Source organism: Emticicia sp. W12TSBA100-4 (assembly GCF_040253585.1).
GTDB lineage: Bacteria > Bacteroidota > Bacteroidia > Cytophagales > Spirosomataceae > Emticicia.
In genome coordinates this window covers 57672-173014 of sequence record NZ_JBELAU010000012.1, presented here as the reverse complement: position 1 = coordinate 173014, position 115343 = coordinate 57672, and the positions used below count along the sequence as shown (strand labels likewise).

Annotated in this window: 97 protein-coding genes, 2 tRNA genes and 1 pseudogene (2 of these 100 cut by a window edge); 42 read left to right on the top strand and 58 right to left on the bottom strand. The window is 38.5% G+C overall.

Features of this window, described 5'->3' with window-relative positions:
* Together ABR854_RS18850 and ABR854_RS18845 are read right to left on the bottom strand one after the other, a co-directional pair.
* Nucleotides 1-682, bottom strand: partial view of a hypothetical protein gene (locus ABR854_RS18850; protein WP_350267395.1) — the 5' portion only. Its footprint begins 473 nt before the window's first position; the window shows 682 of its 1155 coding nt (coding positions 1-682); the start codon lies at nucleotides 680-682; its stop codon lies off the left edge, out of view.
* 298 nt (nucleotides 683-980) lie between these two features.
* Nucleotides 981-3464 carry a hypothetical protein gene (locus tag ABR854_RS18845; RefSeq protein WP_350267394.1) on the bottom strand — a complete coding sequence of 828 codons (2484 nt, stop codon included), beginning with the start codon at nucleotides 3462-3464 and terminating at the stop codon, nucleotides 981-983.
* Between the two features lie 244 nt (nucleotides 3465-3708).
* Here ABR854_RS18845 and ABR854_RS18840 point away from each other — a divergent pair, with 244 nt between their 5' ends.
* Entirely contained in the window at nucleotides 3709-4815 is a 1107-nt protein-coding gene (locus ABR854_RS18840) for a Fic family protein (RefSeq protein ID WP_502881213.1), read from the top strand.
* A 100-nt stretch (nucleotides 4816-4915) separates the two neighbouring features.
* Nucleotides 4916-7957 (top strand): DEAD/DEAH box helicase, encoded by a 3042-nt coding sequence (locus tag ABR854_RS18835; protein ID WP_350267392.1) that lies wholly within the window; start codon nucleotides 4916-4918, stop codon nucleotides 7955-7957.
* 89 nt (nucleotides 7958-8046) lie between these two features.
* On the opposite strand, the gene ABR854_RS18830 is transcribed toward ABR854_RS18835, so the two are convergent.
* A complete protein-coding gene (locus tag ABR854_RS18830; protein WP_350267391.1) occupies nucleotides 8047-8676 on the bottom strand; it encodes a 3-keto-disaccharide hydrolase in 630 nt (209 codons plus the stop codon).
* Nucleotides 8677-8951: 275 nt separating this feature from the next.
* Nucleotides 8952-10322, bottom strand: coding sequence for an MFS transporter (locus ABR854_RS18825; protein WP_350267469.1), 1371 nt, complete (start codon nucleotides 10320-10322; stop codon nucleotides 8952-8954).
* Nucleotides 10323-10442: 120 nt separating this feature from the next.
* Here ABR854_RS18825 and ABR854_RS18820 point away from each other — a divergent pair, with 120 nt between their 5' ends.
* The 3 genes from ABR854_RS18820 to ABR854_RS18810 all read left to right on the top strand — a co-directional run bounded on the left by ABR854_RS18820 (nucleotide 10443) and on the right by ABR854_RS18810 (nucleotide 14878).
* Nucleotides 10443-11462 carry a zinc-dependent alcohol dehydrogenase gene (locus tag ABR854_RS18820; RefSeq protein WP_350267390.1) on the top strand — a complete coding sequence of 340 codons (1020 nt, stop codon included), beginning with the start codon at nucleotides 10443-10445 and terminating at the stop codon, nucleotides 11460-11462.
* Nucleotides 11462-12382: an AEC family transporter gene (locus ABR854_RS18815; protein ID WP_350267389.1), complete on the top strand. Its 921-nt coding sequence runs from the start codon at nucleotides 11462-11464 to the stop codon at nucleotides 12380-12382. The genes ABR854_RS18820 and ABR854_RS18815 overlap by 1 nt, the downstream gene beginning before the upstream one ends.
* Nucleotides 12383-12505: 123 nt before the next feature.
* Entirely contained in the window at nucleotides 12506-14878 is a 2373-nt protein-coding gene (locus tag ABR854_RS18810) for a penicillin acylase family protein (RefSeq protein WP_350267388.1), read from the top strand.
* 216 nt (nucleotides 14879-15094) lie between these two features.
* On the opposite strand, the gene ABR854_RS18805 is transcribed toward ABR854_RS18810, so the two are convergent.
* Both ABR854_RS18805 and lhgD read right to left on the bottom strand, forming a co-directional pair.
* Complete coding sequence (locus ABR854_RS18805) at nucleotides 15095-16438, bottom strand: flavin monoamine oxidase family protein (protein ID WP_350267387.1); 1344 nt, start codon at nucleotides 16436-16438, stop codon at nucleotides 15095-15097.
* 111 nt (nucleotides 16439-16549) lie between these two features.
* The gene (gene lhgD, locus ABR854_RS18800) at nucleotides 16550-17746 is read right to left on the bottom strand and encodes an L-2-hydroxyglutarate dehydrogenase (protein WP_350267468.1); all 1197 of its coding nucleotides are present in this window, start codon (nucleotides 17744-17746) and stop codon (nucleotides 16550-16552) included.
* Between the two features lie 305 nt (nucleotides 17747-18051).
* Here lhgD and ABR854_RS18795 point away from each other — a divergent pair, with 305 nt between their 5' ends.
* The 5 genes from ABR854_RS18795 (at nucleotide 18052) to ABR854_RS18775 (ending at nucleotide 24775) form a co-directional block, all read left to right on the top strand.
* Entirely contained in the window at nucleotides 18052-18300 is a 249-nt protein-coding gene (locus ABR854_RS18795) for a hypothetical protein (RefSeq protein WP_350267386.1), read from the top strand.
* A 141-nt stretch (nucleotides 18301-18441) separates the two neighbouring features.
* A complete protein-coding gene (locus tag ABR854_RS18790) occupies nucleotides 18442-19503 on the top strand; it encodes an NAD-dependent epimerase/dehydratase family protein (protein ID WP_350267385.1) in 1062 nt (353 codons plus the stop codon).
* A 220-nt stretch (nucleotides 19504-19723) separates the two neighbouring features.
* Entirely contained in the window at nucleotides 19724-20458 is a 735-nt protein-coding gene (locus tag ABR854_RS18785; protein ID WP_350267384.1) for a glycosyltransferase family 2 protein, read from the top strand.
* A gap of 64 nt (nucleotides 20459-20522) precedes the next feature.
* The gene (locus tag ABR854_RS18780; protein WP_350267383.1) at nucleotides 20523-22445 is read left to right on the top strand and encodes a hypothetical protein; all 1923 of its coding nucleotides are present in this window, start codon (nucleotides 20523-20525) and stop codon (nucleotides 22443-22445) included.
* A gap of 5 nt (nucleotides 22446-22450) precedes the next feature.
* Nucleotides 22451-24775: a beta-galactosidase gene (locus ABR854_RS18775; protein WP_350267382.1), complete on the top strand. Its 2325-nt coding sequence runs from the start codon at nucleotides 22451-22453 to the stop codon at nucleotides 24773-24775.
* A gap of 45 nt (nucleotides 24776-24820) precedes the next feature.
* Here the strand turns inward: ABR854_RS18775 and ABR854_RS18770 are convergent, their stop codons facing one another.
* On the bottom strand, nucleotides 24821-25252 hold the full coding sequence (locus tag ABR854_RS18770; RefSeq protein WP_350267381.1) for a hypothetical protein: 432 nt from the start codon (nucleotides 25250-25252) through the stop codon (nucleotides 24821-24823).
* A gap of 157 nt (nucleotides 25253-25409) precedes the next feature.
* On the opposite strand from ABR854_RS18770, the gene ABR854_RS18765 reads away from it, so the two are divergent.
* Complete coding sequence (locus tag ABR854_RS18765) at nucleotides 25410-26264, top strand: DUF481 domain-containing protein (RefSeq protein WP_350267380.1); 855 nt, start codon at nucleotides 25410-25412, stop codon at nucleotides 26262-26264.
* Between the two features lie 7 nt (nucleotides 26265-26271).
* Here ABR854_RS18765 and ABR854_RS18760 read toward each other — a convergent pair whose 3' ends face one another.
* Nucleotides 26272-26643 (bottom strand): DUF983 domain-containing protein, encoded by a 372-nt coding sequence (locus ABR854_RS18760; protein WP_350267379.1) that lies wholly within the window; start codon nucleotides 26641-26643, stop codon nucleotides 26272-26274.
* Nucleotides 26644-26679: 36 nt separating this feature from the next.
* Nucleotides 26680-27474, bottom strand: a complete 795-nt coding sequence (locus ABR854_RS18755) for a sulfite exporter TauE/SafE family protein (protein WP_350267378.1) — start codon at nucleotides 27472-27474, stop codon at nucleotides 26680-26682.
* A 211-nt stretch (nucleotides 27475-27685) separates the two neighbouring features.
* On the opposite strand from ABR854_RS18755, the gene ABR854_RS18750 reads away from it, so the two are divergent.
* Nucleotides 27686-29314 carry an amidohydrolase family protein gene (locus ABR854_RS18750; RefSeq protein WP_350267377.1) on the top strand — a complete coding sequence of 543 codons (1629 nt, stop codon included), beginning with the start codon at nucleotides 27686-27688 and terminating at the stop codon, nucleotides 29312-29314.
* Between the two features lie 120 nt (nucleotides 29315-29434).
* On the opposite strand, the gene lon is transcribed toward ABR854_RS18750, so the two are convergent.
* Nucleotides 29435-31936, bottom strand: a complete 2502-nt coding sequence (lon, locus tag ABR854_RS18745; protein WP_350267376.1) for an endopeptidase La — start codon at nucleotides 31934-31936, stop codon at nucleotides 29435-29437.
* A gap of 438 nt (nucleotides 31937-32374) precedes the next feature.
* Here lon and ABR854_RS18740 point away from each other — a divergent pair, with 438 nt between their 5' ends.
* Nucleotides 32375-33652 (top strand): 3-coathanger stack domain-containing protein, encoded by a 1278-nt coding sequence (locus ABR854_RS18740; RefSeq protein WP_350267375.1) that lies wholly within the window; start codon nucleotides 32375-32377, stop codon nucleotides 33650-33652.
* 115 nt (nucleotides 33653-33767) lie between these two features.
* Here ABR854_RS18740 and ABR854_RS18735 read toward each other — a convergent pair whose 3' ends face one another.
* On the bottom strand, nucleotides 33768-35096 hold the full coding sequence (locus tag ABR854_RS18735) for a rhamnogalacturonidase (RefSeq protein WP_350267374.1): 1329 nt from the start codon (nucleotides 35094-35096) through the stop codon (nucleotides 33768-33770).
* A 152-nt stretch (nucleotides 35097-35248) separates the two neighbouring features.
* Here ABR854_RS18735 and ABR854_RS18730 point away from each other — a divergent pair, with 152 nt between their 5' ends.
* Entirely contained in the window at nucleotides 35249-38452 is a 3204-nt protein-coding gene (locus tag ABR854_RS18730; protein WP_350267373.1) for a serine hydrolase domain-containing protein, read from the top strand.
* Nucleotides 38453-38555: 103 nt separating this feature from the next.
* On the opposite strand, the gene ABR854_RS18725 is transcribed toward ABR854_RS18730, so the two are convergent.
* Nucleotides 38556-39308 carry an ABC transporter ATP-binding protein gene (locus ABR854_RS18725; RefSeq protein WP_350267372.1) on the bottom strand — a complete coding sequence of 251 codons (753 nt, stop codon included), beginning with the start codon at nucleotides 39306-39308 and terminating at the stop codon, nucleotides 38556-38558.
* An 88-nt stretch (nucleotides 39309-39396) separates the two neighbouring features.
* A complete protein-coding gene (locus ABR854_RS18720; protein WP_188769750.1) occupies nucleotides 39397-40128 on the bottom strand; it encodes an MlaE family ABC transporter permease in 732 nt (243 codons plus the stop codon).
* 121 nt (nucleotides 40129-40249) lie between these two features.
* Between ABR854_RS18720 and ABR854_RS18715 the strand changes: the two genes are divergently transcribed.
* The 3 genes from ABR854_RS18715 (at nucleotide 40250) to ABR854_RS18705 (ending at nucleotide 42668) form a co-directional block, all read left to right on the top strand.
* Nucleotides 40250-40957, top strand: coding sequence for an SDR family NAD(P)-dependent oxidoreductase (locus ABR854_RS18715; protein WP_350267371.1), 708 nt, complete (start codon nucleotides 40250-40252; stop codon nucleotides 40955-40957).
* A 101-nt stretch (nucleotides 40958-41058) separates the two neighbouring features.
* Nucleotides 41059-41970 (top strand): ROK family protein, encoded by a 912-nt coding sequence (locus tag ABR854_RS18710; RefSeq protein WP_350267370.1) that lies wholly within the window; start codon nucleotides 41059-41061, stop codon nucleotides 41968-41970.
* A 101-nt stretch (nucleotides 41971-42071) separates the two neighbouring features.
* Complete coding sequence (locus tag ABR854_RS18705) at nucleotides 42072-42668, top strand: DUF6962 family protein (protein ID WP_350267369.1); 597 nt, start codon at nucleotides 42072-42074, stop codon at nucleotides 42666-42668.
* 145 nt (nucleotides 42669-42813) lie between these two features.
* Here ABR854_RS18705 and gatC read toward each other — a convergent pair whose 3' ends face one another.
* The 3 genes from gatC to ABR854_RS18690 all read right to left on the bottom strand — a co-directional run bounded on the left by gatC (nucleotide 42814) and on the right by ABR854_RS18690 (nucleotide 44738).
* Complete coding sequence (gene gatC, locus ABR854_RS18700; RefSeq protein ID WP_350267368.1) at nucleotides 42814-43101, bottom strand: Asp-tRNA(Asn)/Glu-tRNA(Gln) amidotransferase subunit GatC; 288 nt, start codon at nucleotides 43099-43101, stop codon at nucleotides 42814-42816.
* A gap of 81 nt (nucleotides 43102-43182) precedes the next feature.
* Nucleotides 43183-43908, bottom strand: a complete 726-nt coding sequence (locus ABR854_RS18695) for a lysophospholipid acyltransferase family protein (protein WP_350267367.1) — start codon at nucleotides 43906-43908, stop codon at nucleotides 43183-43185.
* Between the two features lie 74 nt (nucleotides 43909-43982).
* The gene (locus ABR854_RS18690; RefSeq protein ID WP_350267366.1) at nucleotides 43983-44738 is read right to left on the bottom strand and encodes a TerC family protein; all 756 of its coding nucleotides are present in this window, start codon (nucleotides 44736-44738) and stop codon (nucleotides 43983-43985) included.
* A gap of 340 nt (nucleotides 44739-45078) precedes the next feature.
* Between ABR854_RS18690 and ABR854_RS18685 the strand changes: the two genes are divergently transcribed.
* Nucleotides 45079-46545 (top strand): tagaturonate reductase, encoded by a 1467-nt coding sequence (locus ABR854_RS18685; protein WP_350267365.1) that lies wholly within the window; start codon nucleotides 45079-45081, stop codon nucleotides 46543-46545.
* 136 nt (nucleotides 46546-46681) lie between these two features.
* Here ABR854_RS18685 and ABR854_RS18680 read toward each other — a convergent pair whose 3' ends face one another.
* The 3 genes from ABR854_RS18680 to uxuA all read right to left on the bottom strand — a co-directional run bounded on the left by ABR854_RS18680 (nucleotide 46682) and on the right by uxuA (nucleotide 49703).
* The gene (locus tag ABR854_RS18680; RefSeq protein WP_350267364.1) at nucleotides 46682-47350 is read right to left on the bottom strand and encodes a bifunctional 4-hydroxy-2-oxoglutarate aldolase/2-dehydro-3-deoxy-phosphogluconate aldolase; all 669 of its coding nucleotides are present in this window, start codon (nucleotides 47348-47350) and stop codon (nucleotides 46682-46684) included.
* A gap of 101 nt (nucleotides 47351-47451) precedes the next feature.
* A complete protein-coding gene (locus ABR854_RS18675) occupies nucleotides 47452-48459 on the bottom strand; it encodes a PfkB family carbohydrate kinase (RefSeq protein WP_350267363.1) in 1008 nt (335 codons plus the stop codon).
* 56 nt (nucleotides 48460-48515) lie between these two features.
* On the bottom strand, nucleotides 48516-49703 hold the full coding sequence (gene uxuA, locus ABR854_RS18670; RefSeq protein ID WP_350267362.1) for a mannonate dehydratase: 1188 nt from the start codon (nucleotides 49701-49703) through the stop codon (nucleotides 48516-48518).
* A gap of 268 nt (nucleotides 49704-49971) precedes the next feature.
* On the opposite strand from uxuA, the gene ABR854_RS18665 reads away from it, so the two are divergent.
* The 3 genes from ABR854_RS18665 to fusA all read left to right on the top strand — a co-directional run bounded on the left by ABR854_RS18665 (nucleotide 49972) and on the right by fusA (nucleotide 52486).
* A tRNA-Val gene (locus tag ABR854_RS18665) sits at nucleotides 49972-50046 on the top strand.
* Between the two features lie 28 nt (nucleotides 50047-50074).
* Nucleotides 50075-50149 (top strand) — tRNA-Val (locus tag ABR854_RS18660).
* A 249-nt stretch (nucleotides 50150-50398) separates the two neighbouring features.
* Entirely contained in the window at nucleotides 50399-52486 is a 2088-nt protein-coding gene (gene fusA, locus ABR854_RS18655) for an elongation factor G (RefSeq protein ID WP_350267361.1), read from the top strand.
* Between the two features lie 203 nt (nucleotides 52487-52689).
* On the opposite strand, the gene pcaF is transcribed toward fusA, so the two are convergent.
* From pcaF to pcaH, 8 genes are all read right to left on the bottom strand, one after another.
* Nucleotides 52690-53898 (bottom strand): 3-oxoadipyl-CoA thiolase, encoded by a 1209-nt coding sequence (gene pcaF / locus ABR854_RS18650; RefSeq protein ID WP_350267360.1) that lies wholly within the window; start codon nucleotides 53896-53898, stop codon nucleotides 52690-52692.
* 95 nt (nucleotides 53899-53993) lie between these two features.
* Nucleotides 53994-55340 carry a 3-oxoacid CoA-transferase gene (locus tag ABR854_RS18645; protein WP_350267359.1) on the bottom strand — a complete coding sequence of 449 codons (1347 nt, stop codon included), beginning with the start codon at nucleotides 55338-55340 and terminating at the stop codon, nucleotides 53994-53996.
* Between the two features lie 246 nt (nucleotides 55341-55586).
* Nucleotides 55587-55748, bottom strand: coding sequence for a four helix bundle protein (locus ABR854_RS18640; protein WP_350267358.1), 162 nt, complete (start codon nucleotides 55746-55748; stop codon nucleotides 55587-55589).
* A 122-nt stretch (nucleotides 55749-55870) separates the two neighbouring features.
* The gene (locus ABR854_RS18635; RefSeq protein ID WP_350267357.1) at nucleotides 55871-57061 is read right to left on the bottom strand and encodes a 4-hydroxybenzoate 3-monooxygenase; all 1191 of its coding nucleotides are present in this window, start codon (nucleotides 57059-57061) and stop codon (nucleotides 55871-55873) included.
* Nucleotides 57062-57076: 15 nt separating this feature from the next.
* Nucleotides 57077-58210 carry a bifunctional 3-oxoadipate enol-lactonase/4-carboxymuconolactone decarboxylase PcaDC gene (pcaDC, locus tag ABR854_RS18630; protein WP_350267356.1) on the bottom strand — a complete coding sequence of 378 codons (1134 nt, stop codon included), beginning with the start codon at nucleotides 58208-58210 and terminating at the stop codon, nucleotides 57077-57079.
* Between the two features lie 75 nt (nucleotides 58211-58285).
* Nucleotides 58286-59590, bottom strand: a complete 1305-nt coding sequence (gene pcaB / locus ABR854_RS18625) for a 3-carboxy-cis,cis-muconate cycloisomerase (RefSeq protein ID WP_350267355.1) — start codon at nucleotides 59588-59590, stop codon at nucleotides 58286-58288.
* A 91-nt stretch (nucleotides 59591-59681) separates the two neighbouring features.
* Complete coding sequence (gene pcaG / locus ABR854_RS18620; RefSeq protein ID WP_350267354.1) at nucleotides 59682-60209, bottom strand: protocatechuate 3,4-dioxygenase subunit alpha; 528 nt, start codon at nucleotides 60207-60209, stop codon at nucleotides 59682-59684.
* Between the two features lie 81 nt (nucleotides 60210-60290).
* Nucleotides 60291-60998, bottom strand: coding sequence for a protocatechuate 3,4-dioxygenase subunit beta (gene pcaH, locus ABR854_RS18615; RefSeq protein ID WP_350267353.1), 708 nt, complete (start codon nucleotides 60996-60998; stop codon nucleotides 60291-60293).
* 224 nt (nucleotides 60999-61222) lie between these two features.
* On the opposite strand from pcaH, the gene ABR854_RS18610 reads away from it, so the two are divergent.
* Nucleotides 61223-62101 (top strand): helix-turn-helix domain-containing protein, encoded by an 879-nt coding sequence (locus ABR854_RS18610; RefSeq protein WP_350267352.1) that lies wholly within the window; start codon nucleotides 61223-61225, stop codon nucleotides 62099-62101.
* A 143-nt stretch (nucleotides 62102-62244) separates the two neighbouring features.
* Here ABR854_RS18610 and ABR854_RS18605 read toward each other — a convergent pair whose 3' ends face one another.
* From ABR854_RS18605 to ABR854_RS18550, 12 genes and pseudogenes are all read right to left on the bottom strand, one after another.
* A complete protein-coding gene (locus ABR854_RS18605) occupies nucleotides 62245-63360 on the bottom strand; it encodes an alpha/beta hydrolase (protein WP_350267351.1) in 1116 nt (371 codons plus the stop codon).
* A 202-nt stretch (nucleotides 63361-63562) separates the two neighbouring features.
* The gene (locus tag ABR854_RS18600) at nucleotides 63563-64666 is read right to left on the bottom strand and encodes a 5-methyltetrahydropteroyltriglutamate--homocysteine S-methyltransferase (protein WP_350267350.1); all 1104 of its coding nucleotides are present in this window, start codon (nucleotides 64664-64666) and stop codon (nucleotides 63563-63565) included.
* A 119-nt stretch (nucleotides 64667-64785) separates the two neighbouring features.
* Nucleotides 64786-66084, bottom strand: coding sequence for an MFS transporter (locus tag ABR854_RS18595; protein ID WP_350267349.1), 1299 nt, complete (start codon nucleotides 66082-66084; stop codon nucleotides 64786-64788).
* A 50-nt stretch (nucleotides 66085-66134) separates the two neighbouring features.
* A complete protein-coding gene (locus ABR854_RS18590) occupies nucleotides 66135-66728 on the bottom strand; it encodes a DUF3237 domain-containing protein (RefSeq protein ID WP_350267348.1) in 594 nt (197 codons plus the stop codon).
* 3 nt (nucleotides 66729-66731) lie between these two features.
* Nucleotides 66732-67964, bottom strand: coding sequence for a flavin-dependent oxidoreductase (locus ABR854_RS18585; RefSeq protein WP_350267347.1), 1233 nt, complete (start codon nucleotides 67962-67964; stop codon nucleotides 66732-66734).
* A gap of 123 nt (nucleotides 67965-68087) precedes the next feature.
* A complete protein-coding gene (locus ABR854_RS18580) occupies nucleotides 68088-68954 on the bottom strand; it encodes an amidohydrolase family protein (protein WP_350267346.1) in 867 nt (288 codons plus the stop codon).
* A gap of 81 nt (nucleotides 68955-69035) precedes the next feature.
* Nucleotides 69036-69317 (bottom strand): annotated as a pseudogene (locus ABR854_RS18575) (four helix bundle protein); the annotation flags it as partial.
* A 123-nt stretch (nucleotides 69318-69440) separates the two neighbouring features.
* Nucleotides 69441-70208 (bottom strand): 3-hydroxyacyl-CoA dehydrogenase, encoded by a 768-nt coding sequence (locus ABR854_RS18570; RefSeq protein ID WP_350267345.1) that lies wholly within the window; start codon nucleotides 70206-70208, stop codon nucleotides 69441-69443.
* An 87-nt stretch (nucleotides 70209-70295) separates the two neighbouring features.
* The gene (locus ABR854_RS18565; protein ID WP_350267344.1) at nucleotides 70296-72149 is read right to left on the bottom strand and encodes a feruloyl-CoA synthase; all 1854 of its coding nucleotides are present in this window, start codon (nucleotides 72147-72149) and stop codon (nucleotides 70296-70298) included.
* 54 nt (nucleotides 72150-72203) lie between these two features.
* Entirely contained in the window at nucleotides 72204-72989 is a 786-nt protein-coding gene (locus ABR854_RS18560) for a crotonase/enoyl-CoA hydratase family protein (RefSeq protein ID WP_350267343.1), read from the bottom strand.
* 117 nt (nucleotides 72990-73106) lie between these two features.
* Nucleotides 73107-73718 carry a response regulator gene (locus ABR854_RS18555; protein ID WP_350267342.1) on the bottom strand — a complete coding sequence of 204 codons (612 nt, stop codon included), beginning with the start codon at nucleotides 73716-73718 and terminating at the stop codon, nucleotides 73107-73109.
* An 81-nt stretch (nucleotides 73719-73799) separates the two neighbouring features.
* Entirely contained in the window at nucleotides 73800-75794 is a 1995-nt protein-coding gene (locus ABR854_RS18550; RefSeq protein ID WP_350267341.1) for a tetratricopeptide repeat-containing sensor histidine kinase, read from the bottom strand.
* Nucleotides 75795-75893: 99 nt separating this feature from the next.
* Between ABR854_RS18550 and ABR854_RS18545 the strand changes: the two genes are divergently transcribed.
* Together ABR854_RS18545 and ABR854_RS18540 are read left to right on the top strand one after the other, a co-directional pair.
* Entirely contained in the window at nucleotides 75894-76619 is a 726-nt protein-coding gene (locus tag ABR854_RS18545) for a hypothetical protein (RefSeq protein ID WP_350267340.1), read from the top strand.
* Between the two features lie 10 nt (nucleotides 76620-76629).
* Nucleotides 76630-77097, top strand: a complete 468-nt coding sequence (locus ABR854_RS18540; RefSeq protein WP_350267338.1) for a hypothetical protein — start codon at nucleotides 76630-76632, stop codon at nucleotides 77095-77097.
* A gap of 5 nt (nucleotides 77098-77102) precedes the next feature.
* On the opposite strand, the gene ABR854_RS18535 is transcribed toward ABR854_RS18540, so the two are convergent.
* Nucleotides 77103-77912, bottom strand: coding sequence for a response regulator transcription factor (locus ABR854_RS18535; protein WP_350267336.1), 810 nt, complete (start codon nucleotides 77910-77912; stop codon nucleotides 77103-77105).
* Nucleotides 77913-78032: 120 nt separating this feature from the next.
* Here ABR854_RS18535 and ABR854_RS18530 point away from each other — a divergent pair, with 120 nt between their 5' ends.
* The 4 genes from ABR854_RS18530 (at nucleotide 78033) to ABR854_RS18515 (ending at nucleotide 82419) form a co-directional block, all read left to right on the top strand.
* Nucleotides 78033-79148, top strand: coding sequence for an OmpA family protein (locus ABR854_RS18530; RefSeq protein ID WP_350267335.1), 1116 nt, complete (start codon nucleotides 78033-78035; stop codon nucleotides 79146-79148).
* Nucleotides 79149-79227: 79 nt separating this feature from the next.
* Nucleotides 79228-80169: a hypothetical protein gene (locus ABR854_RS18525; RefSeq protein ID WP_350267333.1), complete on the top strand. Its 942-nt coding sequence runs from the start codon at nucleotides 79228-79230 to the stop codon at nucleotides 80167-80169.
* Between the two features lie 140 nt (nucleotides 80170-80309).
* The gene (locus tag ABR854_RS18520; protein ID WP_350267331.1) at nucleotides 80310-81335 is read left to right on the top strand and encodes a hypothetical protein; all 1026 of its coding nucleotides are present in this window, start codon (nucleotides 80310-80312) and stop codon (nucleotides 81333-81335) included.
* 55 nt (nucleotides 81336-81390) lie between these two features.
* Nucleotides 81391-82419 (top strand): OmpA family protein, encoded by a 1029-nt coding sequence (locus tag ABR854_RS18515; protein WP_350267329.1) that lies wholly within the window; start codon nucleotides 81391-81393, stop codon nucleotides 82417-82419.
* On the opposite strand, the gene ABR854_RS18510 is transcribed toward ABR854_RS18515, so the two are convergent.
* Entirely contained in the window at nucleotides 82420-83319 is a 900-nt protein-coding gene (locus tag ABR854_RS18510; RefSeq protein ID WP_350267327.1) for a helix-turn-helix domain-containing protein, read from the bottom strand.
* A gap of 175 nt (nucleotides 83320-83494) precedes the next feature.
* Between ABR854_RS18510 and rimO the strand changes: the two genes are divergently transcribed.
* A complete protein-coding gene (gene rimO, locus ABR854_RS18505) occupies nucleotides 83495-84802 on the top strand; it encodes a 30S ribosomal protein S12 methylthiotransferase RimO (RefSeq protein ID WP_350267325.1) in 1308 nt (435 codons plus the stop codon).
* 64 nt (nucleotides 84803-84866) lie between these two features.
* Here the strand turns inward: rimO and ABR854_RS18500 are convergent, their stop codons facing one another.
* From ABR854_RS18500 to ABR854_RS18460, 9 genes are all read right to left on the bottom strand, one after another.
* Nucleotides 84867-86192: a serine hydrolase domain-containing protein gene (locus ABR854_RS18500; protein ID WP_350267323.1), complete on the bottom strand. Its 1326-nt coding sequence runs from the start codon at nucleotides 86190-86192 to the stop codon at nucleotides 84867-84869.
* Nucleotides 86193-86263: 71 nt separating this feature from the next.
* Nucleotides 86264-87253 carry a vWA domain-containing protein gene (locus tag ABR854_RS18495; RefSeq protein ID WP_188769819.1) on the bottom strand — a complete coding sequence of 330 codons (990 nt, stop codon included), beginning with the start codon at nucleotides 87251-87253 and terminating at the stop codon, nucleotides 86264-86266.
* A gap of 82 nt (nucleotides 87254-87335) precedes the next feature.
* The gene (murQ, locus tag ABR854_RS18490) at nucleotides 87336-88157 is read right to left on the bottom strand and encodes an N-acetylmuramic acid 6-phosphate etherase (RefSeq protein ID WP_350267321.1); all 822 of its coding nucleotides are present in this window, start codon (nucleotides 88155-88157) and stop codon (nucleotides 87336-87338) included.
* 107 nt (nucleotides 88158-88264) lie between these two features.
* Nucleotides 88265-89641 (bottom strand): FAD-binding oxidoreductase, encoded by a 1377-nt coding sequence (locus ABR854_RS18485; protein ID WP_350267319.1) that lies wholly within the window; start codon nucleotides 89639-89641, stop codon nucleotides 88265-88267.
* A 14-nt stretch (nucleotides 89642-89655) separates the two neighbouring features.
* Nucleotides 89656-89817, bottom strand: coding sequence for a hypothetical protein (locus ABR854_RS18480; protein WP_350267317.1), 162 nt, complete (start codon nucleotides 89815-89817; stop codon nucleotides 89656-89658).
* Nucleotides 89814-90254, bottom strand: coding sequence for a DUF6934 family protein (locus tag ABR854_RS18475; RefSeq protein ID WP_350267315.1), 441 nt, complete (start codon nucleotides 90252-90254; stop codon nucleotides 89814-89816). The genes ABR854_RS18480 and ABR854_RS18475 overlap by 4 nt, the downstream gene beginning before the upstream one ends.
* Nucleotides 90255-90258: 4 nt before the next feature.
* Nucleotides 90259-91638 (bottom strand): dipeptidase, encoded by a 1380-nt coding sequence (locus ABR854_RS18470; RefSeq protein ID WP_350267313.1) that lies wholly within the window; start codon nucleotides 91636-91638, stop codon nucleotides 90259-90261.
* Between the two features lie 37 nt (nucleotides 91639-91675).
* Nucleotides 91676-92278, bottom strand: coding sequence for a glycerol-3-phosphate 1-O-acyltransferase PlsY (gene plsY, locus ABR854_RS18465; RefSeq protein ID WP_350267311.1), 603 nt, complete (start codon nucleotides 92276-92278; stop codon nucleotides 91676-91678).
* A 203-nt stretch (nucleotides 92279-92481) separates the two neighbouring features.
* Complete coding sequence (locus tag ABR854_RS18460) at nucleotides 92482-94272, bottom strand: glycosyltransferase family protein (RefSeq protein ID WP_502881212.1); 1791 nt, start codon at nucleotides 94270-94272, stop codon at nucleotides 92482-92484.
* Nucleotides 94273-94542: 270 nt separating this feature from the next.
* Between ABR854_RS18460 and ABR854_RS18455 the strand changes: the two genes are divergently transcribed.
* The 3 genes from ABR854_RS18455 (at nucleotide 94543) to ABR854_RS18445 (ending at nucleotide 97354) form a co-directional block, all read left to right on the top strand.
* Complete coding sequence (locus ABR854_RS18455) at nucleotides 94543-95448, top strand: DMT family transporter (RefSeq protein WP_350267308.1); 906 nt, start codon at nucleotides 94543-94545, stop codon at nucleotides 95446-95448.
* A 108-nt stretch (nucleotides 95449-95556) separates the two neighbouring features.
* Nucleotides 95557-96477, top strand: a complete 921-nt coding sequence (locus ABR854_RS18450) for a hypothetical protein (RefSeq protein ID WP_064197738.1) — start codon at nucleotides 95557-95559, stop codon at nucleotides 96475-96477.
* A 94-nt stretch (nucleotides 96478-96571) separates the two neighbouring features.
* A complete protein-coding gene (locus tag ABR854_RS18445) occupies nucleotides 96572-97354 on the top strand; it encodes a hypothetical protein (protein ID WP_350267305.1) in 783 nt (260 codons plus the stop codon).
* Between the two features lie 115 nt (nucleotides 97355-97469).
* Here the strand turns inward: ABR854_RS18445 and atpG are convergent, their stop codons facing one another.
* Complete coding sequence (gene atpG / locus ABR854_RS18440; protein WP_350267304.1) at nucleotides 97470-98354, bottom strand: ATP synthase F1 subunit gamma; 885 nt, start codon at nucleotides 98352-98354, stop codon at nucleotides 97470-97472.
* Nucleotides 98355-98455: 101 nt separating this feature from the next.
* Nucleotides 98456-100033, bottom strand: a complete 1578-nt coding sequence (gene atpA / locus ABR854_RS18435) for a F0F1 ATP synthase subunit alpha (RefSeq protein WP_064197735.1) — start codon at nucleotides 100031-100033, stop codon at nucleotides 98456-98458.
* Between the two features lie 268 nt (nucleotides 100034-100301).
* Here atpA and ABR854_RS18430 point away from each other — a divergent pair, with 268 nt between their 5' ends.
* From ABR854_RS18430 to ABR854_RS18420, 3 genes are all read left to right on the top strand, one after another.
* Complete coding sequence (locus ABR854_RS18430) at nucleotides 100302-101009, top strand: 2-phosphosulfolactate phosphatase (protein WP_350267301.1); 708 nt, start codon at nucleotides 100302-100304, stop codon at nucleotides 101007-101009.
* 153 nt (nucleotides 101010-101162) lie between these two features.
* A complete protein-coding gene (locus ABR854_RS18425; RefSeq protein WP_350267299.1) occupies nucleotides 101163-101453 on the top strand; it encodes an endonuclease domain-containing protein in 291 nt (96 codons plus the stop codon).
* Between the two features lie 154 nt (nucleotides 101454-101607).
* Nucleotides 101608-102618 (top strand): dipeptide epimerase, encoded by a 1011-nt coding sequence (locus ABR854_RS18420; protein ID WP_350267297.1) that lies wholly within the window; start codon nucleotides 101608-101610, stop codon nucleotides 102616-102618.
* Between the two features lie 87 nt (nucleotides 102619-102705).
* Here ABR854_RS18420 and ABR854_RS18415 read toward each other — a convergent pair whose 3' ends face one another.
* Nucleotides 102706-103215, bottom strand: coding sequence for a hypothetical protein (locus ABR854_RS18415; RefSeq protein ID WP_350267295.1), 510 nt, complete (start codon nucleotides 103213-103215; stop codon nucleotides 102706-102708).
* A 126-nt stretch (nucleotides 103216-103341) separates the two neighbouring features.
* Between ABR854_RS18415 and ABR854_RS18410 the strand changes: the two genes are divergently transcribed.
* Entirely contained in the window at nucleotides 103342-104403 is a 1062-nt protein-coding gene (locus ABR854_RS18410) for an acyl transferase (protein ID WP_350267293.1), read from the top strand.
* A gap of 85 nt (nucleotides 104404-104488) precedes the next feature.
* Here ABR854_RS18410 and ABR854_RS18405 read toward each other — a convergent pair whose 3' ends face one another.
* Nucleotides 104489-105370 (bottom strand): fructosamine kinase family protein, encoded by an 882-nt coding sequence (locus ABR854_RS18405; RefSeq protein ID WP_350267291.1) that lies wholly within the window; start codon nucleotides 105368-105370, stop codon nucleotides 104489-104491.
* A 260-nt stretch (nucleotides 105371-105630) separates the two neighbouring features.
* Here ABR854_RS18405 and ABR854_RS18400 point away from each other — a divergent pair, with 260 nt between their 5' ends.
* From ABR854_RS18400 to ABR854_RS18390, 3 genes are all read left to right on the top strand, one after another.
* Nucleotides 105631-106782, top strand: a complete 1152-nt coding sequence (locus tag ABR854_RS18400) for a 1-deoxy-D-xylulose-5-phosphate reductoisomerase (protein WP_350267289.1) — start codon at nucleotides 105631-105633, stop codon at nucleotides 106780-106782.
* 107 nt (nucleotides 106783-106889) lie between these two features.
* Complete coding sequence (locus ABR854_RS18395) at nucleotides 106890-107621, top strand: RluA family pseudouridine synthase (protein WP_350267287.1); 732 nt, start codon at nucleotides 106890-106892, stop codon at nucleotides 107619-107621.
* 104 nt (nucleotides 107622-107725) lie between these two features.
* Entirely contained in the window at nucleotides 107726-108667 is a 942-nt protein-coding gene (locus ABR854_RS18390; RefSeq protein WP_350267285.1) for a hydroxypyruvate isomerase family protein, read from the top strand.
* A 36-nt stretch (nucleotides 108668-108703) separates the two neighbouring features.
* Here the strand turns inward: ABR854_RS18390 and ABR854_RS18385 are convergent, their stop codons facing one another.
* A complete protein-coding gene (locus ABR854_RS18385) occupies nucleotides 108704-109297 on the bottom strand; it encodes a transposase (RefSeq protein ID WP_350267283.1) in 594 nt (197 codons plus the stop codon).
* Nucleotides 109298-109418: 121 nt separating this feature from the next.
* On the opposite strand from ABR854_RS18385, the gene ispE reads away from it, so the two are divergent.
* From ispE to recO, 3 genes are read left to right on the top strand one after another with little or no spacing between them, the layout of a single operon-like run.
* A complete protein-coding gene (ispE, locus tag ABR854_RS18380) occupies nucleotides 109419-110243 on the top strand; it encodes a 4-(cytidine 5'-diphospho)-2-C-methyl-D-erythritol kinase (protein WP_350267281.1) in 825 nt (274 codons plus the stop codon).
* 47 nt (nucleotides 110244-110290) lie between these two features.
* A complete protein-coding gene (locus tag ABR854_RS18375; RefSeq protein WP_350267279.1) occupies nucleotides 110291-110875 on the top strand; it encodes a cytochrome c oxidase subunit 3 in 585 nt (194 codons plus the stop codon).
* Entirely contained in the window at nucleotides 110865-111554 is a 690-nt protein-coding gene (gene recO, locus ABR854_RS18370; RefSeq protein WP_350267277.1) for a DNA repair protein RecO, read from the top strand. Before ABR854_RS18375 ends, recO begins: the two co-directional genes overlap by 11 nt.
* A 70-nt stretch (nucleotides 111555-111624) precedes the next feature.
* Here recO and ABR854_RS18365 read toward each other — a convergent pair whose 3' ends face one another.
* The 3 genes from ABR854_RS18365 to ABR854_RS18355 all read right to left on the bottom strand — a co-directional run.
* Complete coding sequence (locus ABR854_RS18365; protein ID WP_350267275.1) at nucleotides 111625-113097, bottom strand: leucyl aminopeptidase family protein; 1473 nt, start codon at nucleotides 113095-113097, stop codon at nucleotides 111625-111627.
* Between the two features lie 115 nt (nucleotides 113098-113212).
* Entirely contained in the window at nucleotides 113213-114304 is a 1092-nt protein-coding gene (locus ABR854_RS18360; RefSeq protein WP_350267274.1) for an alpha/beta hydrolase, read from the bottom strand.
* Between the two features lie 290 nt (nucleotides 114305-114594).
* Nucleotides 114595-115343, bottom strand: the 3' portion of a protein-coding gene (locus ABR854_RS18355) for an FAD-binding and (Fe-S)-binding domain-containing protein (protein ID WP_350267273.1). 2218 nt of this gene lie beyond the right edge of the window; 749 of the gene's 2967 nt are visible here — the last part of the coding sequence; its start codon lies beyond the right edge, outside the window — the gene reads right to left on this strand; it ends in the stop codon at nucleotides 114595-114597.

Genomic DNA, 115343 nt, shown 5'->3' with positions numbered 1-115343 from the left:
CCAATTTTATCGAATCGAAGTATTTATTTAGCAAAGCATCGAGGGCCGACAAGTCGGAGTAGTTGCCTCTCATGCCCAACTCGCTTTTTATTTCATTAATCTTATCTTTGAGTGGGTCGTCACTGGTCGAAGTTGTTTTCTTTTTTGCCATGAGATATAAATAAGTTAGTAAACCGATTGCCAAAGCTAAGAATCCGATGATTCCCCAGAGCATTTCTTTGGTAAAAAAACCACTCGAAGAAGCCACTGGCTCATCAGCAATCGTAATGGGCGAAATTACCAAAGAAGATTGATGATTGGGCAAACTATAAATACGATTTATTAAATGGTTAATTACGTCGGAGCCAAAACGTGGGTCGGGCGTATAATACTTGGTTTTTAAATCAGCTTCTTCGCAGCCCAACAAGCCATAGATACGATTACGGGCTTCCTGACTGGTATCTTGCATCAAAAACAATGTGTCGTTTTTGATGGCTTTCCCAAAAAGAGAAACCGTGATACTATCTTCTTGACTCGAAATAGTGAAAGTACAGCCATCTTTTAGGTTGGAATTGACCTGTAGTTTAAGACCAACCGTGCGTTCGGAGAGATTTCCCGTATTGGCAATTTTGAGGGTATCGGCCAAGCACCAAGCTACCTTCGGTAAAACAAAAAGCAATACTGCAAGCGTGTATTTGAGCATATTTTGGGCTGTTTTAAATGCGTTTGTATAATTTCAATAAGTCGTCAGAGTAATAAATTTCCCCTCCTTGAAAAAAGGAGGGGTGGCAAAATTCTGACAAAGTCGAATTTTGACGGGGTGGTTTGTTCCAAATTGAACACTTTTTAGCTTGTTCTGTGCCAAAAAACCACCCCGCCGACTGTCGTCAGGCACCCCTCCTTGAAAAAAGGAGCGACAGTCGCACGGGGGAAACCCCAACCTTGCGTAACTCCTATTAATATAGAAAAATAATATATCTATTTCTACAATTCTTTCACCCTCAATCAGGCAATAAACTAATCAAATTCAGCAAATTTTCATCGGGTGCTGGCTGATTTCCTTTCAAAGACTGAATGTACTCAATATCAATTTTTGCAGGAAACAACGACGGTATCAGATATTGCAGCGTAACGGTATCAATCTCAGAGTTTTGTTCGAGTCCCGAATAACCTTTTATCTGATTGCTTTTTGAAATATTTCTGACATAAAAACCCTCTTTCGTAAAAATCAAATCGGGAGGAGTTTCGAGCCATTTTTTATCGTGAAAATTAGTATCGGCAACAGTATAAAGCGTATTTCCGATTAGAAACTTCAACGAATCCAAATCATTGATGCGATAGGAGTTCTTCGACTCGTCATAATTATCGTGCATATTACTCAGACGCAGCAAGAAATCAAAAAACGCTGGCATTTTGGCCTTGGTTGGCGTTGGAGCTTTCTCTTGTTTGCGAGTAGAAATCTGAATCGGGAAACCAACCAATTCGGGATGCACGATGTAGCCACTGGCAAAAATTCCATCTAAACAAATGGCTTTTAGTTGGCTGGCTTCGGTTGGCATTTTTATCAAATTGCTCGAAAAACCTAAATCTTTCGTCATTTTTTCTTTGAGTTTCTCCAAAAGCGGAGCAAACAAAAAGCCTCGACCTGTCAATAAAATACCCTCACAATCAATTCCTTTTTCGATGTTTGTCACTACGCCCTTCATGTTTTCAACGATGTTGGAAGTAATTACCTCACAAGCGTTTTCAACATAACCGCCCCAATCATAAAAACCATCGACTTTCTGCAAGAGCAAATTGAGGTTGGCGATTGTGGCCGTAAATTCGTTATTGGCAAAAGTGCGGAGATTAACATCGCCACTTTGAGCGGCCGCATTCCATGCCCGTTCGACCGCCTCTTGGTTTTCGGGTGAACGTTTACTGTACTGAAATTTAAGCGATTCGATTTTCTCGAAAAGCTGGTTCATTTGTCCTTTTTCGGCCTTTTCGAGTGATTCTAAGAAAAACGCCTTCGTAGCCGCAGGATTGAGCGAGTTTTTGAGAATAAAATGCAAAATCGACTCAAAGAAAGCATAACTTATCAGATTGCCCGCCCCCGCAAAACCATTGCGATACAAAGATTTGATTTTGCGTGAATTATTCGACCCCGTTTGGATAATCGAAAAATCGGTTGTGCCTTTGCCGCAATCAACAATAATATAGTATTTATTGGCACTGATTTCGTTGAGACCTTTGCTGAAATAGCCCAAAAATGCAGCATCACTTTCCGAAATCGTCACTACCTCCCAAGCCTTTATTTTGTGGGCGTAGGCGTGCTGCTGTAAATCCTTGAAAATCTCGTTGATAACCTCTTTTGTGTTGGCTACTTCGTGAATACTATAAATATTTGGCACCAAAACCGTAAAACGAATGAATGTATTTTCGCTTTCGTCGTCAAGCACGTTGTGCAGGGTTGCCTCAATAAACGATTTCAGAATCGTAGAATACGCCTGATTTTTGAGGTCGTCTAAACTCAGCGAACGCACTTTGTCGTTGAGGATTGACTGAAAATCCATAAACTTCAAAATATCGCCGTGTTTGTGAGCCAATTTGAGGTTTGAAAGCTGATGAAAATTATTGGTCAGATTAGAATTGAGTTCGTTTTTCTGCACCAAAAACTTCAATTCATCTTCATTTTTGATAAATCTATCCTTTCTTTCGTGAAAATCATGCAGTTTTTTCTTCAAAAAGAAAATCGACTTGATGAAGTCGGTGTTTTTCTCGAATTGAATAAAATTTTGGTCGTCTTCGGTGAGTCCTTTGAAATCCTTGACCAATTTAAACAAACTTTTAGAAGGACTTCTCTTGGTATATCGACGGTTGATGTATTGATAATTACTGACTTTCAGTTGCGATGCCTCCGAACCAAAATCAAGTCCGAAATGGTGGAAACAGCTTGCATGAGCTAAATGAAAATGCAGCCTATTTTGGTAGGTTTTGCCATTGCTTTCGTACGAAAAATGGCAGTTGATATAATCTTGCTGAATGGGTTCTTCGGGAATATGGTCGATGTAATGACCGATGATTTTAAAATCATTGGCATTATCAATGACCGAAAACTCAATGTCGCCCAAGAGATAAGAATTTTGCTGAAAAGTAGGCTGAACAACCGTTGGCTGTGGTTTTGTTGGATTTTTCCAATCATCCTCTTCATCGGTGTTGGCTTGAAACGCAGCGGGTTTGCTTGATGTCGATAAATGAATGTGTAATTGCGGAATTGTGGCATCAAACGACACATTCAACTGCAAATTGGCCAACAAAACATCACTTTCGTTGGTCACGAGGGTCTGCATCAATTTGCTTTTATCAATCGAAAACAGCGTAAAAGCGTTGTTTTCTAAGGGTAATTCGATGATAAAAGACTCGTTACTTTCAGAAAATCTTCCTTTTAAATCAAGGTAATTGGTGCGGCGGTTGTTAATGGTAAGTGGAAGGATGTATTTCATAAAGTAATAGCTAAGAAAGGATTAATGCGTAAACAAATTTACTATTTATTCCAAAAAACTGATGCCAATGCCAAAGATTTATTGGCTTTTGCATTAACGTAAGTATTGGGCGATTTATTTATTTCTGAAAGATACTTTATTTGAGCTATTATGCCCCAAAAGGTTTTGCGGAGAATAATTTTGCTAATCTCCGCAAATTATGCGGAGATTAATGCTTATATTCACCGCATAAATGATTTTTACTATGGGTTTTTATATACATCAGCGAGAAAATTGGACAAACTTTACGTGGGACGATGCCGCTTTGTCGGTATCGCTCGGCAAGGTCAGAAACCTGCAAGGTAAACTTATTGGCAAAATGGAAATCTTGGGTTTTGCCTTACGCCAAGAGGCTCTTTTAGAAACACTCTCGCTGGATGTACTGAAATCTTCGGAAATTGAAGGAGAATTTCTTAATCCCGAACAGGTGCGTTCGTCGTTGGCTCGGAAACTCGGAATGGACATTGCGGGCTTGGTGGCTTCCGACAGGAATGTAGATGGAATGGTAGAAATGATGCTCGATGCTACCCAAAATAACCAAACGGCACTGAGCGAAAAACGACTCTTCGATTGGCACGCTGCTTTGTTTCCGACTGGCAGAAGTGGCATGTATGCCATTGAAGTGGCGGCGTGGCGTACTGGAGAAATGCAGGTAGTTTCGGGGGCTTTGGGTAAGGAAAAAGTGCATTTTCAAGCACCCAATGCGGCACTTCTGCCCCAAGAAATGAGCAAATTTATTGATTGGTTCAATGCCGAGCAAAGCCTCGACCCTGTGCTAAAAGCTGGTATTGCACATTTGTGGTTTCTGACGATTCACCCGTTTGATGATGGAAATGGCCGCATTGCGAGAGCCATTACCGATATGCAATTATCAAAAACAGATGGTAGTTCACAGCGATTTTTTAGTATGTCGGCACAGATACGGAAACAGCGAAACGACTACTACGCCATACTCGAAAAAACGCAAAAAGGCACATCAAACATTACGGGTTGGTTGCTTTGGTTTATGGAATGCCTGACCCAAGCATTGCTCGATACCGACACGGTTCTTGAAAAGGTTTTATCTAAAGCAAAGTTTTGGGATATACACCGAAACACAGCATTTAACGACCGCCAAAAGCTGATAATCAATAAGTTAATGGATAATTTTGAAGGCAAACTTACTTCTTCAAAATGGGCAAAAATTGCCAAATGCTCACCCGACACCGCTCTGAGAGATATACAAGATTTGATAAAGAAAGAAGTACTACAAAAAGAAGCCGCTGGCGGTAGAAGTACTAATTATGAGTTGGTTGTGCCGAATAATAAATAAAGGGAGACAAATTTGTTGGAGATTGGAGATGTTGATTTGAGATACGGTATATTTGGAAACTGACGTCATTTGAGTTTAATACCAACTAAACCATAAGTAAATGAAGTATTTACAAACAACCATTTCAAAAAACAATATTATTCAAAAAGTTGAAAATGACAATTCTGAGTTTTTAGATTGTAGTGATATTATATTGAGTTGGAAAAATGCTTTAAATCTAAAAAAAGAGAACTTAGAAACTGGTGAAATTGGTTTAAGGAATCCACAAATTGGGGCTATTTATTCAATTTTATCTCATTGGACACATTCAAATGAAATTGGTACAGTGGTGATGCCTACTGGGACAGGAAAAACTGAAACAATGCTATCTGTTTTAGTACTGGCACAAGTCCAAAAACTATTAATCATTGTTCCAACAGACCCATTAAGAAAGCAAATTTCTGAAAAATTTATAAATCTTGGACTTTTAAGTAAACTTGGATTGTTGAATTCAAATTATTTATTCCCAGTAGTTGGGGTAATAAAATCAAATTTTAGTACAGAAGAAGATGCTAACTCATTTTTCAAGAAATGTAATGTAATTGTTGCAACAGCAAATATTATTTCAAGAGTTGCTAATCAATATTTACAAGTACTAAAAAATAACTTGACAAATATTTTCATTGATGAAGCTCATCACTCAGAAGCAACCACTTGGAATAATTTTAGAGATAATTTAAAAGACAAAAAAATAATTCAATTTACCGCAACACCATTTAGGAACGACAACAAAATGTTGGGTGGTAAAATAATTTTTAACTATCCACTAAGAAAAGCCCAAGAAGAAGGTTACTTTCAGAAAATCAATTTTACCAAACTACATCAATATGGTAATCAAATAGAAAAAGATAATGCAATAGCAATAGCTGCAATAAGTCAATTAAAAGAAGATAAAAAAATATTTCCTCATATACTTTTAGCAAGAGTTGGGACTACAAAAAGGGCAAATGAAGTTTATGAAATCTATAAATTATTTACTGAGTTTAGAGTAGTTAAAATCCACTCACAACTACTAACAAAAGAAAAAACAGAAATCTACAATAAGATTATTAGCAAAGAAATTGATGTAATTGTTTGTGTAGATATGCTTGGGGAAGGCTTTGACTTACCCGAACTGAAAATTGCGGCTTTCCACGATATAAGAAAAAGTTTACCTATAACATTACAATTTATTGGAAGATTCACGAGAACTAAATATGACGAGCAATTAGGTAATGCCACAATAATTGCAAACTTAGCAGATTTAGAGGTTGCAAATGAATTAGAGGACTTATACGCACAAGATGTAGATTGGAATATTTTATTACCAAATATTAGCCAAAACAGAACACAGAAAGAAGTAGATTTATATGAGTTCTTAAATGGCTTTTCAAATTTAGAAGGTTTTCCATTGTCTATTCAAAGTTTAAAACCAGCACAAAGCACAGTTGTTTTTAAAAACAACACAGATACTTGGTTTCCTTCAAATTTTGAGAAAGGTTTACAAAATATAGATAGTTATGATTTAATTCGTCATAGCATAAATCCAAAGAACAAAACATTGATAATATTAACTGCAAAAAAGAATCTAAAAGATTGGGTTAGTAGTGAGAATATTTTTGACTTCTCTTGGAATTTATACATAGTATTTTGGGAGACAAAAAAGAACTTACTATTTATTCATAGTTCAGACACAAAAAGTTTGCATATAGAATTAGCAAAAGCGATAATTGGAGAAGAGGCTCAAATTATAAATGGTGAAAATGATGGTGCAATTTTTAGGGTTTTAAGCGGTATAAAAAGATTAAAGCTTCAAAATGTTGGGCTTGTAGAAGTTTTAGGTAAGCTTATTCGTTTTCAGATGCGAGTTGGTTCTGACATTGAAGCTGCATTAAGCCAGACACAAATCAACAATTCTAAAAAATCATTCATTTTTGGAAGTGGTTACGAGAATGGAGAAGACGATAATATTGGATGTTCTTACAAGGGTCGTATTTGGTGTAAACGAAAGACTAATTTGGTTGAATTTATTAATTGGTGCAAAAAGTTAGGGAATAAAATAACGGATAAAAATATAGATAGTGAAGAAGTTTTAAAAGGTACACTAATGCCAAAAGCATTAAAACAAAGGCCTAATTTATTCCCATTTTGTATAGATTGGAGCGAAGAATTTTACTTAAATTCAGAATTGCGATACTCATTTGTCATTGATAATATTAACTACGATTTTTATAACATCAGTTTAGTATTGATAAATCCTTCAGAAACTGGCAATATAAAATGCGGATTTGAAGTAGATAATAAATTAATTTTAGAATTGGAATTAGAAATCTATACAAATTTTCAAAACTTTGGCGATTATAAATTTATAAAAATTAACCCAAAAACAGATGCAATTATAAAATTTGGTACACAAGAAAAAAATATTGAAAAATATTTTTATGAAAATCCTCCTGTAATCTGGTTTGCTAACGGTGATTTTTTAGAAGGGAACAATTATATTGAATTAAAAACTTTAATTAATCCATTCAATAAAGAACAAATAATTACTTGGAATTGGTCTGGAATAGATTTAAGTGTTGAAGCACAAGGTGTAAAACCTAAAAAAACAAATTCAATACAATTTAGGAGTTTAGAAATTTTAAAACAGTTAGATTATGATATTATCTACGATGACGATGGTTCAGGCGAAATTGCAGATATTGTAACAATTAAAGTTTTAGGGGAAAAAATAGAAGTTGAACTTTACCACATAAAATATTCAAAAAGTGGAAAAATTGATAGTCAAATTTCAAATTTATATGAAGTATGCGGACAAGCACAAAAATCTGTAAATTGGAAATTCAAGAAAAGTAAAGAGTTTTTAGACCATTTATTAAGAAGGGAAATCAAAAAAGATAAAACAGAAAGCTGTTCAAGGTTTGAGAAAGGAACAAGGGATGATTTAATTAAAGTCTTAAAGTTAGTTCATAATAGAATCCCTATAATCTTTAAAGTATTCATAATTCAACCAAGTATTTCGCAAGCAACTGTGACGGAACAACAATTAACTTTACTTGGTGTCACAGAAAATTATTTATTAGAAAGGGCAATGATTAATTTGAAAGTAATAGGAAGCTTATAAAATAAATCATTAAACAGAAAGTTTACCAAAGTAGAAAACAATCTCTACTTTGGTAAGTTTTTTCAACTCAAATTTTCATATTTACCCTCCTACTTCAAAACCTTAATCTTAATATCTTTAAAATAGGCGATGCTTTTGGGGTCGTGGCCTTGTAGGGCAACCGTACCCGAACTCAATCTTTTTAGTCCACGGTTTTCGGGGAGGGTGTCAGGCTCGGTGTAATCAACCGCTACTTTATCATCAATTTTTATGATGATGTGCTTGTCTTGCACAATGATATGGTATTCGTACCACTCGTTGTCTTTCGCAAAGTTTTCTTTCACATCATTTATGCCATACAAACTTCCCGTTTTACGCCAGTCGGTGTGGGTTTGATTTACTTGCACTTCGTAGCCTTTTTCGGGCCAGCCTTTTGCCTGATACGCCGTGTGAATAAATATACCAGAGTTTGAGCCAGGGAGCGTTTTGGCTTTTAGTTTAAACTCAAAATTCTTAAAATCGTGGTTGCCAACTTTGCCTTCGTAGAATAAGTGGGCTCGTTCGCCCGCTACTTTTATTGTTCCGTCTTCGATAGAAAATGTGGCGGGGTGGTCTTCGTTTATTTTCCAGCCGTCAAACGATTTGCCATCAAAAAGCGAAACCCAACCTTTTTCTTTTTTCTGCGAAAAGGCCAAACTGACCGACAACAACAAACACAACAATACTGATAGTTTTTTCATGATTAAAATTGATTCGTAGGATTGAATATTAGTTTAAAGACCCTAATTTACGAATACATTTTTATCTAACGTTGTGCTTTCTGATAATAATTGTTTGAATTGGTTTACTAAGTTTTACAATTTCTACATGAGGAAAGTGACCTCCCCAGCCCTGCTCCATTGGGGAGAGCTGGGGAGGTATTTTTAGTTTCCCCTCCTTTTTAAGGAGGGGAAATTTTTAACCAATATATACTATCATCGGCAAGATTTTGCAGGGCTAACCCAATTTAATATTTTCAACTCAAATTTTCCGATTTTAGACTATAAACAACCAGTCCAGTTACCAAAAGCGGCAGTGAAAAAAGACTAAAAAGCATCTGAATACTCAGACCAGCATCAGACAAAACCCCAAAAAGTGTTGGCCCAAGAATAGCCCCCATACGCCCTACGCCTATTGAAAAACCAACGCCAGTCGTGCGAATTTCGGTCGGATAAACCCTCGAAATTGTTGGGTACATACCATTGAAACCACCTTGAACGAAGATTCCGATGAAGAAAATCATGACAAACATCATGGCCGTATTGAGCGTAAAATTTCCATAAATCAGCATCACGGCAAAGGCCAAAAGCATAAAACTCAAGACAGTTTTTTTCAAGCCCAATCGGCCAGCGACCCAACCCATCGAAGCCGTGCCGATGGCCGCTCCTGCATTGAGTGCGATACCTACGTAAGTAGCCATTTCAAAAGGTAAACCAGCTTCTTTGGCAATGTTTGGCACCCAACTCATGAGCGTGTAGAGCGTCAAGAAACCAAAGAAAATAGCCACCCAAACTTTAAAAGTAGAATTTCGGTAAGCTGGCTTGAATAATTCTTTTATCGGGGCGGCTGTTTGTTCGGTAGGTTTTTGTGGCAATGCTTTGATGCCATCGTGGCCCATTTTTGTGAGCAAATCATTGATTTTTTGTTGAGCGTTTTCGGGTTGTTTTTTTGCCAAAAACTCCAACGAATCGGTCATGTAAACAAACACTCCGATAAGCATCAACAACGAAATACCGCCCGCAAACAAAAAGGCAAATCGCCAACCGAATTCGGGAATGGCGTAGGCACAGAAAAAGCCCGTAAAAATTGCCCCAACTGGCCAACCAGCCTGCACCAGTCCGACGTTGAAATCTCGGTTTTTATTGTTTGAAAACTCCGAAGCCGTGGCGGCCATCGTTGGTAAAATTCCACCAATACCCAAGCCAGTGAGGAAACGTAAGAGTAATAATTGTGTATAACTCGTGCAGAAAAACACCAATAACATTCCGCTCGTAATGAAAGTCAAAGAAATAAGAAAAACCTTGCGGCGGCCAAGTTTATCGCCCAATGGAGCGAGCAAAAATGCCCCTGCCATCATACCCGTCAAACCCGCACTAAAGACATAGCCCATTTCGGTTTTCGTCAGTCCCCATTCCTTCGTAATATCTGAGCCAGAAAACGACACCACCAGCACATCAATGCCATCGTTCATGTTTAGCACAAAGCAAATAGCCACGATTATGATTTGAAAAGTACTCATCGGGCTATTATCAATGAGATTTTTGAAGCGGTTTTGTAGGTCTGAATAGGTCATAGAGGTATTTAGAATCAAACCGCAAAAATGCTTCATTTCAAATAAATAAGCTATTTTCTGAATAAAATATATTTTCTTTGCGGCTTATTATATTATTGCTTTGGTTTTTGTGTTTGTATTTAGCTGATTAACAAGCATTTCTAAAACAAAACAATCATTTAATCATAGATTTTCATGCGTAGTGCATTTTTAAATAAACCCAACGAAATTTTGTTAGAAGACATCAAAATTCCCGAGCCAAAGTTCGGTGAAGTGCGGGTTCGTTTATCGAAAGTGGGTATCTGTGGCTCGGATGTGCATTTGTTTTTGGGGCATCGTTTATTGGCCAACCCAACCATTATTGGTCATGAGGGTTTAGGGTTTATTGATAAAATCGGAGAAGGCATAAGCAATCGAAGCATTGGAGAAAGAGTGGCCATCGAACCCAATATTCCGTGCCGAAAATGCCAATATTGCCTAAGTGGACGAGGAAATATTTGCACCAATAAGCGAGTAATCGGACTAACCGAAGCAGGTTGTTTTGCCGAATACATCACGCTACCTGCCGATTTTGCATGGAAAATCCCCGAAGAAATCAGCGACGAAGATGCAGTTGTCCTTGAGCCAACCGCCGTTGCGGTGCATGCTCTTTTTAGCACAAAAACCAAACCTGGCGATACCATTGCAGTCATTGGGCTGGGAGCAATCGGGCTGCTGCTTACGCATTTGGCACTTTCGTTGGGTTATAGGGTTTTTGTAAGCGAACTCAATGCGGCAAAATTAAAAATCGCTACTGATTTGGGAGCAACGGCCATTTCTCCGACTGGCGATTTGGAAACTCAAACAACAGAATTATCGAAAATTTGGTTAGAAAATAATGTTTCGGCGGTTTTTGAATGTGCTGGGTCGTCACATACTGCTTCGCTGGCTACGGCAGCTGCACCTCGTGGCTCTGAGATTGTTTTAGTAGGGCTTTCGGGAAATTTAGCAACTTTCACCCCTCTAAAAATCGCCCGTGAAGGTATCCAGATTGTACCTTCCATCATCTACGACCACCCTTTTGATTTTGCCCGAGCCTTACAACTGATTCGCTCAAATATCATTCGTCCGAGTTTTATTATATCGAGCTATGCGTCTTTAGAAAACCTTCAAAGTGCTTTAGAGCTGGCCGCCACAGGAAACGAAAGTAAAATAGTAGTAAATATTACAGCATAATGAGTCAAACTAACAGCGTTTTTATTCTTACCCTTGCTATTATTGGCGTAGGATTCTTTCTAAAAAAATATAATTTCATTACAGAAAAGGAGGGAAAAACTATCTCAAAGTTTTTGATGCACACTACTTTTCCTGCCTTGATGATTGTCTCAACGGCTCGTGTAAAGCTTGATACTTCACTTTTTCTGATTCCGCTATTTTGTATTATTTTTTGCACAATTATGATTGCCGTTGCGTGGATTTGGTTTACCAAATATCCCAATGATTTACGTGGCGTACTGACAATGGGAGCGGGCGGACTAAATGTTGGTCTTTTTGGTTTCCCGATTATCGAGGGGCTTTTCGGGAAAGAAGCGATGGTATATGCCGTGATGTTTGATATTGGCAATACAATTATGACTTTCGGCGTGGTTTATCCGATTGGTAGTTATTTTTCGGCCAATCATAAAGGTTTGCCCGAATTTGGCACTTTAATGAAGAAAATCTTTCGTTTACCTCCTGTTTTGGGAATGGTTATCGGGCTACTTATCAATGTATCAGACATCGAAATGCCTACCTTATTCTTTGATTTCTTAGATACAATTGCCAAAGCAAATAAGGCTCTGGTGCTGCTTTTGATGGGAATTTACTTAAGTTTTGAACTAAATAAAAAACAAATGATAGCCATCTCGAAAGTACTGGTTATTCGCTACGCTGTCGGAATATTATTTGTGTTGGGAATTTACTTTAGCTTATCGCACGATAGTTTATTATATGCGGTCTTGATTGTTTGCGTAATGCTTCCTTCTGGTATGACAATCTTACCTTTTTCTGATGAGCTCAACTATGATTCTCGCATTGCAGGAACATTGGTTAATATTTCTCTCCTTATTAGTTTTGTGCTAATGTGGGGATTGGTTTTGGGACTACACTTGAATTAATTTTGTAACACAATTCTCCGAATTGCTCCAATACAGCACAATTCGGAGAATTATGCTACGACATTATATTTTGAATTCGACAAATTCATGGATATATTTGGCTTATCCAAACTAAGCCTAAACATGAAAAACTTCATCAAAACGCTGCTTATTTCTATCATAAGCATTTCTACCTTTGCCCAAACAATTAACATCAAGATTCTGCAACAGCCCGTCGAGGTTTATAAAGATAAATGGGGCGTTTCGCATATTTATGCCCAAAATGAGCATGATTTGTTCGTCACACAAGGCTATGTGGCGGCTTCTGACCGACTTTTTCAGCTCGAAATGTGGCGAAGACAAGCCACTGGCACAGTAGCCGAACTGCTGGGCGAACGTGAACTAAAGCGAGATATTGGCACAAGATTATTTAAGTTTCGGGGAAATCTAACGGCCGAATTACAGCATTATCATCCACGAAGCAAACAAATCATTGAGGCTTTTGTAGCAGGAATAAACGCCTACATTTCCGAAGCTCGACAAAAACCTGACGACCTTCCTTTTGAATTTAAGTTGCTCAACACTCTACCCGATTTCTGGACACCCGAAGTGGTCATTAGCCGCCATCAAGGGCTTTTGAGCAACATCGAAGACGAAATCAATAATGCACGTTTGGTAAAGATTTTAGGAGCTGATAAAATGCGAGAATTATCGTGGTTTCACCCAAAAAATTCAGACAATGAACCCAACCTCGAACTCGATAAAATGCTTGATAACGATGTGCTTTTTGAGCATATTTTAGAATATTACGAAGCGTTTAGAGCTCCTCTAAAATTCCCAAAACCAGATAATAAAGTAGGTTTGCTCGACGATTTTCAAGATTGGTACAAAGACGAAAAAGATAATGTTGGCTCAAATAACTGGATAGTTTCGGGTAAACTCACCGAAAGTGGTTATCCTATGCTGGCAAATGACCCGCATAGAGCCCAATCTACACCTTCGCTGCGTTATTGGGTGCATTTGCACGCTCCAAATTGGAATGTCATTGGTGGTGGCGAACCAACTTTACCAGGGGTTTCGATTGGTCATAATGAATACGGTGCTTGGGGTTTGACCATTTTTGAAACCGACAACGAAGACCTGTATGTTTACGAAACTAACCCTAAAAACCCAAATCAATATAAATATAAAGGTGTTTGGGAAACCATAAAAGTCATTTCGGACACTATAAAAGTCAAAGGACAAGCCCCAAAAATAGTTCAATTAAAATATACCCGACACGGGCCAGTTGTTTTTGAAGATGCCAAAAACAATCATTTATATGCCGTTCGGGCGGGTTGGCAAGAAGTAGGTTGTGCTCCATATTTGGCCAGTTTACGCATGAATCAAGCCAAAAGTTGGGAAGAGTTTCGCAAAGCTTGCACGTTTAGCCGCATTCCAGGTGAAAACATGATTTGGGCAGATAAAAAAGGACATATCGGCTGGCAAGCGGTGGGTATCTCGCCGATTCGTAAAAATTGGTCGGGCTTAGTACCAGTGCCGGGCGATGGCCGTTATGAATGGGGCGGCTATTTACCTATTGAGCTTTTACCCAATAAATTCGACCCAGTAGAGGGTTTTGTGGCTACGGCCAATAATAATCTCACTCCTAATAATTTCCCGAACCGAAATGCTATCGGTTGGCGATGGGCAAATCCTGTACGTGCCAATCGTATTGAAGAAGTTTTGGCTTCGGGTAAAAAGCACACTTTAGAAGAATTTGCCTTGTTACAAAACGACTATGTTTCGCTTACGGCTCGTGTGTTAGTTCCGATGTTAAAAAGATTACCGATTGATGAAAAATATCGCAGCCTCAAATCAAAACTCGAAAACTGGGACACTTTTGAACTCAGTCCAGAATCGACCAACGCCACGGTTTATGTAGAATGGGAAAGTTTATTACAAAAGGCGGTTCATAAACTGGCCGTTCCCGAAAAAGCCCAAAAATACATGAAGTCAATTCCAACCAAACGCCTGACCGATTGGCTCGTGACTCCTCCACCATTTTTAGGGGCAAATCCATTGCTAAGTCGAGATTCGATTTTGATTGCGTGCTTCAAGCAAGCGGTTGATAATATTACCGCCAGACTGGGGAAAGACGAAAGCCAATGGCAATATGGCCAAGCTAATAATAAACATATCAAACTAACACACGCCCTTTCTGACTGGGTAACCGACCCCGCTTTGAAAGCTAAAATTAATCTTGGTCCAATTCCTCGGGGTGGTTATGGCGAAACCGTTAATAATTCAAGCAATAACCTCAACCAAACACACGGAGCATCTTTCAAAATAATTGTCGATACCGAAAATTGGGACAGAACTCTGGGCATAAATAATCCTGGTCAATCAGGCGACCCACGCTCGGAGCATTATGGAGATTTATTTAATTTATGGGGAACTGGCGGTTATTTTCCAGTCTATTTCACGAAATCAAAAATCGTAGCGGTTTCGGAGAAAGTTTTGATTTTGAAGCCGTGAGAAAATAATACTTTTACTATCATCCCAACGGGATGAAATATCGGTAGCTGATTAAATGATGAAAAAATACACATGCCGTAGGTATGTAACATTATATGTTGTGTTACATACCTACGGCATGTATAAAGACTTTTAAATTTCGTTTTTTCTACGGCGGCGGCCGACCGTCAATATTCAACTCCTAACGGAGTACATAAATTCTACGTAGAATATGTATCACGACTTCAATATTTCCCTCACCACTCTTTCACCCGAGCGAATTGCTCCGTCGATGTAGCCATTCCATACATCAGAGGTTTCCGTTCCTGCCCAGTGAATATTGCCGACTGGCTCACGGAGTGCTTTTCCGAGCGATGTCCACGCTCCCGTAGGCATAAGGCCAGCGTAGCACCCACGAGTAAATTCTTCAGCCGCCCAACTGTGGTCGATGTAAGTAATCGGATTTCGGGCTTTTTCGCCATAAAACTTAGCAAATGAATCCAAAATCGAAGTCTTTCGCTCTTCTTCTGATAAATTTGAAAACGCTTTTGCTTGATTTCCCAACACAAAACCCATCATTATTCCTTTGCTTCCATCTTTGGGTGAATTATCAAAAGTCACCGTCGTATAACCTTCATTAGTAGCCGATAAGCCATTTAAACCCGCTTCTCGCCAAAAGGGTCTGTCATAAATCGCATACGTTTTCCAGACCGTTCCCATTGGTATTCGTTGAGTAAGTTGTTCACGATTAGCTGGCATAAGTGGAAAATAATTGATTCGGCCAGCCAACGTTGGCGGAAGTGTCACTACAACTTTTTTTGCCAAAAACTCAAAACCCTCACCTTTAACAGTCACAATATCATTTTCCTGTGAAATACTTCTTACGACCGAATTTAACCTGATTTTATCTTTGAAAGTTTCGGCTAAACGCAAAGCGGGCTGCGATGCTCCGCCCAAAATGCGTTCTTCTTGAGCTCCATTTTTTACGTTCATCAAGGTATCTAAATCTCGCCCCGATTTTGTGTAGAAAAGTGCATGAAGCATCGAAACTTCATTAGGGTCGGCTGCCCAAATAGCTTCGGCAGCGAGTTTAAACATAATTTTAGCAGTCTTGAAACTCATTTGCTTATCCATCCAAGTGGCCAAAGTCATAGAGTCATAATATTCCGCATTAAGCGACTCCCACGGTTTTTCTAAATCAATGGTTTTTGAGAGTTTATTCATTCGCTTGATGGCAAAATCTAAACTCAGCAACGAACCAATCGGCAACGGAGGAATCAGCCCTTTGTAGCGTTTTACCTTTCCATTGAAAAGCAAGGTACTTTTTCCTTCATCATAAGTCGGGAAAGTCTGTACGCCAAATTCTTTGGCCAAGGCACAGATTTTATCTTGCGTTGGCCCAACCCAAGCCGCTCCTAAATCTAAATATGTGCCATCATCATAATACTTCGTATAAACTCGCCCCCCGACCCTATCACGAGCTTCGAGCAGTAAAACATCTTTTTCGGCTTTGAGGAGTTCACGGGTTGCGGTCAGGCCAGCGTAGCCAGCCCCAATGACAATGGCATCGTAGATTTTCATTTTTTTAGGTTTTAGAAATCAGGTTTTGGGAGTTAGATGTGTTTAATCAGAAATTTAGCAAATAAATTCTGTAAAAACCTAACTCCTAAAACCTAATTCCTACTCTCCTCCTTAAAACCTCTTTAAAACCAATTCACTCACTGTTTGTCCGATTGATAGTGAAGAAGTAGCCGCTGGCGATGGTGCATTACAAACATTGATGGCTTGTTGGTTCTCAAAAATCGCAAAATCATCTACCAACCCACCTTCACGGTCGCAGGCTTGAGCTCTCACACCCGCTGCACCCGCTACGAGGTCATCCGACTGAATTTCAGGAATTAATTCTTGCAAAGCTTTTGTAAAAGCCGCTTTCGAGAACGAACGATACATTTCGCCCAAACCCGTTTGCCAATATTTGGCCGCTACTTTCTGGAATCCTGGCCAAGCGAGGGTTTCAAATAATTCCTTGAAATTAATATCTAATTTCTTGTACCCTTCTCTACGGAAAGCCAAAACTGCATTTGGCCCTGCTTCTACGCCACCGTGAATCATGCGAGTAAAATGCACCCCCAAAAATGGGAAGTTGGGGTCAGGAACTGGATAAATGAGATTCTTAACAAGGTATTGTTTTTCGGGTTTTATCTCAAAATATTCGCCTCTAAATGGCGTGATTCTGAGGTTATTAGCACGCTCATCGGTCATTTGTCCAACTTTGTCAGAGTAAAGCCCTGCACAGTTTACGACTAATTTTGTTTCGTAGGTATTTTTTGAAGTTTTTATAACCGAAACTCCGTTTTTTGTAGAAATTCCTTCAACTTTTTCATTAAAAGCAATTTCTCCGCCCAATTTCTGAGTTTTAGCTAAGTATTTTTTGCAGACATCCGTGTAATCAATGATACCCGTTTGCGGTACAAAGAAGCCCTTCAAGCCTTTTACATGTGGCTCATATTCTTTCAATTGTTCCGACGAAAGCATCTTGAAACCATCTAAGCCATTTTGTTTTCCACGCTCAAAAAGCCCATCCAAAATCGAAATTTGTTCGGGTTGTGTGGCTACCACGATTTTTCCGCAAAGGTCATATTTAATGTCTTCTTTTTGGCAAAAATCCAGTAGCATATCGTAGCCACGAATACAATTCGTTGCTTTTAGGCTACCTGGCTTATAATAAAGCCCAGAGTGAATCACGCCACTATTATGACCTGTTTGGTGTTTGGCTACTACATCTTCTTTTTCGATGATAAGCAATTTCAAACTTGGGTTTTGCTCTTTTATACGCAAAGCAGTGGCAAGCCCAACGATACCTCCACCGATTACTGTTACATCATAAATCATTTTTTACAATTAAAAATTGAGAATTAAGAATTAAGACGGGGTCGCCCGTGCGATTAAGAATTATTTACATATTTCCGAACTCAAAATCGACATTGTTATCAATAGATATTTATTTTAAAATATATTTTCAAAGAAAAAACTGAGAAATCAACTTGAACTAAATGAAATTTCTAACACATTTATCTCATAATTCATATCTAATAACTCATAATTATTGGCCTTTCATTTAAAAAGTACAATTTTTCTTGGCGAATTGAATTACCAAACTTAAATTTGTGCAAATTTAACGACAACATTCAGACATGAAAAAGTTTAGTGTTTTATTATTTGCAGTAGCAGCGGTTTCGTTGGCTTCATGCGATTATCAAAAAACCAATGTTATTGAGCAAAAAGACGTTCGTCAAGGCGATGAGTGGGTTTACGGTGTAAGTCCAGATTCGGCAGCACGTCAATTAAAAAATAAATATACAGCTAATCCTGAGCTTGAAAAACGTACACAGGCAATTCAAGAAAAATTTTTCGGTTTAGGAAAGTCTAACGAAGGTGCATAATTACCTCAAATGATTTAGCTTATCAGTAGGCGGTTTACAGTTTATCATAGCATTTTGATGCTACATATACTGTAATATGCCTATTTTTTATTTTTTAATATCTCGTGATGCCAAAGCATCATTCAAAACGAAACTTCAAAAATGAACATAGCATTAGTTACAGGTTCGGCAGGTTTAATTGGTAGTGAATCAGTTGCCTTTTTTGCCGAAAAATTTGATTTAGTAATCGGTATCGACAATAATCTTCGTTCATACTTCTTCGGAGCAGAAGCTTCTACCGACTGGAATCGCAAAGGTTTGGAAGAAAAATACAGTAATTACCGTCACTATAAAGCAGATATTCGTTCGGAAGAAGAAATCGGTAAAATCTTTGAAGAATACGGTGCTGACATTAAACTCGTTGTTCATACGGCCGCACAACCAAGCCACGACTGGGCTGCCCGTGAGCCATTTACTGACTTTACGGTAAATGCCAACGGTACACTCGTAATGCTCGAATCAACTCGTAAATATTGCCCAGAAGCGGTATTTATCTTTACTTCAACCAATAAAGTTTATGGCGATACGCCTAATTACTTACCTTTGGTAGAATTAGAAACTCGTTGGGAAATCGACCAAAACCACCCATATTTTGCCAATGGTATCGATGAATTGATGTCAATCGACCACTCGAAACACTCAGTTTTTGGTGCATCGAAAGTAGCAGCTGACGTAATGGTACAAGAATATGGCAGATATTTCGGCATGAAAACTGCGGTTTTCCGTGGTGGATGTCTGACTGGTCCAAATCACTCGGGAGCTCAATTGCATGGTTTCTTGGCCTATTTAATGAAATGTGCTATTACAGGCAATCACTACACGATTTTCGGTTATAAAGGAAAGCAAGTACGTGATAATATCCATAGCTGGGATTTAGTGAATATGTTCTGGCATTTTTACCAAAACCCTCGTGCAGGAGAAGTGTATAATGCGGGTGGCGGACGCTTCTCGAACTGCTCAATGCAAGAAGGAATTGCAATTTGTGAAGAAATTACGGGCAACAAAATGAGTTACAGCTATGCCGAAGATAATCGCAGTGGCGACCACATTTGGTATATTTCTGACCTTACGAAGTTCAAAAATCACTACCCAGAATGGACTTGGAAATATGATTTAAAAACTACGCTTACACAGATGTACGATAACATCAGCAAGCGAGTATAAATGTCTGTACCAAAGGTTACGCACCACGGGTCTGACATTAGTTATGCACCGCAGATTTGACAATTTTCGCCTCTACGAAACGTCAGACCTGCGGTGCAGACGTTTTAATCCTACCAATCTTAGCGTTCTATCTAAGATTTTATGTATTTTTGTACCTTTATTACCATCATTATTTGGGTAATGCAAGTTTGAATCTGTTAATTTTTGAAAACCGCAATCAATGAAGCTAAGCGTTGTAATTCCTGCCTATAACGAGGAAGAAAGTATCTCCGAAACCCTCAGAAGTTTATACAATACTTTAAAGAAATACGATATTCCGCACGAAATCTGGGTGACGAATGATAACTCAAAAGACAATACGTTGGGCGTTTTGCAAGAATTACAGAAAGAAATCCCCAGCTTAGTTTTTGAAACAAACAAAGGGCCAAATGGCTTTGGCTATGCCGTACGTTATGGTTTAGAACGTTTTTCGGGCGATTGCGTGGCGGTTTTTATGGCCGATATGTCGGACGACCCAGAAGATTTGGTAAAATACTACAAAACTATGCTCGCCGAAAACGTTGATGCGGTTTTTGGTAGCCGTTGGATAAAAGGCGGAAAAGTAATTGATTATCCAGCAGTCAAGAAAATCATCAATCGAGTTGCTAATTTTATTATAAAAATGGTGATTGGTATCAAGTATAACGATACAACCAATGCCTTTAAACTTTATAAGCGTGAAACAATGGAAGGCTTAAAACCTTTTCTTTCACCACACTTTAATCTAACGGTTGAGCTTCCACTCAAAACGATTGTTCGTGGATATTCTTACAGCGTAGTACCGAATAGCTGGACTAACCGAAAATACGGCGAGTCAAAACTCAAAATCAAAGAAATGGGTAGCCGCTACTTCTTTATTTTGGTGTATTGTTTTGTAGAAAAATTCTTCTCTCGTGGAGATTACATGAAGAAATAATTAAATAATACGTTTCCTACGTTCTTTCAAGTAACCCTAATAAGACGGCAGGTTTTTATCATCTATGAAGAAAATCTTGACATGGCAAATTGATAGTCTTTGGCTAAAATTTGCTTATTTATTATTGCTAATAGTTCTTTTATTTCCTTATTATCAAATCTCAAATATACCGAGTGCGGGTATTGATAATTCGTGGCGAATAGCTTTAGAAATGGCATACCAAAAAGGTTTAATTTTCGGCAAAGACATTATTTATACCTATGGCCCACTCGGCCGACTCACGCAACGAATTTCAATCGAAACAAGCAACCTTCAATTCTTTCTTTTTGATGTTTTCTGCTTCGGAAATGTAGGTTTTCTACTTTATCATTTATTACCCAAACCTCTCAAATTCTATCAATTACTTGCACATTTTGGCATTTTCTTGCTTATTTCTTCCATTTATGGTGAATGGCAGAGCTTTTTACTTTTCTATATTAGTATTTTTTCGGGTCTTTTGTTTCTAAAAAAACAAAATCATTGGTTGCTTATTCATGCAATTACGATGGGCGTAATCAATTTTTACATCAAGGCCAATTATGGGGTTATCGCCCTCGGATTTGTTTTCATTTTATTATTCTACACCTTTTTCTCGAAAAGATTATCACTCAAAAACCTATTGCTATACTTTTTCGGAAGCACTATTTTATTAATATCTTTAGCATTTGCATTGAAAGTTGACCTAATCGCTTACTTTTTTTCAAGCATCGAAATAATAAAAGGATACAATGAATCGCAGTCGATTTTTCCTGCTGATAGGCTTCGTGCAGTGGCATCTTCTTATATTATTTTTGTGCTATTCATTTTGGTTTTTGTGACGTTTATCTTACGAAAACTCATAAAAAAAGATTTTTCATACGCTGCTCTTGATTCTTTTTTCATACTCGGCTGTGTAGGCGTTTGTTCGTTTGTGCTTATCAAATATGCCTTTGTTCGAGCCGACGATGGACACTTGATGTCCTTTGTACGTAGTGCTTGCTTGCCGTTTTTGCTAATGTGCAGTTTTAATAGCGAAAGATGGCTTAAATTAAGCGGGTGGATATTAGTTTCGCTAAACCTGATCAGCTATCTTGTTTTTTATCAGCCTATTTACGGCCAATTTTCCATTTCGATAATTGATAATTTGCGTACAAAAAGCTTTATTTTACCCGAATATTTCAAAGAAATTTCAAAAAAAAATACACCACACTACAACTTTACTTACCCGAAAGAGGTCTTAGAGATAATTGGTAATAAAACCATCGATTTAGTGCCTAACGAAACCTCAGAAATTTACCTAAATAAACTCAATTATAATCCTCGCCCGATTATGCAATCCTATCAGGCGTATAATGAATATTTAGACAAAAAGAATCAAGAAAAATACCTTTCGACTACCGCACCCGACTATGTAATTTATGGCATCGAAAGCACCGATAATAAATATGCAGTTGGCGATGAAACCCTCACGCTGCTTGCTCTTTTGCAACGCTATGAACCAATAAACATCTGGTCGAATCGTTTGTTATTAAGAAAGAAAGAGCAAACCAAAACTTTAAGGTTAGTAAGGCAACAAAGCATCGTTTGGGAAATGGGCAAACCATTTGCTCTCAACTCAGCAATCAAAGCTGATTCATCTGGTCGAAAGATGCTTTCTGTTATTAAAGTAAAAACCACATACAACTGGTTCGGGAAATTACTAAATTTGTTCTTTCAGCCGCCCCACCTCAATATGGAGCTTGCCACCAAAAACGAAAAAACAATTTATCGAACCGTACCAATTTTATTGAATAAAGGTCTGATTGTCAATGCAAAAATGGATAGTGTAACGGACGTAAAGCAGTTTTTTAAAACTGGTTCGGTTGAAAATAAAGAGATAAAAAGCGTAAAATTTGACGAAATTCTGAGAAGAAAAGCGGGCTTTGACAATAAAATTGAAATTTTAGAAGAATTCTACGAATTAAAATAAGCAATATGAGACGTTTGAAAATAGTTCTTTTAGTATGTTTTGCCTTTATATTAACTGGCAGAAACACATCAAATGCTCAAAAATATGTATGTCACGGTATCTTAAATTTAGATTCTGACCCCAACAACGCCATTCCTGTCATGAATAAGTTGGTAGCAGCGGGCTGCAATGCTACCATGCTCACCGTACACTGGGAGCGAGTGTATCCACAACCAAACTCCAAGCCTAATTTTACCCAACTCGACAATCAAATTAATCACGCAGTCAATAATTTGGGTATAAAAGTAGCGATCCGCATACATCTCGGCCGAAATTATGGTCTTACGAAGGGTTTTTGGGAGGAAGAAGAAGCTGTTAAAGATTTTAGAGGAAAAGTTCTCACTAATTACTACGATAATAACCATTTTAGTTTTGCCCATCAGCCATCGGTCGATAAAGCAACGGGATTTGTGAAGGAAGTCTGTGAACGATACAAAAACCTCCAAAAAAGTGGCAAAATCATTTATATTTCGGTGGTAAACACCCCCCAGCAGGAGTTAGGGTTTACGTATCAAAACCAACAATGGCCTGAGAGAGAATACGTAGCTCTTTTCGACCACTCCAAGTGGGCCATGATAAAATTTAAAGATTGGGCAAGAGAAAAATATACAACTATTCGCACCTTAAATACTTACTGGGGCACAAATTATAAAAGTTTTTTGGAAGTTGAGCCTTATGTAAATTGGTGGAACATAAACGATTCGTTTAGAGGGCGTCGAGGAAAAGACTGGTATGTTTTTCGTCATTTGATGATAAAAAACTATTATGACCAAATCATTAAAACTATCAAATCGGTTGAGCCTTCCTATAAGGTAGCATGTGAGTATGGTGGCGTAGCCGATAACCTTACCTTGCTTCGTAATACTTTTGCTTTTAAGAACCTATCTGACAACGCCGACTTCATAAAAACTTCCATCGAAGGCTTTCAGGGAGACCTAATTTTTAGTAATACCAAACCCAACCAAAAAGCTTATACCGAAGTAGCTTTTTTTGACCTTCCAACGGCCGATAACCTCAAAAATTACAGTAAACGAGCTGTTGAATATGATTGTGAGTTTATTATGCTGATTATTGAGTCAAACGTTCAGTCTGAGTATGAAAAGATTCTACCTGCTGTGCAAGAAGCGGTCAAGGGTTTGAGCCGTCCTATTGCTCCAGTTGCTTTCTCTGATTCGGTAAAATACCGTCTTTCACAGTTGACCGATAGCCAAGATTTAGTAATTAATGACTGGAAAACAAGGTCGGACAATGGTAAAAAGAAAATAAAAGTAATTTTGGAAGAAGATTTAATTACCGAAAATAAGAAAATAGAGAACCCTTTACCTGATATTGTGGAAACAACGCCTATCGTCACTCCTCCACCAGTCGTCATTACACCACCCAATAACTTGCCCAACCAACTTCCGAGAGAAAATGTAAGTCAATATACGAAAGAGATTGTTGTAAATCAGAATTTTCAGTTTAGGATTCCTGAAAATCTGTTTTATGATACTGATGGATTTATTGCTTATATCGAAGTAATCGAAGCTCCCAAGTGGATAGAATTTAATCGTTTTGAGTTAAATTTTTACGGGAAAGCTCCATTTTTGGGCAAATACAAAGTAAAAGTAAGGGTTTACGATAATTTGGGAGGCATGCTCGAATCAGCTATTTTTGTGGACATTGTTCCACCAATCATTGATTTTGAGCTTATCAAAGGTGATTATTTCGATGTGCCAATTGAGCCTTGGGGACAAATTACGAATAAACGTACCCTTTACTTAGATGCCCTTCCTGACCAACTCAATGTGATTGCTCGCTGTAATCTTGATTCGGTAAATATGGTTTTTGAGCTAAATGGCCCGTATAAATTTAAGCGTGGCTCAGACAAGCTGCCTTATAATCTTTTTGGGGAAGGTCGAGGCTTGAAATTTCCCATTGGTACTTATACACTCAGTGCCAAAGCTTATAAGCAGGATTCTGTGATTTCATCAAAAACAATTCAGTTTTATGTAAAGGCATCGACCAATGCATCTGATAATATTATGGGCGATTGGAATGCCTACCCAATTCCGTTTCAACAAATTTGTAATATTAAGATTCCCGAAACCGAAGATGTAGAAAAGCTTAGCTTTTCGTACTACACAATGGTAGGTAAAAAACAGCTTATCAAGAAAGAATACATCAATATAGTTGATAAAATTGCCTACATTGATTTAGGTTACGCCAATATTCCAACAGGCAATTATGTTTTGGAAGTTAGTCGAGGTACGGAAGTAATCAAAACTATCAAGGTGAGTAAAAACAATTAAGATTTCTCGTAGAAGGTCTAAATCTGACGTTCTGAGAAATACTATTTAACTGAATATCAAGTCTTTAATGTAGAAAAAAAATAAAGTTTGGACAATTGCCCAAACAACAGCACTGATAAGCATTTGCAACAAAATCGCTTTTTTATCATAGCGAAAAGCAACACTCAATGCCGCACCAACAGGGGGAGTAAACAAAAGTGGTGTAAGAAAAGCTATACCAATTAAGCCAAACTTTTGTCGAATTTTAACCCCAAAACGAGTCATTTTCGTAAATTTCTTAGTAGGTTTATCTTTACGAAATATTTTTCGGATAAAATCACCCGAGAAAACTATCAGAAAGACCGTAAGCATCATTCCCACAACCGAACATATAGCTGTTTCAAACCATGATAATTTGATGGCCAGACCTGTTAATGGCCCACCCGCAAACTTTAACATACTTACAGCAATTACCGACAGATACTTAGCAAAATTCATAGTCGAACGTCCTTTTATTGTGTAATTCTTTTTTTCAAATAATATATTTTTAAGAAAAAAATGTAATTTTCACTCAAATATAATACAAAGCATTACGAATGCCTACCATTAATCGGACAAACGGCTAAATGCAAACATAAACTCTAAACCAAAACCCATGAAGCTAACTCTATTTACTCTTATTCTTTTACTATTATTTTTCAATACTAACGCCCAAGATACCCCATCTGATACACTTCAACCAATAAAAACCGATACAGTAATGCCTGCTGACAGTACTTCCGAAGAGGAGGAAGAGGAAGAAGGAGAAGAAGAAGCGGAAGAGGAAGAAAAAGACGATACACCAGCTAAATTTCGATACCGAATTGCAGCTGACGGCACTTATACATCAGGAAACGTCAATCGTGCATTGATTCAGTTTTCGTCGGCTCTTGATTTCAATAATAGCAAAATTATCAAGTTTTCGAGCAGTCCATCATACATTTATGGACAACAAAACAAGGTTTTGGCTGAAAAAGAACTTTTCGTTGACTTTCGCACCAGTATTCTGCACGAACGAAAGTTTTACTATTTAGCCTTTACATCGTTCGAGAAAAGTAACCTCCGAAAAATCAATGACCGTTTTATTGGTGCAGCAGGCGTTGGGCTAAAAATTGTTCAACGACCAAACGCTTATCTTTCTGCAACAAATGTCTTTCTTTATGAAAAAACTGATTTTGTGGTTAATGAAAAGTTTCCTGATCGCAACCTTTGGCGAAATTCGACTCGTATTTTTGGAGAATACACTTTTCATGATAGTAAGTTGAGTCTTTCGCATACGCTTTTTTTACAACCCAGTATTACCGAGAAAAATTTCCGATGGAATGGTAATATAATTCTAAAATACCAATTATCGAAACACATTAGTTTCCGTAGTATGGTCGAAAATTCTTACGAAAGTATCGTAGTGCCTGGCCGACAAAATAACGATTTCCGATGGACATTCGGAATTGCTTATGAAGGTAAAAAGTAGCCAAGTGCTACTTTTTTTGTGGTTGGTAATCGTTGAAAATCTCCAACCATATTGAGCGTGAAAGTCGATAGAGTACAGGCGTTATCAAAACCGTAAAAAGTACATAACTCCAAATATAAATTCGCCAATCGACTCTTACATCAAAATAGACATAGTAAGCAACTGTAGCTATCACAAAAAACATCATGTTGATGATTGAACTTATATACATTGCTCCGTAGAAAAAGCCTGTTTCTCGCTCATATTTCAAGCCACAAACTGAGCAGTTAACGTGCATTTTTGATAGTTTTCGCCAAGAAAAGGGACTTTTATTTTCAAATAATTCTCCTTCGTGACAACGTGGACATTTTAATTTAACGGTCGCTTCTAATTTATTCATATTTGTTCTCTTTTCGAGAAGTTTTCATTTATTTGGCTATCGTAAAACCAACTCTTTAACAATAATCCAACATCCCACTACCAACACAAACCATCCAAAAGCAGGTTTTAATTGGTCTCCATCTATTTTCTTTGACAAATAGCCACCTGTTAGAATTCCTGCAATGGTAAGTGCAGCAAATTTCGTCAAAAAATACCAGTCGAGAGCTATCCCAGCCGAAAAATCGCCGATTGCACCAAACGCCGAATTGATTGTAATAATCAGAAGTGATGTTCCGACGGCTTTTTTCATGGGTAATTTTGCAAAAACCACCATTGCTGGAATTATCATAAAACCGCCACCCGCACCCACAAAGCCAGTTAGAATTCCAACTAAAATTCCCTCCAGAAAAATCATCCAATAACTTACTTTATGGCCGATTTGTTCGCTTGGTTTTCTATCACTTTTTATCATCGAATACGATGCTCCAATCATCAAAAGTGCAAAAATGAGCATCACCATTAGATTCTTTGAAACAGTAAAATCTACTGACTGATACACAACTTCGGGAATATGCGGCATCACGAATTTTCGCATCAAAAACACCATAATAAAGGCTGGAAACGAAAAGAAAAGTCCTTTTTGTAAATCGACTAAGCCTTTTCTGAAATAATCTATCGACCCAACCAATGAGGTAATTCCAACAATAAAAAGCGAGTAAGTTGTGGACATTGTGGGCGGAACACCAAGAACATACACCAAAACCGTAATCGTCAGTATTGAGCCACCTGCTCCTACTAAGCCCAACGTTATGCCTATAACAAAAGCCAATATAAACCCTATAATTTCCATAGATTTTAATCAAAACTACTTTGTGTAGAATGGTGCAATTTAAAGAAATTTAATACTAAAACGTAAATATTATTGTATTTTTCTAATATACTTATTTGACAGAAAAAGTATATTTTTGGGTGAGTTCTCGAAAAAAATAGCCAAAAACTATGAATCTGATAAATGATGATTAAATTTGCTAAAAACCTATCCCAGCAAACCGTCAAATACTATGTTAAAAAAAATTACACTTCCTTTCATTAAAGTTTTTCTTCCATTCATCGCTTCAGTGGCTTTTGCCCAAATCGAAAAAGCACCTAATCGTGCCGAAGGCGAATACGCCAACCGTACAATCATTCGAGGCGTGACTCTCATCAATAGCACTGGAGCTCCGCCCGTTGGGCCAGTAGATATTGTGATTGAAAAAAATAAAATTGCACAAATCAAACAAGTTGGCTATCCAGGTGTACCAATTGAGCCGAAAAGCCGCCCAAAACTCAACGAAGGAGATAAAGAACTTGACTGTACTGGCATGTACCTCATGCCAGGGTTTGTTGATATGCACGGTCACATTGGTGGAAAGTCGCAGGGAACACCAGCCGAATATGTATTCAAACTTTGGCTCGGTCACGGCATCACGACCATTCGTGACCCTTCGGCAGGAAATGGCCTTGACTGGACACTCGACCAAAAACGAAGAAGTGAGAAAAACGAAATTACCGCTCCACGTATCAAAGCCTACACCGCTTTCGGTATGGGAAGCGACAAACCAATTACTACGCCTGAAGAAGCTCGCCAATGGGTGCGAGACAATGCGGCCAAAGGGGCAGATGGCATCAAGTTTTTTGGTGCAGAACCAGCAGTTTTCAGAGCAGCTCTCGAAGAAAATAAGAAAATCGGTCTTCGTTCGGCTTGCCACCATGCTCAATTGGAAGTAGCCAGAATGAATGTTTTGGCAACGGCCAAAGCAGGATTAACTTCAATGGAACACTGGTATGGTTTGCCAGAAGCACTTTTTGATGAACGAACTTTGCAGAATTATCCTGCCGATTATAATTATAATAACGAGCAGAATCGTTTTGAAGAAGCAGGAAAACTTTGGAAACAATCTGCAGAGCCAGGTTCGGCCAAATGGAATCAAGTGATGGATGAATTATTGAAACTTGATTTTACGCTTGACCCAACTTTCAATATTTACGAAGCCAATCGTGAGTTAATGCTTGCTCGCAGGGCAGAATGGCATGATGAATATACACTTCCAGCGGTTTGGCGTTTTTATGGACCGAGCAGAATTTCACATGGATCGTATTGGCTCAACTGGGGAACGGAACAAGAAGTTGCTTGGAAAGAAAACTATCGTATTTGGATGCGTTTTGTGAACGAATACAAAAATAAAGGAGGCCGTGTAACTACTGGTTCGGATTCTGGTTTTATTTATCAATTGTATGGCTTTGCATACATTCGTGAACTTGAATTATTACGTGAAGCAGGTTTTCACCCACTTGAAGTAATTCGTGCGGCAACAATCAAAGGTGCAGAAGCCCTCGGAATGGCTGACCAAATTGGTTCGGTTGAAGTTGGAAAGTTGGCCGATTTTGTAATTACCGAAGAAAATCCTTTGGCAAATCTTAAAACTCTTTACGGCACAGGAGCTATCAAAGTGAATGACAAAAACGAAGTTACAAGAGTCGGTGGTGTGAAATATACTGTAAAAGACGGTGTAATTTATGATGCAAAAAAACTCTTAGCCGATGTTCGTAAAATGGTCTCTGATGCAAAAATAAAAGAAAACTTTGAGATAACTCAACCAGGTATTCCACAAAAAGGAGCTTCAAAAGTACAGGGGGCTGAGAAGAACTAAATACCTCCTTTAGAAACGATTATTACGAAAGAAGCCTTCGCTTTGAGCGAAGGCTTCTTTTTTTAATCCCTTTTATAATTTCCCTTTAGGAGCGGAGTGCGTTCCGCCGCTGCGGGTTATTTAAACCACTACAACATCCAAAGGAGCAATTACTGGCATTTCTTTCTTTTCTTCTGGGAGAATAAAATTCAATGGATTAGCTACTTTTTCTTGCAAAAGAGCAATTTCAAGCACTTCCTCTACATAATCAACATAGTGGAAGGTCAAGCCCACCGTATATGCTTCGCCTACTTCTTCAACATCTTTACGGTTTTTATAACACATAATGATGTCTTTAATTCCTGCACGTTTGGCCGCTAAAATTTTCTCTTTGATACCTCCAACTGGCAATACTTTTCCACGAAGAGTAATCTCACCAGTCATGGCCGTATTGGGCTTGATTTTTCGTTGAGTAAACATCGAAGCCATAGAAGTAAGCATCGTGATTCCTGCCGAAGGGCCATCTTTTGGCACCGCTCCTTGTGGAACGTGTACGTGAAGGTCGTAGTTTTGAAAGATTCTGTAATCAATTCCTAAACCATCAGCATGTGATTTCAAGTAAGAAAGAGCCGTCATGGCCGATTCTTTCATTACATCGCCTAATTGTCCCGAAAGTGTGAGTTGTCCACGACCACGACTTAGGCTTGATTCGATGAAAAGAATATCGCCACCAACCGAAGTCCAAGCTAAACCCGTTACAACTCCTGGCACATCATTTCCTTCATACAAATCTCTGTCGAAAATTACGCCACCGAGCATTTTTTCTACGTGTTCAGCTTTTACAGTTTTAGGGTATTCTTCGTTCATCGCAATAGATTTAGCAATCTTACGAATCAATCCCCCAATTTGCTGTTCTAAACGTCGCACGCCTGACTCACGAGTATAGCCTTCGATTACTTTCTGAATAGCTTTATCATCAACCTTTAAATCTTTTGGCTTTATTCCGTGCTGTTCTAATTGCTTAGGTACGAGGTGTTTACGAGCTATTTCTATCTTTTCCTCAACGGTATATCCCGAAATTTCAATGATTTCCATTCTGTCTCGCAATGGCCCTTGAACAGTATCAAGCGAATTGGCAGTTGCGATGAAAAGTACTTTCGAGAGGTCATAATCTACTTCCAAATAATTATCTTTGAAAGCGTTATTTTGCTCAGGGTCAAGCACTTCGAGCAATGCAGAAGAAGGGTCTCCACGTTGATCACGGTTTACTTTATCAATTTCGTCGAGTACAAAAACAGGATTCGATGATTTTGCCTTTTGCAAATTCGTAATCAATTTTCCTGGCATTGCACCGATATAGGTTTTGCGGTGTCCACGAATTTCGGCTTCGTCGTGCAAGCCACCGAGAGCCATTCTGACGTAGTTTCTACCCAAAGCTTTTGCAATTGATTTTCCCAAAGAAGTTTTACCAACTCCTGGGGGGCCATACAAACACAAAATTGGGGCTTTCATGTCGTTACGGAGTTTCAAAACTGCCAAATATTCGATGATACGCTCTTTTACTTTTTCGAGGCCAGAGTGATCGGCGTCTAAAATTTTCTTGGCACGTTTGAGGTCAAAATTATCTTTTGTATATTCATTCCAAGGCAAATCAACCATTGTTTCGGCATAATTCAACGAAACACCGTATTCTGGTGACATTGAGTTCATCCGTAGAATTTTATTCAATTCTTTATTAAAATGGTCGTTAGCATCTTTTGTCCATTTCTTTTTTGAGCCTTTTGCACGCAGTTTTTCTACTTCTTGGTCGGGCGACTCCATGCCCAATTCTTCCTGTAAAACCTTGATTTGCTGACGCAAATAATATTCTTTTTGCTGTTGGTCAATATCAATGCTTGCTTTGCTTTGAATATCACGCTTGATTTCCAACACTTGAATTTCTTTCATCATGTGTTCGAGTAGCTTGTGGGCTTGCTCGCCACCATCGAAAGTTTCGAGAAGCAATTGCTTTTCGCTGATTTCGATATTAAGATTTGATGAAAGAAAATGCGTCAAGAAGCTTGGACTATCAATATTGCTGATGGCCATTTGGGCATCACGTGGTATATCAGGATTGAGGTTCAGAATTTTGTAAGAAGCCTCTTTCAAACTCTGAATCAATGCCTTGGTTTCTTTCTTGCGTACATTCGGGAAGCTTTCAGCAATATACTTCACTTTGGCCATCAGGTGAGGGTCTGTTTGGGTATATTCTTCTACCTCAAAACGACGACGCCCCTGAATGATAACCGTTACGTTTCCATCGGGCAACACAATCATTTTCAGGATATGGGCAATCGTTCCGACTTTGAATAAATCATCGGGGGTAGGCTCATTTTGTGTATGGCGTAATTGTGCCACCACGCCAACGGTGCGGTCGGTGCGGTAAGCTTTTTTTACCATTTTGATAAACTTCTGGCGAGTGACCGTCACGGGAATTACGATACCAGGAAACAATACAGTATTGCGTAAAGATAAAAGAGCCAAATTAGTTGGCAAATTATCTTCATTTTCCATCACTTCTTCAGGCGAAGCAATTTCTATCATTTCAACGTTTTCAACGTCTTGTCTTGCCATTACAAGTCTTGAGATAAGTTCTCTATTCATTCACCACTATATTTTTAGACCGTAGATTTTGAAACTGATTTTATTGATTTCGCTGGTTTGAGCAGTGGAGTCTTTATCATCTAATTTTAAAAACGGGTTCGGTTAGATTAAAATCTTGCGTTATTATACTTTTTCATAAATATTGATAATCAAGGCTTTAATAAAAACGCTTAATTATCTGACAGATTGTCAGAGTGAAAATACTAAACCTTTCTGACAAACAAAACATTTATGAGTAAATTTAATAGTTCAATACTCATGCCAAGGCACTTTTATATGGCAGTTTGGCAGGAAAATGTTATTAGAAGGAGCGGTTTGAAGACATTGATATATCAAAAATCGAATCGCTTCCATTGATGATTGACCGTTTAATAAATTTTTTATTTTACACTCTCGAAAAAATTGATTTAGCCGTATCTTAAAGAAAAAAAGAAAATTATGATTCTAAGAAAAGTTAAAAGCCTTCTTTTCTGTTTTTATTTATACACTACACAATGTTTTTCGCAAGATGCCAGCACTGTATTCTATGAAGATAGCTTAAGGTTTTTTCTTGACAATGGTATTATAAAGGTGGGTTTTGATAAAAGAATGGGAGGGGTTGTTAGTTATTTTGAGCGAAAAACTAATGGTGAAAACTTGATAAACAACCACGATGCTGGGCGACAAGCAGGTTTTGAAAGCAGGATTTACCCAACAGATCCATCGACTTGGAAACCTTATTCTAACTCGAAATACCTGACTGATATTTATCCACTTGCAGGAGGAGCATCAAGAGAATGGAACGGACTGCCGCAAGGATCTTTTTACAATGAAAAATTTTCAAAAGAAGACCACCTCGGAGGAGTTCCAGAGATTATTAGTTTCAATAACGATACCAAGATTCTATACATAAAAGCTAAGCTCTGGGAATGGGGATTTGTAAATCTTGAAAACGACAGTTACAAAAAAATAGATGCTGGAGGATACAACGAATATTGGATTAGTTTGAGTGGTATTGCAGCTAATTTTACTGTAAAACAAGTAAAAAACATTCCATACTTTGTAAGTAACGATAATGTAGGGTCTTCGTTTAATGTTTTCATTAATTTGAACTATAAATTTGCCGAAAAATGGCAGACCTATAATAGTCAAAATCCTTATACCCACCAACCTGTCAACATCAGAAGCCCAAGTCAGAATAATCAAAATTTCTGGAATTTGGCCACCGAAAATTGGGTAGCAATGACCAACAATAATGATTTTGGAATGGGAATTTACCTGAATGATAAAAGATTTACTTTTTTGTATGGAGAAAGACAAGCCAACTCAGACTGCACCTTCAATATAACGCCATGCCCCGATGAGTATAAATATTCGTTCGGTACTTTTTCGTTTAGTACTTACTCTTTTCCGTGTGGTGAGCCATGTTCTAAACCCAATAATACTCTCACCTTAAATTTTAGCTTTTTGGCTGGAAACATTACCGAAATCAGAAGCTTTGCTTACAAAAAAAAAAATAACCCATGTGAAAAAGGATTAGCTTTGGCCAGTAAAAATGATGATATAAGCAACAAAACTGTCGCACTCAAATCCCAAAACTTTATTGATGCAACCAATAAAATATACAGTGGCAATGTAAGCTATAAATCAGACAAAGAAATTCTACTTAAAGCCGGTTTTCATGTAAAAGAAGGGACTGTCTTTGAAGCGGGAATTAGCAGCAATCCTTGTAATTAGTCAGCCGAATTTGTTTGAATCTATACGAATGCAATTTTGATTATAATAGATACTGATTTTAATCGGGTTAGCAAAAAATACCAAATAGTATTAGATTGACAAAATAAGGCTAATATTACTCAACAATCACCTCATTTACCTTTACATTTTTCAAAGTAAAGCCTTTCACGATACTTTTATCAATGGCCGTTTTCTTTGCTTGAATTGTAAGGTTTTCAAATTTAAAATTCGATAGCCGGTCGTTTTCGGTAATGGCTACATCATAAAAAACATTGCATTTGAGGTCGATGTTTTTTAGTGTAATATTATCTGAATAAGAAAGTGGAATATCCTTACGGCCTTGTAAATCAAAAAACTGTGTCCAAGGCTTCACGTAAATCAGGCTATTGGCTTGACCTTTGATATTTTCTACTGTAATATATTCATACAACTGAGGCGTATCTGGCCTCATTTTTAGCCATAAAACTCTTGTAGCTTCATTTACGTAGCAATTTCGCATAATAATATTTTTGTTGTGAATGGCTTCGCTTCCGCAAGTTAAAGCCGAGTGGCAAAATCCAAATTCACAGTTTTCGATGACAATATTGGTATTCTCGCCATTACTTGGAATCATATCTGCCCAAGGCCCTTTACCACCTTTTAGAGCAATGGCATCATCATTGACCGAAATGTAGCAACCTTTTATCAACACATTTGAGCAAATATCAAGGTCAATGGCATCAGTACTCGGTGCTTTTACGGGTTGATAAGGCGAAAGAAAATTTACATTCAAAATTTTTACAAAATTACATTGGTAATAATGGCTCGTCCAGAAACCCGAATTGTGTAATTTCACATCTTGAATCTGCACATTATTCGACTGCCAAATAAACACCAATCGTGGGCGTGAAACTTCTAAATTCGTACAATTTGGATTTTCTTTGCGTCTTTGCCAAAAAGCCTCCCAATAACGTAAACCATTGCCATCAATCTTACCTTTTCCCGAAATCGTAAAACCATCAACTCGATAGGCATTCACCAAAGCCACATAATAATCAAGATTTTGTCCTTCCATGCGTGAAGGCATTTTTGGATAATCAGCAATATTATCTGAACCTTTCAAAACTGCACCTTCCGAAACGTAAAGATGTGTTTTTGGTTTGAAAAATAATGCTCCACTCAAAAATATTCCCTTCGGAATTATTACCACTCCTCCCCCATTTTTAGCGGCCTCGTCAATCGTTTTCTGAATGACGGTTGTTTGTAACACGGTGCTATCATTTACTGCTCCGTAATTGGTAATGACATATTGTTTGCCAAGTTTAGTGAGCGAAATTTTAGTTGAGTCAGAAAACCATTTGGACATAATGCTGCCATCGGGGAAAATATTATTGGCTTTTTTCTGAGCAAAAGAATGCTCCCACAAAGCGAACACACTGATAAAAAGTACAAGGTTTTTTTTCATTATGATTGTTAGGTCTATTGTCGGGGTAAATATAAAATAATTCTCGACTTTTAGAATCCTGTACTCTCGGCACTTCGATTAAACGCAGGTTTTTTAACGATTTTTTATTTACTTTGGGTAACGGTTCACTAATCATCAAACCTAACGCATTAATGAAAAAACTTTTTTTCCTTATCCTCTTACTTATCAACACTTTATCAAGTTTTGCACAAAAAGAACCTGATTTCTTGACTAATTATAATAAACGTTGGGTAGATTCGGTTTTCACGACGCTAACGCTGGACGAGAAAATCGGGCAACTACTCATGCCTCGTGGCAATACTTCTGGCCGACCACACGATGTAGAAAAGCTCAAACGTTGGGTAAAAGATAACCGAATCGGTGGAATTGTGATGTTTGCAGCTCCGCCAACTGTGCAAGCTCGCATCGTGAATGAGTTACAAGCCTTATCAAAAGTGCCGCTTTTGATAGGTATGGACTTGGAATGGGGTTTGGCAATGCGACTCGACAGTACGGTGCGTTTTCCGTACCAAATGACGCTCGGAGCCATGCAAGGTAACGAAAAGCTACTTTTTGATATGGGCGTTGAAGTAGCCAAACAATGTCGCCGAATTGGTGTACATATCAATTATGCTCCCGTGGTTGATGTCAATATAAATCCTAATAACCCTGTTATCAATTTCCGTTCGTTTGGCGAAAACCAAGAAGATGTTGCCAACAAAGCTCTCGCCTATATGCAAGGTATGAATAGTGAACATTTGCTTACTTCGGCTAAGCATTTTCCAGGTCATGGCGATACTGGCGTTGATTCTCACTTCGATTTACCCTTGATTCCACACGACCGCAAACGTTTAGATGCTGTTGAGTTTTATCCATATAAAAAACTGATAGACAATGGTTTAAGTGGAATCATGACTTCGCATTTGAGTGTTCCAGTGTTGGATACAAGTAAAAATCTGGCCGCAACTTTTTCTAAAAGAATCGTTACTGACATTTTACGTAAAGACCTCAATTTCAAAGGTTTGACTTTCACCGATGCCATGGATATGCAAGGAGCAATCAAATATTTCTCGAAAGGTGAAGCCAACGTAAGAGCGGTTTTAGCAGGAAATGATATTCTTGAAACATTTGAAGACGCCGAAGGAGCAATCGCAGCCATCAAAGCAGCCATAGCCAACAAAGAAATTTCGATGGAAGAAATTGATTTTCGTGTACGTAAAATCTTGATGGCAAAATCTTGGGTTGGATTGGATAAATATCGCCCAACCGACATCAAAAATTTGATTGGAGATTTGAACACTACAAAGTCAGATTTACTAAATCGCCAATTAGCTGAGGCAACAATTACTTTGGTTAAAAATGACGACAAAATACTACCTATCAAAGACTTAACAAAACGTATCGCCAGTGTTTCGATTGATGCCTTGCAGCCAACGGCCTTCCAAAAAATGACCGATAATTATACAAATATTGACCATTTTTTGCTTCCGCCAAATGCTCCAGATTCGAGCATCAACAAGGTTTTAGCACAAACTCAAAACTACGATGTGATTTTGGTAAACTTACACCTCAATAATATTCGTCCAGCCGCCAAATATGGCGTTACCGATGCCAACAAAAAAGCTTTAAAAGCACTCACAAATACTGGTAAGGCGATTACAACCATCTTCGGAAATCCTTATTCGCTTGATAAATTTGATGATTTAGAAAAGTCGAAAGCCATCGTAATGGCTTATCAGCTAACCAATTATATGGAAGAAGCAGCCGCCCAAGCAATTTTTGGAGCGATTCCGATTTTGGGAAAACTGCCAGTTTCTATCAATAATATATACAAATATGGCATGGGCGAAAATACCCAATCAATCGGGCGTTTGGCTTATGGAATTCCCGAAATGGTCGGACTTGATGGAGTAGAGTTTAATAGAAGAATCGACTCCGTTATCAACCTCGGACTTCGTGAAAAAGCCTATCCAGGGGCAACCATGCAAGTGGCTAAAGATGGTCGAGTAATTTATCAGAAAGCATTTGGGTTCCATACTTTCGAGGCAGCTAATGGAGCAGTTTTAGCAAATGCAGATGCTAAATTTAAAGCTGATAATAAAAATGATGTAATGGACGAAGCCGTGAAAAAGGCAAATGCAAATGCAGCTATCAACTCATCAAAATCAACTACAAAAGGAATTGTTAATTTAACTGACCTTTATGACCTTGCATCAGTTACGAAAGTAAGCACTTCGGCATTGGCGGTTATGCAATTAATGAGCGAAGGAAAATTTGATTTAGATAAATCTTTCAAAGATTATTATCCAGAATTTGCCGACGGAAATAAAGCCAACTTGCGTTTCCGTGATATGCTTACACACAAAGCTGGCCTAAAAGCTTGGATTGCTTTTTGGACTGACTGCATCGACTCTGTAAAAACGGTTAGAAATAGTGATGTTTTTAAAACCAAATACGCTTCTCAGTACAAGAAAAAGTTATTTATGAGCAAGAAGAAATACAACCTTTTACTTGCTAAAGCCATCAAGACCGACAAAAATCTTTGGAAAGACTGTCTTTCGCCAAAAACAATGGTTTGGAAGCCAAATACACTTTCTAATAAACAATCGGCTGATTTTTCAGTGCAAATATCTGATTCTCTCTGGTTGCACAAAGACTACCAAAAAGTTATCTTCGATGCCATCGAAAATTCATCTTTGAAGCCCGAACAAGGTTATGTTTACAGTGATTTGCACTACTATACATACCCAACTTTCATGGCATCACTAACGGGCATACCTTGGGAAGATTACTTAAAGAAAACCTATAAACAAATTGGAGCTAATTCTCTGACTTATAACCCATTACGTTTTTATTCAAAAGACAGAATTGTACCGACAGAAAAAGACACTTTATTCAGAAAAACCCTTATTCACGGATACGTACATGATGAAGGTGCAGGAATGTTAAACGGTGTATCGGGACACGCAGGGCTTTTCGGAAACGTAAACGACCTTACAAAATTAATGCAAATGTATTTGCAGAAAGGATATTATGGCGATACACAATTTATCAAGCCCGAAGTACTTGCTGAGTGTACGAAATACCAGTTTCCAGAACTTAAAAATCGCCGTGCGATTGCCTTCGATAAGTTAGATTTTAATCCGAAAGTAGGAAATGGCCCAACATCAGCATCACCCGAAAGTTTTGGACACTCAGGTTTTACAGGTACATTCGTTTGGGTTGAGCCGAAATATAATTTTGTTTATACATTCTTATCGAACCGAGTTTATCCAACTCGTGATAATGTGAAGATTAGCACGCTCAATATCCGAACCGAAGTTGGAGAGCAGATTTATAAGATGTTGAAGAAGTAACACAAGTCTCCCGACTTGTCATGCGAACAATTTAGAAATAGGATGGATGATGTGCTATTGTTCTATAAAAAAGGCTTAGAATTGAATTTCTAAGCCTTTTTTGTTATTTCCCTGCCCTCATCAAACTAAGGGCTTTATTACAAAACACAAACTCTTCTAACTCTGGCACGGTATCGCCCATGATGGTTTGGCTGTTTCCTTCCCACAGTTTTTTGCCTTTGTGCAAAAACATAATTTTATCGCCAATCGAAAGTACGGAGTTCATATCGTGCGTAATTACTACGGTCGTAATATCAAACTCATCGGTAATTTCCTTAATCAATTCATCAATTTTTATCGAAGTCAGCGGGTCGAGGCCAGAGTTTGGTTCATCACAAAACAAATACTTTGGGTTCATCACAATCGCTCGGGCAATGCCAACACGTTTTTTCATACCTCCCGAAATCTCTGATGGCATTCGGCCACCCGTTCCTTCCAGTCCAACTCGTTGTAAGCAAAATTCCACTCGGTCTTTCTTTTCACCTTCGCCCATTTTTGTGAGCATATCGAGCGGAAACTGTACATTTTCGTGTACAGTTTTAGAATCAAATAATGCTCCACCTTGAAAAAGCACACCCATTTCTCGGCGAATATCTTTTTTATCTTCTTCGTCGCCTACATAAAAATCACGACCATCATAAAGCGTTGTTCCAGCTTCGGGGCGAGCCAAATCGAGCATACATTTCAATAGTACGCTTTTCCCTGTACCACTCGCACCAATAACCAAGCTTGTTTCGCCTTTTTTAAATAAGCCGCTCACGTTATCTAACACCATTCGGCCATTAAAAGACTTTGATATATTTTTTATTTCAATCATTTGAAAAATAATGTAAAATGGATAATGGATAATTTAGAATGAGAGTTATTGTAATATTCACTCATTCGCTCAATCATTCATTCACTCATTAAGTCAAAAGCTCCGCCAAAAGATAATCGGCAATCAGAACCGCAATACAACTATTGGTTACGGCCGAAGTACTGGCCTGCCCTACTTCCAATGCACCGCCACGAGTATTGTAGCCTTGAAAAGCCGAAATTGTGGAAATCAGAAAACCAAAAACTACTGCTTTGATGATAGAAATAAAGACATTGAAAGGGATAAACGAATATCTGATACCATAAATATAATCTTCTGGCGTGATGATACCTGAAAGTGTTCCTGCCAAATATCCACCCAAAATCCCGAGAAAACCCGAAATAATAGCTAACAAAGGAAACGTGAAAACCGCAGCTAATAATTTAGGCAAAACCAAATAAGATGCTGAATTAATTCCCATTACTTCAAGGGCGTCAATCTGCTCAGTAATTTTCATTGTACCGAGTTCACCTGCGATATTCGACCCTACTTTTCCTGCCAAAACCACGCACATAAAAGTCGAAGATAATTCGAGCAAAGTCATGTCTCGCACAATATTACTCACCACATAAATCGGGATAACAGGGCTCACCAAATTGGCACGGGTTTGCACACAAACCACCGCACCAATAAACACCGCAACAATGGCCACGATAAACACTGAACTCACCCCAATTCCGATACACTCATCAATGAACCTTTCCCAATATACTTTCAGAGATTCTCGTCGAGTGAAGAGTTTTCCGAGAAATATTAAATATCTTCCTATTACTGATAACATAGTTTTTAGCTAAATTTTAACGATATTTGCAAAGATAACGATTTGTTTAGGGTTCATGGTTCTATATTTGAGGTTTTTCTGAGAATTACAGCAAAACCAATCTAAAATACTTTATTGGTATATGAGTAGAAAATTAGCAGTAGTTTCGGGTGGTACACGTGGCATTGGGCGAGCAATTGCCGAACAATTTGCTAAAAATGATTTCGATATAGTAATTTCGGCTCGAAATGAAACCGATTTGGCCGAAACAAAACAAGCAATCGAAGCACAATATGGCGTAAAATGTTATGTACAAAAAGCCGATTTAGCTATCAAATCTCAGGCAATCGCTTTCGCTGAGTTTATTAAATCTTTAGCTCAACCCATCGGAATGTTGACCAATAACGCTGGTACATTTATTCCTGGAAACGTACACGAAGAAGCCGATGGCGTTTTAGAACAACTCATCGAAACCAATCTTTACAGTGCCTATCACCTCACTCGTGGGCTGATTCCAACAATGATTGAGCAGCACAGCGGGCATATTTTTAATATTTGTTCGGTGGCAAGTTTAAAAGCTTATCCGAATGGCGGCTCATACAGCATTTCAAAATTTGCTTTGTTGGGATTCAGTAAGGTTTTGCGTGAAGAAATGAAAGAGTATGGTGTGAAAGTAACTTCTGTTATGCCAGGAGCAGTTTACACCGATAGTTGGGCAGGAGCGGGAATTCCCGAAGAAAGATTTATGACCGTTGCTGATATTGCCGAAACCATCTGGAGTGCTTATAGTTTATCGAAAAATGCAGTTATCGAAGATATTGTTTTGCGTCCGCAAAGTGGCGACATATAATCAGTAAATTTTTACCCAAAAAAGGAAAAGAAAATTTTATTCTTAATTTTTTTTAAAAAACATTTATATTTGACCTTTAAATACTTTATAATTTACGCTAAATGGCAACCGAATATTTAGGAATTGATGTAGGCGGTACTAACGTCAAGATGGGCATTGTTGAAGCTCAAACTGGTAAACTTTCAAATTTTTATAGCCACGACACGGCAAGCTGGCGTAAATCAGGGCATTTTGTTGAGCGTTTGGGCGATGCAATTGCGATTCAATTAGCTGAAAATAAAGGTGTAGAAAAATGCGGAATTGGTGTTCCGGGGCTTATCACCCGTGACCGTACTACGTTGGTAGAAATTACGGCAATTCCCGAAATCGACGGCACTCCGATTATACCATATTTGAAAGAACGTTTCCCAAAATGTGATTTCTTCCTCGAAAACGATGCAAATGCAGCCGCTTTGGGTGAATATTATTTCGGAGAGGACGAAGAAATTCCAGAAGATTATATCATGGTTACGCTCGGAACGGGTGTGGGCGGAGCGGCAATCATCGATAAACAAGTTTTCAAAGGTGGCGGCGGAAACGCTATGGAGCCGGGTCACGTTCCATCAAAAAATGGCAAAGTTTTAGAGAGAAATATCGGTAAAAACGAATTGCTCGATTTGGCCAATAAAATGAGAGCAAACTACACAGGTAAAACTCAATTACCTGACGATGGAACTATCTCTACAACTGGTTTGGTGGCAGCAGCAGCCGAAGGCGATGAATTAGCTCTTCAAATTTTCAGCGAAGTAGGCGAAATGCTCGGTAATGCTTTGGTTTCTATGATTCGTATCCTTGATATTACGACAATCTTAGTCGGTGGCGGACTTTCAGCATCTTTCGATTATATCATGCCAGCTATCAATAAACAATTAGAATATTGGCTGACGCCTTATTACCTCAAAACACTTGTTATCAAGAAAGCAACACTTGGCAATGATGCTGGTTTGCTCGGAGCGGCAAGTTTGTGTTTCTGATGTAAAACGTATATATTTCTGAAAGAAAAGGTTGATTATCAATTTGATAGTTAACCTTTTTTTATGTTCAACATTTCAACCAAAAACCTATACTCTAAACTATGGAAATCACTCATGCTATATCTGATGCAGTGCTTACACTCACAGGTATTTATGTATTTTTTCAATATCTCCGAAAACTCGAATTTAATACTTGCTTACTTTGGGAAGCCTTCGTGCTTTCAATTACGGCCGCAGCTTTTTTCGGAGTTATCCGATTTTTGGGTTACGCTCCTGCAAAAACGATTTCGGAGTTTTTCCAGCATTTAGCTGGCACAGCGGGAGCTTTTTGCTTGGTTTATGCGTCGTTTTTATTAGTTCAACGAAAAACAGCTTCTCAAAACGCCACTTATATCGTATTGGCTTTAGGATTTATTACTTTCGGAATCGTTCAACTGACCGACAACTCGAAAGTCTTGCAGATTGTATCAATGGTGGCAATTCCATTAGTTTTGGTTATCGGTATTTTTGGACTTATCAAAGGTCGTACAGCCGTTGGTTCTTGGCTTATTTTGGGAGTTTTGGCATTGGTTTTGGCTACTTATAATAAGAGTTTTATGCCCAACACTCTGCTCGACCCAACCGATGTTTATCATTATTTGGTAGCAATTAGCTTATTTTGTTTCGGAAGAGCGGCTCGCCATCATCATTCAAATTAGTCTTCAATTATCAGTTTTCAGTCTTCAAAAAAAGGCTTAGATTTTCACAATCTAAGCCTTTTCTATAGAACTTATAACCTAAGTAATCAGATTAATAAAGTGCATTTTATAGCAATATTTACTGCCAACTATCAAGTGTTGACTACTACTCTATCACCTTCGGTACTTGAAAGTACTCGCCGTTTTGGCTTGGGGCATTTTTCAAACCTTTTTCTCTCGGCAGAGCGTTTTGAGCAACATCTTCTCTGAAAACATTTACTTCTTCACTCATGTGTGTAAGTGGCTCTACATTGGTTGTGTCGAGTTCTTTGAGTTGGTCCATCCAATTCAAGATTTTCGATAAATCATCAACCATTTTTTCACTTTCTTGCTCGCTTAGCTCCAAACGAGAAAGATGTGCCATTTTTTCAACTGTCTTTTGGTCTATTTTCATGTTTTTATTTAGGTTCAAAGTAGTAAAGGCACATAGTAAGTTCTACTTTACCACTTTGTACCTTCGTACCTAAATTTTCTCTTAATCTTTAAACTTATCTAACGTAGGCTGAATCACGTCATACACTTGCTTTTTCAAGTCATCTATATCAGCTTTTGTTAAGTTGGTTGTTTCAATTGGCTTATGCACGATTACCCTAATTTTATGCCATTTGAATAGCATTTCGGGCATTACTTTATAATTATCTAAAAGAGAAATCGGCACAATTGGCACTTTATTCTCGATGGCCATTGAAAATGCACCATCTTTAAAAGGCTGTATCATTTCGGGAAAATTGGTCGAAAAAATACCTCCTTCTGGAAAAATCATAATACTTCTCCCCGACTTTAGTGCTTTTATAGACCGAGTCAATGCCTTAATCCGGCTATCCTTTGCTGACCTATCTACTTGAATATGAAGTTTGGTAAACATATACCCAAATAGCGGTACTTTTTTCACGGAGCTTTTCCCCATAAACGCAAAATAGTTTTTTACTACCACGCCCATCATCGCAATATCGAGATAGCTAAAATGATTGGCACAAAAAACATACGCACGCTTGGGGTCAAGTTCTTCTTCGTAAGTAACTTTTACGGGTTGCCCAATTACGAAAAAGAAAATCTTTCCCCAGATACGATTACAGTAATGGGCAATTGGTTTCCATTGTTCTTTTTGCAAGCAAACATAAACAATAGGAAAAAGTAATAAAAACACTACCAAAAACCAAAACGCACACCAAACTGTATATATCCAAGAAAATATCTTCATGCCCCCGTCCCCTAAAGGGGTGTTTTTTCTAAATTTTAAAACTATCGACTTGTGGTCTATTGACTATCGTCTATTTATTTTATATCACTACGCAAATCGACAGGCTTTGCATTTTTACGCATTTTGATGTTGAGTGTTTCAACCAAAAATGAGAATGCCATCGAGAAGTAAACATAACCTTTCGGTACGTGTACTTTAAATGCCTCAGCTACAAGTAATGTACCAATCATTACTAAGAACGATAAAGCCAACATCTTCACGGTTGGGTGACGCTCAACAAACTCGCCTACCTTACCCGCAAAAGCCAACATTGCAAAGGTAGAAAGAACTACTGAAACGGCCATCACCATGATATTACTGGTCATACCAATCGCAGTAATGATAGAGTCAATTGAGAAAACGATGTTGATAATCGCAATATCAAAAATAGCTTTTGATAATTTTGAAGAAGTCTTTTTGGCACTAATATTTTCTTCGCGTCCCTCAAGTTTATGGTGGATTTCTGAGGTTGCTTTATACAACAAGAAAAGTCCACCAATCAATAGAATAATATCTTTACCACTAAAACCTAAGTCGAAAGGTAAGCCCAAATCTTTCAGGTTAAATAAGTCTGTTTGTAGTCCTAAAATCCAACCCAACACAAATAATAAAGCAATACGAATGGCCATTGCCATTGCCAAACCAATGGTACGGGCTTTTTTCTGTTCAGAGTGTGGAAGTTTCGATGAGATAATCGAGACGAAAATAATATTGTCAACCCCAAGTACAATTTCTAATAATGTTAAAGTAAGAATACTTGTTAAAGCTGCTGTTGTAAAAATTTGTTCCATTTCAGGTTTAGTTTTATTTGTTTATGAAGCGAAATTAGACTTTTTCGATGTTTCCGCCAAATTCAAAGATGATAAACGGAAAATTTTAAATAAATCACACGTCTGAATTCTTGATGAATATCAGAAAACAGTTCACTTTTTTCTGATATTTTGATGCAAAAACCAATCAAAAATTAGTCTTTTTTTGTACCAATTTACCAATATATTATTTTCTTGTAGAATTATTCCTATTTCATGACCAAAATCACAAAATAGTATTATAATTTAACTGAATTTTAGTTGATGAAACTTAATAAAGTACCTACTTTTGTTATATACAATCTATTTATTTTGACTTTTAATGAAACTCTCTAAAGAATTACTGACCGACAGTTCAACACTCCAATTACCTGAAAAAGTACTTCAATTTGGTACGGGGGTTTTACTTCGTGGATTATGCGACTATTTTATTGACAAAGCCAATAAACAGGGGATTTTTAACGGACGAATCGTGGTTGTGAAATCAACCGATTCGGGTGGTGCAGATGCGTTTGCCGAACAAGATAATCTTTACACGATTTGTGTGAGAGGTCTTGAAAAAGGCGTAGCTACTGAAGAAAACATCATCAGTTCGGCTATTAGTCGAGTGATTTCAGCTCAATCTCAATGGAACGAAGTCCTCGAAACTGCCCAAGACCCCAATATTTCGGTAGTAGTTTCAAACACAACTGAAGTCGGTTTGCAATATGTAGAAGAGAGTATTCGTCAGTCTCCGCCTGCTTCGTTTCCTGCGAAACTTACGGCGTGGTTGTATGAACGTTTCCAAAATAAACAAGCTGGAGTTGTAATTATACCGACCGAGTTAATCGTAGGAAATGGTGATATTTTGAAAGGTTTAGTTTTGAAAGTTGCTGCTTTTAATGAATTACCAGCAAATTTCATTGAATGGGTGAAGACCGAAAATTCATTCTGTAATTCATTAGTTGATAGAATTGTTCCAGGCAAGCCAAAAGGTGACGCTTTGACCGAGGTTCAAGGAAAGTTAGGTTATGAAGATTCACTCTTGGCAGTTGCCGAAACATACAGACTTTGGGCGATTGAAGGTGATGATAAAGTAGAAGAGGTTCTGACTTTTGCCCAAGCCGATGAAGGTGTAAAAATTGCCAAAAATATCGAGCAATTCCGTGAACTAAAACTTCGTATGCTTAATGGCACGCATACGCTCATGTGTGGAATGGCTTTTCTTTCGGGTTTCCAAACAGTGAAAGAAGCATTGGCCGATGATATGACTGAGAAGTTTATCACAAACCTGATGATGTCGGAAATTGCTCCTGCAATTCCGTATAAAATAGATGCAAAAGTAGCTCAACGCTACGGTCGTGATGTTTTGGATAGATTCAGAAACCCATACCTCGACCATCAATGGATTAGTATCACGCTTCAATATACCATGAAAATGCAGATGCGTAATATTCCATTATTGTTGAATTACTACAAAGAATTCAGTACAGTTCCTCAATATTTTACTCGTGGGTTTGCGGCTTACATTTTATTCATGAAAGCAGTAAAAGAAGAAAACGGTAAATATTTTGGCGAAAAAGAAGGCGAACTTTATCCTATCCAATGCGATTCGGCAAAATATTTTTATGAAGTATGGCAAAACCATAAACCAAACGAAGTGGTAGATGCAGTGCTTGGCAACGAACAGCTTTGGGGAAGTGACCTCCGCAAACTCAAAGGTTTTGCCGAAAACGTAACTACGCATTTATCAAATATGATGGCAATCGGTGTGCGTGAAGTAGCTGCCGCATTGAATGTTTATGCTTGATTGTAGCACAATTCTCTGAATTGTGTAGGCTTTACAATTCGAAGAATTGTGCTACAAAAAAACGCTCCGAGAGATATTCTTTCGGAGCATTTTTGTTAATTGCCTCCTGCTTTAGCTGGAGGATTAAGAGAGGATTTTATTTTAATCCTTTGATAATAGTTAAAGCATTACCAACAATTTCAGTAACTTTTGCCCAATCTTTTGCTGCTAAAACATCTTTCGGCACTAATTGTGAACCAATTCCTACGGCAGTAGTACCCGCACCAAACCATAATTTTAGACTTTCTTCGGTTGGCGAAACTCCACCCGTAACCATAATCTGTGCATCGGGCATTGGGCCTCCTTTGAGAGCTTTCACAAAACCTGCTCCCAACACATCCCCTGGGAAAATCTTGATAAATTCAGCACCCGCTACACGAGCATTATAAATTTCGGTAACTGTCATTACACCTGGCATCCACGGAATACCTGCTGCTTGACAAACTTTCCCAACTTCGGGGTTCATTACTGGAGCTACAATAAAATTTGTACCAACATCAATAAACTTCTGTGCCGTGGCAGCATCGTAAATCGTACCGATTCCCAAGATCATTTCGGGCATTTCGGTTTCAGCGATTTTTACAAGTTCTACAAAATTATTATACGAATTTTCGGTGCGATTCGTGAACTCAAAAACTCTCACACCTGCGGCATAGCACGCACGCAACACACCTAAACACAATTCTAAATCATTGTGCGTAAAAAGCGGCACTAAACCCGTTGCCGAAACCTGTGTCAAGGTTGTATTTTTATCAAATCTTGCCATTGTTTTATAATTTACGAATTATAAATTACGAATTACGAATAAAAATCATAAGATTTTAACGCAAAATTCGTAATTCGTAAATCGTCATTCGTAATTTTCATTTATCTTCTCAATCTCCCAGATTTATCTCCGCCCATTACGGCTTCAACTTCTGGGACTGTCACTAAATTTTGGTCGCCTTCGATGGTATGTTTCAGAGCCGCAGCTGCCGTTCCAAATTGCAATGATTTCAAATCATCTTTCAATACAACTTGCCCATAAATAAAACCACCCAAAAACGCATCTCCAGTACCAATTCTATCAACAATATGGGTAATATCCTGATAACCAGTTTCTATCAATTCTTCACCATTCCACATTTTAGCAGAATACTGATTGTGCGAAGCACTTACCTGAATACGGTCAGTATCTATTACTTTCTTAATTGTCGGATAAGCCTCCATCAACATTTTACAAGCCTCCACAAATTTACCCTTCTCGACACTTACTTGAAGTCCGAAAATTTCTTCGATGTTTTTGCGGCTTGCCAAAATAATATCTGAGTAAAAGGCTAATTCGGGTAAAATTTCTTGCGGAGTTTTACCATATTTCCACAGATTGCTACGATAATAAATATCCGACGAAACAGTTATCCCCAATTTTTTAGCAGCTTTTACAGCATCTAAACACGCTTTAGCAGCACCTTCCGAAATAGCAGGGGTAATTCCACACCAATGAAACCAATCTGCACCTTCCAAGATTTTCTCCCAATCGAAATGCTCAGGGTTAATATTTGCAAATGCCGAATCAGCACGGTCATAGACAATCTGACTGGCACGCATCACTGCTCCTGTTTCCAAGAAAAAAGAACCTAATCTTTCGCCTTCTAAAATGACATGAGCATCATTAACTCCTAAAAATCTTAGAAAAGATTTTGCCTTTTGACCCATCAAATTATTGGGGAAGGCTGTTACGTGAGTAGCTTCAAAGCCAAATTTTACCAACGAAGCTCCAACATTCATTTCAGTACCACCAAAAGTAGCATTAAATGATGTCGCTTGTTCGAGTTTCTGAAAATTGGGTGTCGAAAGGCGAAGTAGCACTTCACCGAAAGTTACTATTTTTGGCATGAAATCAATGATTGAATGAATGACTTATTGAATGAGTGAATATCTCAAACAATTTCCTATAAACCTCTTACTATTCCTAACTCTAAACCTCTTAATTCGGCTAAACCACGCAAACGACCAATGGCCGTATAACCTGGATTTGTTCGTTTGGTAGCATTTAAGTCATCGAGCATTTTGTGTCCGTGGTCTGGGCGGAACGGTAATCTGTAATCTTCACGCCCTTCGCTTATTCTTCGTTTTTGTTCTAAAACCAAGGCTTTCATTACACCATACATATCTACATCGCCATCTAAGTGGTCAGCTTCATAGAAGTTTCCTTCGGCATCACGCTTAGTGGCTCTTAGGTGTACGAAATTAATTCTATCGCCCAAACGCTCAACCATGCCTACCAAATCATTATCGGCACGCACGCCGTAGCTTCCTGTGCAGAAACAAAGTCCGTTAAACTTACTTTCGGCTGCTTCGAGCAATAATTTTGCGTCGGTTTCAGTACTTACTACACGAGGTAAACCTAAAATCGGATACGGAGGGTCGTCGGGGTGAATCGCCAACAATACGCCTGCTTGTTCAGCTACTGGTGTAATTTCTTTCAAGAAACTATACAAATTTTGGCGTAATTCTTTATCTCCTATATATTTATACGTATCAAGCGTTTCTCTGAATGCCTCAATCGTAAAACTTTCTTCGCTTCCTGGCAATCCTGCAATGATATTTTTGGTCAGGCGAGTCACATCAGCTTCGCTGGCACTTTCAAACCATGCTTTTGCTTTGGCAATTTGTGCTTCCGAATAAGATTTCTCGGCGTTTACTCTTTTCAGAATATACATTTCGAAAGCACAAAACTCGGTCATATCAAAACGTAGAGCTTTTGAACCATCGGCTACTTCAAAATCTAAATCGGTACGAGTCCAATCCAAAATTGGCATAAAATTATAACAAACCGTATCAATGCCACATTCGGCCAAGTTCACGAGGCTTTCTTTGTAGTTTTCGATGTATTGCTTATAATTTCCAGAAGCCTTCTTGATGTCTTCATGCACAGGCACACTTTCTACCACCGACCACACCAAACCGCTACTTTCGATGAGAGATTTACGAGCTTGAATTTCTGATTTTGTCCAAACCTGACCGTTTGGTATATGGTGAAGTGCCGAAACAATGCCAGTTGCCCCAGCTTGTCGAACATCGGATAAACTTACGGGGTCATTGGGGCCAAACCAACGCCATGTTTGCTCAAGAGCCATATTTTTAAGATTGAAATAAATGATTTACAAAAATATAACTAAGGCGAGAAGTCTCCAACTAATATTTTGTCAGGAACAAATACTTTTTTGACAGTAACACCCCTCAATGTGTCAAAAACTTAAAATTAGGTTATACAAAACAAATTTTAAATATAATTTTTGCAGGAAATTTAAAAAGCTGCTATTTTTTTTTGATGAATATTTGGAAATAAAAAAACAGACGTGCATCTTTGCAGTCCCAAACAGAAAAGTAGTTTGTTTGCGAAAAGGGAGTTTAGCTCAGCTGGTTCAGAGCACCTGCCTTACAAGCAGGGGGTCACTGGTTCGAACCCAGTAACTCCCACTCTTTTCAAAACAGTACAATATGTCATGGGAGTTTAGCTCAGCTGGTTCAGAGCACCTGCCTTACAAGCAGGGGGTCACTGGTTCGAACCCAGTAATTCCCACAAAGCCTCAACTTTCGTTGAGGCTTTTTTTGTTGCTGTTTTTACTATCTGAACTTACCTTTTCGGCTACTCCACCTATTTTAGTTTGAAATCGGGCTTCTTTACGAATATTTTTAGAGAAAACTAATGATTTAACCAAAAAAAACTCCTACCTTTGCACCCTAATTTGAAAAGGAGTGATTTTTGTACATAACATAAGCACTTCATTACAAGAGACTTACAAATCAAAAAATAATTTAAAACAAAAAAATGGCACGCGATTTAAAATTCACAAGAAATATCGGTATTGCTGCCCACATTGATGCGGGTAAAACCACTACCACTGAGCGTATCCTTTACTATGCGGGCGTTAGTCACAAAATCGGTGAGGTACACGATGGTGCAGCAACGATGGACTGGATGGAGCAAGAACAAGAAAGAGGTATCACTATCACTTCGGCAGCGACAACTGTAAACTGGGACTACCGTGGCGATAAATACCATATCAACATCATTGATACCCCAGGTCACGTTGACTTTACTGTGGAAGTAAACCGTTCTTTACGTGTATTAGATGGTCTTGTATTTTTGTTTAGTGCGGTTGATGGTGTTGAGCCTCAATCTGAAACTAACTGGCGTTTAGCTAATAACTATAACGTTGCTCGTTTGGGCTTCGTAAATAAAATGGACCGCTCTGGTGCTGACTTCTTGAACGTGTGTAAGCAAGTAAAAGAAATGTTGGGTAGCTACGCTGTGCCATTGCAATTACCAATCGGTTCGGAAGATAACTTCAAAGGTGTTGTTGACTTAATCAACTTCCGTGGTATGATTTGGAATGAGTCAGACAAAGGTATGACCTACCAAGTAGTGCCAATTCCAGACGATATGTTGGAAGAAGCAACAGAATATCGTGAGAAATTATTAGAAGCAGTAGCTGAGTTTGACGAAACTTTGATGGAGAAATACTTCGAAGACCCAGAGTCAATCACTGAAGATGAAATCTTGGCTGCTCTTCGTGAAGCAACTATCGCAATGAAAATCGTTCCGATGCTTTGCGGTTCTTCATTCAAAAACAAAGGTGTACAAACAATGCTTGACCTTGTGATGGCTTTATTGCCTTCTCCATTGGACAAAAAAGCGATTGTTGGTACTGACCCTAATACAGGTGCAGAAATTACTCGTCGTCCATCAGAAGATGAGCCATTTGCAGCGTTGGCGTTTAAAATCGCAACTGACCCTTACGTTGGTCGTTTGTGCTTTATCCGTGCTTACTCAGGTGGTTTGGATGCAGGTTCTTATATCTTGAACAACCGTTCTGGAAATAAAGAGCGTATCTCTCGTATCTTCCAAATGCACGCTAACAAGCAAAACTCAATTCCAAGATTGGGTGCTGGTGATATCGGTGCGGTTGTAGGTTTCAAAGACATCAAAACTGGTGATACTTTGACTGATGAGAAAAACCCAATCGTTCTTGAATCAATGGTATTCCCTGACCCAGTTATCGGGTATGCAATTGAGCCTAAGAAAACAGCTGACCAAGATAACTTCTCGAAAGCTATCACTAAGCTTATCGAAGAAGACCCAACGCTTACAGTTGAGTCGAACGAAGAAACAGGTCAGACTATCATCCGTGGTATGGGTGAGCTTCACCTTGAAATCATCATCGACCGTATGCGTCGTGAGTTTAAGGTAGAAGTAAACCAAGGTGCTCCGCAGGTAGCTTACAAAGAGACGTTAACAAAATCATTCGAACACCGTGAGGTTTACAAAAAACAATCGGGTGGTCGTGGTAAATTTGCTGACATCGTATTTGAAATCAGCCCACGTGCAGATGGAAAACCAGGTTTGGAGTTCGTAAACGAAATCGTAGGTGGTGTTATCCCTCGTGAATTTATCCCTGCTATTCAAAAAGGATTTGAGTCTGCAATGGTAAATGGACCATTGGCTGGTTTCCCAGTTGACTCAATGAAAGTTCGTTTGTTCCACGGTTCTTACCACGACGTTGACTCTGATTCATTGTCATTCGAGATGGCTGGACGTTTAGGTTTCAAAGAAGCTGCTCGTCAAGCTGGTCCGAAAATTCTTGAGCCAATCATGGCAGTTGAGGTAATCACTCCAGACGAATATACAGGTCCTATCACTGGTGACTTAAACCGTCGTCGTGGTATGATGAAAGGTATGGATACAAAAGCAGGTTCACAAGTAATCAAAGCTGATGTGCCTTTGTCAGAATTGTTCGGTTATGTAACTGACCTTCGTACAATGTCATCTGGTCGTGCAACGGCTAACTTGACGTTTGACCACTACGAAATCGTACCTCAAAACATCGCTGACGGAATTGCTAAGAAAAACGCTTAATTCCTGGTTGAAGTTTAATCATAAAAAAATCCTCTGTTAGCGATAACAGGGGATTTTTTGTTGGATAGCTGGGCGTATGCGATACGTCGCTACACTCTATGTTATTAATTAAGAAAATTGAAGATTAACGATTGAAAATTATTGATTTTTGATAGTTTGTCACTGCTATATAAACAAACAAATCCGTAGTCAATATTCTTTCTCTAAACTCTTTCCACAATCACGGCATAACCCATGCCCACACCTACACACATAGAGGCCAAAGCATAACGCTTCTTTGTTCTAACAAGCTGATTTACAGCCGCTTGAATGATACGAGTACCTGACATTCCGAGTGGATGACCAAGAGCTATCGCTCCACCGTTTGGATTAATACGTGCATCATCATCAGCTAAACCAAGATTTCTTGAAACTGCCAAACATTGTGCAGCAAATGCTTCATTGAACTCGATTACGTCCATGTCATTTAAAGTAAGACCTGCTTTTTGGAGAGCTTTCTGCGTTGCTCCTACTGGCCCAATTCCCATAATGCGTGGCTCTACTCCTACCACCGCCGAAGATACAATTCTTGCTTTTGGTGTAAGATTATAGCTTTTTACGGCATTTTCTGAAGCAATATACATGGCAGCGGCACCATCGTTCAAACCAGAAGCATTTCCTGCGGTAACAGTACCATTTTCTTTTTTGAAAGATGCTTTCAGCTTTGCTAAACCCTCTAAAGTTGAGCTTCCTTTGATAAATTCATCTTTATCAAAAACTGTAATATTTCCTTTTCTATCGGTCAATTCAACACCTACGATTTCTTCAGCTAAAATGCCATTTTGTTGTGCTGCGAAAGCTTTTTGTTGAGAACGGAGTGCAAATAAATCTTGGTCATCACGGCTGATATTATACATTTCGGCTAAGTTTTCGGCCGTTACACCCATCGCATCAGTTCCATACATTTTGTGCATTTGCGGATTGACAAAACGCCAGCCAAAACTTGAGTCAAAAAGCTGCACATCGCCCCCAAATGGTTTTGAAGATTTACTCATCACCATTGGTCCACGAGTCATGTGTTCCATTCCTCCCGCAATAAAAACTTCGCCATCACCTGCTTTGATTGCACGATTAGCATGGATAACGGCCGACATTCCCGAAGAACACAAACGATTGACGGTTTCACCTGGAACGGTATAAGGTAAACCAGCCAAAAGCAAGGCCATTCGAGCCACATTTCGGTTATCTTCACCAGCTTGGTTGTGGCAACCCAAAATCACATCTTCGATTGCATCGAGCGGAATATTGGGGTTTCTTTTAATTAATTCTTTTATTGGTAAAGCTGCCAAATCATCGGCACGCACTGGCGATAAACTGCCACCAAAACTTCCAATTGGTGTGCGGATGGCATCTATTATATATGATTCTTTCATTATTCGATAACTTTTGGCACGCTGAAAACAACGCTAATTTTGAAATCCGTACTTATCAGCGTTACGATAGTATCTGCGTTATCAGCGTGCCATTTTTATGATAGTTTTATGTCAAAATTAGCACTTGTTTTGGCTTTTATTTCTTCTAAAGTAACATTTGGCATGAGTCCGATAAGCGTAAGTTTACCTGCTGGATATGCAAAAACCGCCAAATCAGTGATAATCATACTTACTACTCCAGAAGCAGTCAATGGCAAGACACATGACGGAACGATTTTAGGAGAGCCGTCAGAATTTGTGTGTGTCATGGTAATAATGAGCCTTTTTGCTCCTTTGGCTAAATCCATTGCACCACCTACGCCTAAAAGTGGTTTTCCTGGTACTGCCCAATTGGCGAGATTTGCGGCTTCATCACATTCTAAACCTCCCATGATGGCTACGTCGATATGTCCACCACGAATCATGGCAAACGATTCGGCACTATCAAAATAGCTACTTCCTTGCAAGGGCGTTACGGGAATTTTTCCTGCATTTACTGGGTAATTCATTGCTCCACCACCATCAGTTGGTACTGGGCCTACACCCAACATTCCATTTTCGGTGTGGAGAATAATTCCATGTTCTTCAGTGATTAAATCGGCTACTAAAGTCGGAATACCGATGCCGAGATTTACTACATCACCTTTTTTTAGTTCGGCCAAGGCACGTTTTGCCATATTCATTCTCACTTCATCCACTTTCTTCGAAGACGAAACCGATGCCGATGTACCTAAATCTTCGAGCGTAAGGGTGGCTTGTACCAAATAATCTACGAAACAACCTTGCGTATGCACATTTTCGGGGGCAATTTCACCTACGGGAACGATTTCTTCCACCTCAGCAATAACCAAATCAGCAGCGGTAGCCATCGCTTTATTAAAGTTATTTTCTGTCATTCGGTATTGTAGATTTCCTGCGGTATCAGCACGCCAAGCACGAATAAACGCCACATTTCCTCTAATTCCTTTGATAAAAACTTGCTCTACGCCATCAATTACTTTGGTTTCTCGGCCTTCAGCAATTTTTGTTCCTGCGGAGGTAGGTGTATAAAAACCTCCGATACCTGCACCGCCCGCACGAATGGCTTCGGCCAACGTTCCTTGTGGTAAAAGTTCGGCTTCAACTAAACCTGCTTGCACGGCTTTTACTGCATTCGGATTTGAGGTAAAGAAAGAGCCTATTACCTTCTTGAGTTGTCCGTTTGCCAAAAGTCTATCGCCACCCAAACCTGGTTCTCCCGTGTTATTTCCTATAAAAGTTAGGTTCTTGGTGCCTGTTTCGGCCAAAGCGTGCATCAAGTGTACAGGGTTTCCTGTCATGCCAAAGCCACCTTGTAGCAAAACATCGCCATCCTTAACCATTGAAGCAGCAGTGTGTAAATCTATTATCGGTACTTGTTTCATATTGTCGAATTACGAGTTTCGAATGACGAGGTACGAATATTTTTAATGTCAAATTATAAAATATGAATATGAAATTCTGACCATTAAAAACTTTCTAATAAATACCTCTTCATTCAATTATTATTTTTGATTATTTCTTGCTGTTTTTATTGATGCAACGGTTATAGAAAGTAACTCATTTGCTTCTCTATACGATGATTCAAATTCTGATTTTAAATTTGGCAATAACTCAATAATGAATTCAATCTAAAACATAGTTTCATCTAATTCTTCTTCAACAATCTTAAGTTTATTAATAAAGTCTGGATTAGATTTCCCTCTACATGCAGCACGATAGTTTGCGGCAACAGATGGTGCAGAACGAACCATTTGATTTCTACAAGCCTTAAATTCTGGCTCAAAAGGCAATTTTCTTGTGAGTAAAACAATTGAAACCGCCCATTTTTATATCTTTCTTTCAAATCTGAAATCATAGTTGCTACCATTAAATATTCGTACTTCGTTATTCGTAACTCGTCATTTTCATTTTTCTATCCAAACGCCTCAAACGGCAAACCAACATAGTTTTCTGCAAGCGTTGTGGCGTAAGCTTCAGATAATGAAATATAATCAAATTTAGCTTTTTGTAATTGATATTGAAAAGAACCGTGTTCGTATTGTTTATGAAACAATGTGGTCATGAAATTAGAGAAATCTTGGGCTCTCCAAATACGTTTCAGGGCGATTTCTGAATAATTATCCAATGCCTTCATCGAATTATTCTTGTAAAAATCAGTAAAGCCATCTACCAAATGTTTTACATCGGCTACTGCTAAATTTAGGCCTTTCCCACCCGTTGGAGGTACAATATGAGCGGCATCACCTGCTAAAAACAATCGTCCGTGCTGCATATTATCAATAAAATAACTACGCATGGGCGTGATACTCTTTTCGAAAATCGGACCAGAATTGAGTTTCCAACCTTCTGTACCTAATCTAATCGAGAGTTCTTCCCAAATTTGCTCATCTGTCCAATTATCTACGTGGTCGTCGTTGTCAACTTGAATGTAAAGGCGGCTTACTTTTTCTGAACGCAAACTATGCAAGGCAAAACCACGCTCGTGGTAAGCATAAATCAATTCTTCGGAAGATGGTGCAACATGAGCCAAAATACCCAACCAACTAAATGGATACGTAATTGTGTATTCTTTATAAGCATCTTTTGGCATTGACTTACGGCCTAAACCATGAAAACCATCGCAAGCGGCAATAAAATCGCATTCAATAATGCCTTTTTCTCCCTCATGTTCAAAATGAATTTTCGGGCTACTGGTTTCGAGACCATCCAATTCAAGAGCGGGGGCTTCAAAAAGCAATGTTTCACCACCATTTACCCAAGCCTCAGTAAGGTCTTTTACTACTTCTTGCTGACCGTAAATGGTAATGTTACGCCCATTGGTTAATTTGCCGAAAGGCACACGAATACGTTTTCCATCAAAGTTTAAATACACTCCGTGGTGTTCTTGTCCTTCTTTAACCAATCTATCGGCCAAACCTAAGTTTTTAAGAATATCGACCGTATTTTGCTCTAACAAACCTGCACGTACACGTGCTTGCACATATTCTTGACTACGATGCTCAATAATAACCGACGAAATGCCTTGTTGTTTGAGCCAATTAGCCAACGTAAGTCCAGCAGGGCCAGCCCCGATAATTCCAACTTGGGTTTTTATTGTTTTCATTCTGAATTGTTCTGTTTATAAAATGTTGACTCCTAATTCTTTAAATACTTCTTCGGCTGCATGAATGGCTTCGTTGGCAGCTGGCAGGCCACAATACAAAGCCGATTGCATGATTACTTCTTTAATTTCGGCCACCGTTACACCATTATTAAAAGCGGCTCTGACGTGCATTTTAAACTCAGTTTGGCGGTTTAAAGCAATCAGCATTGCCATTGTAATCAGACTTCTATTATGTTTAGAAAGATTTGGACGAGTCCAAACTTCACCCCACGCATAATTTGTAATAAACGACTGAAAATCAGTATTAAACTCATTTATTTTGCTATTCGCACGGTCAACGTGGGCATTACCTAAAACCGTTCGGCGGACGTGCATTCCTTTATCAAAAGTGGCTTCACCTACGAAAAAATCTATTAAAACTTGGGCGTATTCTTTCGGAAGTTCGGTGGCGGCTAAGTGGCGAGCACGAAGAACCTTTAATTGAGCATTTGGAATATTGACAACCAAAAACTCTGCCTGCTCGACATTCGTGACGGGGTCTTCATCGCCCGTGATTACCAAAGTTTCAACCCTCAGATTTTGTAGTTGACTTCTAAAATCTGCATCTCGAATGGCACAGCAACAATTTGAATAACCCTGTACATCGCTTCGTAAAAACATAGCATAAGTTTCGGCTACTTTTTGTGGTTTTTGCTTTCTGAAATCTTCGGTAAACCAACGCTCCATTGTGTCATCAACAATTGCCTGCATTCCATTCTTTGCAATGGTTTCGATTCTACCATTCCAACGTTCATCATTTCCGATTTTTGCACCTGTGTTGCTTAAAACTATCTTTTTGAAGCGATTTGGGTGATTTATACCAAGATATTGTCCTATCAAACCTCCCATCGAAAGGCCACAATAATAGGCAGTTTCGATGTTTAGTTCATCCATCAAATGGATAATATCCTTACCTAAAAGTTCGATTGTATAACCTTCTTTGCTAATATTGTTTTTTGAGCCACCATGCCCACGAGTATCGTATTGTAATACTCTGAAATATGGTAGCAGATATGGAATCAGCTCTTCCCACATCATCATTTCCGAACCCAAAGAGTTAGAAAAAATCAGTACTGGGCTATTTGGTGTACCTTGTATTTTATAGTTCATAGTATTTTAAAATTACGATTTTTGAATGATGATTTACGAATAATGTACCATTCGAAATTCGTAAATCGTCATTCGTCATTTTTTCAAAATCTCATCTATTATCTCCAAACTATTTCCAATCGAGTTCTCGGCTTTGAATAGTTGTTCTAAACTTGGTAAATCAACTTTCATTTCTTCCAACACTTCTTTTAAATGCTTTTGTTGAGAAATAGCTGATTTACAGGCCTTTTCGACTAATTCGTGGGCGTTTATTTTACCTATTTTTGTGGCCAGTGCAAGCGAGGCATTTTCTGCATAAATCAACCCTTTAGTCAATTCAAGGTTTTGAAGCATTCTTTTTTCATCCACTTCTAAACCCGAAATCAATTCGATGGCTTTTTCAATACTTCCTGCGGTGAGTAGCATTATTTCAGTCAGAACTTCCCATTCAGAATGCCATAGCCCTGCCGAACGTTCATGCTCTTGAGGCATCGAAGCCAGTAACGTAGCTACCAAATGGGGAATTCGGTTGGCATTGGCTAATATAGCAGCACAGGTAACAGGGTTTCGCTTATGTGGCATCGTACTCGAACCGCCCTTGCCCTCGCCTGCACCTTCAAATACTTCACCAACTTCGGTTTGCATCATCAGTGATACATCTTTGGCAATTTTTCCGAGCGATTGATTCAAGATTCCAAAAACTGATGCCGCTTCAACCAAATTATCACGGTTTGCTTGCCAAGAAAAAGATGGTTTCAAATCTAAAATATCGGACAAGCTTTGTTGAACTTCCTTCGATAAATTTGCATTTCCACTACCAACTGCTCCTCCCAGCTGAATGACCAAAACACGTTTTTGTGTACTTCTCATTCGCTCTTTGCTTCTCTCAATGCTTTGCAGCCATCCCGAAGTTTTAAGTCCGAATGTAATTGGGCGGGCTTGTTGAAGAAGCGTCCTACCAATCATCAATGTACTACGGTGTTTTTTTGTAATTTCTACTAATAAATTCGATAATTCAGCCAATTTATCGTTCAACCAATACCAATATTCTTGCATCTGCAAAACCGTTGCGGTATCTACCACATCTTGGCTGGTTGCCCCTAAATGTACGTATTTCGATGCCTCAACATCATTATTTTTAACAATTCGGGTCAATTGCTTCACCAAAGGAATAGCAGCATTTCCACCCAATTTTATCTCTGATTTGAGTTTATCAATATCTATAAAGTCTGCCTGACAGCAACTTTCGATGATTTGGGCAGCTTGGGGCGGAATAATACCATTTTCGGCTTGAGCAACTGCCAAAGCTCCCTCAAAACGCAGCATTTGAGCAATTGTCTGCTTATCAGAAAACAGCCCGTTGATGGCTTTGGAATAAAAATATTCTGAGTATAAAGACATTTTTAATGACGAATTATGAATGACGAATTACGAGTTAAAAATGATAAGTAAGAAATTCCTACTTCGTCATTCGAAAAATTCGTCATTCAAATTATATTTCAAAAAACACAGTTTCGTTATCGCCCTGCATATTGATGTTGAATTCATATACCTTTTCGCCTTGTTTCTCGGCAATTAATGTATTTTTTCTATCGGCAGGAACAGCATTTAACACTTTGTCAATTGCATTAAGTTGAGCCTCGTCAGAAAAATAAATGCGAGTGTAAGAATGAATAAGCTGCCCACGCATAAAAACAATTACTGAAAGATACGGAGCTTGTCCAGCAAGCGATGTTGGCTTAATTGTGCTAAAAATAAAGCGATTCTGAGCATCAGTTCCCGTACCGAAACGCCCGAAAAGTTGATTTTCACCATCATTTTGCCAGATTTCAATCATTGCATCAGGAATCACATCGCCATTTCCATCGAAAACCTTTCCTGTAATGGTGATAGCTTCGCTGTGTTCGATTGGGCTAACCATCTGATTACCAACCAATTGCCTGAAATCATATAAATATTGCTCAGGTGTAAGTCCATAAGCAAAGTATGGGCCTACTGTTTGAGAGGGAGTTTGTTTCATTTTGATTTACGATTTACGACGGGGTCGCCCGTGCGATGACGATTTACGAATTTTATATACTTCGTATTACGTCATTTATTATTATAAATTTTCAAAAGGTGTTGCATTGTGGCCTCTTAATACAAAATCGAAGCGGTAGCCGAGAGCAAAGTTTGGCTCGGTGGCATCTAAATCGAATTTTGAGATTAATAATTCACGGCCTTTTGGTGGAACACCCAAGAAAATCGGGTCATGCTGCAAGAGCGGGTCGCCAGGGAAATACATTTGTGTAACCAAACGATTGGTAATATTTGCCCCAAACAACGAAAAATGTATGTGATTCGGACGCCAAGCGTTGTAGTGATTTCCCCACGGATATGCCCCAGGTTTGATAGTATAAAACTTATAATTCCCATCTTTATCGGTCATGCAACGCCCTGCACCTAAGAAATTCGGGTCGAGTGGGGCATCGTGTTGGTCAACTTTGTGTACGTAACGACCGCATGAGTTAGCTTGCCAAATTTCAATCAAAGTGTTTGGGATTGGCTGTCCATTTTCATTCATTACCTTGCCGTGAACCACGATTCTTTCACCCAAAGGCTCACCATTTTTTATAGAATTTTTAGTAAGGTCATGGTCGAATTCTCCTAAATTGAAATCTCCAAAAACTGGACCTGTGAGTTCAGAAAGCGATTGTTTCAAAATAACTAAAGGTTTGGTTGGAGCTCGCAGAATTGTTGATTTGTATTCAGGAGCTAAGTACGGCGGATGTACTTCACGGTCGAATTGATTATAAATGATATTGCTCATTTGGTTGAGAATTAGAGGTATTGAATAGCCATTTTTACCCTACAAAAGTATTCTAATTATCAAACTTAATCTTGGATTAATCAAAATAAGACTTGTACAATTTAAACATAGTATTTTATAAAATTCAATAATTATAGTATATTTATGAAATAAAATATTGATTAAAAAGAACTTATGATAGAAAATGGCATAAATCAATGAAATAATAATTGTAAAAATTAAACATGAGTAATTCTAAGCAGATTATCAATTTTAAAGGTCTTTATGGCGATAACCATTATCCGCTTTTGCCTGATTTTATTCATCATGAGTCGCTCGAAGTACGAAGCAAAATGTATGATTGGGAAATCAACGAACATCTGCATACCGATTTATGTCAGATTTTTATGATTGAGTCGGGAAGTGGGGTTTTGATTTCGGAGCAAAATGAAGTTGCTATCGAAGGCCCTTGTTTGATTTTGATTCCGACCAATACCCTACATGGTTTTGCTTTTGAGCCAAGCATCGTTGGTGAAGTGTTAACTTTCTCGGAAAATTTTCTGGAAACGCTTTTCAAAAATTCGCCCAAAATTCTACTCGAATTCAATCATTTGAAGTATCTCCAGTTTGATAATGACCCGAGTATTTTTGAACAAATAAAAAATTCTAAAAGTCTGATTTTAAAAGAATTATATGAAGAAAATCTCGAAAAACAAACCGTAGTTCAGTCGTTATTTCAATTATTTTTTATCAGTATCTATCGTTTTAGTTTTTCCCTTAAAAACACCATTTCAGCTTCTGATAACCGTACTTTGATGTATTTTCAGGCGTTTCAAAAACATATCAAGCGTACTATACAAGAAACAAAACCCATCAGCGAATACGCCAAAGAATTGAATATCACAACCGTGCATCTCAACCGAATCTGTAATACTTTGGTTCAGAAATCGGCCTTACAAATTGTGCAGGATTATCTGATTGCCGAAGCGAAAAAGTATTTACTCAATACAAATTATTCGATTTCGGAGGTTTCTTATCTACTTAATTTCAAAGACCCAGCTTATTTTACTCGACTTTTCAAGAAACAAACGGGAGTTTCACCAAGTGAGTTTAAGAAAATATAATAAAAAAGGCGACCGAAGCCGCCATTTTCTAAGTAGAAATTTATGTAAGTGTTTTAGAAATTACGAATGTTGAATGACGAACGGTTCGCCGTTGCGATTACGAATATTCAGAGATTACAAAAATTTTAACATTCAAAGAGCTTTTACTCCATAAAACCTGCTTTTGCCTTTTGACCAGTTTTTACCCAATTTCTCAGTTCATCAAAAGCTTTACCTGTTTGTTCGTTAGTAAAGTTACAATGGCCTTGCCCATTTGTGTATTTTACGCTAAAATATTGTTGTTTCCCCTGTTTTTGAAGCAAATTTTCGTAGCTCACAATGGCCATATCGGCAGGAATCAGTTGGTCGTAAATCGTATGTAAAGCCAACGTTGGTTTATCAATGATACCTGTTCGGTCATATTTATCAAATAACGTATTCTGACTAACCGTTGCCGCCAGCCTTTCGGCTTTTTGATTCACCAAAAGACTATTAGGAAATCTACCATAAACCGTATTGGTATTGTCATAAGGATTTCCACCTGCTTTCTGAGCAATATCACGCAAAACCCCTTCTCCAAAAACTAAAGAAAAAGCTAAATCATCAGGTTTTAAATCAAAATGCTTGGCAAACTCAACGGCGAGTAAGGAGTCTTTAGCATAAATTGCTTTTTTCATCAAAACGGCTTTACGAAAACCCGCCTGCATAGAAATTGGCTCTTTTAGCTTCGACATATCAAAAATATCATGCAGAGAAGTAGCGATACCAGGAAAAAGCCCATTAAAAGTAGCAAATAAATCGAATTCCTTACGAGTTTGCAGATAAATTCGCCCTGCCAGCGGACACATCGGAAAGCCTCCGTTGTAATTTTGTCCGTAGTTTTCGAGCGTAGCCAGCGTTATACCCCCACCCATCGAATGTCCAGTCATGAATGTAGAATCTGGCTGACCATATTTTTTTACAAAGTATTGTCGCAACGCTTCTGTATCATCAACTCCTTGTGCCAAAGCCAAACCTTGAAACGCATAATCAGAAGCCGCCACGGCAAACCCTCTTTCCAAAAAAGGTGTCATTCGCTTTGGAAAATCAGGGTTCTGACTTTGTGCAGGCTTCGACCCCATAAATTCATAGCCGTGTGCATACATCACCAATTTTCCTTTCCAGTTTTCGGGAAAAAGAATCCGATATTTCGCTCCATTGATGCTGCCTGTATCAATTTTGGAGGCATTTTGGGAGAAAACTGCCTGCGTGATAAATAATAGAATTAAGACTTTTTTCATATTTGTAGGTAGTTTGAATCAAGCTCAACAAAAGAGGAAAATTTTATCCCCATATCTCCTCCTCCGAAAAGAAGGAGATTGGGGATAGAGCAATTTTTAAAATAATAGGTTGGTACTTAAAGGCTTTATATTAAAAAATTGTGTTTACTTTTTTACTTCGGTCGAACTGGGAAGTGACCGACGCTCGGTTCGACCCACAATTTTATGCTTCTCCCCAAACTTTTAGGGCTGTATTTACTGTCAAATCAAGTTTACGCCATTGGTCGTCGTGACTCATGTCATTACCGTGATGGGTTGACGAAAATCCACATTGTGGACTCACACAAAGGTTTTCGAGTGGGGCATATTGAGCCGCTTCATCGATGCGTTTACAGAGGTCGTCAATGTTTTCGAGTTCACGTTTTTTCGATGAAATGATTCCCAAAACTACTTTTTTGTTATTTGGCACAAAACGAAGCGGAGCAAAGTCACCCGAACGCTCATCGTCGTATTCGAGCAAATAACGGTCAACATTTATCGAATTGAAAAGAATTTCAGCTACTGGCTCATAACCACCTTCGGCAAACCACGTACTGCGGTAATTTCCACGGCAAAGGTGAATACCCACCGTCAAATCGGCTGGGCGATTATCAATAACCGAGTTGATAAGAGCTGCATATGTGCGAGGTAGTTCGTTCGGGTCTTCGCCTCTTGCTTGAGCAGCTGCACGCATTTTAGGATCGCAGAGATACGCCAAATTGGTATCATCAAGCTGCAAATAACGCAAACCAGCATCGTATAAATGTGCGATTTCTTCACGATAAGCAGCTGCTAAATCGGCAAAGAACTCATCCATATCGGGGTACGAATTAATATCTATTGATTTTCGTCCACCACGGAAGTGAATCATGGTTGGTGAAGGAATCGAAACTTTGGGTGTTTGCGAAACAACCGTTTTTAGGTAATTAAAATCGGCTACTTGAATGTCTTTCACGTGCTTGAGCTTGCCTGTTACACTCAACACTGGTGGTGTAAAACCATCTTCGGCAGCTTTGGCATTTGGGTTAGCTTCGATACCGCCTGTTACGCTTACACCTGCCAATTCTTTCAAGAAATCAAGGTGAAAATAATCACGGCGGAACTCTCCATCGGTGATGGCTTTCATACCTGTTGCTTCTAAATGTTTTACGGTTTCGGCAATTCCTGCATCTTCAATTGCTCTTAGTTCTTCCGCAGAAATTTCTCCTTTTTTCCACTTTAAACGATTTTCTTTTACTGCTGGTGTGCGTAGCAAACTACCCACGTGGTCGGCTCTGAAATTTGACATTTTATGTAATTATTTAAAAAATTTAATGCAAAAACTTTTTTTCATTGCCGTCAGCCAAAGCAGACGGCAATGAAATAGACTTGTTTATCAGTAATAAAATAGGATACTTACCTCTCTTTTTAACTTATTTCTTTTGAATCTATTTTTGCGGTAATCAAGCCCGATAAAAGTGCTGGAATGGCAAAAATGAGGAAGTTTGTAGCGATTCCTAAACCTGCTCCAATCAATAATCCCCCAATCATTGGACCTACAATTCCGCCCAGACGCCCCGCTCCCATTGCCCAGCCCACACCCGTTGTGCGAAATTCGGTTGGATATAATCTTGCCGAAAGTGCATAAAGCCCCACAAAACCGCCTTGAATACCAAAACCCAATAATGCCAAAATAAGCAGGATAACATCCGAACCAACAAAAAGTCCGAATGATGCCATCAAAACGCCAGTCAGCACCAAGATTACTCCCAATGTTTTCTTTAAACCATATTTACTTGAGAAATATCCTTGCGTGATGATTCCGAAAAATGCCCCGATATTAAAGACAGTTCCTGCATAAATGGCCAATTCCATCGAAAGCCCGGCATCTTTTGCGAGTTTTGGAATCCAGCTTGTTAAGAAATACAAAGCAGCAAAAGCCATAAATAAGGCCACCCAAAGTTGAAGCGTTGGTTTTTTGAAGTTGGTTTTCAACAATTGGTCAACTGGTAATTTTGATTTGATTTTTTCAATGATTGGCAAAGATTCTAAAGGCTGAATATTCATTTTGGTCAGAATCTTATTTAGTTTTTCAAGGGCATTTTTGGGTTGAGTGCGTAAATAAAAATCAATTGATTCCGAAAGAAAAAACAAAATCAATGGCACAGAAAACATGGAAGCAATGCCCGCAATACGAAACATTTGTTGCCAACCATCAGTCGGGATAACTTTTGCAGCTACCAAACCCGCTACTACAGCCCCAATCGGATAACCCGAAATAACAAAACTTACCCAAAAATCACGAGTTTTGTTGGGCGTATATTCGGAAGCAAGCGAAGCCGTACTGGCCAACATGCTACCAATGCCAAGTCCGCTTATGAAACGATAAATCAATAAATCAGTAATTGAAGTAGCATAGGATGTCAGATAAATACAAACCCCCATGATAATACCGCTGATAAGAATAATGGCTTTTCGGCCAATTTTATCGGCAAAAGGAGCTAAAAAAAGCGTTCCAATGGTCATTCCGAATAAACCAGCACTAAAAACTGTACCTAAAGCCTGCGGAGAAATATCCCAAGCTTTAGCAATGGCGGGAGCGGTATATGAAATTACCAGTACATCCATGCCATCGAGCATATTCATCAGAAAACAAATGAAAATGGTAGAGTATTGCAGGCCTGTCATCGGATTTTTGTCGATGAGAGCTTTAGGGTTGAAAATCATTATTTATTAGGTATATAAGGTTGAATATATGGAAGTTAGAAAGTAATTACTTAGTTTACTTTCCAAACTTGAATCGCTACATTGTCTGGGTTTCTGATGCCTTTGCAAATAAAAATGGCGTTATTCATCCATTCGTATTTGCCTTGTGGAGCTTCAAATTTTGGTATTGCACGAAAATAATATTCTGATGGAGAAACTGCTTCTCCTCGTCCGATTCGAGCCGCAACTTCGGGGGTGGCTACACGCAAGCCTGTATTTTTAATGTAAATGATTACACCGTCATCGGTTTTGATTTGATAATGAGCTTCCAGTTCGGCTACGCCATCTTTTCTTACAATTTGCCAGTCGGCACCACCATCCAAAATCTCGCCTTTCATTTTTGGGCCTTCAAAACTTCCGCCGATAATTGGAATGATTCGACGCATTCCGTGAGGAGTATCGCCTACCACATAAGGTGGTTTTAGCTTCACTTTTAGTTCACAGACAAACTCTAAACTTGGAGCTTCGGGGGTGCTTTGAGCGAATGAATTCATATTTAATAGGCAGAAAACGATACAAATAATGGAACGCAGATGACGCAGATTCCTTTGGAAACGCAGATTTGCACAGATTTTATTTTCTTTGTAGTTAAGTAAGTGTTTCATGTCTTAGTTCTTTTGGTTGAGGGTTTGTATATCAAAGCCAGCTATTATTTTATAATTATCCATTACTTCGGCAAGTTTCTCGTGCGGAATTTCATCTTCCGAAAAACCTTTCGGAAACCAATCTTCCATCATATCCATGATTTCGTCTGGCCCTTTTGCTCTATTTTGAAGCACAACTTTCGCCGCCGCTGGTACTCTTTCTCTGTCGTATTCAATAAGAGCATTTTCAGGATTCTCGTTCTTTATCAAGCATTTGGTTAGGCAATCGGCATCAAGAATGGCCTGCGAAGCTCCATTTGAACCAATCGGATACATCGGATGAGCGGCATCGCCGAGAAGCGTCACACGCCCGAAAGTCCATTTATCTAATGGGTTTCGGTCAGACATTGGAAATTCATAAACGGCTTTTGCGTTATCAATCATTGTAGGTACATCGAGCCAATCGAATTTCCAATCTTTATATAAATCAACTAATCGAGCTTTATCTGCTTCTCGATTCCAGTCACGAGCTGTTAGTTTCGATTTTCCTTCTTTAATATTTCCCACCCAATTGATTAAGCAATTACCATCAGCATCAGGTTTTCCAATCGGATAAACCACCATTTTCTGGCGTAAACTACCAATCATTGCCATTGATGTACCATCTAAGAATGGCTTCATGGTGGTTGTGCCACGATAAAGTATATTTTCGGAATAAACTGGTGGGCCTTCGTTCGGATAAAGCTGCTGGCGAACCACTGAATTAATGCCATCTGCCCCTATCAAAATATCGGCACGTTCTACTCTTATTTTTTCGTTGGTATCTTTATCTATAAAATGAGCTATTACTTCGCTATCAGTTTGCTCAAAATGACTCAAATGATGATTTTTCAGAATAGCATCTTGCCCAATCGTTTCTACTACTTCATCAAAAAGCAACATTTGTAAAACCCCACGATGTACTGAAAACTGAGGCCATTTATAACCAGCAAAACGTCCACGTGGTTCTGTCCAGAATTGTTGACCAAATTTGTTAAAATAGACTAAATCACTCGTTTCGATGGCATTTTGGGCGATTTTTTCTTGTAAACCCAGATTTGTTAATACTCGAACACTATGCGGAAGTGTATTGATACCTACGCCCAAAGGCTTTATTTCTTTGACTGATTCAAAAACTTTAACCTCGAATCCTGCTTGATGAAGGCTCAATGCGGTGGTCAAACCGCCAATTCCGCCACCGATAATAATAATCTTCATTAAATATAATTATAATTTTCCAACAAAATTCTGCATTATACCATGATTATACTATGCAAAATAAGAGAATAAATATGCAAAAACAATCAGAAAAATAAGAGTTTAATTGTGTATTCTATACTTTTACTTTAATCCGAGCATTCTGATGGCATTTTCTTTCAAAATCAAAGGCTTTACTTCTTCTTTGAAACCTGCATCTTCAAAATCTTTCATCCATCTTTCGGGGGTGATTAATGGAAAATCAGTACCGAAAAGAACTCTGTTTTTGAGCATGGTATTGGCATATTGAATGAGTTGTTTCGGGAAATATTTGGGTGACCAGCCACTCAAATCAATGTAAACATTGGGCTTGTGCATCGCTACGCTCAAAGCTTCATCTTGCCACGGCCAACTTGGGTGAGCAATAATTATCGGGCAATCAGGGAAATCAATCGCCACATCATCGAGGTGCATCGGATTTGAATATTCTAATCGCAAACCGCCTCCGCCACGCACACCCGAACCAAAACCCGAATGCCCCGAATGAAATAACATCGGTAATTTGTATTCGGCAATTACTTCGTAAAGATGATAGGCCATTTTATCATAAGGATAAAAACCTTGCACTGTTGGATGAAATTTAAAGCCTTTTACACCATAATTTTCTATCAAATCACGGGCTTCTCTTGCTCCCATTCGACCTTTGTGCGGGTCGATGCTGGCAAAGGCAATCATGACATCATCGTTTTTGAGAGCGGCCTCAGCTACTTCAATATTCGGGATTCGACGTTTGCCAACGTTATGCTCCGAATCAACGGTAAACATGACAAAAGCTAAATTATTATCACGATAAAAATCAGCGGTTTCTTGAATAGTCGGGCGTTTATCCGACTTGAAATATTTGGCAAAAGCTTCATCCAGTTCTGGACGATAATCATCATGCGGTTGGCAACACGACACTTCGGCGTGCGTGTGTACGTCTATGGCAATTACTTTATTTATGTCTATCATATTTTTTAAATGACGAATTTCTCGAATGACGAGTTACGAATTTTTAGAATCACAATTTATACGTAATTCTCTCATTTCACCTTATTTATTTTTTCTTGCTGTTTTAATTGACGATACTGTAATTGAAAGCAGTTCATTTGCTTTTTTATAAATTGGCACAATTTCTTGTCTAATTTCTGGTAATAAAGCAACTATGAATCCTAACCAAAACATTGTTTCGTCTAATTCTTCTTCAACAATTTTTAATTTATTGATAAAATCGGGTCCAGATTTTCCTCTACAAGCAGCCCGATAATTTGCAGCAGTAGATGGGACGATTTGATTTCTTACAGCTTTAAATTCAGGCTCATTTGGCAGCTTTCTTGTAAGTAAAACTACCTAAATCGCCCATAATTTATATCTATTCTTTAATTCTTCAATATTCATTAAATATTCGAATAATTCGTCATCGCAGCGGCGAACCGTTCTGAAAATTCGTCACTCTGACTACTTCGCTCCCATTCTTATTGCTCCGTCAAGGCGGATTACTTCGCCATTGAGCATTGTGTTTTCAATGATTTGTTTTACTAAAGCAGCAAATTCTGAAGGTCGGCCCAGACGTGGTGGGAAGGGAACTTGCTTGCCCAAAGAATCTTGGGCATCTTGTGGTAAAGATGCTAATAAGGGCGTTTCAAAAATACCTGGAGCGATAGCCATTACTCTGATACCCATTCGAGCAAATTCACGAGCAATTGGAAGTGTCATGGCCACAATTCCACCTTTCGATGCAGAATAGGCCGCTTGCCCGATTTGACCATCAAAGGCAGCGACTGAGGCGGTGTTTATAATAATTCCTCTTTCGCCTTCGGTATTGGGTTCGTTGTTTTGCATTTTATCGGCCACTAATCTAAGGGTATTGAAAGTTCCGATAAGGTTTATATTGATTACTTTTTGAAAGAAATCAAGTGGATGTGGTCCATCTTTACCAACAACTCTTTTGGCGGGGCCAACTCCTGCACAATTAATGATTCCTGCAATGTCACCATAAGCTTCAACCGACTGATTTACAGCACTTTGCACTTGTTCTTCGTTGGTCACATCGGTTTTGATAAACGTAGATTTTTTGCCCAAATCTGCTTGTGCTTTTGCTCCCGATTCTTCGTTTACATCAAGCAAAACAGCATTTCCGCCATTTTCTACTATCATTTTGGCAGTTGCAAAGCCTAACCCCGAGGCTCCGCCTGTAACTAAGAATGTGTTATTTTCTATTTTCATAATTATATTTTATGGCATAATCTTCTAATTGAAAACGGTCATTAAGTTTTGAAACTTATTCTATGACAGATTACAAATCTGTTCTATTTAGTACATTTCAGTTACCAAATCAGCTCTATGCTTCAAAACTGCCCGTTGGTTTAGTGAGCCTTTATCAGTTATTTCGCCTAAATCAATTGAAGGAGCCTCAAGGGCAATTACATATTTTTTTATCACCGTCGAACTCCCAGTTGCGGTTTTATTAAACTCTACTAACCAATTATTGATAAATCGTTCTACTTCTGCATGTAAAAATGCGTCTTTATTTGATATTTCGGAATTCAAATTAGCTAATTTTCGACAAGCATCGGCATTTAAGAATAAAATTGCCCCAATGTATTCTTTATCAAGCCCCGCCAAAACTACATCCTGAATAATGGGCGAACCCGTAGAAATAACTTTAGCTTTCAGCACTCCCACATTTACCCAAGTTCCTGTCGAAAGTTTGAAGTCTTCGGCAATTCGGCCATCAAAAATCAAACCTTTGTCGGGATTCATTTCATCTAAAAACTTTACGGCATCGCCTGTTTTATAATAACCCTCTTCATCAAAAGCTGCTGCCGTAGCTTCAGGGTTTCGCCAGTAACCTTTGGTTACATTTGGTGCTTTGTAACGAGCTTCCACTTTATCGCCGTCGGGTACGAGTTTTACATCCATTCCCGCCACTGGCACACCCAAAAGTCCAGAAAATGCTCCACCCCAATTAGCAAACATCGCCGAAGGACCAGATTCTGTACAACCCAAACCCGTAATAATCGGAATTTTCACGCTAATAGTTTCTACGGCTAATTCTTCCAAACGATTCCATACGGGTTGAGCCAAACTGGCTCCCGCATAAAACAAAATATTGAGATTTCGGAAGAAGTTTTCTCGCAAAGCTGGCTCATTTTCAAGATACGGAATCAGCATTTCAAAACCTTTTGGCACATTAAAATAGGCTGTTGGAGAAATTTCTCTGAGATTTTGTACGGTTTCTTCAATGCCTTTGGGCGTTGGTTTTCCATCATCAATCAAAATTGTTCCACCATTGTAAAGAGCTAAACCAAAATTATGATTACTCCCAAACGTATGATTCCACGGAAGCCAGTCAATGAAAATTGGCGGTTGCTGCTGCATAAACGGAAAAACCTGTGTAATCTGCTGTAAATTAGCACACCACATTCCTTGGTGGTTCATTACACCTTTGGGCAAGCCAGTCGAGCCAGAGGTAAACAATACTTTGGCAATTGTATCGGAATTTACTTTTGCTGCGGCAATTTCGACATCAATTGTAGGTTTTGTAAGTAGCATTTCCTCGAAATGAATACCATTTTCTCCATCAACAGTAATAATAATAGCTTCTGGGAAGAGTGTTTTAGCAAGTTCGAGAGCTTTTTGATAGACTTTTCCACTTTGGGCAAAAATGACTTTCGGAGTCATGAGTTCGAGGCAATGTTTGAGCTTGCCAAAATCATCCGAAACCAAAGAGTATGGCGGAGAAATCGGCGTGTAAGTAATACCAATATGCACCGAAGCCAGTACCAAAAGTGCATGTTCGAGGCTATTTTCTGAGAGAATTACAACGGTTTCATCAGGCGAAAATTCAAGATTTATCAAATATTGGGCAACACTTTTTGTCTTTTCGAGGGTTTCAGCATAAGATAATTTCTCCCAATTTCTCGTGATTGGGTTTCTTCTTCCAATAAAGGTATGGTCAGGCTTTGTTGCGGCCCAATACATCAACTTATCGGTAATTTTTGTAGGAAAAGCCTCCAATTTCTGCTCATTTCCAAAATGAACCATGCCATTTTCAAGCTGTTTTTTATGCGTTTTGGTAGGGCCGAATAAGGTATTTTTATAAAGCCCAGCCCCCGAACCCCCGATGGGGGCTTTGATTTTATTTCTATCTTGAATATCATTCATAGAATCAATATCTCTCTTTTGTAAAATAATTTAGAAAACCATCGCTACGGTGCTTTATTCTCCTACTTTCTTAGCTCTTCCTTCTAAAAAATCGGTCAATCTTTTCTTCGCTTCGGGGGCATCGGCCGAAATAGCCGCTATCAAACTTTCCATCATTAAACCTTCACTCTGGCCCGAATCAACAATTTTTGGTAATACGTGCATCAGTGCGTAATTGGTCATACCCGCATTTGAGGCAATTTTCTTAGCCAATTCAATACCTTTTTCGAGTCCTTGACCTTCTTCTACTAAATATTGAGCAAGTCCGATTCGTTCGCCCTCGTCGGCATTATAAACTCTTCCCGTAAACATCATGTCCATCATACGAGCCATTCCGATGAGTTTTGGTACTCGTACTGATGCTCCTCCACCCACAAAAATCCCACGTTGACCTTCGGGAAGGGCATAAAAAGTGCTGGTTTCGGCAACTCTGATGTGGCAAGCAGATGCCAATTCGAGTCCACCACCCACAACTGCTCCGTGCAAAACCGCCACTACTGGAACAGGCCCAAACTGCACTTTATCCAATGCTCGATGCCACATTCGGGAATGATAAAGCCCTTGTACGGCATCACGTTCTCGAAGTTCAGAAAGGTCAAGACCCGCCGAGAAATGCTTGCCTAATCCATAAATTACTACACAACGAATTTGCGGTGGAATGTTTTCGAAAACCTTTTCGATACCCAAAACTAAATCATCGTTGAAGGCATTACGTTTTTCGGGGCGATTGACAGCCACCAATAAAATTTCATCCCTGATTTCTAATTGAAGTGATTCGGTGGGAGATTTTATTTCTTGCATTTTATTATCCAAAAACTGATTGACTTATTTCAATACAAAATTGAATAATAAAAAGAAAGATTAATAGGAAAAAGGATGTAAATTATATGCAATTTCAATCAACATTTTGTAAATCTGTCAAATCAACCTCTCCGTAATTGCCAATTTTATCAACTGAGCAGTATTCGGCACATCGTATTTGGCAAGCATATTTTTGCGGTGACTGCTAACTGTACTTACATCGACAAAGAGTTGGTCAGCAATTTGTTGGTTGGTTAATCCATCAGAGATTTTTATCAGAATTTCTTTTTCTCGACGAGTGAGTGCTGGTAGTTTTCGCTCGTCGGGCTTTTTGAGGGTATTTGATGCTGAAATGCTGAAATAGGTTTTTCTCTGCATAACAGCTTTAATCGCATCAACGATTTCGTATTTGGCGGCATCTTTCAGAATATACCCACTGGCACCATTTTCCATCATTTTTTTGATGATGCTCTTTTCATTGTTGATACTCAAAGCAATCACCGAAACGCTCGGATATTGGTCTTTCACAGTTTTACATAGGTCTATTCCGTTGGCATCGGGTAAGTTAATATCCATCACAATCACATCGGGTTGATGAATGTGTAATTTCGCCAAAAGGTCTTTGCCATTATCGAAACTATGGGTGCAATTCATGCCATTTTCCTTATCAAAAATCGCTTTTATGCCCTCTGTTACGAGCGGATGGTCTTCAACTAAGTATATTTCCATAGCCCCCCTACCCCCCGATGGGGGAATTTTTTATTTCAGATAACATTTTATTCTATCATTCATCAATTAACTCATTCTAAATTATAAAGGCATCTCAATATAATACGAACTGCCAGCGTTTGGCTCGGTTTGGAAATCTATTTTGCCTTTTAGGTATTCGATTCTGTTGTAAAGATTCTGAATTCCCATACTTTTCTTGCTATTCACTTGCTGCGGGTCGAAACCGATGCCATCATCTTCAATCGTAATATTTATCAAATTAGGTTTGGCCATAATTTGCACCAAAGCCTCTTTTGCTTGCGAATGTCGAATAATATTGGTGGTTAGTTCTTGAATCACTCTAAAAATAGTGGTTTTATAGATATTTTCGAGTTCGACTTCTGACAAACCAAAACTTTGATACGTAAAATTGATTCCTGAATTTTCATCAATCGTTTGAATATAATCTTTCAAAGCCTCTTCCAAGCCTAATTTTGCCAAACTTTCGGGCATCATATTGTGCGAAACTCTTCGTAATTCAGCCATCGAAGCATCAAGCAAATTCATACTTTTTTCAAACGCCAAAGCATTTTCTTGGTCTAAAATAAATGATGTTTTCATGTTTTGAAAAGAATATTTTACACTCGATAATATGCCACCAAGACCATCATGCAGGTCTTTTGCCAATCGGCTGCGTTCTTCGTCCTGACCTTGCAGTACGGCTCGGCTTGCTAAAAGTTGCTTCTCGTTTTCGAGTTGTTTAAGTTTTTGTTCGTGCAAGATTTGTTCTTGCTTGCGTATTCGATTGCGGTTTTGCATCCAAAGCCCAAAAAAAGCCAATGCCAACGAAAGCAAAATAACAGAGAATATCAGTAAACTTATCTGACGTTTTTTGTTTCGATTTTCGGAAGAAAGCTGCTGAATCGCCCTTTCTTTTTTGTCGGTTTCATATTTGGTTTCGAGTTCTTTAGTGGTTTTTAGAATGTTTTTATTGAAACTAACTTCTCGCAACGAATCTGATAAATTATTAAATTTTTCGGCTAAAATTGGGTCGTTTTTATAGGCTAAAATTACTTTTGCGTAATGGGTGTAATACTGCTGTAAATGCTCAGTATTTTGTAGTTTTTCAGCTTTTTTTACTGCTTCTTCAATATAACTGTATGATTTTTGGTAGTTTCGATTGAAATAGTACGCCACCGAGAGCCAATAATCTGCCAAGGTAGTTCGCTCAGCAGATTGCAGTTGAGGGTTCAGTTTTGCCAGTTCCTGAGCGTGATTTAGCAATTTTTCGTAGTGCTTCATTTCTACATCATGATTGCACTGATTTTGCAAGGCATCTGCCATATCAACTACATCATTTAGTTTTCGAGCCAATGCAATTATCTGATTATTAACCTTTTCGGCCTCAGTTCTTCGTCTGAGCTTCCACAAAATATTTTCTTTATTTACCAAATGACTTATATAAAACCCATCCTCAAAATGCTGACTGATGGCGATGGCTTGATTAATGTAACCCAATGCTCGCTCTTGTTTATCTGTTTGCGTAAAAACATTGGCTAAATCGCTATAAACATTAGCAATTTTTACACTGTCTTGAAAGCCCTCAAAAATGGGTAAAGCCTTGAAATAATACGTAGCAGCCGAATCCAGTCTTTGCATTTCCTGGAATGTATTTCCCATGTTCTCATACATAATTCCTTCCCGCATTCGGTCTTTTCGTTCGATGCTCAATCTCACACCTTCACGCAGGAGCAGCATGGTTTGGTCGTATTTTCCTTCAATATTCAGCAATTCGCCTTCACTCGAAAAATATCGAATGATTCCTCTTAAATAATCCAGTTTTTTACTCAACTCATAGGCATCTTTATAATATTGGCGAGCGGTTTTGATGTCGTTATAAGCATATTCATCGCCAATTTTATTAAGCAAACGTACTTTATTAGTGTCGGTTTTTGCAGTTTTTAATTTCTCCAAAAGTGGTTGCAATTCGCCTGTTTGGGCAAAGGAACTTGCACAATACGTGAACAAAAGAAGTAGAGATAAACAATTGATTTTCAGAGCCATAGCACAAAATACATTTCCGATTTGATACTTCAAAGGTAGTAGAATAAATGAGAATAAAATTCCCCCTTTTGGTGGAAAAAAAATATTTTTTCAGTCTCTAATTTTGACCCAACAATTCAACTCGTTGTGTCGATGAAAAAAATATTCCTCTTACTCATTCTACCATTTCTGCTCAAAGCTCAAAATATTACCACGAGCGGAAAAATTGGCGTTGGTTTAGATAATCCTGTTTCAAAAATGCAGGTCAATCAAGTTGGTAATTATAATGTAAACGAAAACACGCAACACGCATTTTTGATAAAAGACCCTAACGCCACCACACCCCACTTTCTATATATGGGGAGTGATGCCGCTAATGGATTGAGTTATATTCAATCGGTAGCACAAGGGGCATTTAAGCCACTTTTGCTGCAAGGTAGAGGCGGAAATGTGGGAATTGGAATTTTATACCCTACTCAAAAACTGGAGGTATATGGAAACATCCGAAATACGGGTGATTTGTTTGTACAGTTTAATAAAGGAATTGTAAGAAATAGCCAAAGCACCCAATTAAAGACTGTTTTCGGTACAATAGATTTACTCTTAGCTGTCCAAAATATCAGTATTGCACCAAACTCACTGGCGGGGACAGCATTCACCTTTAATGAAGCATTTCCAGTTGGAACGGTACCGAATGTGAGTCTTGGGGGCATAAAGTTTAATGAATTTGTTACTCAAAATCAAAATTGTGTCAAGATAATCTACAATGTAGTGAATATTACAAATACTGGAGGAACAATTTCGCTATTTAACCCTACTAACACAGCCATTACATTCGATGCTCAAGTTAATTTCATTGCAATAGGACAAGCTCAATAATCGAATAACCATGAAAAAAATCATTTTAATGTTAACTCTATCGCTTTTTTGGGTTTCTGAAACTTTCGGGCAATTATCTACCAAATTCCCAGCGGAAACAATGGGTTATAAACCTATCGGAAAATCTGAATGTACTTCCATGAATATGGCTGGAATGCCACCCATGAACACCTGCGAACAAAAATACAGCAATAGCAAACTGACAATCTCAATTTCGATTACCGAATACCCCAAAGGAAACCCTGCTATGGTAGATTACGGAGCATTAGGCAACGACCAAGGTGATGGCGGAGATGATGCTCACACCTACGAAAAGTTGGTGGTTGGCTCGGCAAAAGGAAGTATAACGTATATGAAATCCAGCAAAATGGCAACGGCTTCGCTGGTAATTGGCGATAAACTTTTGGTCGATGTCAATGGTAAAAATCAGCCCAATGGCGAAGCTGTGAAAGCTTTAGCAAAGGCCGTGAAACTATAAGAATTTCACTCAAACCAACCGTTTGAAAGGGCTTTGCCGGTGAGTTCGGCCATGTTTTTTACTCCACATTTAGCAAACATATTGGTTCGATGATGCTTGATTGTATTTTCGCTCAGCCCCAGTTCGTCGGCAATCATTTTTATGCTTTTGCCTTTGGCTATCAATTCTAAAACTCTTTTTTCGGATAAACTGATTGGCATGGGTTCTGTTTTACTAATGATTCCTTCATGAATCGGAATATTTTTCATGTCTTCGGGGTCATTCGTATCTAATAAATAAAAACGGAGTTTCGGAATTGGGTCTAAATGCGAAATATCCGTAATGAGGTCGAACTGATACACGCCATTTCCTAATTTATCAAAAAACAGGGTCGAACTCTGTTGAAGTGCATGAAATGTCTCACCATTTTTTCTGATGAACCGATAAGTATGCGAAGATTTTATATTGGGACGATGCTCAATAGGTTTTGAATAGAAATATTGCCAAAATAACTCTGCCGACTGTACCGTTGCCATCAGTTCTTCCGCCGATGTAAATCTTGCAGCTTTTATAAACGAAGCATTGTGTAATTCAGTCGTCGAATAACCCGTCATTTGCTCAATAGCCCCTCCAACTTTTACCCATTTAGCATTTTTCATATCCGAAATAAACCAACAGTAAGTGCCAACGGCGTAGATACGCTCAATGGTTTCGGTAAAAGAAAAATTATCGATATACTCCTCTAAATTGGTATCACGAGGAAGGTACTCATAAAAACCTTTTAACTTTTTGTAAATGGCTTTTATCTGGTTTTGCAAGGTCGATAAGTTACTCATTATAAAGGTTTTTTATCAAAAATAATCTTTTTTTTTCGCAAATCCAATGGCACAATTGTGCCATTGACAAACCATTTCGCATTCAGTAGCTTTGAAATAAATTCAACTAATCAAATAACCATGAAAAATTACTTTATAATTATTCTTTGTACTCTTTGTTTTGACATATTTGCTCAAATTCCCGAAAAATCTTATGCTAAATTTGACTTTGTACCAGGCGATAAAGTTTTGTTTGAAGATAATTTCTTAGATGAAAGTGCAGATGAAATTCCCTCTCATTGGATAGTTTCGGGTAAGGTTGAAGTGGCAAAAATCAATGGCGAGTTGACGATGGGTTTATTAGATGGTACGCCCATTGCATATCCTCGCCTAAAAAATAATCTTAAAAGGGCTTCTCCGCAGCGTTTTACTTTAGAATTTGATTACCTGTATCGGCATAATGCCAAACCTTGGAAACAGGCTGTTGCCGATGGCAATGTTGGAGGTAACCGATTAGAGATACAATTTGCCAACAATGACGATTACTATAACCGAGAGCTTCAAGACGAGGTTTTGGGCGATTTTTATAACAATACCTTGACAATCGGTGCCGAAGGCATTGTTCAGTTTGCTAACGCCAAAGGAAGTTACACATCGGGCAAAAAGCTGGAAGAACTTGGCGATACTTACGAAGACCTCTGCGATAAATGGGTACACGTTTCTATTGCTGTTACCGAAAAATCATTGAAAGTATATCTCAATAGCGAAAGAGTGTTGAATGCTCAAATTACCAAAGGGCGAGCATTGGGCTTCCAAATTTCGGCCAATACTTCGGCTTACGAAATGGCTGCACAAGTTTTTATTAAAAATATCAGAGTAGCCGAAGGTGGAGCCGACCCTTACAAAACTCTCTCGACCGACGGTAGATTTATTGCTCGTGGAATCAATTTTGATGTGGCAAAAGCTATCCTCAAACCCGAAAGTATGGGTACAATCAACACGATTGTTGTAATGATGAAAGAGCATACCGACTTAAAATTTGAAATTGGTGGCCACACCGATGCCGATGGGGATGATGCCAGTAACTTAAAACTTTCGCAAGAAAGAGCCGATGCCGTAAAAAACAAATTAGTTTCGCTCGGAATTGATACCAGCCGACTAAGCACCAAAGGTTATGGTGAAGCAAAACCCATTGGTGACAACAAAACCTTTGAAGGGAAAGCTGAAAACAGAAGAGTAGAATTTGTGAAAATATGACGATAAATTCCCCTTTTTGGTGGAGAATAAACAATTTTCAGTACACTAATTTTGTATCATTATCTCAATCTGAAATACCATGAAAAAACTCACTATCTTAGGCATAACCCTTATTAGCATCAGTGCTTTTCGAGTTGTTGACGACCTCTCGAAATACAAAGTAAATATTCCAGAATTTAAAGAGCGTATCATCAACCTGTCATCCTCTACTACTTTTCCAGGTTTTAAGTTTTATTTCACTCCCGAACTAAAAAAATTGGGTTTTAAACTTCCTGCGGCCGAACAAGCGGCAATGGCAAGGGCTGTTGGACTCTTTGCTAAAAGTTTTATCAACTCTGTCAATTTCAGTAAAGATTATGAAAAAGAATTAAAGAAAAACATCCAAAATACCGACCCTAATTCTGCCGAATGGAAAGAACAGTATGCAAATACCTATCAGGGAAAACTCGAATCTACCAAAAATGATATAACGATTGCGGGTTATACCGACCAAGTTTTTTCGATGCAAGAGACTATCTTATCAAGTTCAAAAGAGGCGTTGAAGGAGGTAGAAAGTAAGTCGACCGATGGCATCAGCGATGACGAGAAAAAAATGCTAACAATGATGAAACAAATGTATAAAAATAGCATTGCCAACGCCGAAGCCACTTTAAAACTAAAACCAATGCTAAAGTCTAACCCTGCTGAGTTTTGTAAACAATATGCCAAAGTTTTAACCGATACTGAGATTCAGGAAAACATCAGAAATACCAAAGAAAACAATGCTTCTATCATGGAGCAATACGAAGAAAAGAAAAACTATAAAGCCAACATAAAAGCCCAACTACAACAATTTTTAGAAGAATCGGCCAATGTAGATTTTGATGCAAAATTGGTAAAAGTTGGTAATAACAATGCCCAAGATTTTGCCAATTTGGAATACCGTGATAAATCAGCTATTTGGAAACAATCTTATCGGATTGGCAAACCTGCCACCTTGGAATTCAGAAAAATAGCTGAAGAATGGTTAAAAGAGCTTTGATTTTTGTCATTTCTCAATAATGAAGCCTGCAAATTATTGCGGGCTTTTCTTTTATATACACTAAAATTCCCCTTTTTGGTGGAGAAAAAATAAAGGTTCAAAATCTAATTTTGAATCAATAATTCAAACAAATACTCACCATGAAAAAATTACTATTAATATGTTTCTTTTTTACTACCTGCGTCATCGAAAGTTTCGCCCAAACTCCCGAAGGCTGGACAAAAGAAATGTGGGATGAGGTAGTAGCCAGTAAGGCTTTCAAACTCAATTTGGTTTCAGACAAAGGCTTGTTAGAAGCCTCCGAAAGTTGTATGTTAAGTATCGAGGTTACGGTGCCTCCCAAAGCCAATCCTGATGATGACACCCCCGAATTATTTCGTAAAAGTCAGACCATAAAATTACCAAACGGAGAAGAAAAACCCTATAAAGTAACCAATTGGAGAATCGTAGAAGGTGGCGGAAACATCATTACCGATATTAATTCGGCCACCTATACTGCTCCAAAATCAGCTCCAAATGGTAAAAAAATGATTGTTTCGGTAGAATTGCTTCCACAAAGTACCAATCTTCCTAAAGTAACTTTATTAAAAACTATTTATTTCTCCGAAAACGAAACCTTTTTCACACTTCATATTCCCGATTTAGGAATTATAAATGCAAAGTTTGTAACCAAAATTGATGGTGGAATCGGCAAAACGGCAAATCTAAATCTACCGCAAGCGGCTATTGATGCAGCAAAGCAAAAAGGCTACAATATCAACGGACTCACCGCCAATGCCATGCACATTTATGACTCCAACCAAAATCTTTCGGTGCTTCGTTTTACGGGTTTAGCTCTCGAAGCCATTGATACAGATGGGGATGGCAGCAAAAACATCGCCAATGGAAATAACATTTTGGCAATAGCCTACAAAGGTGTTGGAGCAGGGACTTTCAACCTTGAAGCCGAAAATAGTGGTGTAAATATGGTTGTCGGAACTCAACTGGGTGTGGGCTGTGGCGATACAAATGAGGATAAGTTTTGTACTGGTTCGGTAATTATTACCCATGAAGATGCAAAATATATTGAAGGTAAGATAAATACCATTGTTTATGCGGGTGATTATAACGGACAAATCGCCAGAGGAAGGCTAAGCGGCAAATTTAAAGCCATGAGAGCAAATTAGCTCCTAACCCCTAAAGGGGAACTCTTAAACTCAGAATTTTTTTAAAAAAACAGATATGAAAAAACTCATTTTAGTACTTATTTTAAGCACCCCTTTAGGGGCGGGGGGGCTTTTTGCCCAAGACATAAAAGCCTATCAAAATTATGATTTTGTAGCAGGAGATAAAATAATCTTTGCCGATGATTTTCAGGATAGCCAAGAAGGCGAATTTGGTACACATTGGAAGTTAAAAGAAGGACAAGCAGTGGTAAATAAATCGGGCGATGAAAAGGCATTTTTTTTGATGAAGTTTTATACCAAATTATTGCCAAGAGTAAAAACTGCCGCTTATTTACCTAAAGATTATACCATCGAGTTTGATGCGTATCTCGACGAAGGATATGATAGCAACCCAGGTATCAGAATTTTATTGATGAATGGAGAAGAACCTGCCGTAACGATTGAAACCAGTCGAGATTATACTACTTTCTATGGCCCAAGCAGTACTACTTTAAATGGTGATAATCCGAAGGATTTTTTAGCCGAAAACTATTTTAATAAATGGATTCATTATGCAATTGCCGTAAAAGGTGGTCAAGTAAAAGTATATATGAATCAATACCGTGTGATGAGTGTTCCAGAAGTAGAGTTAAAAGCCAGCTATTTGATGGTCGGTGGCGATTACAGCGAAGGTAAAACAATGGCTTTTAAAAACTTTAAACTGGCCGCTGGTGGTGACCAAAACCTTATTGGAAAGGCATTTACTGATGGTAAATACATTTCGCACGGCATCAATTTCGATGTAAATAAAGCTACTATTAAACCTGCTTCGATGGGCGAAATCAATGCCATTGCTAAGATTTTGAAGGAAAACAACTCTCTTAAATTAGAAATCGGCGGACATACAGATGCTGATGGCGATGATGCCAGCAACTTAAAACTCTCAGAAGCAAGAGCCAATGCCGTAAAAAATCAATTAGTCTCGATTGGAATTGATGGCAGTCGCCTCACAACCAAAGGCTACGGTGAAACTAAACCGATTGGTGATAATAAAACATTTGAAGGCAAAGCTGAAAACCGTAGAGTTGAGTTTGTGAAGATGTAATTAATCTTGCAGATTCCGATACTCTTTTGGAGAAATTCCTGTCTTGGATTTAAAGAATCTCGAAAAATCGCTTGGCTCAAAGCCTCCAATCTTAAATGCAATCTCAGCAATCCGCATTGGTGTTTGTTTAAGCAAAACTTTGGCTTCTAATACTCTCATTTCTTCTAATAATTCGTGGGCCGATTTACCCGTTGTGGTCTTTACGCATTTATGCAAATGATTGGGCGAAACCGCCAGAATTTCGGCAAATTCTGTAACAGTTTTTTTATCATAGATGAGTTCAGAAAGCAGATTTTTGTAGCGTTGTGTAAGATTTGAGGCCGCATTATTGCTGCTTTTGGGAGTTTGTATATAAAATTCTTTTATTTCTTTCAAGAGAGTTGTTAAATACAGAGCAATTATCTCGGCACGATTGGCTTCGTTTCTTAGCTTTTCGGCCAATAAGATTTCTAATAAATCAACAATTCGCTGGTTATCCGAAAGTTGAATGAGCGGCTCGGAAGTGATTTGAAAGAAAGGAAAATCTTTTTCAAGGTCGATATTGAGTAATGTTTGATTGAAAAACTCAGGTTGAAAATGACAATAAAATCCTTCTACATCATCAGAAATGGCTTCAAGTGAAGTGATTTGGTCGGTTGAAAGACAAAAAAATGTATTAGCTTTTACTTCATAATTACTCAATCCTTTGCTTCGGATGGCAAAGCCTTTAGTTACGTATAAGAAAAAATAAACCGAACGACGGTGCGGTAAAACAGGAAGTTTTAGAAAAGACTTATAATTTTCGATACGTTCGATATGAAAATGCTCATATAAACTCGAAACTTTCGGCTTCCAATTTCCAAAAAGATAATCGTCAAACTGTGAAGGGTTAAGTTTGGGTATTTCTTTTGAACGAGTCATTTTTTCAACTATAAATTCATTTTCTGATGCAATATATAAAACCTAATAAAGCGATTCGGCGGAATTGCAGTAAAACTATGCAAAGCCAGCTTTTTGAATAGGAAAACAAGGTATTTTTGCCGAACTTTGCAAAAAAATATGTACAACAATTCTCCCGAATTGTTTAAAAAGAAAAATGAAAACAAAAGGAATAGTAAAAAATAAAATCAATATCGTTACGCTCGGTTGCTCAAAAAACCTTGTCGATTCGGAGGTGCTTTATACGCAACTCAAAGGCAATGGCATGAAAGTAGAACACGAGTCGAAAAAAGACGATGCCAATATTGTTATCATTAATACCTGTGGTTTTATTGATAATGCTAAGCAAGAATCTATCGATACGATTTTGCGTTATGTCGATGCCAAAGATGCAGGAATTGTAGATAAAGTGTATGTAACTGGTTGTTTATCACACCGTTATAAAGATGAGCTTTCGGTAGAAATACCAACGGTTGATGCGTGGTTTGGTACAAATGAATTGCCAAGAATGCTGAAAACCCTAAAAGCCGACTATAAACATGAGTTAGTTGGCGAACGCCTACTGACTACACCTGCTCATTACGCTTACTTGAAGATTGCCGAAGGTTGCGACCGCCCATGTAGCTTCTGTGCGATTCCACTCATGCGTGGTGGACATGTAAGCCGACCAATGGATGAGTTGGTGCTACAAGCACAAAATTTAGCAAAAAAAGGTACAAAAGAATTAATTCTGATTGCTCAAGACCTAACTTATTATGGTCTTGATATTTATAAGAAACGTAATTTAGCCGAATTGCTTGATAAATTATCGGACGTTGAAGGCATCGACTGGATTCGCTTGCAATATGCTTATCCTTCAGGTTTTCCGATGGATATTTTGGATGTGATGAAGAATCGCTCAAATGTGTGTAACTACCTCGATATGCCACTGCAACATGGTTCGTCTGAAATGCTAAAAATCATGCGTCGTGGCATTGACCGACCAAAAACTGAGGCATTGATAAACACTATTCGTGAGAAAGTGCCAGATATTGCCATCAGAACGACGCTCATTGCGGGTCACCCAGGCGAAACCGAAGAACATTTTGAAGAAATGTATCATTTCGTAGAAAAAATGCGTTTCGATAGATTGGGGGTTTTCCAATACTCGCACGAAGATGACACACATTCGTTTACGATGCCCGATGATATCCCTGCCGAAGTAAAACAAGAACGCACCGATATTATTATGGAACTTCAACAAGGCATTTCTGCCGAATTGAATCAAGCTAAAATCGGTAATACTTATAAGGTTTTATTTGATAGAAAAGAAGGCGGTTATTTTATCGGAAGAACCGAATCTGACTCGCCAGAAGTTGATAATGAGGTACTTGTACCAGCTTCTCAGTACGTAAGGCTGGGAGATTTTGCCAATGTAAAAATCAACAACGCCGAAGAATTTGATTTATATGGCGATTTGGTTTGATTAAATTATCGTAGAGATATTGTAGTAGAGCCGTTGCATGCAACGGCTCTACAAATTAGAAACATCATTTTACTGCCGCCACAACACCCTTCACCAAAGCCGAATGATTGAAATTATCTTTTGGCGTACATCCCAAACGCACAATCACTAAATTCTTCGATGGTACGATAGTGACGTATTGCCCTTCAAAGCCTACGGCCATAAATGCATCTTGCGGGAAAGTTTTATCTTGGTGGTCGAGCCAAAAATGTGCTGCATATTTTCCGTCCGAATGTGGTGTTTCGGTCGCAGAATATTTTACCCAACCTTCTGGCAATAAACGCTCACCATTCCAAACACCATCTTGCAGATATAATTGTCCAAATTTTGCCCAGTCACGAGCCGTGGCATACATAAACGACGATCCCACGAAAGTTCCCGAAGCATCGGGTTCAAGAACGGCACTTTTCATGCCTATTTTATGAAATAATCGCTGATACGGAAAAGCAAAATAATCGGCGTGGGTAGTAAATTGTCGGCGAATAATTTCCTGTAAAATATTACTCGTTCCGCTCGAATACGACCAAACTTTATCGGGTTTGGTAGCAGCTTTGCTCTGCAAGGCATACGCACCTGCACCTTTCTTGCGGAAAAGCATTTGGGTAGCATCACTCGGTTCGGCATAGTTTTCTTCAAAACCAAGTCCACTACTCATGCGAAGCAGATGGTCGATGGTTATTTTCTTTCGCTCATCGTTTTGCCATTCGGTAATTGGAGCCGATTTTTTAATATCCAGTTTTCCGTCTTTCACCAAAAGACCAATCATAGCACTCGTTACGCTCTTGGTCATTGACCAGCCCAAAAGTGGTGTTTCGGGTTTGATATTTGAAGCATATTTTTCGGCAATAATTTTCCCATCACGAAGCACAACGACTGCTCTTGTACGTATCACATTCTGAGGGTCTTTTTCTTGAAAAGCCTCATTGATGCTCTTTTCTAAGGCAATTTTGTCAATTTTGGTAAAATCTGTGGCTGAGGTGAGTTTCTCGGTAAGTGTATCGGCCGATGGAACAGAGGGCTGTTTACGAATTTCTTCTTCGGACAATTCGTTGACCAACGTACAACCCAAACCTTTGCGATAAATGGCTTTGGTTTCGGCCAAACCATAAATATTAGCTGTTACTGCTTTATTGACTTCATCAACTTTTATGGTAGAAAACGGAACAGCGTAGAGCTCTTCGTTTTTGATATTTTCTAACTCTCGCCCCGAAACAAACATACACGAACAAACAGTTTTCGCATTATACGACGAACCAATATAGGCATACTGAATGGCAAAATTGCCCACATAAACCAATCCGATAAGTACAACCAACAGGATAGCGTAAATGATTTTTCGTTTGTTCGACATTTGATTGATGAATTAAAATGGGGTGAAATTGTAAAGAAGTCATGTAGGGTATCGTTCGCAATTTTCTATTCTTAATCCTCCAAAATATTTCCGATGAAAGTATTTTTAAAGAAAAAAGCCGCTAATAAGAACACAACAGCCCAGTTGAGATAAATGTAGTAGAAATCTTCTACATCACGATATACATTATCTTTGATTTTTACTTTTTCAAGGCGGTTGATTTGCTCGAAGATATTTCTGAGGGTTTGGTTATCGGTTGCTCTAAAAAACTGTCCGTTTCCTTCACGGGCAATCTCTCTGAGGGTATTTTCATCAACTTTTACTTCGCTATCGTTCCCCCCAACGGCAATCGTATAAACTTTTATACCAAAAGATTTTGCTAAATCGGTAGCCGTGAGCGGGTCGAGCGAACCTGCGGTATTATCTCCGTCGCTCAAAATAATGGCAACCTTACTTTTGCTCGGAATCTCACGCAAACGGTTGATGCAAGTAGCCAAAGCACTACCAATGGCCGTTCCAGTGGTTTTTATGAGGTTACTGTTTATTTCGTTGAGGTATTCGTTCAGCACTTCGTAGTCGGTCGTGAGCGGACACATCGAAAAGGCTTCTCCTGCAAAAACTACCAAACCGATACGGTCTTGAAAACGCCCTTTGATGAACTCATGCCCTACATTTTTGGCAGCTTCCAAACGATTCGGACTTAAATCAGTTGCCAGCATCGACTCCGAAATGTCCATGGCGAGCATAATATCAATGCCTTCAGAAAACTGTTCTTTGCTTTCTCGCACTCGCTGCGGCCGTGCCAACGACAACAAAACGCAGATAACGCCTAAAATAAAAAATATTGGAGGAATAAAACGCAGGTAACTAATCCAATTGGTGCGAAGTTGATAGCTCGTGAGCGAAAGCCCCAATTTTTGCTGACCACGAGTATAAAAAAGCCAACGAAATAGGAATAAAAATGGCACTCCAATGATAGCATACAGGTATAGTTTTTCAGCCCAGACGAATGAACGCAGGGTTTGCCAACTAAGCCAATCTATTGAAAACCAGTCCCACATTTATAATTGAGAGTTGAGAATGAAGAATGTAGAATTTTGCGTTTCTATTTTTCTTCCTTTCTATGATACCAGAATCTATTTGTTAATTTCTGTAATTATCAACGGCGTTTCTTACGCTGCCGTAGGTATGTAAAAGTTCGCTTGCTTCTTCGTGCGAAATGTTTAATTCGTTCATGACCATTCTTACACCTCTTTCTACCAATTTGAGGTTTGTAAGCTGCATGTCAACCATTTTATTGCCTTTCACTCTACCAAGCTGAATCATCACTGAGGTAGAAATCATGTTTAGTACCAATTTTTGAGCAGTTCCTGACTTCATGCGGGTGCTACCAGTGACGAATTCTGGCCCAACTACGGGCTCTACTGGAAATTCGGCTTCGGCTGCTACAGCACTTCCTGCATTACAAACCACGCAACCCGTCAAGATTCCGTGTTGGCGTGCAGTACGCAAGCCCCCAACCACGTAAGGTGTGCGACCAGATGCAGCAATGCCCACCAAACAGTCATTGGTATTTATTTCATACTCTTGTAAATCTATCCATGCTTGTTCTATATCATCTTCGGCATTTTCGACTGCTTTTCTGATAGCTCTATCACCACCTGCCATGATTCCCACAACCATTCCGAAAGGTACACCAAACGTTGGCGGACACTCAGAGGCATCTACCACGCCCAAACGCCCGCTTGTACCTGCACCGATATAAAATAAACGTCCGCCTGCTTTCATGCGTGGCACAATCTGACTTACTAATGCTTCAATCTGTGGAATACATTTTTCTACGGCGTAAGGCACCGTTTTATCTTCGTTATTAATGCCTTCGAGCAATTCTCGAATCGACATTTTTTCGAGATTATCGTAATGTGAAGAGGATTCGGTTGCTAATTTTTCTAAGCCAAGTGACATAGGATTACTATCTTCAATTAAAAATTAAACTATTGAGTAGTTGATGAATTTATTCAAAAGTAAAGAAATATCATTCTCGCTAAAAGCTTTACTAATAAAACTATACTTTATGGCAATAATTTCCCTGGATTCATGATATTATCAGGGTCGATGGCTCGTTTGATGGTTCGCATCATATTGAGTGCATCGCCGTGTTCGGGCTGCATAAAATGAAGCTTCCCGACTCCAACTCCATGTTCGCCCGTGCAAGTACCACCAACATCTAAAGCTCGTTTTACCAATCTTTCGTTGAGGGCTTTTGCTCGTTCAAATTCGTTGACATCATTTGGGTCAATCACGATAGTCAAGTGAAAATTCCCATCGCCTACGTGACCCAAAATTGGTGCTAAAATATTACTTTCAGCAATATCTATTTGAGTATCAACAATACACTTGGCCAATTTTGAAATCGGTACGCATACATCAGTCGACATCAATTTGCCATCCTCTTTTAAAGCCACCGAAGCTGGTGCGGCATCGGTTCTGGCACGCCATAGTTTTTTACGGTTTTCTTCGCCTTTTTCCCACAAAAACTCTATCAAACCGTATTCATTGGCAATTTCTTCTACTTTTCGTATCTGTTCTTCTAATTCGGCTTTTGAACCTCCAAATTCTAAAAAAAGCGTAGGTTTTTCGGCATAACTGAGAGCAGAATACAGATTGATGGCACGCATCATTTGGTCGTCGAGTAGCTCAATTTTTGCGATCGGAATACCTTTTTGGATAGTTTTGATGGCAGTTTTAACCGCCAACTCAACGCTCGGAAACGAACATACGGCAGCAAAAATAGCCTCTGGATAGCTGTGAAGTTTAAGTGTAAGCTCAGTTATTACTCCAAGTGTGCCTTCTGCCCCAACCAATAATCGAGTAAGGTCATAGCCCGCTGATGATTTCTTTGCTTTGCTTCCTGTTTGAATTATATCTCCATTGGGCAAAACCGCCTTGAGTGTCAGTACGTTGTCTTTCATTGTGCCATAACGCACCGCATTTGTCCCCGATGCTCTTGTGCTGGCCATACCACCTATCGTTGCATTTACCCCAGGTCCAATCGGAAAGAAAAAGCCACTTCCTTCTAAGGCTTCATCTATTTGATTACGTGTCACGCCCGACTCCACGGTCACATACATATCATCAGTATTGATTTCGATGATATTATTCATCTTGCTTAAATCAATACACACGCCACCTTCGAGAGCTAAAATGTGTCCTTCGAGCGAGGTACCTGCTCCAAAAGGAACAATCGGAGTTTTGTATTTGGCACAAATCTTTACGATTTCGGCAACTTCTTCGGTATTTTTAGGAAAAACAACACAATCGGGCGGAGTACAAGCATGATAGCTATAACCAACACCGTGTTCGTTTCGGATGTTTGTTTCGCTCGTTACACGGTCTTGCAAAAGGCTTTTTAGTTCTTCAAAAACTGCCTGATTGAATTGTTTTTCCATACTGTGTTAATAAATTATATAGAAACAGGAGGCTTTATATGAGTCTTTACAAACCTTTCTATCTTTGAGCGAAAAGCTTGTGTCTCAGGCGTAAACTCAAACTTTTTATCATCTAAAGCTGGGTTTACTTTATATGTATTTGGGTTTACTTTTGGAATCTCTCTCTTTGTTTTCATATTCTTGGATAGATTAAGAATGCGTAATAATCTTCATTTTTGCGAAAAACTTCTTGTGTTCCATCATTTTTAAAACCTTCAACCAAAAAATACAGTTCTATTTCTTCTACAAATTTCGAAATAATACTTCTATAAAGCCTTGTTCTTATTTCATTACTTCCTGTAAAAACTACTTTCTTATCTGGATATTTTTCAAAGAATAAAAACATTGTCTGTACAACTGTGGACAATACTTTATTCATATCTTTATTCGCACTTTTTACACTGTAATCAATCGTATTATCTTCCACCAAATCTCCAAAACCCATATGGTATAATTCATCAACAAGAGGCTCATATACAACTACTTTCTTTATTATTTTCTCTCTACTCACACTTTCAAAAGAAAAAATTAGACCGTTATTTGAAACCTCAAAATTGTATGATGGTTTTTCCATAATTTTACTTCATCAATGCTGCATAATGCTTGAAAAACAAAGGAATAGTTTCGATTCCTTTGAAGAAATTAAACAAACCATAATGCTCATTTGGCGAATGTAAGGCATCCGAATCTAAACCAAAACCCAAAAGGATTGATTTCAGCCCTAATTCTTGCTCAAACAAAGCCACAATCGGAATACTTCCACCACCACGAGTTGGAACTGGTTTCTTGCCAAAAGCTTCTTCCAATGCCAGAACTGCGGCTTTATAACCAGCTGAATCTGTCGGCGTTACGTAAGGTTGTCCACCATGATGGCGACTTACTTCAACCTTCACCGTTGGTGGAGCAATAGCTTTGAAGTGTGCTTCAAACAAATCTGCAATTTCTTCCCAGTCTTGGTCAGGTACGAGTCGCATCGAAATCTTAGCAAATGCTTTTGATGGCAATACTGTTTTTGAGCCTTCACCCGTATAGCCGCCCCAAATACCATTGACATCAAGCGTTGGGCGGATGCTTGCACGCTCACGAGTAGTGTAACCTTTCTCGCCCGAAACTTCGGCAATATCAAGGTCTTTTTTATATTCTTCTAAATCGAACGGTGCTGATTCTAAATCATCACGTTCAGCTTGTGATAGTTCGGCAACTTTATCATAAAAACCTTTGATTGTTACTTTTCCATCGGCATCGTGCATAGATGCAACCATCTGGCAAAGTACATTTACAGGATTTGCCACTGCTCCACCGTAAACCCCTGAGTGCAAATCACGGTTCGGGCCAGTAACGGCAACTTCCATGTAAGTAAGGCCACGCAAACCCGTTTCTACCGAAGGAATATCATTGGCTATGATTGAAGTATCCGAAATCAAAATCAAATCGGCGGCGAGTTTTTCCTTGTTTGCTTTTACAAACACACCTAAGTTTTCAGAACCTACTTCTTCTTCGCCCTCAAACATTATCTTTACATTACATGGCAAACCACCTTGTGCCAACATCATTTCTATGGCTTTTACGTGCATATAGATTTGACCTTTATCATCGCAAGAACCACGAGCAAAAATTGCTCCATCAGGGTGATTTTTGGTTACTTTAATAGTTGGTTCAAAAGGTGGGGAATCCCACAATTCGTAAGGGTCAGCTGGTTGCACATCGTAGTGTCCATAAACCAAAATAGTTGGTAATGAGGCATCTACGATTTTCTCGGCATATACAATTGGGTGGCCTGCGGTTGGGCAAATCTCGGCTTTATCGAGACCCGCTTCTAATAATCTTTCTTTTACAAATTCAGCCGCACGAAGCATATCAGGCTGAAATTTGGTGTCGGCACTTACCGACGGAATTCTAAGAAAATCAAAAAGTTCGTCTAAAAAACGGTCTTTATTTTGTTCGATGTAAGTGTTCATTGATTTGTGGTTTTCTATCTAATACAAAGTTATGCGTTTATTTCTTCGCACCAAACTTACTTTCAGTTCCTTTGAGTAGGCGTTGGATATTTTGGCGGTGCATAACAGCCAAAATAATGAATATCAGCCAAGCAAAACCAATGGCATATTTATCGGCATTATCATTCCACAGATTGAAAGTCAACTGAATGGGGAAAGCTAATGCTCCGAGAATAGACCCCAACGACACATATTTAGTAGCGAATACGATAATCATAAAAACCACCATACAACCCAAAGCAGCCCAAGGGAAAGTAGCCACCAAAACGCCCATTGCGGTAGCCACGCCTTTACCGCCTCTGAACTGTGCAAAAATCGGGAAAATATGTCCCGCAATCACGGCCAACCCCATAATTAAAGGCAAAATACTGTCTGTTTCGGTTGAAAAAAGACTTTCAGCTTTCACAGCTAAAAAACCCTTCAAAAAATCGACGATGAGAACAATGATACCTGCTTTTTTGCCAAGCGTGCGAAGGGAATTGGTTGCTCCTGCATTGCCGCTTCCGTGCTGACGAACATCTACTCCATGAAAAATTTTACCGTACCAAACTGCTGTGGGAATTGAGCCTGCTAAATAGGCGAAAATAGTGCTAAAAATCATTAAGGCCATTTGTTGATTATGATGAACTGACAAAATTACACAAAATTGTGATATTTCGTGTTAGCCCTATGACAAAAAACACATAAAATGCTGATAAATAGCACATTATGTGTTTTTTATTTTATTCAAAATTGTATATTTTTAAATATTTCTATACTAAAGTAGCAGTAAATCAACAAAAATACTACTATTTTTTATTGACATTACATACGAGTTACGCCCTTGCGTTTGAGAGCTAAATCATGGGCGGTATCGTAGTATGAACGAAGGTTTGTCCAGTCGAAAATCTCGGAAATATTCTCAACACGGTTACGCTGCATGATACGATCACGGCGATTCATGGTTACGAATTTGTATAAAATCTCGGCCAGTTGGTCGGCGGCTTTATCGAAATTTTTAGTTTTACGATTGACCACATAAACACCCACATTATCGTAGTCTTTCATTAATTGCATGATAAAATCTCCGAAACCTGAGAGATCACTCGTCACGGTCGGAATCCCTCGTACTACGCACTCAAGTGGCGTGTAGCCCCAAGGCTCATAATAGCTCGGAAATACTCCCAAATGGCATCCACGCACAAATTGACTATACTCCATACCAAAAAGTGGATTGGTTGGCGAAATAAAATCTGGATGATACACAAATTTTACTCGGTCTTGCTCGTGGTTGAGTAAGTTGGTTTCTTTCAAATAATTAGTAATATCATCAGGTTGTTTGAGCAAGTGCGTTACAGTATGAGGAAGTTTCTTGGTTTTCCAAGTCTGAATCGTGCGACGCAGTCGAAGTCTCCAATATTCATCCACAAATTCATTCAAATCTGGTAGATTTGGGTCGTCGTTCGATGCCGAAGCGTGAAAAAGATGCTCGCCGATTTGCTTTTCGATTGATTCGCAAGTCTGACGAATTTCTTCCATCACAGCCCTCGACTGCAATACCTCGGGGTCAATCGAATGTACTGGATTTTTAGTAATAATAAACATTACTACCGTTGTATCAATACCTGCTTGTACGAGTTTAAAATTAAGTCGTTTGAGAGCTTCGAGCGTAAGATCATAACCTTTATTGCGGAATTCGTAACGCCCCGAAGTAAAGAAATAAAGTGTATTATCTAAATCCCACGAATAACTTTGAAAGAAATGTCCCATCACAAACTGATGGATTTTTTCTTTGTATTTCATGTGTAAATTCTGGAATTCGTGCGTAGCAGCAAAACGAGTTACGTTCAGACCATTTGGCAAAATCAAATCACAGGTTCTTCCAAAAAACACCTCACATTCTTTGGCGGTTACATCGCTCACGGTTGTAAGTACATGAGATTTTTGAGCAGCCAAACGTTCAATTTTCGCTTGAGCTTCGATTCCATAATTTTTGGCTTCAATGTCCCAATCGTATCCTGATAATTTTTCGTAGAAATCAGCCTCATTTCCTGCAATGTAACGCCCCAACATAGTTGCATGAGTCGTAAAAACTGTCGAAATTGGCACATTATCCGTCCGAATATCAATCAAGGCTGTTGCAACCATCCACTCGTGGAAATGAGCAACAATATCATTTTTATAGCCATTTGTTTCGCCAAATTCGCTTAGAAATACCCTAATCATTTCACCAAGAGCAATTACTTGGTCAACAAGTGGCTCGGCATTTAGTGTCGAAATTTGATGTCTTTCCCAGAGTTTAAATTTATAATCATTGGTGTTTTTTAAAAGAGCTTTAAAATCAAGTAATACAATTTTTGGCTTACCTGTTACGAGCCAACGTCCATAATGAGCGTCAAAACCCATTTCTTGCATTTTCTTTACTGTTTTGCCAAATGGCGATTCGTCAAGGTCAGCAATTGGCTCAAATTCAATCATCGCCGTATTTGGAAAATATGGGCCAATGAGACAATAATTTTCGCCCCACTCCTCTACCATTGAAGGTACTTTTGAGCGAATAACGGTGTAAATTCCCCCTACTTGGTTGCATACCTCCCAAGCTATTTCCATCAACATTGGCTTCTTTTGTTCTCGTGGTTTAATACTAATGGTTTGTTCTGATTCTTTCTTTAATTTTGCTTTGGTTGCCATGTTGCTAAAAAAAATGGTAAAACATAGGGTTGAATTAGCTTAAAAAATTTAACAATAGCAATAAAAAATTTAACTTTTCAAGTAATTCTAATCTTAAAAGGCTAATTTTAGACATTCTGCTATTTTTTGCATAAATTTCTTTTAGCAAATCTATCATATTCATTCGTTCATTCTGTTAATATTTGGTTATTTTTTATGCCCAAACGCTCAAATTATTGGTTAGGAGCAGGATTGGTCTTTGGGGCAGCGTTTGGTTTTGCTTTAAAAGGAATCTTCATTAAATCGGCTTACGAGTACGGCATTGACACTATTTCGTTGCTTTCGCTCCGATTTTTATTTTCGGTGCCATTCTATATTTTTATTTTATCTCGGAAAAGAATCCAAGAAGAATCGCACCCACAAGTACAGATGCTTACTTGGCTAAAACTCTTTGCAGTTGGTTTTGTAGGATATTATGTTTCGGCCTATTTCAATCTCTTAGGCTTGAATTATATCACGGCCAGTCTGGAGCGAATTTTGCTCTTTGTGTACCCAACTTTTGTCTTGCTTTTGCGAGCGATTATACTCAAAAAATCAATAACTCGCCTTCAATGGTTAGCTCTCGGTATCACTTATCTCGGAATCGTTTTGGCATTCTTGAAAAACTTTGATGTTCATCAACAAAAAAACATCGGCTTGGGTGCTTTTTGGGTAATTTTGAGTGGATTTACTTATGCTTTTTATCTCATAAGTAGCGATGGCCTCATCGCAAAACTCGGCACTACTCGCTTTACTTCGTGGGTGATTATCTCGGCACTTTTTCCAACAATCATTCATTGCTACATCGAAAACGGACTTACCATTTTTAATTTTCCGAGGCCTGTTTATATCATTTCGCTTTCGATGGCCGTTTTCTCAACAGTTTTGCCAACATTCATGTTGTCAGAGGGAATCAAGCATGTGGGTTCGGGTAATGCTTCGATAATTGCGAGTATCGGACCAATTTTTACGATTTTTCTGGCAACAGCATTTTTGGGAGAAAACATCTGGCTCGAACAAATCATCGGAACATTTTTCGTCTTAATCGGTGTATTTTTGATTAGCTGGAAAGGGAAAAAATGATAATGCTGAAAAATACCGTTTAATAACGAATCATTAACACGTAATCATTATATAAGTACCACACAATTTGATTAATTTTGAAAGATTATTTGCAACAAACCTCAAAGAATGAAATATTATACTATAATTTTTAGCCTATTATTTATAATTACTGCTTGTACTAACAAAAACGAAAAAAAACAAATACAATTATCTGACAGTCAGGAGTTTAGAAAATACTGGTTTACGAATAAAGCCGAAATCAGTAGTTATGATTTACAACAAGCTCAATACGGAAAGCTCAATAAAGGCGAAGCCGTGATGGTATTTGTCAGTGAAGATTTTCGTTTAGACAAACAGGTAAAACTGGAGTCAGATGCCAAAGAAAAGGCAACACCAGTGCTAAAACTCAATTTTATTAAAAAATTTGTTACGGGTATTTATGATTATTCGATGTACACATCAGTTTTCACGCCTATTCAAACCAATACATTTTCTGCAACGCTCAAGGTCACAAATACCAACCAAGAGTGGTGCGGGCAGAGTTTTATGCAGCTAAATTATCACCAAAACGGGTATCAAATACTTGGAAAATCGTATTTTGAAGAAGAAGTTTCAGAAGAATGTCATATTGATTATGCCATGCTCGAAGATGAACTCTGGACAAAGATTAGGTTATTACCTATCGAACAACTACCCAAAGGAAATGTTTTGTTGATACCAAGCATGACGTTTTTGCGTTTGCGTCATAAAAAAGTGCAGGCCGAAATGACCAAAATTAAACTCGAACCCTATAAAGGCGATTCAACATTTAAGGGTAAAGACTTGATGGACTATCAAATTAAGTTCCCTGAAAGTCAGCGAGATTTAAGAATCATTTTTGAGAAAGGTTTTCCTCACCAGATTATCGGTTGGGAAGATACGTATGAAGTAAGAAAAAAGAAATTAACGTCGAGAGCGGTACTGAAAGCAACCATTCAAAATGCTTATTGGGAGAAAAACTCGCCCGCTGATACCACTTATAGAAAACTTTTAAAGTTGAAATATTGAAAGTATAATTTTGCAAAGGGTCTACACCGAAGGTCTGACCTGAACATGAAAAAGCATTTATAATTTAGGCAAATAGCCTATTAACAATAATTTGATGAAAAAGCCCAATATCAATCACTTTCTTGTCTTTTTATCATTAATATCAATTCTTGCTTCATGCGGAGAAAAAAAAGCTCAAAAAACTGAAAATAAAGCGGATGCACCAGCCATTCATACGCTTATTTTCATTGATAAAACCGCCAGTGTGGACGTTTCAAAGCCTTTTGTTGCCCAAAAATACCAGCAAGCACTCAATAGTATTATCGAAGAAAATGTAAGGAAATCGGGCGATAAATTTGAGATTTACTACATTCACGAAAATACAGCTAAAGGGCGTTGCCTTTCGCTCACTTGCCGCACCGAAATGGAAGACACCGAAGGTATGAATGCAACAGACTTAGAGGCTATTAAAACCTCTTATGACTTATCAATTAGAAAAGAACGTACCTTCGTAACAAAACAAGCATTGGCACGTCTCAACGCTCAAAATGATAATGCTTCCAATCGTGAAACCAATATTTTGGCGAGCCTTCCTGTTATTGCTAAAGCTTCAGAATCAGGTGCAGTAGTAAAAGTTTATTATTTGAGTGATATGGTTGAAAGTGTAAAAAGTGGTCGAGATTTTCAGATAAACCCACCAAAAGATAACTCGGAAGCAGAAAACTGGGCAAAAGCTGATGCCGAAAAATATAAAGATTTAGCTCTGAATGGCCCTGATATTTCGATGATATTACCCTTTGAACCAACGAGTTCAATTAAAGAAAATAACCCAACGATTACACTTTATTGGTCGAAATTATTTGAAAACTTGGGCGTAATGAGTGTACAGGAATTGTAACACAATTTTCTAAATTGTGCCAACAATGTAATGGGAAATCAAAGAATAGCATAACAAAAAACGGCGACATATCTTTCGATACATCGCCGCCTTTGTATATAAGAACTATAATCTTTTACTGTGCTTTCAAAGCCTCTGCACCACCAACAATCTCTAAGATTTCGTTAGTAATAGCAGCTTGACGACTGCGGTTATACTCAATTTTCAAAGTACGAAGCAATTCGTTAGCATTATCAGTTGCTTTGTCCATTGCAGTCATTCTGGCTCCGTGTTCCGACGCATTCGAGTCAAGAACTGCTTTAAATATCTGCATTTTGATAGCTTTTGGCATTAACTCCAAAACAATCTCTTCTTCCGATGGCTCAAAGATATAATCAATAGCACCTGCTTTTGAAGTATTATCTTTTTTCTCAACCAAAGGCAAAACCTGCTCTGCACGGATAATTTGCGTTGCAGCATTTTTGAATTCGTTGAAAATAATCTCAACTACATCATACTTACCATTAGTAAAAGCTTCCATCACTTGTTCGGCAGCCTGACGAGCAGTTGCAAAATTCAAGCGTTGGAAAATATCCATATACTCGGTATTTACTTTAAAGCCACGTTTTTGTAGTGTTTCACCACCTTTCTTACCCAGAGGCATGATTTCTACTTTTCCTTTAGCGGCTTGAGGAGCGTATTTCTCTTGAATAAGAGCTAATGCAGCTTTTACAACATTTGAGTTGAAAGCACCACAAAGACCTCTATCTGAAGTTACAACAATGATTAATACGTTCTCAACGGTACGTACTTTGGTATATGGGCTCGTTGCTCCTACTTCTGTATTTGCCGAAACAGTCGAAATCAATTCGTTCAACTTATTCGCATACGGACGCATCTGCACAATAGCATCTTGAGCACGACGAAGTTTCGCCGCCGATACCATTTTCATTGCTTTGGTAATCTGTGTCGTAGAATTTACCGAAACAATTCTATTTCTTACTTCTTTTAATGAAGCCATCTTTTTAATTAATTAAGAATTAAAAATTGAGAATTAAAAATGAAGGTAGAATATTTCCTTATTCTCAATTCTCAATTCTCAATTCTACATTCTTAATTGTATTAAGCGTATTTCTCTGCTAATTCTTTACCAACTTTTTTGATGATAGCTGTAATGTCATCATCTAATTTACCAGCCGCAAGTTTAGTGATAACCTCAGGGTTTTGAGCTTTCAACAATGTAATAAATTCGTTTTCAAACGCTTTTACTTTGCTTACATCTACTTTATCCATTACACCATTGATTGAAGCGTAAATGATTGCTACTTGCTCACCAACTGGTGTAGGCGAGAATTGAGCTTGCTTCAAAATCTCTTGGTTTTTACGACCACGGTCGATTGTCAATTTTGTAGAAGCATCAAGGTCAGAACCAAACTTAGCAAACGCTTCCAATTCACGGAATTGTGCTTGATCAAGTTTCAAAGTACCTGCTACTTTCTTCATTGACTTGATCTGAGCATTACCACCCACGCGTGATACCGAGATACCTACGTTAATCGCTGGACGAATACCTGCGTTGAACAAGTTAGACTCCAAGAAGATTTGTCCGTCAGTAATCGAAATTACGTTAGTCGGGATGTATGCCGAAACGTCACCCGCTTGAGTTTCGATAATCGGAAGAGCTGTCAATGAACCGCCACCTTTTACTTTACCTTTCAATGAAGCAGGAAGGTCGTTCATGTTGCTTGCAATCGTATCATCAGAACTGATTTTCGCAGCACGCTCCAACAAACGGCTATGTAAGTAGAAAACGTCTCCTGGATAAGCCTCACGACCTGGCGGACGACGAAGCAATAATGATACCTCACGGTAAGCAACAGCTTGTTTAGATAAATCATCATAAACAACTAATGCTGGACGGCCAGTATCACGGAAATATTCACCGATGGCAGCACCCGTAAACGGAGCGAAGAATTGCATCGGAGATGGGTCAGAAGCACCAGCATTTACGATAACTGTGTAGTCCATTGCACCGTATTTACGAAGTGTTTGCTCAACAGCCTTCACCGTAGATGCTTTTTGTCCACAAGCTACATAAATACAAAATACTGGTTCGCCTTTATCGTAGAATTCTTTTTGGTTGATGATGGCATCAATACAAACAGCAGTTTTACCCGTCTGACGGTCACCGATAACCAACTCACGTTGTCCACGACCGATTGGAATCATGGCGTCAATTGATTTGATACCTGTTTGTAAAGGCTCAGTTACTGGCTGACGATAAATTACACCTGGTGCTTTACGCTCCAATGGCATTTCAAAAGTTTCGCCTTGAATCGGGCCATTTCCATCGATAGGTTCTGCCAAAGTATTTACAACACGACCTACGATTCCTTCGCCTACTTTTACAGAGGCAATTTCACCTGTACGTTTTACTGTTGCTCCTTCTTTGATACCTGTCGAATCGCCTAGTAATACCGCCCCTACGTTATCTTCTTCGAGGTTAAGTGCTAAGGCTTTCAAGCCATTTTCAAACGCCAGCAATTCACCGGCTTGAACTTTTGATAAACCGTATATACGTGCTACACCGTCGCCGATTTGTAGCACTGTACCAACTTCTTCGAGTTCGGCTTCGGTTCTTGAACCTGCCAATTGCTCACGCAGGATTGCCGAAACTTCATCTGGTCTAACTGATGCCATATAATTTTTTTGATGAGTTTTGAATATAAATTTGAAAAAACTTGCGTTGTACCCTCGCTTTTTCGGGTGCAAAATTACGATAGTATTTTCACAATTCCCATATTTTTAGCAGAAAAAGATAAAAAAGGTAGGATTATTTTTAGAAAACTGAATTATATTTTGAAAGTTTGTGACCAAAATCTGACATCTTTGCGAAAGTTGTCAGATTTGAACATATTTTTTGGCATCTTTGCAACAGTTTTTTTTATCAAGAATCATTGTTTTTAAAATGAAAAATATTGACGTTTGTTTAACACCAGATTTACTCCATCTTCATAATATTGACAATACGATTGTAATCGTTACGGATATTTTCAGAGCCACTTCTTGTATGGTCACGGGCTTTGCCTATGGCGTAAAAGCGATTATTCCCGTAGAAACCGTTGAAGAATGTCAAGCCTTACAAGCCAAAGGGTTTATTGCAGCAGCCGAGCGTAATGCTCAAAAAGTAGAGGGTTTTGAGCTTGACAACTCACCTTTTAGCTATATGGACGAAAAATTGATTGGCGAAAAAATTGCCATGACAACTACGAACGGTACATATTCAATTACGAAAGCTAAAAGTTCGGCCGTAAAAGTTTTAGTGGGTGCATTCTTAAACCTCAATGCGATTGTTGAGTATTTGAAAACTCAACCTTATGATGTTTTGGTATTGTGTGCAGGCTGGAAAGGTAGAACAAATTTGGAAGATACGCTTTTTGCAGGTGCATTGGTAGATGCAGTGCAAAATGAGTTTTTTGTAGCCGAAGATAGTGCAATTATGGCCATGCGAATGTATCAACAAGCTAAAGATGATATGTTGGGCTATTTGGCGAACTCATCGCATATTCGTCGTTTGCAACGTTTGGGTATTAATAAAGACATTGGTTATTGCCTACAACGTGATTTGTATGATGTTGTGCCTGTACTTCGTGGGAATGAGTTGGTGAATATGTGATATTTGTATTTGGGTGAGGTAAAGTATTAGTAAAAAATAACTTTAGCGAGAACATTAAGCGAGAACAAAGTTTCCCCTCCTTTTCAAGGAGGGGTGTCCTGACGAAGTCGGACGGGGTGGTTAAACATTGGACTAAATTTTTAGCAAAAAGCTATGCAACTCAATAATCTAAAAACCCTAAAACCACATAGAAAATATTTACGAAACCATTCCACATCAGCCGAAGCTACTCTATGGAATTATTTAAAGAATAGCCAATTAGAAGGGCGAAAGTTTAGAAGACAGCACAGTATTGAGTTTTATATTCTTGACTTTTATTGTCCATCGGAGAGGCTAAACATAGAATTAGATGGACAAGAACATTTTGAAGGCTACGGACTTGTGCAAGATGAAATACGTGATGAGTTTTTAAAATCACTCAACATCAAATATATTGCGATTTGAAAATAAACAAGTTTTTGAAAATATTGATTGGGTTTTGAATGAGATTAAAAGGCATTTTAAGACCTAACCAACCACCCCCGCCGACTTCGTCAGGCGACCCCTCCTTTTCAAGGAGGGGAAACTAAATAACAACAACATTTTCCTCTTCATCAAAATGAAACTAAAATTCCATATTCTTACACTGCAAATGCGGCATACTTTTACAATTGCACATGGCTCTCGTGATGATATTGATGCCTTTATTGTAGAACTTCAAGACGGCGACCTCAGTGGTTATGGCGAAGCTACGCCGATTCCTTATTACGGCGTAACGGCCGAAGGCATGAAAGACAAACTCACTGAATATCAGAGCATTATCGAAAACTATGAACTAAATAGTCCTAAAGATTTTTGGGCATTTATGTATCCGTACCTAAAAAGTGACCCTTTCGCACATTGTGCCTTAGATATTGCTGCTTGGGATTTGTGGGGAAAAAAACGAGGAAAACCACTTTACGAAATTTGGGGATTAGATATAAAGAAAGCTCCGTACTCAAACTATACGATTGGCATTGATACCATCGAAAAAATGGTTGAAAAAATGCAAGAGTTCGATTTCCCGATTTATAAAATCAAACTCGGCACCGACCACGATGTGGAGATTGTCCGTGAACTTCGCAAACATACTGATGCACTTTTCAGAGTAGATGCCAACTGTGCTTGGGGCGTAGAAGAAACAATTGAAAACTCAAAAGCTTTTGCCGAATTGGGCGTTGAGTTTATCGAACAACCGATGCAAAAAGATGATTATGAACCAATGCTCGAAATAATGGCAGAATCGGTTCTACCTCTAATTGCAGATGAAAGTTGTATCGTGGAAGAAGATGTGAAAAAATGCGTTGGGAAATTTGATGGAGTAAACATAAAACTGGCAAAATGTGGTGGAATTACGCCCGCATTACGCATGATTGCCGAAGCTCGACGTTTAGGTTTACAGGTGATGTGTGGCTGCATGACCGAAACAAGTATCGGAATTTCGGCAATTGGGCAGCTTGCACCTCTGCTTGATTATGTAGATATGGATGGCTCGATTTTAATTGCTAATGACCCTGCAACGGGTGTTTATCTCGATAAAGGTAAGCCTGTTTACCCAAAAGTAAATGGTACGGGAGCAACGCTTCTTTGAGTCCACAACTAATGGTCAACAGTCCACAGAATACAAAAGTAATAGGAATTTTACTGTGGACTGTTGACCATCAAGTGTAAACTTTCATCAAAACTCATTTAATACAATTACTTCAGACTCGGTAGTATTACTAATATTTCCTGCTCGGTCTTTAATTGTTACTTGAAATTTTAAAGAATCTTTCACTGGCGTAAATGGGTGGGGAAAATCTATCGAATAGTCAAGTGTTCCTTCAATTGGCCCAGTTTTTCCATCCGTTTTTAAGCGAGGGAAATACCCAGAGTAGGGAACATCTGGTATAAATTCAGTAAAGACCCCCTTTTTTTTACGGAAAATTCTGATGATATAATTGAAATCGTTTGTCAGTTCGGCAGTTGTTTTTTCTTTTTCGTTTAACCCCAAATCTCCATCTCCATCTTGAAACTTAACAGTTAAAATAACAGAATCTTTTTTTGAACCCGCAAATTGGTCAATTCTTATTTCTTTTTTCAAACTTCTAAATTCAATGGCTGGTTTTACATCAAAAGATACCTCTTTATAACAACCTATTAATAAGCCTATTGCTGCTAATATGATAAATCCTGAAACCTTTTTCATCGTAATTATGTAATTTTGATTAGTCTATGGTCATTTAGATAACAGCCCACGGTTAATTTTTGTGGGCTATCAAGTGTCGCCTATCGACTATTTTCTGCTAATTTAGTAAAAATTATAAAATTTTCAATGAGTATTCGTGACGAACTAAAATCGGCAGTTTTACAATTGAGCGATGCCTCAGTAAGACCACACGATTTTGAAGAATTAGCTTTAGAAATCTTTCGTTTTCAAGCTGCCAGCAATTACACTTACAAAGAATACCTAAGTTTTCTGAAAGTAAATCCTACAAAAGTTAGTCGTCTGGAGAAAATCCCTTTCTTACCGATTCAGTTTTTCAAACACCATAAAATCGTGTCGGATGCTGCTCCTACCCAAATCATATTTGAAAGTAGCGGTACAACTGGCGATACAACAAGCAAACATTTAGTGAGCGATTTGCCTTTCTATGAATATATCAGTCAGCGAATCTTCGAGCAGTTTTATGGCCCATTGAGCGACTTCCATATTTTAGCTTTGCTACCTTCTTACCTTGAACGAAATAATTCGTCGTTGGTGTATATGGTGCAGAGTTTTATTTATCGCACTTATTCGAAAGAATCGGGTTTTTATCTGAAAAACACTTCCGAATTGATTCAACAGCTCCGCCAATTATCTAACCAAAATTCAAAGCGAAAGGTTTTGTTGATTGGTGTAACTTTTGCCTTGCTCGATTTGGCCGAATCGGGCGAAGATTTATCTTTTATGGAAAAACTAAAAGATAGATTGATTGTCATGGAAACGGGTGGAATGAAAGGAAGAAGAAAAGAACTTTTGCGTGAAGAAGTTCATGAAATTCTGACCTCAGCTTTTGGAATTGAAAAAATTCATTCAGAATATGGCATGACCGAACTCCTTTCGCAAGGATACTCGAAGGGTGATGGGATTTTTGAATTACCACAAACGATGAAAGTTTTGCTTCGAGAAATCAACGACCCTTTTAAGATTATTTCGACAGTAAATTTTAAAACCAATAATGAACGAACGCTCATTCGTGGTGGAATTAACGTAGTCGATTTGGCAAACATTGATTCTTGCTGCTTTATAGAAACCCAAGATTTAGGAGCATATAACACTGAAAATCAATCGTTCAGTATTATTGGCCGTTTTGATAATTCAGATATCAGAGGTTGTAATCTGATGGTAGTTTAGGTTGTAGTTTTAGTTGCAGATTGTTTAATTTTTAAAGTAAACAACATGTAACTTTTTTAACAATTCATAACAAAACGAACGACTTTTACAGATACTTATTTAAAGTCCGAATCACGGGCGGTAAATAACTCGTTCCGAATAAATTTACATGAACCAATAGCGGGTATATATTATAAATCGGCACACGCATATCGAAGCGAGGTTGTAGCGGATACACTTCATTATAAGTATCATAGAAACGCTTATCGAAGCCACCAAAAAGTGTTGTAAAGGCAATTTCCATTTCACGATTTCCGTAATAAACGGCGGGGTCGATGAGCGTTGGCTCGCCATCATTATTTGTTATTACGTTTCCAGTCCATAAATCGCCGTGTAATAGTGAAGCTGGTTCGTTTGGCAACAATTCGGGTAGAACTTTATAGAACTGCTGAAATTTCTCGTATAACTCTTTGCTAATCAATTCATTATAATAAGCCAAGCCAGCTTGAAGATTTAAGCGTTTTTCGATAAAAAAACTCAACCAATCATCTTTTTGCTCATTATTTTGGCGAAGTGAGCCTATGTAATTATCAAAATTTAGTCCAAATTTTTCGTCAGTATTTCGGTGTAAGGCGGCTATTTTCTCCCCCAACATTTCCCAATAATCGAAATTTGGCTTGGTATATTCTATGTTTTCCAGCACTAAATAATCTTGTCCGTCACGTCGTCCCCAGTTGATTACCTCAGGCACACGAATGATGTTAGTCCCACGTAATAAGTCAAGACCACGTGCTTCGGTTTCAAACATTCCTTCGTGATTTCGAGTATTATATTTCACAAAGTATTTGCCTTCGTTGGTAACTACCTGCACGGTCACGTTGATACTTCCGCCCTGCAATAGTCGATACTCGGTTACTTGAAGGTCACGCCCGAAGCTTTCAAAAAATACGCCTTCAAAAAATTGGAATTGGTCTTCAGCAGTTTGCATAGTACCCCTAATCTCTAAACACCCCCAACCCCTAAAGGGGAGTAAAAGGATGAATAGTGCATATTTTAAATTATTAAAAAAACATATCCGAATATTAGCACAATCGACTTATTATCAATATTTTACAAGAAACAATTAGTAATTCGTAACTCGTAATTCGTAATTCAATCCGAATAGAAACGTTAAAATAAAAACTTTATCATTAAATTTTCCGAACTTTGTAAAAAATTTCAGTAGATTTATTTATTTCATCCTTTTTCATGCAAAAACGTCATCTTGCCATTCTTGGTTCAACGGGTTCGATTGGAACACAAGCTCTGGAGGTAGTAGAAGCCAATCCTGATATTTTTGAAGTAGAAGTGCTGACTGCACAAAACAACGCCGACTTGTTGATTAAACAAGCAGCTAAGTTTCGCCCAAATGTAGTTGTGATTTCAAACGAAGACCTTTACGATAAAGTTTTTGCGGCACTCGACCCACTTGATATAAAAGTTTATACTGGTGACAAATCGTTGGTTTCGGTTGTAGAAATGGAATCGGTCAATATGGTTCTGACGGCTTTAGTTGGCTACGCAGGTTTAATTCCGACTGTGGCGGCTATCAAGGCGGGCAAACACATTGCATTGGCTAATAAAGAAACCTTAGTGGTAGCTGGCGAATTGGTAACAGATTTGGCACAAAAACACAAAGTTGACATTCTACCCGTTGATTCGGAACACTCAGCGATTTTCCAGTGTTTGGTTGGTGAATTCCATAATCCAATCGAAAAGATAATTTTGACTGCTTCGGGTGGGCCATTTAGGGGAAAAAACCGTGAATTTTTGAAAACCGTTACAAAAGCACAGGCTCTAAAGCACCCCAATTGGAGCATGGGAGCAAAAATCACGATTGATTCGGCCTCGTTGATGAATAAAGGCTTGGAAGTGATAGAGGCAAAATGGCTTTTCGGACTTACGCCTGACCAAATCGAAGTGGTGGTGCATCCGCAAAGCATTATTCACTCAATGGTGCAATTTGAAGATGGTAGCATGAAAGCTCAAATGGGTTTACCCGATATGCGTGTGCCGATTCAGTTTGCGATTGGCTATCCGAATCGCTTAAAATCTAATTTCCCGAGAATGGATTTTGCACAATTCCCATCTTTGACTTTTGAAAAGCCTGATTATGAGACCTTCCGTAACTTAGGTTTTGCATTTGAAGCTCTTGAAGTTGGCGGAAACATGGCGTGTATTGTAAATGCAGCCAACGAAGTAGCAGTTGCGGCTTTCTTACGTGATGAAATCGGTTTCTTAGAAATGTCGGATTTGATTGAAGATTGCATGAAAAAAGTAAATTTCGTGCGTACACCAACGCTCGAAGATTATATAGAAACCGACAAAGAAACCAGACGTCTGGCTTTGGAGTTTGTTTAATAGTCGATGATAGTCCGCAGACAATAGTTTATTTTAAAGAAGATAGTATTAAAACGGAGTAAAACCATTCTTAATTCTGCATTCTTAATTCTTAATTCAAAAGTAAAGTGGCAAAGAAACAACCATTTCAAGTAGTTTACGAAGATAATCATATCATTATCGTCAATAAAGCACAAGGTGTTTTGGTGCAAGGCGATAGCACGGGCGATAAAACGCTTTCGGACTACGTAAAACATTATATTAAAGAAAAATACAACAAACCTGGCGATGTTTTCTTGGGAACAGTGCATCGTCTTGACCGCCCCGTGAGTGGTTTAGTGGTTTTTGCACGCACCTCAAAGGCTCTCGAACGCATGAATGAACTTTTCAGAAAAAGAGAAATTCAGAAAACATATTGGGCAATTGTAGGAAAAAAACCTGAGAAAAAATCAGGAAAACTGACTAACTGGCTTGTAAAAGATGAAGCCAGAAACATAGTTAAAGCATTTGATGAAGAAGTTGAAGGCTCGCAAAAGGCTGAGCTGACTTACCGTTATTTGGGAGAAATCAACCATTCGCATTTGCTCGAAGTAAATCCGATTACTGGTCGCCCGCACCAAATTCGTGTGCAGTTAGCCAAAATGGGTTGCCCGATTCGAGGCGATGTAAAATACGGTTTTCCTCGCCCAAACCTTGAAGGAAACATCAATCTTCATGCTCGACGCTTGTATTTTGTGCATCCCGTAAAAAAAGAGCCAATTATCTGTAAAGCAGCATTGCCCGAAAATCCATTTTGGGAAGAATTCTTAGAACTCGAACCCGAAGATGTAAAAACCGAAAATTTGGACTTTTTGTATTGAGAAAACTATTAGCGTTTGGTTTAGACCAAACGCTTTTTTTATGATATATTTGAAAGATATTTATTCGCTCTTTTAAAAATCAACCTTCAATTCTATAAAAACTAATGAATCGCAGAAACTTTCTTTCAAAAAGTGTCTTAGCCGCAGGTGCAACAAGCCTCGGAAGTACCGCCACAGCTTTAGCGGCCAACGATTTGGCTTCTTCGCCAACAAACTTAGCTCCGTATAAATACAAACTTTTGTATGCTCCACATTTCGGAATGTTTGAAAATTCGGCAGGAAAAGACCTTTTCGACCAACTTAAATTCATGGCCGATAATGGTTTCATGGCTCTTGAAGATAACGGTATGTTGGGCCGCTCGGTTGAAACTCAAACAAAAATCGGAGAAACACTCGCTAAACTCGGCATGAAAATGGGCGTTTTTGTGGTAGATGGTGGCGATAACTGGAAAACATCATTGGCAACTGGCAAAAAAGAATTTCTCGAAAACTTCCTAAAAACTTGTCGTGCCTCAGTCGAAACCGCCAAACGTTGCAATGCAAAATACATGACAGTCGTACCTGGCTATTTCGAGCGAAATTTACCTTTAGGTATCCAAACAGCTAATGTAATTGATGCTTTGCGTCGTGCATCTGATATTTTTGAGCCGCATAACCTAACGATGGTACTTGAACCGTTGAGCGATAATGCTGACTTATTCTTGCGTTATTCCGATCAAAGTTATATGATTTGTAAGGCCGTAAACAGCCCATCTTGCAAAATTTTGTTTGATATGTGGCACATGCAGCGAAACGAAGGCCGCATGACTCGAAATATGGATTTATGTTGGGAAGAAATTGCATACTTCCAAATCGGAGATGAGCCAGGTCGAAAAGAGCCAACAACTGGCGAAATTAACTACAAAAGCCTTTTCAAGCATATCTACGATAAAGCAAAAGCCAACAATCAAGAGTTTATTATGGGTATGGAACACGGCAATTTTGCGAAAGGCAAAGAAGGCGAAACCAAACTTATTGAGGCTTATCAATGGAGTGATAATTTTTAATATAATACAAAAAGGGAAGCGACGCTTCCCTTTTTGTTACTTCAAGTCTTCCAATTTCCCTAAATCAATATCATCAAGCGTATCCTTGATTTTATCGATTGCTACATTTCTTCCTTTTACAGATACAACAAAACGCTTGGCTACTATTACAGCCATTTCTCCATCATTGTTTTTAGAATTGTACTTTTCGTAAGCCTTATTTCCTTTATAAGTTGTCGTTTTTTCGTAGCCGTTTTCAGTTTCTTTATCCATATCCATCATCGACCACGCAGCCATTCCCATCAAAGCACCTGTTCCTGCTACGTCAATGATATTCACTTCTATTGAACTATCATCATTTTTATATTTTGCCTCCGCCTTCGATACCATAAAGCCCATTGCTCCTACTTTTTCACTTTCAGCACTTTTTCGGGCTAAACCAGCGGCTTCTTCGGGCAGAAGTTCCTTCAAAAGTTTAGCATCAACCACTTCCTTTGGCTCTTCGTTCGACATATTCTCGGCTTCCTCCTTAATTTTATCTACCAATTCCATCGCCTTTTCTTGTTCGGTTTGCTCCTCTTTTTTCTTTCCACAACTACTTAAAAACATACTTATCGCCAACAGCGACACCAAAAGTCTCATTGTTTTCATATTTTTTGAGAGTTAAAGGGTTAATTTTAAAGTAAGATATGGGTTTTATGAAAAACTTAAAATTGTTTTACTATTTATTTACTAAGCGGTTGACTAAATTTGAATTTTGAAATCAGACTCAATGCTTACATTTCCAAACGCCAAAATAAATATTGGCTTGAATATTACCGAAAAACGCTCCGATGGTTTTCATAACATCGAATCAGTATTTTATCCTGTCGAGTGGTGCGATGCCCTCGAAATTATCCCCAACCAAAATCCTGATGCTAAAAACGCTGTCTTTCAGAGTTCGGGTTTGGCGATTCCTGGCAATGAAAGTTCTAATTTATGCCTAAAAGCATGGAATTTATTGCAAGACCGTATCGGTGTCCCGCCAATGATTCATCTACACAAAGTTATCCCGATGGGTGCTGGCTTGGGCGGTGGTTCTGCCGATGGAGCATTTACGCTAAAAATGCTCAACGAAGTCTATGAACTAAAACTCAGCAATGATGAATTGAAAGATTTTGCCCGAAAACTGGGTTCAGATTGTGCATTTTTCATCGAAAATCGACCAGTTTTTTGCTTCAATAAAGGCGATGAATTTGAAGACTTCACGCTTGATTTAAAAGGGAAGTATGTGGTTTTAGTAAACCCAGATATTCATATTTCTACGGCCGAAGCGTATTCGGGCGTATCGCCAAAAAAGCCCCAAATAGCTCTAAAAACGGCACTTTCGCAACCAATTTCTGAATGGAAAAAAATAGTTAAAAACGATTTTGAAGAAAAGTTGTTATTAAAGTATCCGACTATTGCCGAGGTAAAAGAAACACTTTATCAAGCAGGAGCAATTTATGCTTCAATGACAGGTTCTGGTTCGACAGTCTATGGTATTTTCGAGCAAGAAACGGACTTGAAAAGTAGTTTCCCAAACTTCGCAATGTGGCAAGGATTCTTTAAAATCTAATAACCATAAACAAGCACTCCTATTTAGGGGACATTCGGTGGGGGTCTATGAATAAACTTACAAAACGCCGTGAACCATTTGCCTTCATGCTTTATTTAGCCATTGTGGGTAGTGGACTGTTATTTTTCTTTTTACTCTTGGTTTTTATCACCAAAGAGGCACGTAATCAGGATATTCCGCTAAAAATCCCAGGGGTGTTTTGGGTAAGTACATTCGTGATTGTTGCCAGCAGTTTGACACTTCAAGGTGCAAATAAAGCCTTTAAGGAAGAGCGTTTTCGTAGTTATCGACTCAATATTAGCATTACGCTTTTGGCGGGTGTGTTGTTTATTGTTTTGCAGGGTCTTGGGTGGCAAAAAATGCTTTCAGCAGGTATTACGATGGCTAATAATACAGGCGGAATGTTTATTTATGTACTTTCGGGACTGCATATTTTGCATACACTTGGTGGACTAATTGCATTGGCATCGGCCAATAAAGATGCGTTCCAGCGAATGCAATATGTCGATTCTTTCGTTTATAGTGTAAATCCACCTAACCAACTGAAAATCAAACTAATAAGTATTTATTGGCATTTTATAGATATTCTTTGGATTATCCTTTTTCTCTTTTTACTTTACCATGCTTCATAAAACTCGTGGAATAGTTATTAGCTATATTCGTTATCGAGAAACATCAATTATTGTAAAAATTTATACCGAAAAATTCGGTATTCAATCTTTTATTGAAAATGGTGTAAGAAGCAGCAAAGGCAAAAACAGAATCGCACTTTTTCAGCCGCTTTCGCTGCTCGACATGGTGGTTTATCATGATGAAAAGAAAGACCTTCACCGAATTTCGGAGATAAAATCAAGTTTTCCATTTCGCACCCTTCCTTACGAAATCCATAAATCAAGTATCGGAATGTTTTTGGATGAGATTCTAAATAAAACGCTGAAAGAACACACCGAAAATGAGCTTTTATTTGATTTTCTTTATCATTCGTTGATTTTTCTGGACGAAACCGATGAGCATTATGAAAACTTTCATCTGATTTTTCTGCTTAAATATGCGTTTTTCTTAGGTTTTTCGCCACAAGATTCGAGCGAAATCGTATCGCAATTCAAGGAATTTAATGCCATGATTCCATTTGATACCGACTATCAAAAACTCATGAATCAGCTTATTTTGGCCGATTATCAAACGCCCCTACTTATGAGCAGAGGCGTGAGAAATCATTTACTCGAAGTTATTATTGTCTTTTACAGAATTCACGTAGAAGAATTCGGTGAGATAAAATCTTTGCAGGTTTTGCGGGAAGTACTTAGTTAATGGATAATGAATAATTGAAAATGGAGAATTGAGAAAGAATAAAACATTATCAATTCTCCATTTTCAATTATCAATTGATCCCCCTCATCCATGTAGTCAATAAATTCACACCGTAAGCAGTTGCTGATTTCATTTTGGCAAATTCTGAATCGCCAAAAGCCAAGCCAGCAATATCAAGGTGAGCCCAATTGGTATGACCATCAATAAAAAACTCTAAGAATTTAGCGGCAGTAATTGCCCCCGCAACTGGTGCCGATGAAAGGTTTTTGATGTCGGCCACATCCGAATTCATCATATCTTTGTAATCATCCCAAAGTGGTAAACGCCACAGTTTTTCGCCAGTGTCTTGCCCGATTTCGAGTAATTCATTGGCCAATTTGTCATTATTCGAGAGTAATCCAGCGGCAGCATAACCCAAAGCTGCAATACAGTTTCCTGTGAGAGTTGCCAAATCTACGATTACATCTGGTTCAAAGTTTTTCTTGATGTAAGCCAATCCATCGGCCAAAATCAAACGACCTTCGGCATCGGTATCAATTACTTCGATAGTTTTGCCCGAATACGACGAAATAACTTCACTTGGTTTGAGAGCATTTCCATCAACGCAGTTTTCGGTCGAAGGAATCACCCCAATCAAATGTACTGGAAGTTTTAATTTTGCGGCTAATTCCATTGCCCCTAAAACGGCTCCTGCTCCACCCATATCCGACTTCATGTAACTCATACTTGCCGAACCTTTGATTGAAATTCCGCCAGTATCGAAAGTTACACCTTTGCCTACTAAACCTACCTTTTTGCCTTTTTCTGATGAATTACTATATTCCATTACTATAAATCGGGCGGGGTTTTCGGTACTTCCTCGACCAACAGCCAAAAGTGCGTGTAAACCAAGTTCAAGACATTGTTTTTCGTCGTAAACTTTTACATCAAAACCATATTTTTCGCCAGATTCGATGGCAAATTCAGCGAGTTTTTGTGGATATTTATAATTGGCAGGTGCATCAACCAAAGCCATGATTCGGGCCTGTGTTTCGGCAGTTGCTTGCCCGATTTCAGCTGATTTTCCGGCACTTCCTAAGTGATTTTCAGCTACTTGTATTTCTAAAACTGCATCTTCTGTGAAAAATTCAGCTACTTTTTTTGCATCGGTTTTATAGGCACCAACCTCATATTCAGCCAAACAGATTCCGTTAACAATTTGCTTGGTGTAAGCTTCTAAACCAGCCAATTTTAACTTCAAACCAACATTTTTAGGTAGTTTTTTCTTTGAATTATAGAAAAATGAACGAAAAACCTTCACGAAATCAATCGCTTTTGGAGCTTTTCCCAAACCTAAAAGATATACTTTTTCGAGCCCTTCGATTTCTCCATACAAAGCCATAGTTTCTTTTAGTCCTGCCTTAAAATCTTGTTGTAGTGTTTCGGCACTAAGACCAACGTGTTTGGCAATTTTTGAAAGATTCTCGGCCAATTTCTCATTATCCACCAATGGAAAAATAATTGTTTTGGCAGCGGTATTATTGGTTGTTATGTTGATTTTCATATGATTTTGCTTTTAGCCGTTAGCAATTAGCCACCTCAACGGTCTAACCTCAGCTAATTTTTTAATATTTTCAGTTCTACGAAAAGCTAACAGCTAAATGCTAATAGCCAAAAGACTAATAAAATAACCATTCAATGGCCTTGGGAAATTCTTGTCCCCAGCGTTTCTCATTATGTTCGCCTTTGGGGTCAGTCGAAAGTTTGATTTGTATTTTCTCAGCATCCCAGCCTTGACTTTCAATTGACTCTTTCATTTTCTTAACATTCGGAATCATCGCTGAGCCTTCTTTTCCTCCACCATATAAATAAATTTTTGTATCCATTGGGTTAAAAAACTCAATAGCATCGAAGTAAATTTTAGGAGAAACCCACAAAGCAGGCGAAAGCACCATCAAGCGACCAATAACTTCGGGATACATCAGACCAGCATAAATACTAATCAAACCACCCATCGAACTACCACCAATTCCGGTAAATTGTCGCTCAGTTTTAGTGCGATAATTGGCATCAATGTATGGTTTTAGATTACGCACAATAAAATTGGCGTATTTCATGCCCAAACCTTTACCTTTTTTCTCGACAGTGTAAGGTGAATATTCATTGAAACGCTCTTCTTCGCCGTGTTCGATGGCCACAATAATCACATCACCCAATTCTTTTTTGGTCAAAAGCGAAAGGCGTTTATCAATTTCCCAGTTACCGTAGTTTGACCCTTTCCCAAAAAGATTTTGGGCATCCTGCATATACAAAACAGGGTAGCGTTTGTCAAGATTTTGGTCATAATCGTGCGGGAGGAGAATATAAATTTTCCGTGTTTTGTTTAATTGCGGGATCTCGAATTTTTCAGAAACCACCTGCACTTTGGGCATCAGTTTTTTGATAAATGCCGTAGAGCCATCGTGTCGCCAATAAGGTACAAAATCGGCATAATTACCTACTAATTTATCAATGACTCGATTACTTGGTGCATTTCCGTAAGTATCCAGCTCAACAAAATCCCAGCCGCCACGTGTATATTTATATTCTATTTTTTCAGGAAGTGCTACTTCTGGTGCAAACGTAAATTTGTATTTTCCCTTGCTCACACGCTTCATTTCAAAATCTGACACATCGGGATTCCATTCACAAAAATTACCTGATAAATACACAGGTCGTTCGTCGTCAACGGGGGTTGTCAACTCCAAACTCAATAAATTTCGGTTACTCATTTTTACTTTTTTAGTGGGTACGTAAGTGTATATAAGAGTTAAAACACTTTACATACACATAATGTTCCAGCAATCTACCTACTGAATGTACCATTAGAACTCAGATTCACTTTTTTAGCCATTTAAGGCTAAATACTTCGACAATTTTAAACAAAAACATTAATATAAAAACACAAAAACTATATTTACTTAGCAAAAACTCGAAAAATTCATAAAAACTACCACTATAAAACAAAATTGGCGATGTCTTTTTCTGAAAAACATCGCCAAATGATATAAAAATCTGAGAATCAGACCAATGCTTGCCAAAGAATCTCAACAGGATGTAAGGCTTTTCGGCCTGTTCCGTCATGGATTTGGTGACGACAGCTTGTGCCTGGGGCAGCAATAATCACTTCTTCGGGTTGTTTTCTGACAGTCGGGAAAAGCACTAATTCACCTATTTTCATTGATAAATCATAATGTTCTTTTTCATAACCAAACGAACCTGCCATTCCGCAACAACCCGACGGAATGAGATGCACTTCGTAGTTTTTAGGCAATGAAAGTATTTTTTTCGTCGGAGTTAGCGAAGCGACTGCTTTTTGTTGGCAATGTCCATGTAATTTAATGAGGCGTTTTTCACTTGTAAAGTTTTCGGTCGTAATGCGTTTTGCATCAATTTCACGAGCAATAAATTCATCAATCATCAAGGCGTTTTTGGCAAGTTTTTTGGCCGATTCTGCCAAATTTACTTCAACTAAATCGGGGTATTCGTCTCTGAAAGTCAAAATTGCCGAAGGTTCAATTCCTATGATTGGCGTCTCTTCGGTCACTATATCTTTCAACAATGCTACATTTTGATTAGCCAATTTTTGAGCATCTTTCAGTAATCCTTTCGATAAATACGCACGTCCTGAATCAACGTGGTCTGGGATAATTACCTCGTAACCAAGCTTATTGAGTAAATCAAGTGCTTTTTTCCCAATTTCAACATCATTGAAATTCGTAAATTCATCACAGAATAAATATACTTTTTTGGTTGATTTTGAATCTGTTT

What these genes read in the sequence shown, in the direction of transcription:
- ABR854_RS18845 (WP_350267394.1), bottom strand. Translation starts at nt 3,464, where the DNA reads ATGAAATACATCCTTCCACTTACCATTAACAACCGCCGCACCAATTAC.
- ABR854_RS18840 (WP_502881213.1), top strand. Translation starts at nt 3,709, where the DNA reads ATGGGTTTTTATATACATCAGCGAGAAAATTGGACAAACTTTACGTGG.
- ABR854_RS18835 (WP_350267392.1), top strand. Translation starts at nt 4,916, where the DNA reads ATGAAGTATTTACAAACAACCATTTCAAAAAACAATATTATTCAAAAA.
- ABR854_RS18830 (WP_350267391.1), bottom strand. Translation starts at nt 8,676, where the DNA reads ATGAAAAAACTATCAGTATTGTTGTGTTTGTTGTTGTCGGTCAGTTTG.
- ABR854_RS18820 (WP_350267390.1), top strand. Translation starts at nt 10,443, where the DNA reads ATGCGTAGTGCATTTTTAAATAAACCCAACGAAATTTTGTTAGAAGAC.
- ABR854_RS18815 (WP_350267389.1), top strand. Translation starts at nt 11,462, where the DNA reads ATGAGTCAAACTAACAGCGTTTTTATTCTTACCCTTGCTATTATTGGC.
- ABR854_RS18810 (WP_350267388.1), top strand. Translation starts at nt 12,506, where the DNA reads ATGAAAAACTTCATCAAAACGCTGCTTATTTCTATCATAAGCATTTCT.
- ABR854_RS18805 (WP_350267387.1), bottom strand. Translation starts at nt 16,438, where the DNA reads ATGAAAATCTACGATGCCATTGTCATTGGGGCTGGCTACGCTGGCCTG.
- ABR854_RS18795 (WP_350267386.1), top strand. Translation starts at nt 18,052, where the DNA reads ATGAAAAAGTTTAGTGTTTTATTATTTGCAGTAGCAGCGGTTTCGTTG.
- ABR854_RS18790 (WP_350267385.1), top strand. Translation starts at nt 18,442, where the DNA reads ATGAACATAGCATTAGTTACAGGTTCGGCAGGTTTAATTGGTAGTGAA.
- ABR854_RS18785 (WP_350267384.1), top strand. Translation starts at nt 19,724, where the DNA reads ATGAAGCTAAGCGTTGTAATTCCTGCCTATAACGAGGAAGAAAGTATC.
- ABR854_RS18780 (WP_350267383.1), top strand. Translation starts at nt 20,523, where the DNA reads ATGAAGAAAATCTTGACATGGCAAATTGATAGTCTTTGGCTAAAATTT.
- ABR854_RS18775 (WP_350267382.1), top strand. Translation starts at nt 22,451, where the DNA reads ATGAGACGTTTGAAAATAGTTCTTTTAGTATGTTTTGCCTTTATATTA.
- ABR854_RS18770 (WP_350267381.1), bottom strand. Translation starts at nt 25,252, where the DNA reads ATGAATTTTGCTAAGTATCTGTCGGTAATTGCTGTAAGTATGTTAAAG.
- ABR854_RS18765 (WP_350267380.1), top strand. Translation starts at nt 25,410, where the DNA reads ATGAAGCTAACTCTATTTACTCTTATTCTTTTACTATTATTTTTCAAT.
- ABR854_RS18760 (WP_350267379.1), bottom strand. Translation starts at nt 26,643, where the DNA reads ATGAATAAATTAGAAGCGACCGTTAAATTAAAATGTCCACGTTGTCAC.
- ABR854_RS18755 (WP_350267378.1), bottom strand. Translation starts at nt 27,474, where the DNA reads ATGGAAATTATAGGGTTTATATTGGCTTTTGTTATAGGCATAACGTTG.
- ABR854_RS18750 (WP_350267377.1), top strand. Translation starts at nt 27,686, where the DNA reads ATGTTAAAAAAAATTACACTTCCTTTCATTAAAGTTTTTCTTCCATTC.
- lon (WP_350267376.1), bottom strand. Translation starts at nt 31,936, where the DNA reads ATGAATAGAGAACTTATCTCAAGACTTGTAATGGCAAGACAAGACGTT.
- ABR854_RS18740 (WP_350267375.1), top strand. Translation starts at nt 32,375, where the DNA reads ATGATTCTAAGAAAAGTTAAAAGCCTTCTTTTCTGTTTTTATTTATAC.
- ABR854_RS18735 (WP_350267374.1), bottom strand. Translation starts at nt 35,096, where the DNA reads ATGAAAAAAAACCTTGTACTTTTTATCAGTGTGTTCGCTTTGTGGGAG.
- ABR854_RS18730 (WP_350267373.1), top strand. Translation starts at nt 35,249, where the DNA reads ATGAAAAAACTTTTTTTCCTTATCCTCTTACTTATCAACACTTTATCA.
- ABR854_RS18725 (WP_350267372.1), bottom strand. Translation starts at nt 39,308, where the DNA reads ATGATTGAAATAAAAAATATATCAAAGTCTTTTAATGGCCGAATGGTG.
- ABR854_RS18720 (WP_188769750.1), bottom strand. Translation starts at nt 40,128, where the DNA reads ATGTTATCAGTAATAGGAAGATATTTAATATTTCTCGGAAAACTCTTC.
- ABR854_RS18715 (WP_350267371.1), top strand. Translation starts at nt 40,250, where the DNA reads ATGAGTAGAAAATTAGCAGTAGTTTCGGGTGGTACACGTGGCATTGGG.
- ABR854_RS18710 (WP_350267370.1), top strand. Translation starts at nt 41,059, where the DNA reads ATGGCAACCGAATATTTAGGAATTGATGTAGGCGGTACTAACGTCAAG.
- ABR854_RS18705 (WP_350267369.1), top strand. Translation starts at nt 42,072, where the DNA reads ATGGAAATCACTCATGCTATATCTGATGCAGTGCTTACACTCACAGGT.
- gatC (WP_350267368.1), bottom strand. Translation starts at nt 43,101, where the DNA reads ATGAAAATAGACCAAAAGACAGTTGAAAAAATGGCACATCTTTCTCGT.
- ABR854_RS18695 (WP_350267367.1), bottom strand. Translation starts at nt 43,908, where the DNA reads ATGAAGATATTTTCTTGGATATATACAGTTTGGTGTGCGTTTTGGTTT.
- ABR854_RS18690 (WP_350267366.1), bottom strand. Translation starts at nt 44,738, where the DNA reads ATGGAACAAATTTTTACAACAGCAGCTTTAACAAGTATTCTTACTTTA.
- ABR854_RS18685 (WP_350267365.1), top strand. Translation starts at nt 45,079, where the DNA reads ATGAAACTCTCTAAAGAATTACTGACCGACAGTTCAACACTCCAATTA.
- ABR854_RS18680 (WP_350267364.1), bottom strand. Translation starts at nt 47,350, where the DNA reads ATGGCAAGATTTGATAAAAATACAACCTTGACACAGGTTTCGGCAACG.
- ABR854_RS18675 (WP_350267363.1), bottom strand. Translation starts at nt 48,459, where the DNA reads ATGCCAAAAATAGTAACTTTCGGTGAAGTGCTACTTCGCCTTTCGACA.
- uxuA (WP_350267362.1), bottom strand. Translation starts at nt 49,703, where the DNA reads ATGGCTCTTGAGCAAACATGGCGTTGGTTTGGCCCCAATGACCCCGTA.
- fusA (WP_350267361.1), top strand. Translation starts at nt 50,399, where the DNA reads ATGGCACGCGATTTAAAATTCACAAGAAATATCGGTATTGCTGCCCAC.
- pcaF (WP_350267360.1), bottom strand. Translation starts at nt 53,898, where the DNA reads ATGAAAGAATCATATATAATAGATGCCATCCGCACACCAATTGGAAGT.
- ABR854_RS18645 (WP_350267359.1), bottom strand. Translation starts at nt 55,340, where the DNA reads ATGAAACAAGTACCGATAATAGATTTACACACTGCTGCTTCAATGGTT.
- ABR854_RS18635 (WP_350267357.1), bottom strand. Translation starts at nt 57,061, where the DNA reads ATGAAAACAATAAAAACCCAAGTTGGAATTATCGGGGCTGGCCCTGCT.
- pcaDC (WP_350267356.1), bottom strand. Translation starts at nt 58,210, where the DNA reads ATGAACTATAAAATACAAGGTACACCAAATAGCCCAGTACTGATTTTT.
- pcaB (WP_350267355.1), bottom strand. Translation starts at nt 59,590, where the DNA reads ATGTCTTTATACTCAGAATATTTTTATTCCAAAGCCATCAACGGGCTG.
- pcaG (WP_350267354.1), bottom strand. Translation starts at nt 60,209, where the DNA reads ATGAAACAAACTCCCTCTCAAACAGTAGGCCCATACTTTGCTTATGGA.
- pcaH (WP_350267353.1), bottom strand. Translation starts at nt 60,998, where the DNA reads ATGAGCAATATCATTTATAATCAATTCGACCGTGAAGTACATCCGCCG.
- ABR854_RS18610 (WP_350267352.1), top strand. Translation starts at nt 61,223, where the DNA reads ATGAGTAATTCTAAGCAGATTATCAATTTTAAAGGTCTTTATGGCGAT.
- ABR854_RS18605 (WP_350267351.1), bottom strand. Translation starts at nt 63,360, where the DNA reads ATGAAAAAAGTCTTAATTCTATTATTTATCACGCAGGCAGTTTTCTCC.
- ABR854_RS18600 (WP_350267350.1), bottom strand. Translation starts at nt 64,666, where the DNA reads ATGTCAAATTTCAGAGCCGACCACGTGGGTAGTTTGCTACGCACACCA.
- ABR854_RS18595 (WP_350267349.1), bottom strand. Translation starts at nt 66,084, where the DNA reads ATGATTTTCAACCCTAAAGCTCTCATCGACAAAAATCCGATGACAGGC.
- ABR854_RS18590 (WP_350267348.1), bottom strand. Translation starts at nt 66,728, where the DNA reads ATGAAACACTTACTTAACTACAAAGAAAATAAAATCTGTGCAAATCTG.
- ABR854_RS18585 (WP_350267347.1), bottom strand. Translation starts at nt 67,964, where the DNA reads ATGAAGATTATTATTATCGGTGGCGGAATTGGCGGTTTGACCACCGCA.
- ABR854_RS18580 (WP_350267346.1), bottom strand. Translation starts at nt 68,954, where the DNA reads ATGATAGACATAAATAAAGTAATTGCCATAGACGTACACACGCACGCC.
- ABR854_RS18570 (WP_350267345.1), bottom strand. Translation starts at nt 70,208, where the DNA reads ATGAAAATAGAAAATAACACATTCTTAGTTACAGGCGGAGCCTCGGGG.
- ABR854_RS18565 (WP_350267344.1), bottom strand. Translation starts at nt 72,149, where the DNA reads ATGAATGATATTCAAGATAGAAATAAAATCAAAGCCCCCATCGGGGGT.
- ABR854_RS18560 (WP_350267343.1), bottom strand. Translation starts at nt 72,989, where the DNA reads ATGCAAGAAATAAAATCTCCCACCGAATCACTTCAATTAGAAATCAGG.
- ABR854_RS18555 (WP_350267342.1), bottom strand. Translation starts at nt 73,718, where the DNA reads ATGGAAATATACTTAGTTGAAGACCATCCGCTCGTAACAGAGGGCATA.
- ABR854_RS18545 (WP_350267340.1), top strand. Translation starts at nt 75,894, where the DNA reads ATGAAAAAAATATTCCTCTTACTCATTCTACCATTTCTGCTCAAAGCT.
- ABR854_RS18540 (WP_350267338.1), top strand. Translation starts at nt 76,630, where the DNA reads ATGAAAAAAATCATTTTAATGTTAACTCTATCGCTTTTTTGGGTTTCT.
- ABR854_RS18535 (WP_350267336.1), bottom strand. Translation starts at nt 77,912, where the DNA reads ATGAGTAACTTATCGACCTTGCAAAACCAGATAAAAGCCATTTACAAA.
- ABR854_RS18530 (WP_350267335.1), top strand. Translation starts at nt 78,033, where the DNA reads ATGAAAAATTACTTTATAATTATTCTTTGTACTCTTTGTTTTGACATA.
- ABR854_RS18525 (WP_350267333.1), top strand. Translation starts at nt 79,228, where the DNA reads ATGAAAAAACTCACTATCTTAGGCATAACCCTTATTAGCATCAGTGCT.
- ABR854_RS18520 (WP_350267331.1), top strand. Translation starts at nt 80,310, where the DNA reads ATGAAAAAATTACTATTAATATGTTTCTTTTTTACTACCTGCGTCATC.
- ABR854_RS18515 (WP_350267329.1), top strand. Translation starts at nt 81,391, where the DNA reads ATGAAAAAACTCATTTTAGTACTTATTTTAAGCACCCCTTTAGGGGCG.
- ABR854_RS18510 (WP_350267327.1), bottom strand. Translation starts at nt 83,319, where the DNA reads ATGACTCGTTCAAAAGAAATACCCAAACTTAACCCTTCACAGTTTGAC.
- rimO (WP_350267325.1), top strand. Translation starts at nt 83,495, where the DNA reads ATGAAAACAAAAGGAATAGTAAAAAATAAAATCAATATCGTTACGCTC.
- ABR854_RS18500 (WP_350267323.1), bottom strand. Translation starts at nt 86,192, where the DNA reads ATGTCGAACAAACGAAAAATCATTTACGCTATCCTGTTGGTTGTACTT.
- ABR854_RS18495 (WP_188769819.1), bottom strand. Translation starts at nt 87,253, where the DNA reads ATGTGGGACTGGTTTTCAATAGATTGGCTTAGTTGGCAAACCCTGCGT.
- murQ (WP_350267321.1), bottom strand. Translation starts at nt 88,157, where the DNA reads ATGTCACTTGGCTTAGAAAAATTAGCAACCGAATCCTCTTCACATTAC.
- ABR854_RS18485 (WP_350267319.1), bottom strand. Translation starts at nt 89,641, where the DNA reads ATGGAAAAACAATTCAATCAGGCAGTTTTTGAAGAACTAAAAAGCCTT.
- ABR854_RS18480 (WP_350267317.1), bottom strand. Translation starts at nt 89,817, where the DNA reads ATGAAAACAAAGAGAGAGATTCCAAAAGTAAACCCAAATACATATAAA.
- ABR854_RS18475 (WP_350267315.1), bottom strand. Translation starts at nt 90,254, where the DNA reads ATGGAAAAACCATCATACAATTTTGAGGTTTCAAATAACGGTCTAATT.
- ABR854_RS18470 (WP_350267313.1), bottom strand. Translation starts at nt 91,638, where the DNA reads ATGAACACTTACATCGAACAAAATAAAGACCGTTTTTTAGACGAACTT.
- plsY (WP_350267311.1), bottom strand. Translation starts at nt 92,278, where the DNA reads ATGATTTTTAGCACTATTTTCGCCTATTTAGCAGGCTCAATTCCCACA.
- ABR854_RS18460 (WP_502881212.1), bottom strand. Translation starts at nt 94,272, where the DNA reads ATGTTGATGGAAATAGCTTGGGAGGTATGCAACCAAGTAGGGGGAATT.
- ABR854_RS18455 (WP_350267308.1), top strand. Translation starts at nt 94,543, where the DNA reads ATGCCCAAACGCTCAAATTATTGGTTAGGAGCAGGATTGGTCTTTGGG.
- ABR854_RS18450 (WP_064197738.1), top strand. Translation starts at nt 95,557, where the DNA reads ATGAAATATTATACTATAATTTTTAGCCTATTATTTATAATTACTGCT.
- ABR854_RS18445 (WP_350267305.1), top strand. Translation starts at nt 96,572, where the DNA reads ATGAAAAAGCCCAATATCAATCACTTTCTTGTCTTTTTATCATTAATA.
- atpG (WP_350267304.1), bottom strand. Translation starts at nt 98,354, where the DNA reads ATGGCTTCATTAAAAGAAGTAAGAAATAGAATTGTTTCGGTAAATTCT.
- atpA (WP_064197735.1), bottom strand. Translation starts at nt 100,033, where the DNA reads ATGGCATCAGTTAGACCAGATGAAGTTTCGGCAATCCTGCGTGAGCAA.
- ABR854_RS18430 (WP_350267301.1), top strand. Translation starts at nt 100,302, where the DNA reads ATGAAAAATATTGACGTTTGTTTAACACCAGATTTACTCCATCTTCAT.
- ABR854_RS18425 (WP_350267299.1), top strand. Translation starts at nt 101,163, where the DNA reads ATGCAACTCAATAATCTAAAAACCCTAAAACCACATAGAAAATATTTA.
- ABR854_RS18420 (WP_350267297.1), top strand. Translation starts at nt 101,608, where the DNA reads ATGAAACTAAAATTCCATATTCTTACACTGCAAATGCGGCATACTTTT.
- ABR854_RS18415 (WP_350267295.1), bottom strand. Translation starts at nt 103,215, where the DNA reads ATGAAAAAGGTTTCAGGATTTATCATATTAGCAGCAATAGGCTTATTA.
- ABR854_RS18410 (WP_350267293.1), top strand. Translation starts at nt 103,342, where the DNA reads ATGAGTATTCGTGACGAACTAAAATCGGCAGTTTTACAATTGAGCGAT.
- ABR854_RS18405 (WP_350267291.1), bottom strand. Translation starts at nt 105,370, where the DNA reads ATGCAAACTGCTGAAGACCAATTCCAATTTTTTGAAGGCGTATTTTTT.
- ABR854_RS18400 (WP_350267289.1), top strand. Translation starts at nt 105,631, where the DNA reads ATGCAAAAACGTCATCTTGCCATTCTTGGTTCAACGGGTTCGATTGGA.
- ABR854_RS18390 (WP_350267285.1), top strand. Translation starts at nt 107,726, where the DNA reads ATGAATCGCAGAAACTTTCTTTCAAAAAGTGTCTTAGCCGCAGGTGCA.
- ABR854_RS18385 (WP_350267283.1), bottom strand. Translation starts at nt 109,297, where the DNA reads ATGAAAACAATGAGACTTTTGGTGTCGCTGTTGGCGATAAGTATGTTT.
- ispE (WP_350267281.1), top strand. Translation starts at nt 109,419, where the DNA reads ATGCTTACATTTCCAAACGCCAAAATAAATATTGGCTTGAATATTACC.
- ABR854_RS18375 (WP_350267279.1), top strand. Translation starts at nt 110,291, where the DNA reads ATGAATAAACTTACAAAACGCCGTGAACCATTTGCCTTCATGCTTTAT.
- recO (WP_350267277.1), top strand. Translation starts at nt 110,865, where the DNA reads ATGCTTCATAAAACTCGTGGAATAGTTATTAGCTATATTCGTTATCGA.
- ABR854_RS18365 (WP_350267275.1), bottom strand. Translation starts at nt 113,097, where the DNA reads ATGAAAATCAACATAACAACCAATAATACCGCTGCCAAAACAATTATT.
- ABR854_RS18360 (WP_350267274.1), bottom strand. Translation starts at nt 114,304, where the DNA reads ATGAGTAACCGAAATTTATTGAGTTTGGAGTTGACAACCCCCGTTGAC.